Annotated in this window: 46 protein-coding genes and 1 tRNA gene; 21 read left to right on the top strand and 26 right to left on the bottom strand. The window is 69.4% G+C overall.

Annotation, left to right across the window (positions count from 1 at the left end; all coding sequences use genetic code 11):
• Positions 1 to 84: 84 nt before the first annotated feature.
• Entirely contained in the window at positions 85 to 1,476 is a 1,392-nt protein-coding gene (locus QHF85_RS03405; protein ID WP_281325579.1) for a hypothetical protein, read from the top strand.
• A gap of 24 nt (positions 1,477 to 1,500) precedes the next feature.
• On the opposite strand, the gene QHF85_RS03400 is transcribed toward QHF85_RS03405, so the two are convergent.
• From QHF85_RS03400 to btuE, 3 genes are all read right to left on the bottom strand, one after another.
• Positions 1,501 to 3,123 carry a PAS domain-containing protein gene (locus tag QHF85_RS03400; protein ID WP_281325578.1) on the bottom strand — a complete coding sequence of 541 codons (1,623 nt, stop codon included), beginning with the start codon at positions 3,121 to 3,123 and terminating at the stop codon, positions 1,501 to 1,503.
• Between the two features lie 235 nt (positions 3,124 to 3,358).
• On the bottom strand, positions 3,359 to 4,213 hold the full coding sequence (locus QHF85_RS03395; protein WP_281325577.1) for an SDR family NAD(P)-dependent oxidoreductase: 855 nt from the start codon (positions 4,211 to 4,213) through the stop codon (positions 3,359 to 3,361).
• Between the two features lie 37 nt (positions 4,214 to 4,250).
• Complete coding sequence (gene btuE / locus QHF85_RS03390; RefSeq protein ID WP_281325576.1) at positions 4,251 to 4,805, bottom strand: glutathione peroxidase; 555 nt, start codon at positions 4,803 to 4,805, stop codon at positions 4,251 to 4,253.
• Between the two features lie 161 nt (positions 4,806 to 4,966).
• On the opposite strand from btuE, the gene QHF85_RS03385 reads away from it, so the two are divergent.
• The 9 genes from QHF85_RS03385 to QHF85_RS03345 all read left to right on the top strand — a co-directional run bounded on the left by QHF85_RS03385 (position 4,967) and on the right by QHF85_RS03345 (position 18,818).
• Positions 4,967 to 6,721, top strand: coding sequence for a sigma 54-interacting transcriptional regulator (locus tag QHF85_RS03385; protein ID WP_281325575.1), 1,755 nt, complete (start codon positions 4,967 to 4,969; stop codon positions 6,719 to 6,721).
• 117 nt (positions 6,722 to 6,838) lie between these two features.
• The gene (locus tag QHF85_RS03380) at positions 6,839 to 10,927 is read left to right on the top strand and encodes a TOMM system kinase/cyclase fusion protein (RefSeq protein WP_281325574.1); all 4,089 of its coding nucleotides are present in this window, start codon (positions 6,839 to 6,841) and stop codon (positions 10,925 to 10,927) included.
• On the top strand, positions 10,924 to 11,754 hold the full coding sequence (locus QHF85_RS03375) for a BMA_0021/BMA_0022 family TOMM bacteriocin (RefSeq protein WP_281325573.1): 831 nt from the start codon (positions 10,924 to 10,926) through the stop codon (positions 11,752 to 11,754). The genes QHF85_RS03380 and QHF85_RS03375 overlap by 4 nt, the downstream gene beginning before the upstream one ends.
• A 22-nt stretch (positions 11,755 to 11,776) precedes the next feature.
• Positions 11,777 to 13,999 (top strand): TOMM precursor leader peptide-binding protein, encoded by a 2,223-nt coding sequence (locus tag QHF85_RS03370; protein WP_281325572.1) that lies wholly within the window; start codon positions 11,777 to 11,779, stop codon positions 13,997 to 13,999.
• A gap of 18 nt (positions 14,000 to 14,017) precedes the next feature.
• A complete protein-coding gene (locus QHF85_RS03365) occupies positions 14,018 to 15,184 on the top strand; it encodes an amidohydrolase family protein (RefSeq protein ID WP_281325571.1) in 1,167 nt (388 codons plus the stop codon).
• A 301-nt stretch (positions 15,185 to 15,485) separates the two neighbouring features.
• Positions 15,486 to 16,355, top strand: coding sequence for a 3-hydroxyacyl-CoA dehydrogenase NAD-binding domain-containing protein (locus QHF85_RS03360; protein ID WP_281325570.1), 870 nt, complete (start codon positions 15,486 to 15,488; stop codon positions 16,353 to 16,355).
• Positions 16,356 to 16,405: 50 nt separating this feature from the next.
• Complete coding sequence (locus QHF85_RS03355) at positions 16,406 to 16,681, top strand: phosphopantetheine-binding protein (RefSeq protein WP_281325569.1); 276 nt, start codon at positions 16,406 to 16,408, stop codon at positions 16,679 to 16,681.
• On the top strand, positions 16,678 to 17,826 hold the full coding sequence (locus QHF85_RS03350; RefSeq protein WP_281325568.1) for an acyl-CoA dehydrogenase family protein: 1,149 nt from the start codon (positions 16,678 to 16,680) through the stop codon (positions 17,824 to 17,826). The genes QHF85_RS03355 and QHF85_RS03350 overlap by 4 nt, the downstream gene beginning before the upstream one ends.
• On the top strand, positions 17,823 to 18,818 hold the full coding sequence (locus QHF85_RS03345) for a hypothetical protein (RefSeq protein WP_281325567.1): 996 nt from the start codon (positions 17,823 to 17,825) through the stop codon (positions 18,816 to 18,818). The genes QHF85_RS03350 and QHF85_RS03345 overlap by 4 nt, the downstream gene beginning before the upstream one ends.
• A 21-nt stretch (positions 18,819 to 18,839) precedes the next feature.
• Here QHF85_RS03345 and QHF85_RS03340 read toward each other — a convergent pair whose 3' ends face one another.
• Positions 18,840 to 19,070, bottom strand: coding sequence for an MbtH family protein (locus QHF85_RS03340; protein WP_281325566.1), 231 nt, complete (start codon positions 19,068 to 19,070; stop codon positions 18,840 to 18,842).
• A gap of 126 nt (positions 19,071 to 19,196) precedes the next feature.
• Here QHF85_RS03340 and QHF85_RS03335 point away from each other — a divergent pair, with 126 nt between their 5' ends.
• From QHF85_RS03335 to QHF85_RS03325, 3 genes are read left to right on the top strand one after another with little or no spacing between them, the layout of a single operon-like run.
• Positions 19,197 to 20,885 carry a cyclic peptide export ABC transporter gene (locus tag QHF85_RS03335; RefSeq protein WP_281325565.1) on the top strand — a complete coding sequence of 563 codons (1,689 nt, stop codon included), beginning with the start codon at positions 19,197 to 19,199 and terminating at the stop codon, positions 20,883 to 20,885.
• Positions 20,886 to 20,925: 40 nt separating this feature from the next.
• Complete coding sequence (locus QHF85_RS03330; RefSeq protein WP_281325564.1) at positions 20,926 to 21,096, top strand: hypothetical protein; 171 nt, start codon at positions 20,926 to 20,928, stop codon at positions 21,094 to 21,096.
• Positions 21,093 to 21,470 carry a hypothetical protein gene (locus QHF85_RS03325; protein WP_281325563.1) on the top strand — a complete coding sequence of 126 codons (378 nt, stop codon included), beginning with the start codon at positions 21,093 to 21,095 and terminating at the stop codon, positions 21,468 to 21,470. Before QHF85_RS03330 ends, QHF85_RS03325 begins: the two co-directional genes overlap by 4 nt.
• Before the next feature lie 21 nt (positions 21,471 to 21,491).
• Here QHF85_RS03325 and QHF85_RS03320 read toward each other — a convergent pair whose 3' ends face one another.
• The 6 genes from QHF85_RS03320 to QHF85_RS03295 are packed head-to-tail and all read right to left on the bottom strand — an operon-like array spanning position 21,492 to position 60,174.
• Positions 21,492 to 24,329 (bottom strand): penicillin acylase family protein, encoded by a 2,838-nt coding sequence (locus QHF85_RS03320; RefSeq protein WP_281325562.1) that lies wholly within the window; start codon positions 24,327 to 24,329, stop codon positions 21,492 to 21,494.
• 15 nt (positions 24,330 to 24,344) lie between these two features.
• Positions 24,345 to 41,111 (bottom strand): non-ribosomal peptide synthase/polyketide synthase, encoded by a 16,767-nt coding sequence (locus QHF85_RS03315; RefSeq protein WP_281325561.1) that lies wholly within the window; start codon positions 41,109 to 41,111, stop codon positions 24,345 to 24,347.
• A complete protein-coding gene (locus QHF85_RS03310; RefSeq protein ID WP_281325560.1) occupies positions 41,108 to 47,359 on the bottom strand; it encodes a non-ribosomal peptide synthetase/type I polyketide synthase in 6,252 nt (2,083 codons plus the stop codon). The genes QHF85_RS03315 and QHF85_RS03310 overlap by 4 nt, the downstream gene beginning before the upstream one ends.
• 9 nt (positions 47,360 to 47,368) lie before the next feature.
• Positions 47,369 to 51,988, bottom strand: coding sequence for a type I polyketide synthase (locus QHF85_RS03305; RefSeq protein ID WP_281325559.1), 4,620 nt, complete (start codon positions 51,986 to 51,988; stop codon positions 47,369 to 47,371).
• A 41-nt stretch (positions 51,989 to 52,029) separates the two neighbouring features.
• The gene (locus QHF85_RS03300; RefSeq protein WP_281325558.1) at positions 52,030 to 58,470 is read right to left on the bottom strand and encodes a MupA/Atu3671 family FMN-dependent luciferase-like monooxygenase; all 6,441 of its coding nucleotides are present in this window, start codon (positions 58,468 to 58,470) and stop codon (positions 52,030 to 52,032) included.
• Positions 58,471 to 58,515: 45 nt separating this feature from the next.
• On the bottom strand, positions 58,516 to 60,174 hold the full coding sequence (locus QHF85_RS03295; protein ID WP_281325557.1) for an acyltransferase domain-containing protein: 1,659 nt from the start codon (positions 60,172 to 60,174) through the stop codon (positions 58,516 to 58,518).
• A 720-nt stretch (positions 60,175 to 60,894) separates the two neighbouring features.
• On the opposite strand from QHF85_RS03295, the gene QHF85_RS03290 reads away from it, so the two are divergent.
• Both QHF85_RS03290 and QHF85_RS03285 read left to right on the top strand, forming a co-directional pair.
• Positions 60,895 to 62,016: an NADP-dependent oxidoreductase gene (locus QHF85_RS03290; RefSeq protein ID WP_281325556.1), complete on the top strand. Its 1,122-nt coding sequence runs from the start codon at positions 60,895 to 60,897 to the stop codon at positions 62,014 to 62,016.
• A 157-nt stretch (positions 62,017 to 62,173) separates the two neighbouring features.
• The gene (locus QHF85_RS03285) at positions 62,174 to 64,480 is read left to right on the top strand and encodes a M20/M25/M40 family metallo-hydrolase (protein WP_281325555.1); all 2,307 of its coding nucleotides are present in this window, start codon (positions 62,174 to 62,176) and stop codon (positions 64,478 to 64,480) included.
• Here QHF85_RS03285 and glgA read toward each other — a convergent pair.
• From glgA to QHF85_RS03250, 7 genes are all read right to left on the bottom strand, one after another.
• Entirely contained in the window at positions 64,435 to 65,937 is a 1,503-nt protein-coding gene (gene glgA / locus QHF85_RS03280; RefSeq protein WP_281325554.1) for a glycogen synthase GlgA, read from the bottom strand. The two genes, QHF85_RS03285 and glgA, sit on opposite strands and share 46 nt — an antisense overlap.
• 23 nt (positions 65,938 to 65,960) lie before the next feature.
• Positions 65,961 to 67,739: an HAD-IIIA family hydrolase gene (locus QHF85_RS03275; RefSeq protein ID WP_281325553.1), complete on the bottom strand. Its 1,779-nt coding sequence runs from the start codon at positions 67,737 to 67,739 to the stop codon at positions 65,961 to 65,963.
• Positions 67,736 to 69,868, bottom strand: a complete 2,133-nt coding sequence (locus QHF85_RS03270) for a hypothetical protein (protein ID WP_281325552.1) — start codon at positions 69,866 to 69,868, stop codon at positions 67,736 to 67,738. The genes QHF85_RS03275 and QHF85_RS03270 overlap by 4 nt, the downstream gene beginning before the upstream one ends.
• Positions 69,869 to 69,921: 53 nt before the next feature.
• On the bottom strand, positions 69,922 to 70,521 hold the full coding sequence (locus tag QHF85_RS03265; RefSeq protein ID WP_281325551.1) for an SIS domain-containing protein: 600 nt from the start codon (positions 70,519 to 70,521) through the stop codon (positions 69,922 to 69,924).
• On the bottom strand, positions 70,518 to 71,552 hold the full coding sequence (locus tag QHF85_RS03260; RefSeq protein ID WP_281325550.1) for a sugar kinase: 1,035 nt from the start codon (positions 71,550 to 71,552) through the stop codon (positions 70,518 to 70,520). Before QHF85_RS03260 ends, QHF85_RS03265 begins: the two co-directional genes overlap by 4 nt.
• A gap of 136 nt (positions 71,553 to 71,688) precedes the next feature.
• Positions 71,689 to 78,438 carry a type I polyketide synthase gene (locus QHF85_RS03255; RefSeq protein WP_281325549.1) on the bottom strand — a complete coding sequence of 2,250 codons (6,750 nt, stop codon included), beginning with the start codon at positions 78,436 to 78,438 and terminating at the stop codon, positions 71,689 to 71,691.
• Between the two features lie 8 nt (positions 78,439 to 78,446).
• Positions 78,447 to 86,891 carry a non-ribosomal peptide synthetase gene (locus QHF85_RS03250; protein WP_281325548.1) on the bottom strand — a complete coding sequence of 2,815 codons (8,445 nt, stop codon included), beginning with the start codon at positions 86,889 to 86,891 and terminating at the stop codon, positions 78,447 to 78,449.
• A gap of 435 nt (positions 86,892 to 87,326) precedes the next feature.
• On the opposite strand from QHF85_RS03250, the gene QHF85_RS03245 reads away from it, so the two are divergent.
• Positions 87,327 to 95,825, top strand: a complete 8,499-nt coding sequence (locus QHF85_RS03245) for a non-ribosomal peptide synthetase (protein ID WP_281325547.1) — start codon at positions 87,327 to 87,329, stop codon at positions 95,823 to 95,825.
• Between the two features lie 77 nt (positions 95,826 to 95,902).
• Here QHF85_RS03245 and QHF85_RS03240 read toward each other — a convergent pair whose 3' ends face one another.
• From QHF85_RS03240 to QHF85_RS03220, 5 genes are all read right to left on the bottom strand, one after another.
• Positions 95,903 to 96,412, bottom strand: coding sequence for a GNAT family N-acetyltransferase (locus QHF85_RS03240; protein WP_281325546.1), 510 nt, complete (start codon positions 96,410 to 96,412; stop codon positions 95,903 to 95,905).
• Positions 96,413 to 96,431: 19 nt separating this feature from the next.
• Positions 96,432 to 100,988, bottom strand: a complete 4,557-nt coding sequence (locus QHF85_RS03235) for a type I polyketide synthase (RefSeq protein WP_281325545.1) — start codon at positions 100,986 to 100,988, stop codon at positions 96,432 to 96,434.
• Between the two features lie 29 nt (positions 100,989 to 101,017).
• Entirely contained in the window at positions 101,018 to 102,550 is a 1,533-nt protein-coding gene (gene hutH, locus QHF85_RS03230) for a histidine ammonia-lyase (protein ID WP_281325544.1), read from the bottom strand.
• 67 nt (positions 102,551 to 102,617) lie between these two features.
• Positions 102,618 to 103,340 (bottom strand): aspartyl/asparaginyl beta-hydroxylase domain-containing protein, encoded by a 723-nt coding sequence (locus tag QHF85_RS03225; RefSeq protein ID WP_281325543.1) that lies wholly within the window; start codon positions 103,338 to 103,340, stop codon positions 102,618 to 102,620.
• A gap of 7 nt (positions 103,341 to 103,347) precedes the next feature.
• A complete protein-coding gene (locus QHF85_RS03220; RefSeq protein WP_281325542.1) occupies positions 103,348 to 106,839 on the bottom strand; it encodes an amino acid adenylation domain-containing protein in 3,492 nt (1,163 codons plus the stop codon).
• Between the two features lie 379 nt (positions 106,840 to 107,218).
• Here QHF85_RS03220 and QHF85_RS03215 point away from each other — a divergent pair, with 379 nt between their 5' ends.
• Complete coding sequence (locus tag QHF85_RS03215; protein ID WP_281325541.1) at positions 107,219 to 108,856, top strand: cyclic peptide export ABC transporter; 1,638 nt, start codon at positions 107,219 to 107,221, stop codon at positions 108,854 to 108,856.
• A 176-nt stretch (positions 108,857 to 109,032) separates the two neighbouring features.
• Here QHF85_RS03215 and QHF85_RS03210 read toward each other — a convergent pair.
• Positions 109,033 to 109,119 (bottom strand) — tRNA-Ser (locus tag QHF85_RS03210).
• Positions 109,120 to 109,311: 192 nt separating this feature from the next.
• On the opposite strand from QHF85_RS03210, the gene QHF85_RS03205 reads away from it, so the two are divergent.
• The gene (locus QHF85_RS03205) at positions 109,312 to 110,145 is read left to right on the top strand and encodes an amidohydrolase family protein (RefSeq protein ID WP_281325540.1); all 834 of its coding nucleotides are present in this window, start codon (positions 109,312 to 109,314) and stop codon (positions 110,143 to 110,145) included.
• Here QHF85_RS03205 and QHF85_RS03200 read toward each other — a convergent pair.
• Genes QHF85_RS03200 through rpe form a run of 3 tightly spaced genes read right to left on the bottom strand, consistent with a single transcriptional unit; the run spans position 110,142 to position 113,169 of the window.
• Positions 110,142 to 111,080, bottom strand: a complete 939-nt coding sequence (locus QHF85_RS03200) for a cysteine synthase family protein (RefSeq protein ID WP_281325539.1) — start codon at positions 111,078 to 111,080, stop codon at positions 110,142 to 110,144. The two genes, QHF85_RS03205 and QHF85_RS03200, sit on opposite strands and share 4 nt — an antisense overlap.
• Positions 111,077 to 112,447, bottom strand: a complete 1,371-nt coding sequence (locus QHF85_RS03195) for a hypothetical protein (RefSeq protein WP_281325538.1) — start codon at positions 112,445 to 112,447, stop codon at positions 111,077 to 111,079. Before QHF85_RS03195 ends, QHF85_RS03200 begins: the two co-directional genes overlap by 4 nt.
• Positions 112,444 to 113,169: a ribulose-phosphate 3-epimerase gene (gene rpe / locus QHF85_RS03190; RefSeq protein ID WP_281325537.1), complete on the bottom strand. Its 726-nt coding sequence runs from the start codon at positions 113,167 to 113,169 to the stop codon at positions 112,444 to 112,446. Before rpe ends, QHF85_RS03195 begins: the two co-directional genes overlap by 4 nt.
• A 92-nt stretch (positions 113,170 to 113,261) precedes the next feature.
• Between rpe and QHF85_RS03185 the strand changes: the two genes are divergently transcribed.
• The 3 genes from QHF85_RS03185 (at position 113,262) to QHF85_RS03175 (ending at position 115,175) form a co-directional block, all read left to right on the top strand.
• Positions 113,262 to 113,711 (top strand): GNAT family N-acetyltransferase, encoded by a 450-nt coding sequence (locus QHF85_RS03185; RefSeq protein ID WP_281325536.1) that lies wholly within the window; start codon positions 113,262 to 113,264, stop codon positions 113,709 to 113,711.
• A 67-nt stretch (positions 113,712 to 113,778) separates the two neighbouring features.
• Positions 113,779 to 114,678: a hypothetical protein gene (locus QHF85_RS03180; RefSeq protein ID WP_281325535.1), complete on the top strand. Its 900-nt coding sequence runs from the start codon at positions 113,779 to 113,781 to the stop codon at positions 114,676 to 114,678.
• On the top strand, positions 114,669 to 115,175 hold the full coding sequence (locus QHF85_RS03175; RefSeq protein ID WP_281325534.1) for a cyclic nucleotide-binding domain-containing protein: 507 nt from the start codon (positions 114,669 to 114,671) through the stop codon (positions 115,173 to 115,175). The genes QHF85_RS03180 and QHF85_RS03175 overlap by 10 nt, the downstream gene beginning before the upstream one ends.
• Positions 115,176 to 115,343 lie beyond the last annotated feature (168 nt).

The following is a 115,343-nucleotide window of genomic DNA, read 5'->3' as shown; positions in this document are numbered from 1 at the left end:
GGCAGAGGCGCTCCCCGGGGGCGCGCGCAGGCCCGATCGAGACAGGCCTCCCCTGCGCGTCGAAGCGGCTTATCATGGCGCGGCATGCCCCCGACGTACCCCCACGACAGGAAGCTGAAGAAAGCGCGAAAGACGTCCCACGGAGGACTCGACCCTGCGCGCTTCAAGCCAGTCCTGGAGTGGCTCGAGGGCAGGTGGTCGCAAGACGAACCGACGCTCGTCCACGAGCTCGACCCCGAAAGGCGTTCGTTCGAGAGCTGGCTGCTCGCGCTCGCGCAGGGCTTCGGCGACGCCGTCGTCACGCGCGACGGAGCCACGGCGCCCCCCGACGCCACGACGGTCACCGCAATTCGTCGGCAAACCGGGCTCTCCTCGCTCGCCGACCTCATGGCCTCCCGGGTGTGCGAGCTCGAATCGATCCATCTGCAGCTCATCGTCGCCTGGCTCTGGGCGAGAGGGCACACGGCCACCTCGAAGAGGCGCCTCCACGAGGTCCAGCAAATCACGGGGTACACGGATACGCAGATCAAAAACATCCTCCAGGAAGCCGAACCGGCGCGAATCTCGCTCGGGCGAATCACACGGCGCAGGGACCTGTGGCGATTGAGAGATTCGTGCCGGCTCGCGCTCGTTCACACCTCGAGCGACGAGGCTTCCGCCAGGGCGATCGACCAGGCGCTCCGGGCAAACGACGAGGCGCTCCCGCTCGTCACGTCATGCGTCGATCGAGCGAACGCGCTGGCAGACGCAATGAACATGGCTTCCGCGGGAGACTTTTTCCTGCTGCTATGGTCCCGCAGCGCCGCAATCGAATTGTCGAGCGGGACGTGGGTCCGTGAGGTCGCGGAGGCCGTCGCGCGGAGCCGCGTGTTCGTCGTGCTGGGCGAGCTCGACGGGGAGCCTGCACCGGAGGGGCTGTCCCCCCGGGCGATCGTGCCATTCCATGCATCGATGCGCGAGGGCGTCGATGCCATTCTGCGAATCTGGCGGTCGGATCGGAGCGCGGAGCTCGCCTCCGATCGTCGCGTCGCTCCCTCGCGCCACGCGCTGCACGACGAGCCGGACGGCACGACGATCTACGTCGCATCGACGCACGGCGAAATCGTCGTGCCCATGAGCGTGCACCTCGACGCGCCCGCGGGCGTCTACGTGACGCGGCTCGTGGAGACCTTGCGTCTGCCGTCGAGCTTCGAGATCCTGGGACGCACGACCCACGTGCTTCGTTACGCGTTCTTTCACGAGGGGCGAACCCTGAACGCGAAACGCTCGTTCGCCGCGCAGGGCGTGGGCCCAGGGAGCCTGCTGGAGCTCGGGTTCCATTACGAGGAGATTCGACCCGAGCGGTCGAAGATCGACGGCTACTTTCGCAGCATCGAGGATGACGAGGCGCGGCAGCAGCGCAAACGGCTCGCCACGGACATTCATGCAGCCGTGGACGCCGCGCTGGACGCCGCAGGGCTCGGCACGCCGCGCTGAGCCCGCGCGGCCCGGCGAAACGCGCTATCGCGCCGGCGCCTTCGGACGGGCGCGGCGGCCCGAGCGCCCGATGGCGTGCGCGACGCCTTGCTCCAGGGTGCTCACGGTCTTGATGCCGCGCATGTCGATCCCGATCTCCACGAGCGTCCGCGCCGCCGCCGGGCGCACGCCCGTCAGGACCACCTCCGCGCCGAGCAAGCCCGCCGCCTGCGCCGCCTGCACGAGGCCGAGCGCCACGCCCGTGTCCACCGTGCGAACGCCGGTGATGTCGAGGATCGCGACCTCGGCGCGGTGCGCGACGACGCCCTGGAGCAGCGCTTCGAGCACGAGCGCCGCCCGGCTTTCGTCGATGGCGCCGACGAGCGGCATGAGCACGACGCCCGGCGCAATCGGCAAGAGGGGCGTCGACAGCTCGCGCAAGGTCTCGCGTTGCGCCTCGATGATACGAACCTGAAACGTCGCCTGCTCGGCCTCGGCCCGCCGGAGGTCGGTGACGTCGGTGCCGATCGCGCAGATCGCAAAAGGTTTGCCGTTTGCGTCGAACAGCGGGAACTTGGACCCGAGAAAGACGCGCGGGCCCATTTTCGTGGGGATCTGCACTTCGAGCTGGATCGGAACGCCCCCGTCGAGGACCCTCTGGTCATCCGCACGATTCCTCGCGACGACGTCGGGCGGATAAATCTCGGAGTCCAGCTTGCCGATGGCGAAGTTCGGTTCGAGGCCGAGCCCTTCGTCGAAGCCGCGGTTCGTCAAGGTATAACGGCTTTCGACATCCTTGACGAAGAGGAAGATGGGCGCATTGGTGATGACCGCGTGCAGCATCGCCTCGCTGCGCCCGCGTGCCTCGCGGTCCCGCTTCTGCTCGGTGATGTCGTTGCCGCTGGCCACCACCGCGACCGGTCGTCCCCCGCCGTCGAGCAGGCGCCCGACGTTCCATTGCAAGATGCGTACGGTGCCGTCCCGGGACGTGACCGGGTTCTCGAAGCCGCGCGTCTCCTCGCCCCCGAGCACCTTGCGCATGTCGACCGCGACGGCGGCCTGCGCCTCGGGCGGGACGAACATCTCGACGTAGTTTTTCCCGAGGATCTCGTCCCTCGACCAGCCGTAGACGTGCTCGGCTTCGGTGTTCCACTCGAGAATGGTGTGGTCCTCGCCGAGGATCACGACGACGCTCTTGACGGCGTTGACGAGGCTGCGAAAACGCGCCTCACCGTCGCAACGAACGGCGGCGGTGGCGGTGACAGCGCACCGCGCGAGGGCGCACGCCGCGTCCTCGAAGACGGCGAGCAGCCTGTCGAGCGGGTCGGTGGTGGTCGCGGCCTCGCCCCGCGGCGCCTGCCACGCGCGGAGCACGCGCTGAAAATGACGCCTGACCACCGAGAGCGCGCGGAGCACCTCGTCGACCGGCGCTCCGCGATGCCCGAGGTCCACCGCCGCCGCCGTGACACGCTCGGTCGCCCCCTCGTCCCCGACGAGCGCGGCGATCGTCGCGCCCACGACGGCCTCGGACCAGAGAGCGACCTCCGCCGTCGTCGCCTTGCCAAGGGACGCGACGTCGGACGTGGTGTCACCGGCAATCGAAAGCGCCAAGTCGCGCGCATGGCCGTCGAGAAACGCGCGATACGTGGTCGACGAAGGATCGCTCATCCCGCACTCCTCTGTCCGCTTGCGATGGGGGGACACCACGACACATCACCCATCCAGGGGCGTCAAGCGCCTGACGAACGAGAACAGGAGAAACCGCAACGATGGCAAGCCGTCCGCGTCCGCTGCAATACGCCGACGGGACCGCTTGTACCGACCTCGTCGACGCGACCTCGAAGGCCGGGCCCAGGACGGCGGCCGTCGAGCCTCGACGCGCGATGCGAACGACGATACCGAGCTATTTCTTCGTCGACGCGAAGGCCTTGAATGCCTCGGCGTGGTCCGGGTGCCACCGAGAGAGCGGCGGGCGGTTCTCGACGATATCGCCGGCCGCCCAGAGAATGCGGCGCTCGTCGAGCGAGCGCGGCACCTCGTTGTCGGGGCAGAGAATGTAGAAATCATTCGCGGCCACGCGCTCCATCATGAAGTCGACGGTCTGCTCCGGCGTCCACGCGCCCGCGGGTTTTTCCGTGCGACCGGACGCGGTGAGCTCGGTGAAGACGAACCCAGGGATGAGCAAATGCGCCCGGAGCTGGCAGCCCGGGGTGTTGCGGAGCTCGTGCTCGAGCGCCTCGGTATAGGCCTTCACGCCCGCCTTCGAGACGTTGTAGGCCGGGTTTCCAGGCGGCGTGGTGATGCCTTGTTTCGAGCCGGTGTTGATCACGAGGCCAGGCTGCCCACGTTCGAGCATCCGCGGCACGAACACCTGCGTGCCGTGGATGACGCCCCAGAGGTTCACGTCGAGCGTCCGCGCCCAGCTCTCCGCAGGTCCGAGCACGGTGCTCCGAGGCCCGATGCCGGCGTTGTTCATGAGGATGTCCGTCCCGCCAAACCGATCGGCCACGGCGACTTCGAGCGCGACGAGCGCCTCGACGCGGCCGACGTCGGTCTCGGAGGTCATCACGTCAGCGTCGCCGCCCCTCGCCACGGAGGCGATCGCCTCACGCGCCCGCGCGAGGCGATCGGCGCCGAGGTCGGCGATGCAGACACGGAGGCCGAGCGACGCGAGCTTCTTCGCCGCTGCGAGCCCGATACCCGAGGCGCCGCCCGTGACGACGGCGACGGCGCCCTGTGCGAAAGCGGGGTGGTTCATGACGAGGCTTCTCCTGCGATGAGAATCGGGGTTGATTTCACGCCTGCGCGAGCGCGCGCTCGATCGACGTCACGAGGAGCTCGGCGTCGGGCGCGACGTCGGGCGAAAACCGTTCGATGACCTCGCCGTTGCGATCGACGAGGAATTTTTCGAAGTTCCACAGGATCTCGTGCGGCGCGCCCGGGTCGATGCCATACCCGATGAGCTTCGCGCGAAAATCACTGCCCGGCAGCGCGCGCGCCTCGGGTTTGGCCGACGTGAGCGCGCCATAAAGCGGGTGCTGGCCCTCGCCCTTGACGACGATCTTGGAGAAGAGCGGGAAGGTGACGTCGTACGAGGTGGAGCAAAACGACTGGATCTCGGCGTCCGTCCCGGGCTCCTGCGCGCCGAACTCGTTCGCGGGGAAGCCGAGGACCTCGAAGCCCTGGTCCTTGTACTTGCGATAAAGGGCCTCGAGCCCCTTGTACTGCGGCGTGAGCCCGCACCGCGAGGCGACGTTGACGACGAGGCGAACCTTGCCGGTATACGCGCCGAGCGAGGAGGGCCGGCCATCGATGCTGTTGACGGGGATCCGTTCGAGGGAAGTTGTCATACCGTGGCATTACCCGTCACGAGCGCGTGGAGCAAATGGGTTCGCGGCGATACAGCGCTCGCGTCCCTGCCGGACGCTCCGCGTCCGCAAAAGACGCCACGCGCCACGCTCGTTCCGCCTGGACCTCCCCCCCGGTCTTCTGCTCTCCTTCGGATCCCACCGTGCCCCGTGACGAGAGCCTCATTTCGCTCGTACCCCGCCTCGTCGCGGCCACGTATTTCGAAGAAGCCGCCACGGCCGTCCTGCAGGCGATGTTCGCCTGCGCCGAAGAGGCGCTCAACGGTGGTTTGTACACAAACCGCGCGCGGCTCCTCCGCGGCGTCGTCCACCTCCGCCCCGAAGGCAACTATCAGCGTCTTTTCGGCATCGACCGCCCGAGCGGCGCGCGGATCGAAGGCACCGGCTACCTGACGTCCGGCACCGTCTGGAGCTGGATCGAAAGGCACCGCTGCTCGGTCTCGATCGACGTCCAGCGCGCTTCGATCCGCTCCTGGCTACCGGATGGGGCGATCGAGCACCGCGACGAGTCAGAAGCGGCCGGTTTGCCCGGCGACGCGACGCGCGAACGGATGCTCGGTCGCGACGCGACCCACGTGCACGTCGTGCCGCTGCGCGCGCCCGGGGGCAGCGTCGACGGCATGATCACGCTGGAGGTGAGCTCGAGGGCCGCCATCGGCCGGGAGATCGGCTGGGCGGGCTGCTACGAGGAGCTCGAGATCCTCGCCAGCATCGCCGGGGCCTTCATCGCCGCCCGTGCACTGCCGCTGCGTCCTGACATGCCCGCGGGCGCGGACGAGTTCCTGCCGGTCGTCGGGCAGAGCACCGCGCACCTCGTCGAGCTGCTTCGCGCGTTCGCCCCGCGCGACGACACCATCCTGATCAGCGGCCCGACCGGCGCCGGCAAATCCAGGCTCGCCCGCTTCTGCCACGAGCACTCGCAGCGCCGCGGGCAGCGCTTCGAGGCGCTCGACGTCCTCGGGATCCCCGAGGATCTGCAGATGGCCGAGCTCTTCGGCTGGAAGCGCGGCGCCTTCACCGGCGCGATCAAGGACAACCCGGGCGCGATCGCACGCGCCGCGAAGGGCACGCTCTTCATCGACGAGATCGACAAGCTCTCGCTCAAGGCCCAGGCGGGGCTCTTGCGCTTCATCGAGGAGCGCGCCTATCGGTCGCTCGGCGACGACGCCGTGGGGGAGCGGCGCGCCGACGTGCGCCTCCTCGTCGGCACGAACGCCGATTTGCGCGCCGCCGTGCGCGCCGGGCGCTTCCGCGAGGACCTGTACTACCGCATCAACGTGCTGCCGGTGCGGCTGCTCCCGCTCGCCGAGCGGCTCGACGAGCTGCCGCGCTGGGCCGAGTACATGCTGAGCCGGCGCCACCAGGAGGCCGGCGGCGCGGGCGCGGCGCGCTTCGAGCCCGACGCCATGAAGCTGCTCGCGTCCGCGCCGTGGCCGGGCAACCTGCGGCAGCTCGACAACATCGTCCGGCGCGCCTACGCGCTCCTGCTCGCCGGGCAGAGCAGCGCGGACGGCGATCTGGTGGTCCAGCGGCGCCACGTCGAGCGCGCGCTCACCTTCGATGGGGACGCCGAGCCGAGCACGCTGGGCAACCTGCTCTGGCGGGCGGCGCTCACCTTCGTGAACGAAGCCGAGCGACGCCGAGGCGGCGGCGGCGCGGCGCTCTCGCTGGAGCTCGCGGAAGCGTACCGAGGCCTGGTCCTCGCCGCCGCGGTGCACCGCATGGGCAACCGTGACGAGGCCTTCACGCTGCTCGGCCAGGAGCCGCTGCTCAAGAACCGCAACCACCACCGGGCGCTGCGGCGCGAGCTCTCGCGGGTGCGCGAGCTCTTGCGCCTGCTCGAAGGGGACGTCGATCCGGATCTCCAGGCGGTGCTCGACGCCGACGAGGAGGCTTGAAGCAAGGCAGCAAACGCGAAGATCGCGCCGCGCCGTCGTCCGCTTGACAGGCTGCGTCGTTTTGCGCGATGTCGAAATCGTGCGATGGGGTCATCCAGCGCTCTTGGGGGGCCGTCCGTGAGTTCGATCCTACAGCGCTACGATGAAGCCTTCGTGCCCGGCGCCACGTTCGCGGATCGTTACGAGATCCTGGCCAAGCTCGGCGAGGGCGGCTTCGGCGTGGTGCACAAGGCCCGGCAGCTCACGACGGGGCAGCCGATCGCGTTGAAGATCCTGCGCCCCACGGAGAACGGAAGCGCCCCGCAAGGCGGCACGCGCGTCGCTCGGTTTCTGCGCGAGACCGAGCTCTGCGCCCAGCTTCACCACCCCAACATCGTGAAGCTCGTCGATGCAGGGCAAACAGGCGATGGGATCCTCTACACGGCGTTCGCCTTCGCCCCCGGCGATACGCTCGCCGCGCTGCTCGAAAGGGAAGGCGCGCTCGCGCCGCGCGAGGCCGGGCATCTGATGCTCCAGGTGCTCGACGCCCTCGCGTGCGCCCACACAGCAGGCGTGGTCCACCGCGATCTCAAGCCGAGCAACATCATGGTGATCCCCACGGGCGCACGCCGTAACGCGCTCGTGCTCGACTTCGGGATCGGCTCCACGATCGACGCCGATCTCTCCTCGCGCCTGACCGGTAGCCACGACGCGCTGGGCACGCCCGGCTACGGGGCGCCGGAGCAGTGGCGCGGCGCCGATCCCTCGCCGCGCGCCGATCTGTTCTCGTGGGGCCTCGTGTTCCTCGAATGCCTGACCGGAAAGCCGGTGTACGGCGGCACGGCGGCCGAGATTTTCTATCGGCTGCTCGATCCCGATCCGGTCCCGATCCCGGCCGCGATCGAACGCCACCCCCTCGGCGACCTGCTCACCCGCGCCGTTCGCAAGGACGTCGCCGCGCGGGACGTCACCGCCCGCGGGCTGCTCGACGCGCTCGACGCCTGCGATCTGCGTGGGCTGTCGCGCGAGGGGATGCTCGTCGCCGGGGGCGCCTCGGCGGGCGCGCGCCCCGGGCCTTTGGCGTCGAGCGCGATGCTCACCGCGTCGCTCGACGAACGGCCAGGGGCTGCGCCACCAGCGCTCGACGGCGAGCGACGGCAGCTCACGGCGCTGTGCTGCCGGCTGAAGGCGCGCGCGGCCGCGGAGCAGGACTTCGACGTCGATGCGCTCGACGGCCCCCTGCGCTCGGCGCTCGCCCTCTGCGCGGACGTCGGGCGCCTCCACGGCGGGTACGTGGCCGCGACGCTCGGCGACAAACTCTTGATCTACTTCGGCTACCCGAGCGCGGCCGAGGACGACGCCAAGCGCGCCGCACGCGCGGCGCTGGCGATGGTCGGCGCCGTGGACGACATGGCCGCGCAGCAGCTCGCGGTGCAGGGCGTCCGTGTCGAGGTGAGCATCGGCGTCCACACGGGCCCGGTCGTCGATGGCGATCTCGGGGGCCTGCACCGCGCGAACCTCGTCACCGGCGCCACGCCAAGGCTCGCGGCGCGGCTCGCCGCGCTTTCACCGCCGGGGAGCGTGACGGTCAGCGCGGCGTCGCAAGCGCTCCTGCGCGTCTCCTTCGCGCTCGAGACCGACGAGGTCCGCTCCATCGAGGGGATCGCGGCGCAGGTGGAGACCTTCCGCCTCGGGCAGGAGCGCGCGAGCGCGACGAGGTGGCTGACCCCCGACGGCTCGAAGGCTCCCCTCGCGGGCCGAGATCGGGAGCTCGACCTGCTCCTCGAGCGATGGCGCCGCGCGTGCGACGGGGAGGGCCAGTCGTGCCTCATCACGGGCGAGCCCGGCATCGGCAAGAGCCGCCTCGCGCGCGAGCTCCGCGAGAGGCTCTCGAGCGAGGACCCGATCTTCCTCGAAGGGCGCTGCGCGTCCAGCACGCAGCACAACGCGCTCTCTCCGGTGGTCGAGCTCGTCGAACGCGCGCTCGGGCTCGATCAGGATCGCGACGCGAACCGCAAGATCGCGCGGCTCGAAGGGGAGCTTTCCGCCCACGGCTTCGCGCTGGCGGAGACGATGCCGCTCTTCCTGCCGCTCTTGTCCTTGCCGCTCGGCGCGCCGTACGCCCCGCTCGACGTCTCGCCGCAGCGGCAGAAGGCGCTGACGCTCCAGGCCATCACGTCGCTGCTCTTCGCGATGACCGACAAACGGCCGGTCTTTCTGCTGGTCGAGGATTTGCATTGGGCCGATGCGACCACGATGGAGCTGCTCACCGAGCTCGTTCGTGAGGCCCCCACGGTCCCCATGTGCATCCTGATGACCGCCCGCCCGGAGCTTTCGTCGTCGTTTCCGACGACCGACGTGCTGCTCTTGCCGCTGAGCCGCCTCGAGCGTCCGCAGATCGAGCAGATGCTCACCGCGCTGGCCGGTCGCAAGGCGCTTCCTGCGCCCGTGATCGAGCAGGTGGCGGAGCGCGCCGATGGCGTGCCGCTCTTCGTGGAGGAGCTGCTCCGGATGATGGTCGATTCGGGACTTCTTTCGGAGCAAAACGATCGCTACGAGCTCACCGGGCCGATCGCGGGCGCGGCGATCCCGGGGACGCTCCGGGCGCTGCTCACGGCGCGGCTGGATCGGCTCTCGCGGGCCAAGGAGACGGCCCAGTTCGCAGCGGCGCTCGGGCGGGAGTTCAGCGTCGAGGTGCTCTCGGCCGCGAGCCCGCACGGCCCGGCGGTGGTGGCCGACGATCTGGAGCGGCTGATGAGCGCGGGGCTCGTGCTGCGCAAGCGGCGAGGCAAAGACGCGGTGGCGGCGTTCAAGCACGCGCTCGTGCGGGACGCGGCGTACGAGTCGCTCTCCACGAGCGCGCGGCAGCGGGTGCACGCGCGGATCGCGGGCACGATGGAGGAGCGGTTTCCGGAGGTGGTCCGGACCCGACCGGATCTGCTCGCGCATCACCACGCGGCGGCGGAGCAGAAGCGGCTGGCGGTGCCTTACGCGCAGCGGGCCGCGGAGCGCGGGCTCCACCGCTCGACCTATGCCGAGTCGATCGCGCACGCCACGAATGCCGTCGCGTGGGCCTCCGCACTGCCGGACGCCGCGCGGGTCGAGGCGGAGCTCGCCGCGAATGGCGTCCTGACCCAGGCCCTCATGGCGACCCGGGGCTGGGCCGATCCCCAGGTCAAGGCGACCACCGATCGCTCGGCCAGCCTGGTGCAAAGGCTCGAACGGGACAGCGCGCACCGGGTGCCAATGCTGTGGTTTCTGTTCACGTATCATCACGTGGCCAGCAACCGCCGGACGGCGCGCGGGGTGGCCGAAGAGCTCGTGGCCATTGCCGAGCGCTCCGGCGACCGGGGACTCTGCGCGGCGGCCGCAGCGCTGCACGGCCTCGCCCTTTTCATGGATGGCGACCACGCGGACGCGCGGCGCGCCGTCGAGCGCGCCGTCGAGCTCTACGACCCCGAGCTGCATCGCGATCATGGGGCGCGATTCGGGCTGGATTCGCTCGTGCTGGCGAAGGCCTACGTGGCGCAGCTCTGCTGGTTCTCCGGCGACGACGCCGCGGCCTTCGCGCTCGTCGCGAGCACGCTCGAATGGGCGCGCGAGGTCAGTCACGTGCCCTCGATTGCCATTGGGTTGCTCTACGGGGGTATGGTCCATCAGCTCGCCGGCGACCGGGGCACGGTCGCGTCCATGACCGGCGAGCTGCTCGCCCTGAGCGGAAAATACGGACTCCCGGCCTACGAAGGATATGCCGCGGCCCTGCACGATTGGGCGACCGGCGACGGCATGCGCGCCCGGGCCATCGTCCAGGTCCTCTCGGACCTCGGGTGCAAGCTCGGCCTCTCGTATTACGGCTCTCTGGTCGCCGATGCGCAGGCGGAGCGGGGCGAGCTCGACGGGGCCCTCGCGTGCATCGACCATTGCCTCGTGTTGTGCCGCGAGAACGACGAGCATTTCTACGAGCCCGTGCTCCACCTTCGCCGAGCCCTGTACGAGGCGCGGAAGGATCCTGCGTCCGAGGGCGTACGGCTCTCGCTGGAGGAAGCGGCGCGGCTCGGGCGGCAAAAGGACATGCCGAGGATCGAGGCGCTGGCGACGCTGGAGCTATCTCAGCGCTTTGGCAGGACCGAAGAGCGCCGGGCGCGCCTCGACGAGCTGCGCGGGCGCCACCCGGGTCTGCAAGGGATCGAAATCGACGACGGCAAAGGAGGAGTTCGATGGGCATGACCAAGTTGCTCGAGTTCCGCACGGTTTACATGCGTTCGATCGCGACCGCGTGGGCGTCTCAGGCTTTCCAGAACAAACTGATCGCGGACCCCACGGGGACGCTCCTGGATTCGTTCGGCTTCGACTGGCCGTGGAAGAACGCGTGTACCCTCGAGATCCGGACCGCCGACGGGCCTCAGGGCAAGTTCGAGTGGATTGACGACCAGTGGGTCTGGTCGCAGAACCTGCTCGACAGCCTGACGATGTACCTGCCGCTCACGGCCCCGTCCACGGACCCGAACGCGACGGCCATGGCGCTCGCGGATTATTACAGGCAACGGCCGTCGCTGTTCAGCGACGACTGGGGAACGCCGTACGGCCCGACGGGGCCCGTGACGAGCCCGACGGCCCCCGGAGGCGTGCCCCTCAGCAACGCCCCCGTCATCAGCAACAACAGCGGCGCTCCCGTCGGCGGCTACATCCCGAGCGACGATGAGTTCTCTGCTTTCAACGTCGTATTGCTCTCGGCGCTGGCCAAGGCCTGGAAGAACCCGGGCTTCAAGCAGACGCTCCAGATCGATTGCGCGGCCGCTCTGCACACCATCCGGGATTACAAGATGCCGTGGAACCTGACCATTGGCATCCTGGACGACGCCGCGGCGCAATGGACGCCGCCCAACGCGTCGGCCAGTCCGCCGTCGCAGGGTCAGTCGTACTGGACGTTCTCCAAATTGAACAAGCTCACTCTGTATTTGCCCACGAAACCGAGCAACGCGGACGCCGAGCCCGTCGCGCTCGCGACGTACAACGCCACGGGCGCAGAATATCCCTTCACCTGCTGCTGCTAGCGGGGAAACCCGAGGACAGACGATGCGGCCTCTGGAACTGAGCCAGGTGCTGGCGTTCAAGCCCACCCTGCGGGCCTTGCGCATGGATCCCGGCGCGGTCTTCCTGATCGGCGAGCGTGAGCGCTTCGTCCTCTCCGGCGAGAGCACGGTCGAATTGGTCACGCTCGTCGACGGCCGGCGCACCGTACACGACATCTTGCACGCCGCGCGCGCTCGGGTCTCCGAACCGGAGGCACTTTACATCCTGAGCAAGCTCGCGGCGCGCGGTTATCTCGTGCCCGCAGCGCCGGAGCTTCCCCCGGAGACCCTGGCGTTCTGGCACGGCGTCGGCCTCGACGGAAAAAACGCTGCCGAGGCTTTGCGCAATGCTGCCGTCTCGGTGCGAGGTCTTGTCGAATCGGCCGCCGTCGGGTGGATGGCCGAGGCGCTCACACAGGCAGGCGTGCGGGTCGACGGCGACGCGCCCGTGCAAGTGGTCGTGACCGACGATTACCTACGGCCGGAGCTCGGCGCGATCAGCCGCCGCGCGCTGGACGAGGGGACACCGTGGTTTCTCATCAAGCCCACCGGCGTCGAGCCGCTCATCGGGCCGGTCTTCGTGCCGGGGGGCCCCTGCTGGGATTGCCTGTCGTTCTGGATGCACCAGAATCGCCCCGTGGAGGCGCTCGTGCACCGGAACCACCCTCACGAGGGCCCCGTATCTCCCCCCACGGCGGCCACCGAAGCGAGCTTGCGGACGGCCTGCGGAATCGGCGCCCTGGCCATTGCCCGCGTGCTCGCCAGCGGGGACACGAGCGCCCCTCCCCTGCTCGACGCGCGGGTGCTCGCCCTCGATTGGGCCACCCTTCAGACCACCGCGCACGCGGTCGTCCGGAGGCCCCAATGCCCGACGTGCGGAGATCCGGCGCTGATGAAGGCCGTCGGCGAGCGCCCGATCGAATTGAAGCCGGTCGAGAAGGCGCATTACGAGGACGGGGGATACCGCAGGCAGAACCCACGGCGGACCTACGAGCGCTACAAGCACCTCATCAGCCATCTCACCGGCGCCGTGACGCACCTCCACCCGATGCCGGGGCGAGATACCGAGCTCCGCGCCGTCTACGCATCGGGGTACCTGGTCTGCCCGCGGGGCGGCGTGCCGCGCGAAAACGTCTTCGACAAGGGCTGCGCTGGTAAGGGACGCAGCGCGGATCAGGCGAAGGTGAGCGCGCTCTGCGAGGCCCTCGAACGCTACAGCGGGGTCTACCAGGGCGACGAGGCGCGCGTCCGCGCAAGCAAGGACGAGCTCGGCGCGTCGGCGCTCGACCTCGCGGATCTCTTGAACTTCAGCGAGGCGCAATATCGCTGGCGCGATCGCTTCAATGCGCAGAGCGCGGACCGGCGCCAATGGGTGCCCGCGCCGCTCGACGCGAGCACCCGGATCGACTGGACCCCGGCCTTTTCGCTGAGCAAGCGCGAGCGGCGCTACGTCCCGCTCGCCTACTGTTATGCCGAGGTGCCTGCCGAGAGCGGCGCCGCATATTCGGGCCCCTGCAGCAATGGAGTGGCGGCCGGCACCTGCCTCGAAGAAGCCCTGCTCCAGGGCCTGCTCGAATGCGTGGAGCGCGACGCCGCGGCGATCTGGTGGTACAACCGTTTGTCGCGGCCGGCCATCGATCTCGACAGTTTTTCCGACCCGTACTTCGACGCCTTGAAGGCCGATTACGCTCGCCTCGGGTGGAACGTCTGGGCGCTCGATCTCACGCACGACCTCGGCATCCCCACGTGTGTCGCGCTCGCGCACGAGCCCCGGGCGGATCGATTCGCCATCGGATTCGGCTGCCACCTCGACGCGCGCCTCGCCGTGCAGCGGGCGCTCACCGAGCTGAATCAGCTCTTCGATCCCGAAGGCGCGCGCCGGGCCCCGTGGGACATCTCGCGGCAACCCGACCGCGAATATCTCTTCCCCCACCCCGACCTTCCGCAGACCGTCCCCGCGACCTTCCCTTCCTTCGACGGCGCCGATCTGCGCGCCGACATCGAGCACTGCGCGAAGCGCCTCGAAGCAGCGGGCCTCGAGCTCGTCGTGGTGGACAAGACCCGCCCCGACATCGGTTTGCCCGTGGTCCAGGTGATCGTCCCAGGGCTCCGCCATTTCTGGCCTCGATTCGGCCCGGGGAGGCTTTATCAAGTCCCGAGCGCGCTCGGCTGGCTCGCCCGCCCGCTCGTCGAGAGCGAGCTCAATCCGATCCCTCTGTTCGTCTAGCGGCCGAGGAGGTTTTTCATGCGCGATGGATTCCGGATCCTGGACGTCGACCGTCACGTCATGGAGCCCATCTCCTTGTGGCCCGAGTATTTGCCTGCGCAGATGAGGGCCTATGCGCCCCAGCTCACGCCCTTCGGCCCCCCCGAGACCCTGGCCGAGCGAATGAATCGCCTGGGCGAGCACGCGCTTCTGCCCACGCCGCCCATTCTCTCCGTGGCCGGCGAGCCCCTCATGCGTGTTCCCGAGGTGGCATACATCGAGCTCGGGCTCGTCGCCACGCGCCGTCGCGAGGTCCTCGCCGCCGCGGAGACGCCTCGGGGGCACCTCGCCGAAATGGACGCGACGGGCGTCGACGTCGCCGTCGTGCTCCCGACCTACGCGTCCTGCCTGGTGAACGACGACGGAATCGACGCGGAGCGCTCGCGCGCCTACGCCCACGCCTACAATCGATGGATGCGCGACTTTTGTTCGACGGCGCCGAAGAGGCTCCTCGGCCCGGCGCTCCTCTCGCGCCACGATCCCGTGGCCATGGTCATCGACCTGGAGGAAGCGGTCCGCGACGGCGTGCGCGCCGTGGTTCTCCGGCCAAACCCGGTGCAAGGCCGTACGCTGAGCGCGCCCGTCCATGCGCGATTCTGGGCCGCGTGCGAGCACCACGAGGTCACGGTCCTTCTCCACGAAGGCACACACGCGCGCGTCTCCACGGCGGGCACCGATCGCTTCGAGACGCGCTTCGGCCAGCATGCCTGCTCTCATCCGATGGAGGCGATGATGGCGCTGCTCTCGCTCCTCGAAGGTGGCGTCCTCGAGGCGCACCCGACGCTGCGGGTGGGCCTGCTCGAAGCGGGATGCGGCTTTTTACCGTACTGGCTCTGGCGGCTCGACCACGTCGAATACGCGCAGATGCGCGGCGAGGTGCGCCATCGCGTGCGCCGGCCCCCCTCTGAATACTTTCAGCGGCAATGCTGGATCGCGCTCGAACCCAGCGAGGCGATGCTCGATCGGGTGGTGACGGAGATCGGCGCCTCGCGGATGGTGTTCGGCACCGATTTCCCGCACCTCGATCATGGCCCCGGAATGGTCTCCGACATGATGGCCCAGCGGGCCGCGCTCGGCGAGGAAGCGCTGCGGATGATCCTGTGGGAGAGCCCGTGCGGCCTGATGGGGATGGATTCGCGGGCATAGGGTTCATTCCCTGCGCATCAACAAGAGGTGCAGAGGTACCTCGACGCTATGGTCATTCCAACCCCCGCGCACCGGGTCCGCTCTTCGCGCCCTCGCCGCACGCGAACGTGAGGCTCCTCCGAAGGCCTCCTCATTTTCCTCTGGACTCGAACCGTAGTCTCATATACAAACCAGCGCCGAAGCGCTGGGGGCTTCACTTTGATTCCTTTCCCACGAGGCGAGCTGTCACGCAGCGGCCCACGCGGAGGGGAGCGGAGTTCGCAGCGTGGTTGGTATGTTTCCCGGAGGAGGCTCGATGCAAATGAAGACGATTGGTGTCCTGGGTGCTGGCGTCATGGGCACGGGCGTCGCCCATGCCCTCGCCGAGAGCGGGCACCGGGTGATCCTCAACGACGTGAGCGAGGAGCAGCTACGGAAGGCCCGCCAGAACATCCGGAAGAACCTGCGCATGTACCGCCTCCTGCAAGCGCGCGCCTCGGGGGCGCCGACGGGCGCGGACGCGAACGACGCGGAGACGCTCGGCCGGATCGAGACCACGACGGAGCTCGCGCCCCTCCGCGCGGCCGATTTCATCGTCGAGAACGTGACCGAGAAATGGGAGATCAAGCAGGAGCTGCACGCTCGCCTCGACCAGCTCGACATGCCCCCCGTGCCGGTCGCCGTCAACACCTCGGCCATCCCGATGGCGCGCTTCGCCGCCCTTTATTCGAAGCCGGGGCGCATCGTCGGCATGCATTTCATGAACCCCGTCCCGCTCATGCCGATGATCGAGGTCATCCGCGGCGAGGCCACGGCCGAGGACACCCTCGGCGCCGCCAAGCAGCTCACCACGCAGATGCGGAGGCAATGCATCGTCGTCAAGGACTCGCCCGGCTTCGTCACGAACCGCGTCATGATGCTGACCGTCAACGAGGCGGTGTTCCTGCTCCACGAGGGCGTCGCCTCGGCGGAGGACATCGATCGCCTCTTCCAGACCTGCTTCAACCACCGGATGGGCCCGCTGGCGACGGCGGATCTGATCGGGGTCGATACCGTCCTTTACTCCATCGAGGTGCTGCACCGAGAGTTCAAGGACGACAAATACCGCCCCTGCCCCCTCTTCCAGCAGATGGTCGATCAAGGGCTGCTCGGCCGCAAGAGCGGCCGCGGCTTCTACCAATACGATGTCTGAGGCCGGGATCCGGGCCACGCAAACGCTTATTCATTAAGGAGCACAAGTACATGTCGCAAAGCACGATCAAGGGTGATGTGAAGTCGTTCCTCTCGCGGCACGTCCGGGGCGTGGACGTGAAGGACAGCGACGATATCTTCACGATGGGGCTCGTGAACTCCATGTTCGCCATGCAGCTCGTCGAGTTCATCGAGAAGCGCTTCGAGGTCGAGATCGGGCCCGACGACCTCGAAATGGACAACTTCCGCAGCATCGACGCGATCGCCGCGCTCGTGGAGCGCAAATCGTCGGGCGACGGGGCCCGGGCCAACGCGGAGGGCGCGTGAAGATCGCGCTCTCCGAAGCACAAGAGCTCGCGCGCCGTACGTTCCAGCGCTTCGCCAAGGAGGAGGTCGCGCCCCACGCGGAGCTCGTCGATCGCGAGGAGCGGATCCCGAGGTCGGTGGTCGAGGCGCTCGCGCGCGAGGGATATCTCGCGAGCGGCCTGCCCGAGGAGTTCGGCGGGCGGCACGCCGATCCCATCGTGCGCGGCTTGATGCACGAGGCGCTCGGATACGAGAGCGCCTCGATCCAGGGGCTCGTGAACGTCCACCACATGGCGACGTCCGCGCTCGCGCGCTGGGGCACGGCGGCGCAAAAGCAAGCGTGGCTCCCTCGGTTCACCAAAGGCGAGCTGCTTGCCGCCTTCGCGCTGACCGAGCCGAACGTCGGGAGCGACGCCCTCGTCGAGACCACGGCAGAGGTGGACGGCGACGATTACCTGCTCACCGGCACCAAGCAATGGATCACCTGCGGAGCCCTCGCGGACGTGTTCGTCCTCTTCGCGCGCGTGGGCGACGCGCCCACGGCGTTCCTCGTGCCGGCCGACGCCGAGGGATTCTCCAGGACGCCCATTCAAGGCATCCTCGGCTGCCGGGGCTACATGCTGGCGAGGCTCGTGCTCGATCGATGCCGCATCCCGAAGGCGCATCGGATCGGCACGCAGGGCTTCGGCATCTCCCACGTGATGAGCGCGGGCCTCGACAATGGGCGGTACAACCTCGCATGGTCCTGCGTCGGCCAGGCCCAGGCTTGCCTCGACGCGAGCCTCGCGTACACCGACCAGCGAAAGCAGTTCGGCGCGCCGCTCAAGGACTTTCAGCTCATCCAGCGGCTGCTCACGCGGATGATCGTCGGCGTCCAGAGCGCGCGCATGCTCTGCTGGCGCGCCGGCCACGCCCGCGCGGAGCGCATGCATACCGCGTCGTACGAGGCGATGATCGCCAAGTACCAGGCGTCCACCGTCCTGAACGAGGTGGCGAATCAGGCCCTCCAGATCCACGGCGCGAACGGCTGCGGCAGCGAATATCCGATCCAGCGATACCTCCGGGACGCGCGTATCATGGAGATCATCGAGGGGAGCACCCAGATGCTGGAGATCATGATCGCGAAGCTCGGCTCTGCCGACGCAGCTGCATCGAGGAGCGCATGAACAAACCGCGCGCGTACCGGACGAAGATCCTTCGTGAATGCACCGCGTCCCGCGTGATCGGCCTCGACGGCGACGACGCGCTCATGGCGTCCCCTGACGTCCATACGCTGGACGCGGGGCTCGTGGCCCTCCGCGGGGATGTGCTCGCGCTCTTTCGATTCTTCGAACACACCTTCCTCCGCCTCTCGCGCCGCTTTCACGCGAAGGAGAGCCACTACCCCGTCCTTTTGCCCATGCGGATCCTCGAGGAGGTCGGCTACTTCGGCCATTTCCCGCAGCACGTCACGTTCTGCACGCACCTGCCCGAGGATCTACCGATCATCGAGTCCGTGGCGCGATCCGCAAACGAAAACCAGGGAAAGCTCGCCGAGGAGCTACGCGCGCGCGTCCAGACCGTCACGCACGCGCTCAAGCCCGCCGTCTGCCTTCCTTGTTATGGTCAGCATCGCGGCGCGCGGATCCCGGAGGGCGAGGTTCTGCGCGTCACCATGCAGAATCATGTCTTCCGCCATGAGACCACCCCCTACGACGCACTCGCTCGCCTGTGGGACTTCCAGGTCCGCGATATCGTGTTCATGGGCGCCTTCGACCGGCTGAAGGCGCTCCGCCAGGAGGTCATGGACGCGGCGATGGATCTCTGCGAGGCGCTGGATCTGACGGCCCGACTGGAGCTCGCCAACGACCCCTTCTTCCTCAGCGAGAACACGAACAAGATCGTCTACCAGCGGCTCGGGGAGGTCAAATACGAGCTGATGCTGCGGATCCCCCACCGCGACATGGACGTGGCTGCGTCCTCGTTCAACCTGCACCGGGAGTTCTATTCGTCGGTCTACGACATCCGGCACCACGACGGCGCGGCCGCGGAGACGGCGTGCATGGGCTTCGGCATCGAGCGCTGGGTCTACGGTTTTCTGAGCCAAAAGGGAATGGACCCACGTGGCTGGCCCGAGCAGGTCACGCACTTCATCGACCGCGACGCCTCGGGATCGTGAGCATGGCTCGCCCAGGCGGCGTCAGCTCGATTTGTCGGCGGCGGCCTCCATCTGCTTCCTCAAGCTGAGCGGGCGCATGTCCGTCCAGACTTGCTCGATGTATTCGAGGCACTCGCTCTTCTTGCCCGTCTTGCCCACGGCGCGCCACCCGGCAGGGATCTCACGCTCGACGGGCCATATCGAGTATTGCTCCTCGTGGTTCGCGACCACGATGAAGTTCGAATTGTCGTCATCCAGCACGCTCGTTGTCATGCGCGCAACCTACCACGGGCCCCGCGCGATACGCAAGGTTCTCCCCGTGCCCGCGCGGCGCGCGGATCACGTGGCCGGGGGATCGGGCCGCGCTGCTCGATTTCCACGGAAAAGGATGCAATCGTCATGAGGCTCGTCAAGCTACTCCTCCGGCAGTCTTTCGGGCTCGTGGTTCTCTCGGTCCTTTGTGGCCTCCTCTCGGGCGCCGCATTCGCAGCGCTGGTGGCGCTGCTCAACGAGGCGCTGGCCAGTGACGAGGGGCGCCTCGGGGACCTCGGCTCGAAGTTCGTCGCCGTCGCGGCCGTGGCGCTCGTCACGCGGGTGGCTTCGCAGGTTCTCTTGACCTGGGTCCGCCACAGGGCGCTCCTCGAGATGCGCCATCAGCTCGCGTCGCGTATCCTCGCCGCGCCATTACGGTCGCTCGAGGAGCAAGGCCCGCACCTCGTCCTCGGCGCGCTGATGGAGGGCGTGGTGACGGCGGGCACGGGGCTCTCGATCCTGCCGTTCTTCTTCACGAACGTGATCGTGATCCTGGCGTCGCTGTCGTACCTCGCCTGGCTGTCCCTGGGCGCGCTCGGCGTCATGCTCGCCTGCATCGTCGTCGGGCTCGTGACGTACTGGATCCCGACGATCCACGCGATGCGCCTCCTCGAACAAGGGCGCAACGTGCAGGATACGGTGTTCAAGCAATTTCAATCGCTCGTGAGCGGCATCAAGGAGCTCAAGCTGCACCGCCGACGCCGCGGGGCGTTCCTCGACGAACACCTCGTGCCGACGATCGACAAAATGCAGCGGCTCGGCGTGAAGAGCCAAAACTTCTTCACGGGATCGAGCGCCTGGGGGCTTTTGTTTTTCTTCGTGTTTCTCGGCGTGCTCGTGTTCGTCTACCAGCGCTGGATCCCGCTCGATCGCGCGACGCTCACCGGGTATGCCCTGGCGACGCTGTACATCCAGCAGCCGCTCGGGGCGCTCATGGACATGATCCCCGTCATCGGACAGGGAGAGGTCGCCGTGCAGAAGATCGAGAAGCTCGGCTTGTCGCTCAGCGCGGAGCGAGATCTTGCGCCGCGCGCAGAGCCCCCGGAGGCGCCGCGCACCTTCGAGGTCATCGAGCTGTCGAAGGTCACGCACACGTATCACCGAGAGAATGAAGAGGGGGGTTTTACCCTCGGCCCCATCGACCTGACGCTGCGGCGCGGCGAGCTCGTGTTCGTGGTGGGAGGCAACGGCAGCGGGAAGACGACCCTGGCCAAGCTGATCACGGGCCTGTACACCCCGGAGGGAGGCGAAATCCAGCTCGACGGTCGGTCCGTCTCGGACGCCGACCGGGAAGACTACCGCGAGCTCTTCTCGGCGATCTTCTCCGATTACCACGTGTTCGACGTCTTGCTCGGGCTCTCGCCCGCGCAGCGGGAGACGCGCGTCAAGCATTACCTCGCGCGGCTGCTTCTCGACAAGAAGGTGGCCGTGGTGGGCGGCGCCCTCTCGACCACCGCGCTGTCGCAGGGGCAGCGCAAGCGGCTGGCCTTGCTGGCGACGTACCTGGAGGACAGGCCCATTTACCTGTTCGACGAGTGGGCCGCGGACCAGGATCCTCAATTCAAGGACGTATTCTATCGAGAGCTCTTGCCGGAGCTGCGCAGCCAAGGGAAAACCGTGGTCGCCATCACGCACGACGATCGTTACTTCGATCTGGCCGACCGCGTGGTGAAGCTCGAGGACGGCCGCCTCGCAGCCGACGCGACGCTCCGCGCCGGATCGACGCCCAAGGCCGCCGCCGACACACCCGCCCTCGCCCCGGCGGACCCGGCATGAACGCGTCGAGACGACCGTCCGCGCCGTCGTGCTCGGGGTCATGCACCTCCTCGTGCCGGCGACGCTCCTCCCCCACATCACGACGAAATTCACGAACTTCGGACGCTCCCGCGACGACGCCCTGCGGTCGGCGCCGATCGAGGACGATCCCGCCGCGGACGTCGTCGTCCTGCGCGCGCCCGATCCCATCATCGGCCCTTGGGGGGCGTGACGCGGACCATGCTCAGCGGCGCCCGCGTCCACCGCTGGTGGACCCTCTCCCTGTCGCCGCACGAGCACGACGTCGCGCGCGTGGGCCCGTCCGTCCTCGAAATGTCGACCCGCGGGCCGTGGCTCGAGAGCTTTCAGGAGCGGGTGTTCCGGTCGCGACGCGCCGTCGTGCCCGCCGGTACGCGCGTGCGCACCGGCGAGTTCGAGGCAGAGGTGGTGGAGGCGCGGGAGGGAGCCCCGGCGCGCGTGCGGTTCACGTTCGGCCGCTCGCTGGATGATCCGAAGCTGCGATTCTTGAGTTTTCAGGGCCAGCGGCTCGCGAGGATCACGATGCCACCCGTGGGGGGGACGTTCGTCCTGCCAAAGCTTCCGTAACGGCTCCCCCGGGAGGTCCCGTCACTGCGTCGAAAGCACGTGCCTCGACTCCTTGGCGGCCACGACGTCCTCCACGCGGAAGGGCACGGCGCGCGTCTGGTTCTTGCGCCAGAGATCCGCGCCGTCGCGGAAGTGGGGGCTCGCGGGGTCCCAGACATTCCCGCCAGGAATGGCATTCCAAGACCGCGGGCCGGCCGGGTCGAGATCCAGGACGAAGCGCTGCGCGGCGCCGACCGCGTAGGTGAAATTGGGCGAGGCGTCGAGGGCCCAGGACGTGGTGAAATCGCTCGCGTCGACGGCGAGCAGGTCCCCGTGGCGCGGGAAACCCGTCTTGAAGACGGGATCGTAGGCGGAAGGAATGTGCATCTCGACCCACATCGGCGTGAGCGGAGCGAACGTGACCTTGTGGTGCGCGCCCCAAACAGCCTTGCTCTCTGTCGCGTTCTTGTCCAGCCACGCGATGGCGTCGAGCAGCGATCGGAGCGCGCGCTCGTGGCGGGATTCGACCGCCGGGGTGTCGATGTCGTCCCACAGGGCGCTGTCGCTCGTCGCGGGGTCGAGCGTCGCGAAGGAAGCATGGTCGTCCTCGACCAGGTGGAGGATGCCATCGAGCTGCATCGCCCGCGGAATGCCCTCTTCGCGACCGGCGCGGACGTACTCGTCGCCGAACGTGCGCCGGAGGAGACGAATGAGCCAGACGTTGAAGATCAGCGTGGCCCGAGCGGCGCGCGCCTCGACGGCCTTCGGCGCCCCCTCCGCGTCGGAGAGGATTTCGCCCGTGTCCTCATCGATCCCCGCGGCGGCCAGATAATCTGCCTCCGTCCCCCATTGCTGAAGCGCGGCCTTGATCGCGGTGACGCGGTCCGGCGCGAAGGCCGGATCCGCCACCACGGCCGTCAGATCCGGGTGTGTGCCGGGCGTGGCGCGCTCCGCCTCGCCGCGCGTGATGGCCTCGATCAGGAAGGGCGCGAGGCGGGCGCCGAGGTTCGACCGCGCGTCCCCCTGATAGGTCGCCATGTCCTCGGGCGTGATGGGCGCCTTGGCGCCTTCCAGGAGCGTCTTGATGCGTGACGCCCGGAAGCCGATGTCGAATTCGCAGCCGAGGTAGGCCGGGGTGCCGTCCGAGAACTTGTCGTTCGTGGGGTCGCCGTCGTCGGTGCCGCCCCAGGAATCATTGTTGGCGGCGATGATGTACCCATTCTCGGGGTTCTTGCCCCACGGCATCATGGCGCCGGGAATGTCGTCCTCCCACTCCGCGGTCCCGTCGCCGGGCAGCGCGAGGCAAGGCAAGTTGCCCGCGCCCGTCATGGGATCCCACGTGAGAGCGCCCGGGGCGCGCTTGGGGACGCGCGCGTGCGAGGTCCAGAGAATGTTGCCCGTGGTGTCGCCGACGACCCAGCTCTGCGCGCCGACCTCGAATTGTTCGAGCGACGTGCGCGCCTCGTCGACCGATTTGGCGAGCATGAGGGTGAAGAGCGCCTCCAGGTCGTGGGTCGCCGCGTGCCCCGTCCAGCGCACCGAGACGGCGCCGGCCGCAGGATCGATGGGAAGGATTTTCCCATTTTCGATGGTCGGCGCGATCGGGCCGTGGTGCGGGACGATCGGGAGTTTGTACACGATCGGGTCGCCGCCCTGCACCTCGATGACCTCCTCGACGAATTCGAGGGGCACGGGCGCTCCCTTCCACATCACGGCTTTGCCATCGGGCGTGAGCTCTTCGGTGTAAACGTCGGTGACGTCGTACCCGGCGACGGCGGAGCCCCAGCCAATGTGCTCGTTGTGGCCGAGCGTGATCCCGGGGACGCCGGGGAACGCGACGCCGGAGACGTGCAGCCCCTCGCCCGTCGCGCCGACGTGCAACGCGACCGGCCAGAAGGTCGAAGGCGCGCCGAGCCCGAGGTGGGGATCGCTGGCGAGCAGGACATGGCCCGTGGCGCTGCGCGAGGGAGCGATGGCCCAGGTATTCGAGCCGAATCCGTCGGGCGAGAGCCGCTCGTTGAACTCCGTGAGAATGCGGAAGAAGGCGTCACTCGACGCAGGCAAACGCTCCCGTGCCGTCGGGGGTGGCTTGGGCGGCCCAGGCTTCGGGTTCGGGCTCTGCGGCGTCGAGGAGGACGTGTACACGCGCTCGCGCGGCGCCAAGAGCCAGAGGTCCTGGATCATACCCGCGCGCTTCGCGATGGAAGGATCGGGGCTGCCCGTGGGGAACGTCTTGCCGAGATCGGCGAACAGGTTGGTGTAGAACGTCTCGGCGGTCCCCTGGTTGGAGAGCTGATAGATGCGGAGGCGCGCGACCGCGAGCGAATCGATGGCCGTCCAATCCACGAGCGCCTCGAGCGGGTAATTGGTGATGCCCGGCGGCAAGGGGATCTCTCCGCTGCGCATGCGGCGGAACGCCTGGGTGATGCCGTCGGCGTACGCCTCCAGGAGGGCCTTCGCCTGGGGATCTTGGATGGACGCGTATTGCGCGGCCGCGATCCGGTTCACGCCCACGGTCCGCAGGCCGATGTCCTGGTTGATGGCGGCCGGATTGACGGTCGCGAAATACTTGGCGGTCGTGCCGAGCGCGTGGCGCCTGAACAGATCGATCTGCACCGTGCGATCGATCGCGACCATATACCCCTCCGCGCGCATGGCGTCCGCGAGGGTCGACGCATAGATGTGCGGGCGGCCCTGGTCGTCGCGCACGATATCCACGGGGGCCGAGAGGCCGTCGATGCGGATCCGCCCATCCACGGGGAGATCCGCGCGGTCGCCGAGCGGGCCGACGGCAGCAGGAGGCGTCGGATCCGGATCCGAGCATCCGAGCAGGGCGATTCCGAGGAGCAGCGGTGTCAGGCAGTAAGATTTATACGTCATGAGTCAATCCTCCCTTCAAGAAGACCGTGATGCACCTTGCACGATTTTCGCGACGTGGTCGACGAGAGGCGGGCGCAGGACGCTGAAATGATCGCAGGGCAGGTCCCACGTCGTAATCGTCGGGACGAGCTCGCTCCAGCCGCCGGTGGGATCCTTGAAGGAGGACACGTCCTCCTCCTCGACGGCCAGAGCGCCCGTCGCGCGAAGGAGCGACGTCCGCACGGCGGCATTGCGAGGCACGTACGTGCGCAGCGCCCGCAGGTGCGCCTCGTAGACGCCGAACGTGCGACGAAGGAGGGTCTCCGCCATGCCCGCGGGGAAGATCCCCTGCTCGACGGCCAGCGCCGCGAGAAGCGCGTCCCGTTCGGCCGGAGAGGCCACGAGCAGGCGGGACTCCTCCTCGCTCGACAGGGTCATCCCATGCTCGCGCGCGAAGAGGAGGGCCAGCGAGACGTCGTCTGGATCCTGCATCCGCGAGGGCAAATGGGTGTCGACGAGGATGACCTCTTCGACCGAGACCCCGCGCGCCGAAAGCTCCCTGGCCATCTCGAAGGCCACGAGGCCGCCGAAGGACCAGCCGAGCAGCCGAAGGGCTCCCCCGGGATGCGTCTCCAGCAAAGCATCCACGTAATGCTGGGCCATCGTCACCACGTCATCGACGGGCTCCCCCTCATCGAGCCCGCGGGCGTGCAAGGCATGGAGAGGTTGCTCGTCACCGAGGGCCCGCGCGAGATCCAGGTACGAGAGCGCGGAGCCGCCGATGGCGTGGACGCAATAAAGGGGGGTGCGCGCGCCGCGGGGCTGCAATGTGACGAGAGGCGAGCGCGGCCTTTCGCCGTCCTCGCGAAGCGCGGCGGCCACTTCTTCGATCGTCGCGCCGCGGAGCAGCCGGGCGAGCGGCAATTTGCGGCCGATCTGGCTCTCGACGCGGGCGACGAGCCGCGCGGCGAGCAGCGAGTGGCCTCCGAGGGCGAAGAAGTCGTCGCGGGGGCCCACGCCGCGCACGCCGAGCAGCTCCTCCCAGAGGGCCGCGAGCTCGAATTCCAGGCGATCGAGGGAGCGCCGCGGCGCCTCGGCACCAAGCGCAGAGGCGGGCTCCGGCAGGGCGCGTCGGTCGACCTTGCCGCTCGGCGAGAGTGGCAGGGCGTCCAGCGTGACGAAGGCCGCGGGGATCATGTAATCGGGGAGCAAACGCGCGAGGTGGTCGCGCAGCTCGGACGGCGACGGCGCGCGCTCCGGATCGGCCACGACATACCCCACGAGCCGGTCGCCGCGCAGGTTCACCGCCGCGCCCCGCACGCCCGGGTGCGCGGCGAGCGCGGCTTCGATCTCGCCGAGCTCGATCCGGAACCCACGGAGCTTCACTTGCTCGTCGACGCGGCCGAGGAACTCGAGGTCACCGCCCGGCAGCCACCGCGCGCGGTCGCCCGTACGATACATGCGAGCGCCGAGCCCGGGCGCGAAGGGATCCGGCAAGAACCGCTCCGCGGTCAAACCATGACGCCCCTCGTAGCCGCGCGCGAGGCCGACGCCGCCGATATAGAGCTCGCCTGGGACGCCGAGCGGCGCGGGCCGCAGGCTCGGATCGAGGACGTAAACGCGCATGTTCGGGAGCGGCCGCCCGATGGGCAAGCTGCCCTCGCTGGGCTCGTGGGCGAACATCGTCGCGCACACGGTGATCTCCGTCGGGCCGTACGCATTGATCAGCCGGCGGCCCTGCGACCAGCGCCGCGCGACCTCCGGGGGACAAGCCTCGCCGCCCACCCAGAGCAAGCGCGGCCGCGCGGCGGCGACCTCCGGCATCACCGCGAGCGCGGATGGGGGCAAAAGCGCCGCGTCGATCGCACGATCCTCGATCAGCGACGCGAGGCCGCCGCCTGGCTGGAGCGCCTCGGCGTGCGCCAGCACCAGGCAACCGCCCACGGGCAACGCCAAGAGCAACTCGAAGACGGACGCGTCGAAGCTCGTCCGCGAGAATTGCAGCACCCGCGCGCCTTCGCCCAACCCGAAGAGACGGCGCTGCGTCTCCGCCAGGTTGCACGCCCCGCGGTGCGCCAGCAAGACCCCCTTGGGTTTGCCCGTCGATCCCGAGGTGTAAATGATGTAGGCGAGGTTGTCCGGCCGCGCGCCGCTCTGGATTCGCGCGTCGCTCGCCGCGTCGAGCTGCGAGACGTCGAGCAGGGCGCACCCCGGCGCCGTGAGGCGTTCGCCGGGCTCTCCGCGGGCGATGAGCAAGCGCGCGCCGCTGTCGCGCAGCATGTATTCGAGGCGCTCGCGCGGATAGGTCGGATCGAGCGGGACGTAGGCCCCGCCGGATTTGAGGATGCCGAGCAGCGCCGCGATCTGATCGACGGACCGCGGGAGGCAAAGCGCGACGCGCGCCTCCGGCCCCACGCCTCGCGCGCGCAGCACGTGGGCAAACCGGTTTGCCCTGCGATCCAACTCGGCATAGGTGACGTGCTGGCCCTCGAACAGGAGGGCAAGGGCGTCAGGCGTACGATCGACCTGCGCCTCGAAGAGCTCATGAATGCATGCGTCGTCCGGGTAGCGCGCGCCGGTGTCGTTCCATTGCGCGAGGAGACGCGTCTCTGGCTCCGTCACGAGCGGCAAGTCCGCCACGCGCGTCTCGGGCGAGCGCACCGCGCCTTGCAGCACGAGCACGAGCCGCTCCGCCATCCGCGCAATGGTTTCCTCGTCGAAGAGGTCGTTCGCGTACACCAGCGAGCCTTCGAGCGCGTCCCCTCGCTCCGTCAGATTCAGCGTGAGGTCGAACTTGGCCGCCTCCGCGCCCTCCAGCTCGACCGGCGTCACCTCGAAGTCGCCTGCGGCGAGCGCGCTCGTCGGCGTGTTTTGCAAGACAAACATCACCTGGAAGAGCGGCTGCCGCGAGAGATCACGCGTCGGCGCGAGCTCCTCCACCAGCTTCTCGAAGGGGATGTCCTGGTGCGCATACGCGTCCAGCGTCGTCTCTTTCACCTCGGCCAGCAGGTCCACAAACCGCCGCTTGCTGCCCACATCCGCGCGCAGCACCAGCGTGTTCACGAAAAACCCGATCAGCCCTTCGAGCTCCTTTTGCGTGCGGCCCGCGATCGGCGTCCCCACCGCGATGTCTTCCTGCCCGCTCAGACGGTGCAGCAGCGCCTGGAAGCCGGCCAGCAGCACCATGAACAGCGTCACGCCCTGCCGCCGCGCCAGCGCCCGAAGCCCCTCGGTGAGCTCCGCGCCCAGCGACACCTTCACGCTCGCTCCACGATGGCTCGGCGCGCCCGGACGCGGTCGATCCGTGGGCAGCTCCAGCGGCGCTACGCCCGACAGTTTTTCACGCCAGTACCCGAGCTGCCGCTCCAGCACGTCGCCGGACAGCCAGCTCCGCTGCCACAGCGCATAATCGGCGTACTGCACACGAAGCTCGGGCAGCACGGCCGCACGCCCCGCCCGAGCGGCCTCGTAATGCGCCACGAGCTCCCGCATCAGCACGCCCATCGACCAGCCGTCCGAGACGATGTGGTGCATCACCATCACCAGCACGTGATGCCTGGCCCGCAGCCGGAAGAGGCGCACCCGGATGAGCGGGCCCGCCGCGAGATCGAACGGACGCAAGACCTCCTCGGCGCCGGCGCTGTACGCGGCGGATTCGGGGTCTTCGGCCGTCGACAGATCGTCCAGGCGTAGCTCGAAGGCGCGCGGCGCATGAATCGTCTGCCTCGCTCGACCCTCGACCGCCTCCAGGGTCGTCCGCAGCGCCTCGTGCCTATGCAACAGCGCCTCGAACGCCTTGCGCAGCGCCTCCACGTCGAGCTCGCCCGAGAGCCGCAGCGCGAACGGCATGTGGTACGCCGTGCTGCCCGGCGCGAGCTGATCCAGGAACCACAGCCGTTGTTGCGCGAACGAAAGAGGCAGCTCGCCCTCTCGACTCTGCCGCGTGACGCGCGGCAGGACCATGCCCCCCTTTCGCTGCTCCACCTCGATACGCTCCGCGAGGCCCGAAACCGTCGGCGCCTCGAACAGCGCGCGCAGCGGCACTTCCACGCCCAGCGCCGCACGCACACGCGAGACGAGCTGCGTCGCCAGCAGCGAATGGCCTCCGAGCGCGAAGAAATCGTCGTACACGCCCACCCGCGGCAGCCGCAGCACCTCGGCGAATGCTTCGGCAAGCGTCTGCTCCACCGGGCTCCTCGGGCCAGGATCGTTTTCGCTCCCCGCCACGGGCGCGGGGGAAGGCTCCGGCAGTGCGCCACGGTTCACCTTGCCATTCGGCGAGAGCGGCAATGCCGGGAGCGCCACGAAAGCGGCAGGGATCATGTACTCCGGGAGCAGCCCCCGAAGGCTTTCGCGCAGCGACGACGGTGCCGGAGGTGGCTCCGATTCGGCCACGAGATACGCTACCAGCCGATCCTGGCGCGCGACGACCACCGCGTCCCGGACCCCCGGATGGGACCTCATCGCCACCTCGATCTCGCCGAGCTCGATGCGGAAGCCGCGCAGCTTGATCTGGTGATCCGCTCGGCCGAAATACTCCAGCGTCCCGTCGGGCAGCCACCGCGCGATGTCCCCGGTGCGATACATCCTCGCGCCGGCCTCGGGCCCGAACGGATCGGGCAAGAATCGCTCGGCCGAGAGGCCTGGACGATCGAGATACCCCCGCGCGAGGCCTACCCCCGCGAGGTAAAGCTCCCCGCGCACGCCCACCGGCACGATTCGCATCTGCGGATCGAGCACGTACGCCCTCGTCCCTCGGATGGGCCGACCGATTGTCGGCGCCGTGCGCGCCCCTCGCTCCACGAGCGTGAAGGTCGAATACGTCGTATCCTCGGTCGGCCCGTACAGGTTGTAGAGCTTCTCCACGAACGGGAGCTCGTGAACCCGCTCTGCGAGCGACAGCGGCAGCGGCTCGCCCGCCAGGTTCACGGTCCTCACGGAGCCCGGCACCCCTCGCATCCGTACGAGCTCCGCCATCGCCGACGGGACGGTATTCACCAGCGTCACGTGGTCGCGGTCGGGCAGCGTCGGCAATGCGAGCGCGTCGGGAGCCAGCACCACCACGCCTCCCATCGTGAGCGGGCCGAAGATCTCGAAAATCGAGAGGTCGAAGCACACCGACGTCGCCGCAAGCACGCCGCGCATCTCCGCGGGCGAGAACACCTCGGTTGCCCAGCGCAGGAACTGCGTGGCGCTCCGGTGGGTCATCGATACGCCCTTCGGTCGCCCCGTCGAGCCGGACGTGTAGATGAGGTAGGCCAGGTTCTCCGCGCGCGAACCGGCCTGCAATCGCTCCCCTCCGGCGGGATCGTCCTCCGTGACGATGTCATCCAGGCACAACGCGCGCGCGCCTGCTGCCGGGAAAGCCCCGACGAGCGCACGCGACGTGAGGAGGAGGCGCGCGCCGCTGTCCGCGAGCATGTATTCGAGGCGCTCGCGGGGATAGGCCGGGTCGAGCGGGACGTAGGCCGCGCCGGATTTGAGGATGCCGAGCAGCGCCACGATCAGATCGACCGTGCGCTCCAAGCACACCGCCACGCGCTTCTCGGCGCCGACGCCTCGCGCGCGCAGCGCGTGGGCAAACCGGTTTGCCTTGCGATCCAGCTCGGCATAGGTGACGTGCTGGCCCTCGAACAGGAGGGCGAGGGCGTCAGGCGTACGATCGACCTGCGCCTCGAAGAGCTCGTGAATGCATGCGTCGTCCGGGTAACGCGCGCCGGTGTCGTTCCATTGCGCGAGGAGACGCGTCTCGGGCTCCGTCACGAGGGGCAGGTCTGCCACGCGCGCCTCAGGCGAGCGCACCGCGCCTTGCAGCACGAGCACGAGCCGCTCCGCCATTCGCGCAATGGTTTCCTCGTCGAAGAGGTCCTTCGCGTACACCAGCGACCCTTCGAGCGTGTCCCCTCGTTCGGTCAGGTTCAGCGTGAGGTCGAATTGGGCTGCCTCCGCCCCTTCCAGCTCGACCGGCGCCACCTCGAAGTCCCCCGAGGCGAGCGCGCTCGTCGGCGTGTTTTGCAAGACAAACATCACCTGGAAGAGCGGCTGCCGCGAGAGATCACGCGTCGGCGCGAGCTCCTCCACCAGCTTCTCGAAGGGGATGTCCTGGTGCGCATACGCGTCCAGCGTCGTCTCTTTCACCTCGGCCAGCAGGTCCACAAACCGCCGCTTGCTGCCCACATCCGCGCGCAGCACCAGCGTGTTCACGAAAAACCCGATCAGCCCTTCGAGCTCCTTCTGTGTGCGGCCCGCGATCGGCGTGCCCACCGCGATGTCTTCCTGCCCGCTCAGACGGTGCAGCAGCGCCTGGAAGCCGGCCAGCAGCACCATGAACAGCGTCACGCCCTGCCGCCGCGCCAGCGCACGAAGCCCCTCGGTGAGCTCCGCGCCCAGCGACACCTTCACGCTCGCTCCACGATGGCTCGGCGCGGCCGGACGCGGTCGATCCGTGGGCAGCTCCAGCGGCGCTACGCCCGACAGCTTCTCACGCCAGTACCCGAGCTGCCGCTCCAGCACGTCGCCGGATAGCCAGCTCCGCTGCCACAGCGCATAATCGGCGTACTGCACACGAAGCTCGGGCAGCACCGCCGCACGCCCCGCCCGAGCGGCCTCGTAATGGGCCACGAGCTCCCGCATCAGCACGCCCATCGACCAGCCGTCCGAGACGATGTGGTGCATTACCATCACCAGCACGTGATGCCTGTCTCGGAGCCGGAACAAGCGCACGCGGATGAGGGGGCCCGCCGCGAGATCGAACGGACGCAGGACCTCCTCGGCGCCGGCGCTGTACGCGGCGGATTCGGGGTCTTCGGCCGTCGACAGATCGTCCAGGCGCAGCTCGAAGGCGCGCGGCGCATGAATCGTCTGCCTCGCTCGACCCTCCACCGCCTCCAGCGTCGTCCGCAGCGCCTCGTGCCTATGCAACAGCGCCTCGAACGCCTTGCGCAGCGCCTCCACGTCGAGCTCGCCCGAGAGCCGCAGCGCGAACGGCATGTGGTACGCCGTGCTGCCCGGCGCGAGCTGATCCAGGAACCACAGCCGTTGTTGCGCGAACGAAAGAGGCAGCTCGCCCTCTCGGCTCTGCCGCGTGACGCGCGGCAAAACCATGCCCCCCTTTCGCTGCTCCACCTCGATACGCTCCGCGAGGCCCGAAACCGTCGGCGCCTCGAACAGCGCGCGCAGCGGCACTTCCACGCCCAGCGCCGCACGCACACGCGAGACGAGCTGCGTCGCCAGCAGTGAATGGCCTCCGAGCGCGAAGAAATCGTCGTACACGCCCACCCGCGGCAGCCGCAGCACCTCGGCGAATGCTTCGGCCAGCGTCTGCTCCACCGGGCTCCTCGGGCCAGGATCGTTTTCGCTTCCCGACATGGGCGCGAGGGAAGACTCCGGCAGCGCGCCACGATCCACTTTGCCATTCGGCGAGAGCGGCATTTGCTCCAGCACGACATACGCGCTCGGGAGCATGTACTCGGGCAAACTCTCCTTCAGCGCATCGCGCAAATGGGAGGCGGCAGGGGCCGTCCCCGGTGCCTCCGGCACGAGATAAGCAATCAGCCGCTTGTCCCCATCGGCGTCCTGACGCGCCACGACCACGGCTTCTCGCACCGCGGGGTGCCTCAGCAAAGCTTGCTCGATCTCGCCCAGCTCGATCCGGAAGCCGCGCAGCTTCACCTGATGATCACGCCGGCCCACGAACTCGACCGTGCCGTCCTCCAGCCATCGCGCGAGATCGCCGGTGCGATACATGCGCGCCCCTTCGGTCCCCGCGAAAGGATCGGGCAAGAATCGCTCGGCCGTCAGCCCTGCCTGCGACCAATAGCCACGCGCAAGACCATCACCCCCGGTATACAATTCCCCTACCACGCCCAGCCCGACGCGCTCGAGCCGGTCGTCGAGGATGTACACCCGCGTCTGGTCAATCGCCGTGCCCAGCGGAACCGTATGCCCACGCAGCGGACCCTCCACCGGACCGAGCGTCGTGAACGTCGTGTTTTCCGTGGGCCCATACCCATTGATGATTCGCGTGCCCGGCAGCCGACGACGCGCTGCCTCCACGTGCCGCAGCGACAGCGCGTCTCCGCCCGCGAGCAGGGCGCGCACCCCCGAAAGGATCTCTGCGCTGCTATCCACGATCTGATGGAACAACGGCGCCGTCAGCCACAGCGTCGTCACACCGTGCCGCTCCAGCACCGCGCCTAGCTGCGACAGCGAGAGCACTCCGGCCGGCGCGATCGCCACACGCGCGCCATGCAGCAGCGCGGACCAGATCTCGAAGGTCGACGCGTCGAACGCAAGCGGCGCATACTGCAAAAACACATCGGACGCCTGCACCTGCAAATGCCTGCGGGCCCATGCGAGGCGCACGACCGCGCGGTGAGGCACAAGGACACCCTTCGGTTTGCCCGTGGAGCCCGACGTGTACACGACGTACGCGCCTTGCTCGGCGGCCATTCGGAGCCCGAGGTCCGCATCGGACTCGCCCGCCGCAACGCTCGCCTCCACGTCGAGAGGCACCTGCGCCACGTCGAGCCGCGAGCTTTCCCCCGCGAGCGCAGGCTGCACGAGGGCCACGCGAAGCCCGGTGTCTCGCGCAATGAAGCCGAGACGCTCGACGGGAAGCGATGGATCGAGCGGCACGTACGCGCCGCCGGCCTTCAGAATGGCGAGCAGCGCGATCACGGCCTCGGGGGAACGCTCCGCGAAGACGCCGACGGGGACGTCCGCACCCACCCCGAGACCACGAAGGTGGCGCGCAAGGCGATTGGCGCGTCGATTGACCGCCTCGAACGCGAGCACGCCGTCGTCCCACGCCAGCGCGATCGCGTCCGGCGTCTTCGCCACTTGTGCCTCGAAGAGCGCAGGGATACCCGCCTCGCGCGGGTAGGGCGCCGTGGTCTCATTCCAATGCGAAAGCAGCCGCTCCTCTCGCTCCGTCAGAATCTTCCAGTCCGAAATACGCCCCTCGGGCGCGCTCGCCGCCTGCTCCAGCACCAGCCGCAGCCGCTCCACAAGCAGCTCCGCCGTCCTCGCGTCGAACAGGTCGGTGGCGTATTCGAGCACTCCCTCGACGGATCTCCGCTGATCCGTGAGGTTCAGCGTGAGGTCGAACTTGGCGGTCTCCGCGCCCTCCAGATCGACCGGCGCCACGCCGAGCCCCCCCACGTTCAGCTCACCGACGGGGGCGTTTTGCAAGACAAACATCACCTGGAAGAGCGGCTGCCGCGAGAGATCACGCGTCGGCGCGAGCTCCTCCACCAGCTTCTCGAAGGGGATATCCTGGTGCGCATACGCGTCCAGCGTCGTCTCTTTCACCTCGGCCAGCAGGTCCACAAACCGCCGCTTGCTGCCCACATCCGCGCGCAGCACCAGCGTGTTCACGAAAAACCCGATCAGCCCTTCGAGCTCCTTTTGCGTGCGGCCCGCGATCGGCGTCCCCACCGCAATGTCTTCCTGCCCGCTCAGACGGTGCAGCAGCGCCTGGAAGCCGGCCAGCAGCACCATGAACAGCGTCACTCCCTGCCGCCGCGCGAGCGCCCGAAGCCCCTCGGTGAGCTCCGCGCCCAGCGATACCTTCACGCTCGCTCCACGATGGCTCGGCGCGGCCGGACGCGGTCGATCCGTGGGCAGCTCCAGCGGCGCTACGCCCGACAGTTTTTCACGCCAGTACCCGAGCTGCCGCTCCAGCACGTCGCCGGACAGCCAGCTCCGCTGCCACAGCGCATAATCGGCGTACTGCACACGAAGCTCGGGCAGCACCGCCGCACGCCCCGCCTGAGCCGCCTCGTAATGGGCCACGAGCTCCCGCATCAGCACGCCCATCGACCAACCATCCGAGACGATGTGGTGCATCACCATCACCAGCACGTGATGCCTGGCCCGCAGCCGGAACAAGCGCACGCGGATGAGCGGGCCCGCCGCGAGATCGAACGGACGCAGGACCTCCTCGGCGCCGGCGCTGTACGCGGCGGATTCGGGGTCTTCGGCCGTCGACAGATCGTCCAGGCGCAGCTCGAAGGGGCCCGGAGGATGAATCGTCTGCCTCGCTCGACCCTCGACCGCCTCCAGGGTCGTCCGCAGCGCCTCGTGCCTATGCAACAGCGCCTCGAACGCCTTGCGCAGCGCCTCCACGTCGAGCTCGCCCGAGAGCCGCAGCGCGAACGGCATGTGGTACGCCGTGCTGCCCGGCGCGAGCTGATCCAGGAACCACAGCCGTTGCTGCGCGAACGAAAGAGGCAGCTCGCCCTCTCGACTCTGCCGCGTGACGCGCGGCAAAACCATGCCCCCCTTTCGCTGCTCCACCTCGATACGCTCTGCGAGGCCCGAAACCGTCGGCGCCTCGAAGAGCGCGCGCAGCGGCACTTCCACGCCCAGCGCCGCACGCACGCGCGAGACGAGCTGCGTCGCCAGCAGCGAATGGCCTCCGAGCGCGAAGAAATCGTCGTACACGCCCACCCGCGGCAGCCGCAGCACCTCGGCGAATGCTTCGGTCAGCGTCTGCTCCACCGGGCTCCTCGGGCCAGGATCGTTTTCGCTTCCCGACATGGGCGCGAGGGAAGGCTCCGGCAGCGCGCCACGATCCACTTTGCCATTCGGCGAGAGCGGCATTTGCTCCAGCACGACATACGCGCTCGGGAGCATGTACTCGGGCAAACTCTCCTTCAGCGCATCGCGCAAATGAGAAGCGGCAGGGGCCGTCCCCGGTGCCTCCGGCACGAGATAAGCAATCAGCCGCTTGTCCCCATCGGCGTCCTGACGCGCCACGACCACGGCTTCTCGCACCGCGGGATGCCTCAGCAAGGCTTGCTCGATCTCGCCCAGCTCGATCCGGAAGCCGCGCAGCTTCACCTGATGATCACGCCGGCCCACGAATTCGACCGTGCCGTCCTCCAGCCATCGCGCCAGATCGCCGGTGCGATACATGCGCGCCCCTTCGGTCCCCGCGAAAGGATCGGGCAAGAATCGCTCGGCCGTCAGCCCTGCCTGCGACCAATACCCACGCGCAAGACCATCACCCCCGGTATACAATTCCCCCACCACGCCCAGCCCGACGCGCTCGAGCCGGTCGTCGAGAATATACACCCGCGTCTGGTCAATCGCCGTGCCCAGCGGAACCGTATGCCCACGCAGCGGACCCTCCACCGGACCGAGCGTCGTGAACGTCGTGTTTTCCGTGGGCCCATACCCATTGATGATTCGCGTGCCCGGCAGCCGACGACGCGCTGCCTCCACGTGCCGCAGCGACAGCGCGTCTCCGCCCGCGAGCAGGGCGCGCACCCCCGAAAGGATCTCTGCGCTGCTATCCACGATCTGATGGAACAACGGCGCCGTCAGCCACAGCGTCGTCACACCGTGCCGCTCCAGCACCGCGCCCAGCTGCGACAACGAGAGCACTCCGGCCGGCGCGATCGCCACACGCGCGCCTTGCAGCAGCGCGGACCAGATCTCGAAGGTCGACGCGTCGAACGCGAGCGGCGCATACTGCAAGAACACATCGGACGCCTGCACCTGCAAATGCCTGCGGGCCCATGCGAGGCGCACGACCGCGCGGTGAGGCACCAGCACGCCCTTCGGTTTGCCCGTGGAGCCCGACGTGTACACGACGTACGCGCCTTGCTCGGCGGCCATTGGGAGCCCGAGGTCCGCATCGGACTCGCCCGCCGCAACGCTCGCCTCCACATCGAGGAGCACCTGCGCCACGTCGAGACGCGAGCTTTCCCCCGCGAGCGCAGGCTGCACGAGCGCCACGCGAAGCCCGGTGTCCCGCGCAATGAAGCCGAGACGCTCGGCGGGAAGCGATGGATCGAGCGGCACGTACGCGCCGCCGGCCTTCAGAATGGCGAGCAGCGCGATCACGGCCTCGGGGGAACGCTCCGCGAAGACGCCGACGGGGACGTCCGGACCCACCCCGAGACCACGAAGGTGGCGCGCAAGGCGATTGGCGCGTCGATTGACCGCCTCGAACGCGAGCACGCCGTCGTCCCACGCCAGCGCGATCGCGTCCGGCGTCTTCGCCACTTGTGCCTCGAAGAGCGCAGGGATACCCGCCTCGCGCGGGTAGGGCGCCGTGGTCTCATTCCAATGCGAAAGCAGCTGCTCCTCTCGCTCCGTCAGAATCTTCCAGTCCGAAATACGCCCCTCGGGCGCGCTCGCCGCCTGCTCCAGCACCAGCCGCAGCCGCTCCACCAGCAGCTCCGCCGTCCTCGCGTCGAACAGGTCGGTGGCGTATTCGAGGAGGCCGAGGATTTGCCCGTCCTGCTCGAACATGGAGAGGGTCAGCTCGAAATGCGCTGTGGGGATGTCGACGGATACGGGGGAGATCGAAAATCCGTCGAGGTGCACCGCGTCGAAGGGCGCGTTTTGCAGGACGAACATCACCTGGAAGAGCGGCTGCCGCGAGAGATCACGCGCCGGCGCAAGCTCCTCCACCAGCTTCTCGAAGGGCAGGTCCTGGTGCGCGTAGGCGTCGAGCGTGGCCTCCTTGACCTGCGCAAGGAACTCGAGGAAGGTCGGTCCACGCGAGAAGTCCGCGCGGAGGACGAGGGTGTTGACGAAAAAGCCGACGATCCCTTCGAGCTCTCTGCGCGTGCGCCCCGCAATCGGGGAGCCGACCGCAAAATCCTCTTGCCCGCTCAGCCGGTGCAAGAGCGCCTGGAACCCGGCGAGCAGCACCATGAACAAGGTGGTGCCCGTCCTCTGCGCGAGCGTGCGGAGCCCGTCCGAGATCCGCGCCGGGATCGATACAGGGAGGGTGGCGCCGCGCTGCGACGCGACGGCGGGCCTCGGCCTGTCCGTCGGCAATTCGAGCGGCGCGACGCCGGCGAGGCGCTTCCTCCAGAAGGCGACCTGCTGATCGAGCACGTCACCCGAGAGCCAGCTCCGCTGCCACAGGGCATAATCGACGTAACGGATCGGGAGCGGGGGCAGCGCAATGGGCTGCCCGCGACGAAATGCCTCGTAGAGCTGGACGATTTCCCGGACGAGCACGCCCATGGACCAACCATCGAAGATGATGTGGTGCATGTTCGCGACGAGGATGTGCTCCTCCGGCCCGAGCCGCAGCAAGAGCGCGCGAATGAGGGGGCCCCTGCGCAGATCGAAGGGGTTGAAATGGGCCTGCACGGCGATGCGCCGAGCCTCCGCCTCGGGATCCTCGGCGCGCGACAGGTCCTCGACCACGAGCGGGAAGGGCCCGACGGGATGAATGCGCTGGACGGCGCGCCCGTCGACGAAATCGAACGTGGTGCGCAGCGCCTCGTGCCGGCGCGAGACCTCGTCCATGGCGCGCTGGATGGCGTCGATGCTGATCGTGCCCGTGAGCCGCAGCGCCAGGGGCATGTGATACGCCGTGCCCTCCGGATCGAGCTGATACAGAAACCAGAGCCTCTGCTGCGCGAACGAAAGCGGGACGTCCCCGTCGTGCTGGGCGCGCTGGAGCGCGGGCGCCACGAGCTTGCCGCGGCGAAGCTCCACCTCGATCACCTTCGCCAATCCCCCCACGGTGGGCGATTCGAAGAAGGACCGGAGCGGCAGGTTCACGGAGGCCGCCGCCCGAATGCGCGAGACGAGCTGCGTGGCGAGGAGCGAATGGCCGCCGAGCGAAAAGAAGCTGTCGTGCAATTCGACGTGCGGGACCTGAAGGACCTCGGCGAACGCGCGCGCGACCATCTGCTCGACAGGCGTGCGCTGCGGGGCCTCCGCCTGCGGATCCGGGCGGAGGGCCGGGAGCGCAGCCCGATCGACCCCGCCCTTCGGAGTCTGCGGATCCAAGAAAACGTAGGCCGTCGGGAGGGTGGCGTCCGGCAGGCGCGATGCGAGGAACGCTCGCAAATCCCCGGACGAGGGGGGCGGCGCCGCGGAGGGCACCACATACGCCACGAGCTGGGCGCCTTTCCCGGGTTTTTCCTGGGCCACGACGACGGCGTCACGCACGCCCGGATGCTCGGAGAGAGCCCTTTCAATGGCCGGCAGCTCGACGCGCGCGCCGCGCCCCTGGCCCCGATCGTCGCGGCGTCCCAGCAATACGATGCGACCGTCCGGCAGCCAGCGCGCCAGCACCCCCGTATCGAACATCCGCGCGCCCGCCTCCTCGCTGAAGGGGTCGGGGACGAAGCGCGCAGCCGTGAGAGCAGGGTTCGAAAGGTACCCGCGCGAGACGCCCAGGCCGCCGATATGAAGGTCCCCCCGCGTCCCCACCGGGGCTGGCTGGCCATACGAATCAAGGATGTAGACCCTGGCCCCAGCGACGGGCCGGCCCGCGGGCACACGCTGGCCCGACGCGAAGATCTCCGATAGCTCTCCGGCCATGTTCACGCCGGCCGCTTGTGCCAGGCCAAACGTGCTCCAGAGCCGCACCTGGGAGCCCGCGAGCGACCGCCATTGATTGACGCGATCGACGCGCGCCGCCTCGGCGCCGCCGAGGAGCACCCGACGCAACGAGGGGGGAACGGGGCGCCGCGACTCGACGAGGTGCGCGACCACGTCGTGCCAGAACGGCGTCGGGAGAACGACCGAGGTGATGCGCGACCGTTCACAGGCTTCGAGGAAGCCCGCCGGATCGTGCGTCGCCGCGTCCCGCGCGACGAGGCACCCGCCCGCGAGCATGCACAAAACCATTTCGTCGTCGAACCCGCCCGAAGAAAACGGGGCGAGCTGGAGCACGCGCTCGTCGTCGCCAAGGCTCAGCCTATCGCGGAGCGCGACGGCCACGCTCGCGAGGGCGCCGTGGGGCACCGCGACCCCCTGGGGTTCGTCGGTCGCAGAACGATCGAGACGCACGCAAGCCAGGCTCGCTGGAGACGTTTGGCGGGACAGACGATCGCTCGGCACGCCCTCCTCGGTCGCCATATCGACGAGCTCGTACGGCAGGTCGATCGCCGCGGGGGGCTCGACCAGCGCGTGCCGAGTGAGCAGGAGCGAAGCGCCGCTTCGACGCACGATCGCGCGTGCCTCGTCGATCCGCGCGTCCGGCGCGAGGAGCACGTACGCCCCGCCCGCCGCGAGGACCGCCCAGATCGCGACGACGAGGTCGGCGGTCCTGTCCAGGCGAAGGGCCACGCGCACCTCGGGGCCGACGCCGCGTTGCCGAAGCCGGAAGGCCAATCGATTGGCGCGAAGCTCGACCTCGCGGTAGGTCAGCCGCTGCGCCCCGTCCTCGACGGCAATCGCCTCCGGAGTCCGATCCACCTGCGCCTCGAGGAGGTCGAGCACCGAGCGCACCTCCGGCTTGCGCTCGGCGGATCGACCGTGCTCGCAGAGGATCCGCGCGCGCTCGTCCGCGGAGAGGAGCGGCAAGGCGGCGATCGTGATTGCCGGATCGACGGTGAAGGCTTCGAGGATTCGCTCGTATTGCCCGAAGAATTTGCGGATCGTCGACGCGTCGAAGAGATCGGTGTCGTACTCCGCCGAGATGTCGATGCCCTCGGACGACCACCGGGCGCTGATCACGAGATCCATCTGGCTCGTGCCGCGCTCGACGTATTCGGGCGCCATCACGAGGCCGGGCATCTTCATGGAGTTGATGGGCAGGTTCTGGTTGATGAGCATCACCTGGAGGAGCGGCGTATGCCCGGTGTTCCGCCCCTTCTCGACCGCCTCGAGCACCCGCTCGAACGGCACGTCCTGGTTCGCTTGCGCGCCCAGCGTTCGCTCACGAACCTGCTCGACCAGATCCCGGAAGCGCAGATGCCTGGAGGAGAAATCGGCGCGAATTAGGAGCGTGTTCGGGAAGAGCCCGACGATGTCCTCGAGCTCAGGGCGCGTGCGCCCGGCGCTCTGCGTGCTGACGACGATCTCGTTTTGCCCCGTCCAGCGGTGGAGCAAGGCATGCAAGCCCGCGAAGAGCACCATGAAGAGCGTGGCCCCCTCGCGGCGCCGTACGACGCCGCTCAGCGTCTCGGCGAGCTTCGCGGGATACCGGAACCGGAGCATCGCGCCGCGCCGCGCCGGGACGGCGGGCCTCGGCCTATCGAGGGGCAGATCGAGGGGCTCGACGTTGGCGAGTTGTTCCTTCCAGTACGCGAGCTGGCGATCGAAGACGCTCACCAAAAACCGACGCTGCCACACCGCGAAATCCGCATACTGGATCGTCAACGCGGAGAGCGGGGAGGGCCGCCCCTCGCGCAACGCCTGGTACAGGGTGACGAGCTCACGCGTCAGAATGCGGAACGACCAGCCATCGGAGGCGATCGGGTGCACGTTCACCACGAAGACGTGCTCGAATCCATGCAGGCGGATGAGGGTCGTGCGCAGGAGCGGACCGCGGGAAATGTCGAAGGGCTCGTGCGCGCTCGCCAGCACGAGGCGCCTCATTTCGTCCTCGCGCTGCTCGGTCGGCAGATCGGAGAGATCCCGGATGGGCAAGAGCCAATGCGTGGGCGCATGGACGATCTGGCAGGGCGCCCCGTCGCGCATCTCGAAGGTGCTGCGCAGCGATTCGTGCCGCCGCACGATCTCCTCGAAGGTCCGCCGGAGCGCGTTGGTATCGAGGTCGCCCGAGAGACGCAACGCAAAGGGGATGCTGAACGCGGCGGCGTTCGATTCGATCTGATCGACGAGCCAGAAGCGCAATTGCGCGAACGACAGCGGGAGGTGGCCGTCCCGCGGCGCGGGCGTGATCGGCGGCAGCTTCGAGGGATCCTCCTCGGCGCGCAGGATCGCCCGCAAGGTCTCCTTGTGACGCTTGAGCTCGGCGAGGAGCTCGGGCGTCAACGCGCCACGCGGCGCGCTGTAACGCAGAGCGTCCCCTTCGAGCCAAAGCTTGACGCCGAGGGAGCGCACATGCTGCAAGAGTTCGGCGTCGGTCACAGCTCCCCCTCCTCGAGGTCGAGCGCTTCGGGTGCTGCGTCCGCGTTCGTCGCGCCGCCCGCCGGCAAGAGCCGCTCGACGCTCCGCGCGAGGGCGGACACCGTCATCGATTGGAGCGCGTCCCGCAGCGGAAGCGAGACGCCGAGCGTATCGCGGATGCGCGAAAGGACGTGCGTCACGAGCGGCGGCTGGCCGCCGAGCGAAAAGAAATCGTCGTCGAGGCCCACGCTGGAGACACCGAGCACCTCGGCGAAGATGGCCGCGATGGCGCGCTCGACGCGCACCTCGGCCTTGCCCGTCGCGTCGGCCGTCCCTTGCGCGTGCGGCGCGGGCAGCGCTTTTCGATCGAGCTTTCCATTCGGCGTGAGCGGGATCGTTTCAAGCGCGACAAACGCGGCGGGGATCATGTACTCCTGCAGCGTGCGGAGCAGGTGCTCGCGGAGCTCCGTGGCCGAAGGTGGCTCCGCAGCGGGGATCCAGTAGGCCACGAGCCGCTTGTCGCCAGGGATGTCCTCCCGCACCACGACGACCGCGTCGCGCACGCCCGGGTGCGTCTTGATCGTATTCGCAATCTCGCCGAGCTCGATTCGATACCCGCGCACCTTGACCTGCTCGTCGATACGCCCGAGGTATTCGAGGACGCCGCCCGGCGCCCAACGGGCGAGGTCGCCGCTGCGATAGAGGCGATGGCCGGGCTCGTTGGAGAACGGGTCGGACACGAAGCGCGTTGCCGTCAGCGCAGGGCGCCCCATGTAGTTGCGCGCGAGGCCCGCGCCGCCGACGTAGATCTCGCCGGCCACGCCCGGCGGCACGAGCTGCCGGTAGCGATCGAGGACGTGCACCTGCCAGCCCGGGATCGGCCTGCCGACGAGCGAGCGCCCGAAGGTCACGTCCCGCGCGCGCACGCGCTGGAAGGTCACGTGCACCGTGGTCTCGGTGATGCCGTACATGTTGACGAGCATCGGCGCCTCGTCGCCGTGCCGCGCGAACCAGGGCGCGAGGTGCGCAAAATCGAGCGCCTCGCCGCCAAAGATCACGTACCGCAGCGCGAGCGGCGCCGCAGCATTCTCGCTGTCCCAGGCGACGAACTGCCGGAACGCCGACGGGGTCTGGTTGAGCACCGTCACGCGCTCGCGCTGGAGCAGCGCGTGGAAGTCTTCGGGCGAGCGCGCCTCCAGGTGCGGGACGATGACGAGGCGACCGCCGTGCAGCAGCGGCCCCCATATCTCCCAGACCGAGAAATCGAAGGCGTAGGAATGGAACAGGGTCCAGACGTCGTCCGCGCCAAACCGGAAGAGCTCGCCGGCGGCCGCGAAGAGGCTCAGCACGTTGCGGTGCGTGATGCCGACGCCCTTGGGTTTTCCCGTGGAGCCGGAGGTGTAGATGACGTACGCGAGGTTGTCCGGACCAACGCCCTCCCGCAAGGGTGTGGTGTCCTCGCCGGCGATCGCGTCCCCTTCCACATCGAGGCAAAGGACCTCGGCGCGCACGTCCGGTAGCTGCGCGCGCAAGCTCGTCGTCGTGAGCAGGACACGCGCGCCCACGTCCTCCAGGATGAACGCCGTGCGCTCGCGGGGCGACATGGGGTCGATGGGGACGTACGCTCCGCCCGCTTGAAGCACGGCGAGAATGGCGATCATCATCTCGACCGAGCGCTCGACGAAGAGGGCGACGAGGACGTCTGGGCCGACGCCGGAGCGCTGGAGGCGCAGGGCGAGCGTACGGGCGCGCGCGGCGAGGTCCCGGTACGTGATTCGGTGATCGTCCGCGACCAGGGCGACAGCGTCGGGCATGCGCTCGACCTGGGCCGCGAAGGCGTCGGGCAGCGAGCGCGCGAGGAGCGGTGGGGCGGTCGTCGTGCTGCACCGGGAGAGCTCCTCGCGCTCCGCGTCCGTCAGCAGGGGCAGGTCGGCGACGCGCACGCGCGGATCCCGGACGATGGCCTCGTACATCGAGCAGAGCCGCGCGGCGAGGCGCTCGACGGTGGGCCGATCGAAGAGGTCGACCGCGTATTCGATGCGGCCCCGGAGCACGCCATTGCTTTCGCCGAGGTAGAGCGAGAGGTCGAGCTTGGACGTGCCGCTCGTGATGGGCCGCGCCGAGACGGAGAGCCCGTCGATGGTGACGTTTTCGAAGGGCTTGTTTTGCAGGGCGAAGAAGACCTCGAACAGCGGTGATCGGGAAAAATCCCTCGCCGGCTTCAGCTCGTCCACGAGCTTTTCGAAGGGAATCTCCTGGTGGGTGATCGCCCCGAGCGTGGTCTCCTTGATCTGCGAGAGCAGCGACAGGAACGTCAGGTCGTCCCGGAAATCGGCGCGCAGGACGAGCATGTTGTAGAAGACGCCGACGAGCTGCTCGAAGTCCTCGCGGTTGCGGCACGCGACCGGTGTTCCGAGGGCGACGTCGGTCTGCCCGCTGAGCCGGTGCAAGAGCGAAAAGAAGCCCGCGACGAGCACCATGAAGAGCGTCACGCCCGCTTCCCGCGCGAGGGCCCCGAGCCCCGCGGTCACCGGCGCGGGGAGCTCGATCTCGACCCAATCGCCGCGGAGGCTCGGCCTCGGCGGCCTCGGTCGATCGGTCGGCAAATCCAGGGGCGTGAGGCCGTGGAGCTGCTTTTTCCAATATCGCAGCGCCCGCTCCATGGCCTCGCTTTGCATGTAGTCGCGATGCCACGCCGCGTAATCGGCGTACTGGATGGGCAAGGGAGGCAGCTCCGGCGCGCCCGCATTGACGATCGCGTTGTAATGGGCGGCGACCTCTCGCACGACGAGGAGGAGCGTCCACTCGTCGGAGACGATGTGGTGCATGTTGAAGACGAGGACGTGCAGCTCGTCCTCGAGCTTGATCAAGAACATGCGCAAGAGCGGGCCGGTGTGCAGGTTGAACGCCCGCTGCGCCTCCTCGCTCATCAGCCGGTTGGCCTCGGTTTGTCGCGTCGCCACGGCCGAGCTCGAAAGGTCCACGACGGGCAGCGCGAGCGGCCCAGGCGGGTGCAGGCGCAAGACCGGGAGGCCCTCGTGGCTGTCGAAGGTGGTGCGCAAAACGTCGTGGCGACGCACGAGCGATTCGAAGGCGCCACGCATGGCGTCGACGGAAAGCCGCCCGGACAGCTCCAGCGCATACGGCATGTTGTAGGCAGGGCTGTCGGGCTCGAGCTGATCGATGAACCAGATCCGCTGTTGCGCGAAGGAATACGGGCGCGTGGCCGTGGACGCCGCAGGCAACACGGGGCGGTGCGCCTCGCTCCGGGCCTCGGCGAGGCGCGCGGCGAAGCTGCCCACGGTGGGCGCCTCGAAGAGCACACGCACGGGGATGTCGACGCCAAACGTCGCGCGGATCCGAGAGGTGACCTGCGTCGCGAGGAGCGAGTCGCCGCCGAGGTCGAGGAAATCGTCGTCCAGGCCGATGTTCGTGGTGCCGAGGATCTGCTCCCAGATCTGGACGAGCTTGCTCTCGATCTCGCTTTCCGGCGCGACGTACGCATTCCGGAACCCGACGCGCGCCTCCACCGGCGGGCCGGGCGCCTGGTCGCGCTTTCGGTCCGCTTGCTCTTCGGCGCCAGGGGCGGGGCGCTGCGGGGCGTCCACGGGCGCCGCCATGGCCGTCGCAATGGCGGGCTCGATCCAGAAGCGCTTGCGCTCGAACGGATAGGTCGGCAGAGGGACGCGCAGCCGGCGCTCCTGCCCGCGGTAGCCGGCCCAGTCGACCACGACGCCGGCTTGCCACAACCTCCCGAGCGTCACGTGCAACGCCTCTTCCTCGGGCCTCTGCTCCTCCTGCGCGAGGGAGGGCTCGATCACGCGCCCCTGCCCCGCGGGGATACGCCGCGCAAGGCGGCTCAGGGTGCGCCCGGGGCCCACTTCGAGCAGCACACGGCGCCCGTCCTCGAGGAGCGTCGTGAGGCCCTCGGAGAAGCGCACGGTGCGGAGCAGGTGCTCTGTCCAGTACACCGGGTCCTGCGCCTGCTCGGGCGTGATCCAGGTGCCCGTCACGCACGAGACGAAGGGCGTCTTGCCAGGTCGAGGCCGCGCCGCGCGGACGAGCGCGGACAGCTCGCCGACGATGGGCCGCATCATGGGCGAATGGAAGGCGTGCGAGGTGGCGAGGCGGCGGGCCTCCACGCCGGAGGACGCGAGGCGCTGCTCGATCTCCGCGATCGCGGGGATCGGGCCCGAGAGCACGCATTGATTCGGGGCATTGACGGCGGCCAGCGCGACGTCGCCGCCAAGGAAGTGCGCAATCGCGTTCTCCGCGAGCGGCACGGCCAGCATCGCGCCCGGCGGCAAGCGCTGGACGAGCTTGCCGCGCTCGGCGACCAGCCGCAGCGCGTCGCGCAGATCAAAGACGCCCGCGAGGCAGGCCGCGACGTATTCGCCGACGCTATGCCCGATCATGGATTGCGGCGTGATCCCCCAGGATCCCCAGAGCTGGGCGAGCGCGTACATGACCGAGAACATCGCGGGCTGGGTCCACGCGGTCTCTTTCAGGCGGTCGGCAGCGCGTGCCTCCTCGCCCTCCGGCGGATAGAGGATCGCGCGCAGATCAGCCTCGAGCAAGGGGCGAAGGATCTCGGCGCAGCGGTCGAGCTCGCGCCGGAAGACCAATTCGTGACGGTAGACCTGCGCGAACATCTGGACGGTCTGCGCGCCCTGCCCGGGGAAGAGGAACGCGACGGGCCGCTCCGAGGGTTGCTCGTCCAGCGCGACGTGGATGTCCCGCAAGCGCCGCGTGGCCTCCGCCGCGCTGCCGGCGACGACGAAGCTGCGATGGGGAAACACCCTGCGTCCGACCTGGAGCGTGTGCGCCACGTCGGCGAGGACGAGATCGGGGTTGTTCTCGAGGTGCTGGGCGAGCCGCTCCCTCGCGGCTCGAAGCGCCGCCTCCGTTTTGGCCGAGAGGACGAGGAGCTCGGCCGGGCGGCCGGGCGAACCGGCGAGCCGCGAAGGAGGCTCTTCGAGCACCGCGTGCGCGTTGGTCCCGCCCATTCCGAAGGAGCTCACCCCGGCGCGCAGGGGCGTGGGGCCGCTCCAGGGCGAGAGGGTGGTATTGACGAAGAAGGGGCTACCGTCCCAGTCGATGGCAGGATTCGGCGTCGCGCAATGCAGGCTGGCCGGGATCTTCTTGTACCGGAGCGCGCACGCCGTCTTGATCAAGCTCGCCACGCCGGCGGCGGCGTCGAGGTGCCCCACGTTGGCCTTGACCGAGCCGATCGCGCAGAACCGGCGCTCGTCCGTGCTCTCGCGGAACGCCTTCGTCAGCGCTTGCACCTCGATGGGATCCCCGAGCGGCGTCCCCGTGCCGTGCGTCTCGACATACGAGATCGTGTCGGCCGAGACGTCCGCGTTCGCGTGCGCCTCGGCGATCACCTGCGCCTGCCCCTCGACCCCGGGGGCGGTGTAGCCGGCCCGCAGCCCGCCGTCGTTGTTGACCGCCGATCCCTTGATCACCGCGTAGATGTGGTCGCCCGCGGCGATCGCATCCTCGAGCCTCCGGAGCGCGACGACGCCCGCCCCGCTCCCGAAGACGATGCCCTGCGCCTTCGAATCGAAGGGGCGGCAATGCCCGTCGGGCGAGAGAATGCTCCCCGGGACGAACCGATACCCGTGCTGCTGGCTCAGGTTGATGGACACGCCGCCCGCGAGCGCGACGTCACACTCCTCGTTGAGGAGGCTCTGGCAGGCGATGTGCACCGCCACGAGCGACGTCGAGCAGGCGCTCTCGACGAGGAAGCTCGGTCCCTTGAGATCGAGCTTGTAGGAGACGCGCGTCGTGAGGAAGCTGTTGCCGTTGCTCAGGCTGACCTGGAGCGGATCGAGCGAAGCGAGGACGGCGGGGTTCGACCAGATGTGGAGCAGCAAATAGGTGCTCAGCGCCGCGCCGCCGAAGACGCCCACCAGGAGATCCTTGCGGGGCACGATGTACCCCGCGTCCTCCAGCGCCTCCCACGCGCATTCGAGGAAGATGCGCTGCTGCGGATCGAGCAGCTCCGCCTGGCGCGGCGGATACCCGAAGAAGGCGGCGTCGAAATGCGAGACGTCCTCCACCATGGCCGTCGCCCGGACATAGCTCGGATCCCGCACGAGCTCCGGAGACACACCCCGCGCGAGGAGCTCCTCCTCGGTGAACGTCCTGAAGGACTCCACGCCATTGCAGAGGTTTCGCCAGAACGCCGGCACGTCCCGGGCGCCCGGGAAGCGCCCCGCGAGGCCAACGATCGCGATTTCCATACCCGTCCCAGCGACATCCATGGCGTTCTCCTATCGATCCTCGCGCCTGCGCTGCAATCGTTCCCGGCGCCGCGCCCCCCGGGTTCGGCGGTCCGTGTACGTGGCCTCGCTCCCCTCGTCCTGATGCAGGAGCTGCGCGAGCGCCGCGACCGTCGGGCGCTCGAAGAGCGTCACGACGGGCAGGACGACGCCGAGCGCGCGCTTGAGCTCGGCGATGACCTTGAGCCCGATGAGCGAGTTGCCGCCGATATCGAAGAAGCTGTCGTGGCTGTCGACGCGCTCGACGCCGAGGACGCGCTTCCAGATGTCCGCGATCATCCGCTCGATTTCCTCGATCGGCGCCTCGATGCGCGCCTTGCCCGCCTCGCCGGCGTCGGTCCCGGTCAGCGCCTGGACCAAGCGCCCCGCCTCCTCCAGCACCGCAGAGAGATCCCGCGTCGAGACGACGATCTGCGGCGTCGCACGCGAAAGGACGCGGTCGAAGATGTCGATGCCCTCCTCGGTGCCGATGCCGCTCGCCTGGAGCATCTCCCGGTAGGCAGCGAAATCCTCGGCGCGCGCCGCCGTCGCGGCCTGGCCGATGTCGCGCCAGGCGTCCCAGTTGATGGAGACGACGTGCGTCTGGCCCTCGGCGGCGCATCGCTGCGCGAAGGCGTCGAGGAACGCGTTCGCCGCGCAATGGTCGACCTGACCGAAATCGCCGACGATCGCGGTCCGCGTCGAGCACACGAGGAAGAAGTCGAGCGGCTCACGGACGAGGCCGTGGAGCACGACGGTCCCCCCGACCTTGGGCCGGAAGATGCTCTCGACCGTCTCCAGGCTCTTCGTGCGGAGCAGGCCGCCGGGCGGCAAGCCCGCCGCGTGGATGACGCCGTTCAGCGCCCCGAACCGGGCGCGCGCCTCCGCGAGCACCTCGGCCATCCGGGCAGCGTCGGCCACGTCGCCCTGGAGCGCGAGCACCTCGCCGCCGAGCGCCTCGATGGCCTGGATCTTCGTGATGGCCCTGCGCGCCGGATCGTCCTCCCCATGCGACGCGCACCACGCGGCCCAGGTGTCCCGCGCGGGCAGCGCCGAGCGACCGACGAGGACGAGCCGCGCCTCGAAAGAGCGCGCGAGGTGCTCCGCGAGGGCCAGGCCGATGCCGCCGAGGCCGCCGGTGACGAGGTACACGCCGCGGCTGCGCAGGCGCGGCGCCGCGCTCGCCGGGCGCTCGAGGCGCACGGGCTCGAACGTCTGCTCCCAGCGGTGAGCGCCCCGGTGCGCGATGACGCCGCTCTGGCCCTCGCCCTCGGCCTCGGTGACGAGCTGCCCGAGCGCGCCGGGCCCAAGCGCGTCGGGATAACCGCCGAGGTCGACGCTCTTGCACGTGATGTTGAGGTGCTCCCGCGGCAGGACGCGACAGATCCCGAGGAGCGTCGCGTGCTCAGGCCGCAGGCGCTCGCTCCCGGTGACGGCCTGGACGCCGCTCGACACGACGAGGAGGTGCACCGCGTTGCGCGCCGGCAGCTCGCCGAGCGATTGCGCGAGGAAGAGCAAGCTCTGGAACCCGACGTCGCTCGCGTGGGCCGTCACGTCGTCGGTCCGGCGCGGCTCGAGCAGGCTCAGGGCGTGCAGGACGTGCGTCGGGGCGCGGTCGAGCTCGCGCGCGAGATCCTCGAGCAGCGTCGTGTACGCGCTTCGGCTCCGCGGGTCGATCTCGTAGAGCCCCTCGCGAACCCGCCGGTACGCCCCGCCGGGGCGCACGGTGACGACCGTGGCGCCGGTGGCCGCGAGCCGCTCCGAGAGCCCTTCGAGGGGCCCCTCGGGCGGCACGAAGACGAGCCAGCAAGCCTCGCCCGCCCCGGGCGCGGGCGCGGGCCACAACGTCCGTTTCCACGAGGGCAGGTAGAACCAGTCGGCGACGTCCGGCTTCTTGCCGCTCGCCTGCGGGGCGGTCGCCGCGCCCTCCACGGAGCACGGCGCGGCGAGGCGCGCGTCGGCGGGGCGGGGATCCACCCAGAAGCGCCGGCGCTCGAAGGAATACGTGGGCAGCGGGACGCGCCGTCGCGCGCCGCTCGCGTGCAGGCGCTCCCAGGGGACGGCGACGCCCGCGAGCCACAGCCGCGCGAGCGTGGTCATGGCGAACTCGACCTCGGAGCGCTCCTCCTGCGGCAGGCACATCGAGGACAGCACCGCCACTTTGCCCGACGAACCAGAGCCCACCTGCTGCCGCGCGGCCGAGCTCAGCGCGCGCCCGGGGCCGACCTCGAGCAGCACCCAGCGCGGGTCGTCGAGCAGCGTGCGGATGCTGTCGGCGAAGCGCACGGTTTGCCGGAGCTGGCGCACCCAGTACTCGACGCTCTCGGCCTCCTCGTCGCGGATCCACGTCCCCGTCACGCACGAGATGAAGGGCAGGCGCGGGCGGTTCCGCCGGAGGCCCCGCACGAACGCGGCGAACGCCGGCAGAATGGGCTCGACGAGGTGGGAGTGCGCGGCGACCTGGATCGGCAGGCGAACGTACTCGATGTCGCGCTCGTCCAAGGTGCGGACGAAGGCGTCGATCGCGTCCTCTTCTCCGGCGATGACGAAGCTCTCGGGGCCGTTCTTCGCGGCCACCGACAGGCGCGGATCGAGCAGCGGCGTCAGCGACGCCTCGGGCAGATCGACGCTCACCATGGCCCCGGGCCGCACGGCGCCGAGCAGGCGCCCGCGCTCCGCGACGAGCGCGAGCGCGTCCTCCAGCGAGAAGACGCCCGCGAGGCACGCCGCGACGTACTCGCCCATGCTGTGGCCGATCATCGCGGCGGGCTCGACGCCGAGCGACCTCCAGAGCTCGGCCAAGCTGTATTCGATCGTGAAGAGCGCCGGGAGCGCAAACGAGGGCTGCGTGAGCGCCCCGCCTCCCCTGCCCTCGCGGGCGTGCACGATGTCGCGCAGATCGGCGCCGAGCCGCGGCGCGAGGATCGCGGCGCAGCGATCGAACGCCGCGCGGAAGACCGGCTCGCTGCGGTAGAGCTCCGCGCCCATGCCGACGTGCTGCGTGCCGCTCCCGGGAAACATGAACGCCACCACGCGCGGCGTCCCCTCGACGGTCCCGGACAGGATGCGCCGCGGCTCGAAGAGCGCGCGCGCGACCTCGCCGCCGCGTTCGAGGTCGCAGACGATCGCCCGGCGATGGGCGAAGGACCGCCGCCCCACCTGGAGCGTGTACGCCACGTCGGCGAGCGGGACGTCGGGGTGGCTCTCGAGGTGCTGGGCGAGCGCCTGCGTGGCGCGATCGAGCGCCTCCGGGGTCTTCGCCGAGAGCAGGAGCGCGTGCCACGGGCGCGACGGGCCCGAGGGCGAGGCCGGCGGGGGCTCCTCCAGGATCACGTGCGCGTTGGTCCCACCGATGCCGATCGAGCTGACCCCCGCCCGGCGGGGCGAGCGCGCCGCGGGCCACGGCGCGGGCCGCGCGTTCACGAAGAAGGGGCTTTTGTCGAGCTCGAGGCGCGGGTTCGGGCGGGAGAAGTGGAGCGTCGGCGGGATCTCGCCATGGTGGACCGCGAGCGTGGTCTTGATGAGCCCCGCGACGCCCGCCGCCGCGTCCAGGTGCCCGACGTTCGTCTTCACGGAGCCGAGGGCGCAGAACTGCGTACGGCCGCTCGTCGCCTGAAACGCCTTCGTCAGCGCCGCGACCTCGACCGAGTCCCCGAGCGGCGTCGCCGTGCCGTGGGCCTCGACGTACCCGATGTCCTCGGGCGAGACGCCTGCGATGGCATGCGCGCGCGCGATGACCTCGGCCTGCCCCTCGACGCTCGGCGCGGTGAAGCCGACCTTCGCGGCGCCGTCGTTGTTGATCGCCGAGCCGCGGATGATGGCGGTGATCGTGTCCCCGTCCCGGATCGCGTCGTCGAGGCGCTTCAAGACCACCACGCCCACGCCGCTGCCGAACAACGTGCCATTCGCGCCCTCGTCGAAGGCGCGGCAGTGCCCGTCGGGCGAGGCGATGCCGCCGGGCTGGAAGACGTACCCCGCGCGCTGCGGCATGTGAATGGAGACGCCCCCCGCGATCGCCATGTCGCACTGGAAGCCGAGCAGCGCCTGGCAGGCGAGGTGCGTCGCCACGAGCGACGTCGAGCAGCCGCTCTGCACGTCCATGCTCGGCCCGCGCAGATCGAGGTGGTAGGCGACGCGTGTCGCGAGGAAGTCCCGATCGTTCGCCACCATGGCCGGGAACGTGTCCTCGGCGAGGGCGATCTCGGGGTGAGACATCAGGTTGAAGATCAGGTACGTGCTCACGCTGGTGCCCGCGAAGACGCCCACGGAGCCGGGGTTCGCGCCCCCGTAGCCGGCGTTCTCCAGCGCGGACCACGCGCACTCGAGGAAGACGCGCTGCTGCGGATCGAGCATCTCGGCGTCGCGCGGCGCGTAGCCGAAAAACGACGCGTCGAAATGCTCGATGCCCTCGAGCACCGGGGCCGCCGGGACGAAGTCCGGGTTCGCGAGCAGCTCCGCCCGCACGCCCCGCGCGCGGAGCTCCTCGCGCGAGAACATCGTGATGGACTCGACCCCGCCGACCAGGTTGCTCCAGAACGTCTGCGCGTCTTTCGCCCCCGGGAAACGGCACGCCATGCCGATGATGGCGACGGCCAGCTCGTCGTCAGCGGACCGCGCCGCTTCCTCACTCATGCTTCCACCTTTCCTCTCGTCGTCGTCGCATGACGGATCCGTCACCCGCGCGCGCGCTTGCGCTGCCGCTTGAGCACCTCGAGCTGCCGGCGCGCGCGATCCTGCGCCGCATCGACCACGGCCGCGCTCTCCTCTGCCCCCTCGCTCAGATACGCCGCGAGCGCGCTGACCGTGGGGTGCTCCAGGAGCTTGACGAGCGGCATGTCGGGCCGCAGCGGCTGTAGCTCGTTGTGCACTTGCACCATGAGCAGCGAGTGCCCGCCGAGGTCGAAGAAGTTGTCGTGGACGCCGACCTGATCCACCCGGAGCACGCGCCGCCAGACGTCCGCGATTTGCTGCTCGACGTCGCTCCTCGGCGCCACGAACGCCGCGCTCGCGCGCCGCTCCTCGGAGGGCGCCGGCAGCGCCTTCCGATCCACCTTGCCGTTCGGCGTGCGCGGGATCGCGGGCAGCTCGACGAAGACCGAGGGCACCATGTAGTCCGGCAAGCGTCGTTGCAGCGACGCGCGCAACGACGCCGGGTCGATCTTGCCCTCCGCCGGCACGACGTACGCCACGAGCCGCACGTCGAGCGGGACGTCCTCGCGCACCGCCGCCACCGCCTCGCGTACGCCCGGGCAAGTCGCGAGCGACGCCTCCACCTCGCCGAGCTCGATGCGGAACCCGCGCAGCTTCACCTGCTGATCGGCCCGCCCGAGGAACTCGAGCGTGCCGTCGGCGCGCAAGCGCCCGATGTCGCCGGTCCGGTAGATCCGCGCGCCCGGCTCGTCGCGGAAAGGATCCGGCAGGAAGCGCTCCGCGGTGAGCGCAGGCCGACCGTGGTAGCCGCGCGCCACGCAGTCGCCGCCGATGTAAATCTCGCCCGGTACGCCGAAGGGCACGGGCTGAAGGGCCCGATCGAGCACGTAGACGCGGTTGTGCGCGAGGGGCGTGCCCAGCGGAACCACACCGCCGCGCTCGTCCTTCACGTCGTGCGTCGCCGACCAGATGGTGGTCTCGGTCGGCCCGTACATGTTCATCCGCCCCGCGGGGACGATCGCGCCGAGCTCCTCGGCGAGCGGACCCGGGAAAGCCTCCCCGCCGACGAGCAGCTTCTGGAGCCCCCCGAGCGCCTCGCGCGCCTCGACGTCGAGCAGGAGCGCGCGCGCCATCGAGGGCGTGCATTGCAAGTGCGTCACGCCGTACCGCTTGATCTGCCGCGGGACCGTGACCGGCTCACCTCCTCCGCGCCGCGCCTCGCGCTCGCTCAGGCGGCGGAGCTGGTCGAGGTGAGGCAGGCTCTCGAGCACCGCGTCGGTGTCGATGCCGAAATCGACGAGGCATGCGATCTCGTCGACGCCCATCGCGCGGAGCTGCTCGACGAGCTCGAGGCTCCCGCGCGGCGTGCCGAAGAGGCCGCTCGTCTCGAAGTATCGACCGAAGGCGTGCTCGACGATCCGATCGACGTCGTCCTTGCCGAGGGGCCCCGTGTCCACGCTCATGCCGAGGGAGCGCCCGATTCCCTTCATGAGATCGAGCGAGCTGCGGAGGTAGTTCTTGAAGGGCGCCTCCACACGCGCGCGGACGCGCGACAGGTCCGGATCGACGTACGTGTGAAGCATCAACGTGACGTGCCCGCGACCCGACGCGCCCGACCCGCGGTACGCCTCGCGATAGAGGGCGATCTTCTCCGTGAGCTCCTCGATGCTCTGCCCGAGCAGGTGCGTGAGCACGCTCGCGCCGAGCGCCCCTGCGACGCGGAACGTCTCGGGGTTGCCCGCCGCCGTCATCCAGATCGGCAGCTCCGCCTGCACCGGCCGAGGCCGGATGCGCACGTCGACGGGCTTGCCGTCGCCGCCGGGCAGCCGCACCACCTCGCCGCGCCAGAGGCGACGGATGACGTCGAGGCCCTCCAGCATCACGTCCTTGCGCGCCGCATACCGCTCGGGCGCGAAGACGAAATCGTCGGCGTGCCAGCCCGACGCGACGGAGAGGCCCACGCGCCCACGCGAGAGGTTGTCGACGACGGCCCACTCCTCGGCCACGCGCACCGGGTGGTGCAAGGGGATCACGACGCTGCCGGCGCGCAGGCCGACCCGCTCGGTGATCGTCGAGAGCGCCGCGCTCGTGACCGAGGGGTTCGGGTACATGCCGCCAAACGCGTGGAAGTGCCGCTCCGGCGTCCAGACCGCGGAGAAGCCGTTCCTGTCGGCGAATCGGGCCCCGTCGAGCAGCAGGCGGTACCGATCGCGGCCCGGCCCGTCGGCGTCGTCGGCGAAGTAGAACAGGCTGAAATCGATGGGGTTCGCGCGTCCGCGGCGACGCTCCGCGCGGAGCGTCGACGCCTCGTCGGCCTGGATCACCACCGTGAAGCCCCGGCACAACGTCCAGAGCAGCTCCAGGACCGAGATGTCGAAGCTCACGCTCGTCACCGCCAGCCAGGTGCCCGGGGGCTCCGCGCCCAGCCGCTCGTCCATGGCCGCGAAGAACCGCGTGACCGTCGCGTGCGGGAGCATCACGCCCTTGGGTTTGCCCGTGGAGCCGGACGTGTAGATCACGTACGCAAGCTGCGCCGGGTCGTGCGCAGGCGGCGACGCCTCGGGCGGCGCGGCCACGTGCTCCAGATCCTCGACGCGCAGCTCGACGCAGCCGGCGCCCGCGAGCATGCCCGTGAGGTGCGCCTGCGTGACGAGCACGCCCACGGAAGCGTCGTGCACCATGTGGCGCAGCCGTTCGAGCGGATACGACGGATCGAGCGGCACATAGGCCCCGCCTGCGCCGAGGATCCCGAGCATCGCCACGACGACGTCGAGCGAGCGCTCCACGAGCACGCCCACGCGCACGTCGGGCGCCACCCCGAGCTCGCGCAGGCGAGCAGAGAGAGAGCGCGCGCGCCGATCGAGCTCCGCGTACGTGAGCGACGCGCCCTCGAAGACCACGGCCGTCGCGCCGGGCGTGCGCGCCGCCTGCGCCTGGAACTGCGCATGCACGAGGCCCGCATCTCCTCGCCAGGCGCCCGCGCAGGTCCCGTTCAGCACCCGCTGCCGCTCGGCCTCGGTCAGGATCGGCAGGTCGCGCACGCGCCGCTCCGGCGACGCGACCGCCGCGCGCAAGAGCACCTCGAGGTGTCCGGCGAAGCGTTGGATCGTGTCCTCGCGGAACAGGTCGCTGCGATACTCGAGCGCGCCGTCGAGCCCGCTCGGCGTCTCCACCATCGCGAGCGAGAGGTCGAACTTCGCCGTCCCCGCAACGGCGCCGTCCGGCGTTCGGAGCGCCGGCTCCCACGACATCCCGGGCACGCGCGTTTCCACCGCGGGAAGCTGCTCGAGCATGAAGTTCACCTGGAAGAGCGGGTTCTGATCGGCGCCGCGCGCGGCCTGCGTGGCGGCGACGACGTCCTCGAAGGGCAGCTCCGCGTGCCGCAGCGCCTCCTCAACCCGCGCGCGGGTACGCTGCATCAGCGCCTCGAACGTGGGCTCCTCGTCGAGGTCGCAGCGGATGGTCAGCGTGTTGGCCAAAAACCCAACGAGGCTCCGCGTCGCGGCGCGGTCGCGCTGCGCGGACACCGTGCCCACCCCGAAATCCGTCTGCCCGGTGTACCGATGGAGCAACGCGGCGTAGGCGGCGAGGAGCGTGACGTAGAGCGTGCATCCATGCCTTCGCCCGAGCGCGCGCAGCCCCTCGACGAGGGGACGTGGCAGCGTGAAATGCGTCGTCGCGCCTGCGAGCTTGGGCTCGCGCGGGCGCGGCTGGTCGGTGGGCAGCTCCAGCCTGGGCAACGCCCGAAGCCGCTCGGCCCAGAACTCCCGCTGCGCGGCCAGCGTGCTCCGACGCGCGATCTGCCATCGCGCGTAGTCGGCATATTGCACGCGCACGGGCGGCAGCGACGCGTCCGCCCCGGTGAGCCGCGCCTGGTAGAGCGCCGAGAGCTCACGCGCGAGGATGCTGATGGACCAGCCGTCCGTGATGATGTGGTGCTGCGTCAGGAGCAGCTCGTGCTCGTCCTCGGCGAGCCGCACGAGCGAGGCGCGCAAGAGCGGCCCCTGCTGCAAGTCGAAGATGGTCCGTCCCTCCGCGAGCGCGTGCTGCTCACGCGCCGCGTCGCGCGTCGCGGCCGGCTCGCCCGCGAGATCCACATGGGCGAGCGTGAGCTTTGCCGCGGGCAGCACCACCTGGCACGGCTGCCCCTCCACCTCGCGGATCACGGTGCGCAGGATCGCGTGGCGCTCCACGAGCGCGTCGAGCGCGCCTTCGAGCGCCGTCGCCACGAGCGGCCCGCGCATGCGCAGCCCGAACTGCACGTTGTAGAGCGGCACCCCGGGCATCAGCCGTTCGAGGAACCAGAGCCGAAACTGGCCAGGCGAGAGCGGCGAAGGCTCCTCCGGCGAAGAGGGGTCGCGCGCGGGGATGTCGTCCGTCGGCGCCACCTGCGTCGACGCGTGTCGCCACGCCCCGAGCAGCTCGCTCGCCGCGTCGTGGATCGTCGCGCTCTGCCACAGGAACGTCGCGGGCAGCCGAACGCCGAGCGCAACCTCGAGCTCCTCCTGGAGCTCCAGACCGGCGAGCGAGTCGAGGCCGAGCGACGCGAGCGGCACGGCCACGTCGAGCGCCCCGGCGTCGCTCCCGGTGCGACGGGCGACGGCGGCGCGGAGCGCGCGCTCCAAAAGGGCCCCGTGCGTGTCCTCGGGCGCGCGCGCGAGCGCCTCTCGCACGTCCTCCATCGCGGGGGCGTCCTCGGGCGCCTCGGGCGCGTCCGAGCGCCCGAGGACCTCCAGCGCTCCGGCGAGCAACGCTTGCTTGCACGCGCGCCGCTGGATCTTGCCGCTCGACGTCTTGTGGATGCTGCGCGGCGCGAGCAAGGCGATGAGGTGCAGGTGCGCGGCGTGCTCGTCCGCCACGGCGCGCCGGATTGCCTCCATCACGCTCTCCATCGACCCCCCGACGCGCGCCGGCTCGACCTCGGCGACGAGCGCGAGCCGCTCCTCCCCGCCGACCTCCAGGCCGAACGCGGCGACGCAGCCGGGGCGCACGGCCGCGTGCGTTTGCTCGGCCGTGAGCTCCACGTCCTGCGGATACACGTTCCGGCCGCGCAGGATGATCAGGTCCTTCTGACGCCCGGTCACGAACAGCTCGCCCTCCGCGAGGAAGCCGAGGTCGCCCGTGCGCAGGAACGGGCCTTCGCCGGACGCGAGGCGCGCGTCGAACGTGGCCGCCGTCTCCTCGTCGCGCCCCCAGTACCCGCTCGCGACGCTCGGGCCCTCGAGCCAAATCTCCCCGACGCCGCCCTCCGCGCGAGGCTCGCGCGTGTGAGGATCGACGATGACGGCGCGCATGCCCTCGCCGAGCCATCCGGAGGAGACCATCGCGCGCGCCTCCGGGTGCGCCGACGCGACCTCGACCGCGCGGCCCTGGGCGAGGGCCGCGGCGTCGAGCGTCCGTGTGCGGGCGCCCTCGCTGGGGCGCGCGCCCGCGACGAAGAGCGTTGCCTCGGCCAGGCCATAACAAGGGTAAAACGCCTCGGGCCGGAAACCGCAGGGCGCGAAGCGCTCGGCGAAGCGCCGCAGCGTGTCGGCTTGCAGGGGCTCGGCGCCGTTGAACGCGACCTTCCACGAGCGTAGATCGAGACGCTCCAGCACCTCGTTCGGGACTTTGCGCGCGCAGAGCTCGTAGGCGAAGTTCGGGCCGCCGCTCGTGCTGGCCCCGTACCGCGAGATGGCCTCGAGCCACCGCTGGGGCCGCTGGAGGAACGCGATCGGCGACATCAGGATGCACGGAATCCCGTGGTACAGCGGCTGGAGCACGTTGCCGATGAGGCCCATGTCGTGGAAGAGCGGCAGCCACCCGACGACCGCCGTGCTCTGCGCGTCGTGACCGAAGCCGCGCTGGATGAGCCGCTCGTTGTGCAGCACGTTCGCGTGCGTCAGCACGACGCCCTTCGGCGCGCCGGTGGAGCCCGACGTGTACTGGAGAATCGCGATCGTCTCGGCGCCGATCGCGACCGGGTGGAAGGCGTCCGCGCTGCTCGGCGGCAGCGCGTCGACCGCGATCCATACGAGCTCCGCGAGCTCCGGCACCTGCGGGAGCAGCATCTCCGCCATCGCCTTGATCGGGGCGGTCGTCAGGACGACCTGCGCCCTGCTGTCCCTGGCGATGGCGCGGAGGCGCGGCAGGGTGCGATCGAGGCGACCCGGATCGGGCGGGTACGTCGGCACGGCCGCGGTGCCCGCGTAGAGGCACCCCATCAACGCGGCGACGAAATCGAGCGAGGGAGGGAACAGGAGAAGCGCTCTTCCGCCCTGGATCCCAGCTCCCTGGAGCGCGGCGGCGACGGCGCGGGCGGCGTGGTCGAGCCGGCCGTACGACCACGTCTCCACGGGCCCGTCGACGTCGCCTGTGGCGAGGAAGTGGTAGAGGACATCGTCCGGGCGCGCGAAGGCCCGCGCGCGGAGAATGTCGTTGAGCGTCGTGTACGAATCGAGGGGAGAGAGAGCGTCGCTCTGCATGAATGGCCTACCCATCAGCGTTCGTGGGGTTTCACCGCGCGGGACTCAGGGCTCCTCGCTCCCCCCACGCTCGATCAAGGCGTCGATGGTCAGCGCCATCTCGCGCAATGTGGGCGCCTGGTAGACGGCCTGGAGCGGGAGATCGACGCGGAACGTCTTGACGATGCGGGTGCGCAGCCGCGTCGCCACGAGGGAGTTTCCTCCGAGCTCGAAGAAATGGTCGTTCGGCCCGATCTCGTCCGCCGAGAGGAGCTTCGCCCATAACGCCGCGAGCTCCCGCTCGGTCTGGGCCGCGCGATCGGCGCCGCCCTCCGCGGGACGCGCGCTCGCCGCCTGCGCCGGCGCCGCCTCGGGCTCCAGGCGGAGCGGCAGCGGCGGGAGGCGCTCGCGATCGAGGACCACGCCCGCGACCCAGAGCCGGCCGAGGGCCCGAAGCAGGACGGCCTGATCGGCCTGCGCGTCATACACGTGCCGCATCGATTGCAGCACGACCCGCTCCGGCGCGGCGCCGCTCTTCGGATAGCCCAGGGCGAGGCTGCTCAGGGTTTGCCCGGGTCCGACCTCCACGTACAGGTTCTGCGGATCCTGCATGAGCGCGGCGAGGCCTTCCGCGAACCGCACGGGCCGGCACATGTGCGCGGCGAAATAGCCGGGGTCCGTCGCCTCTGCCGCGGTGATGGGCGCGCCGGTGACGTTCGAGATGTACGGGATCCGCGGCGGCGCGAGCGTGTAATGCGCGAGGAGCTTCGTCATCGGCTCGATCATCGGCGTCAACATCGTCGAATGGAACGCGTGCGTGGTCTGCACGCGCCGCACAGGCGTCTCCTCCGCGGCGAGCCGCTTTTCGAGCGCGTCGATCGCCTCGGGGGGGCCCGCGACGACGGTGAGCTCGGGGCCGTTGATCGCGGACAGGGAAAGGTGTTCCCCGAGCATGGGGACGACGGCCTCGTGCGGGAGCGCCACGGCGAGCATGGCGCCGCGGGGCAACCCGTCGATGAGCGCGGCCCTGCGCGCGATGAGGGTGAGCGAATCCTCGAAGGAAAGGACGCCCGCGAGGCACGCCGCGACGTACTCGCCGACGCTGTAGCCGATCATCGCGCCGACGCGGAGTCCGAGGCTCTGCCACGTCCGCGCGAGCGCGTATTCGATCACGAAGAGCGCCGGCTGCGCGAGGCGCGTCTCGGAGAGCCGCTCATCGGCCGGCGTGCGCTTCTGCCTGCTTCGCCCGAGCATGCTCCGCAGATCGATGCCGCCCTTGGGCACGGGCGGGCTCGCGGCGGCCGGGGTGACGCCCTCGGGATAGAGCACGGTGCGCAGATCGAGCCCGAGCTCGGGCTGGAGGATGTCCGCGGCGTGATCGACGACCTCGCGGAACGCGGGCTCCGATGCATAGAGCCCGAGGCCCATGTTCACGTAATGGTCGCCGAGCCCAGGGAACATCAGCACGGCCGTCCGCTCGCTCGCCGGGGAGCCGCGCAAGGCGCGATCCGCGCCGAGCGCGGCCAAGCCGTCCTCGGCCCCCTGGAAGAGAAGCGCGAACCTGTGCGGCCCGAGCTCCGGAGCGACCGGATGGAGGCCGACCCCCGCGCGCACGTCGTCGGGCGACGTGGACGCGAGATGGCTACGAAATGCGCGGATGGAAACGTCGAGCGCAGAAGCGCTCCCGGCCGACAGCAGCGCGAGCGTCCAAGGGCACGGATGCATACGAATTATCCAAGGAGGCACGGATCAAGCTGGATCCGATGCTTCAATGACGAGACTCCCTCGAAACGGCGACAAACGCCTGATCTGGTGAAATGCAGCGTCGAAAGCTCACCATCCCCACCGGCCGCGCCGCCCACGCGTCGCCGGTGCGGCGTACGCATCACCAGCATGGGCGTGTATCCATACCCCCTACATCCCGCCCCCTGTTGCACTTATCGAGCGCGGGACTCCTCATAAGCTTCATACATAGTGAGGTCGGTTAGCATGGTCCCTTCGTCGCGGTCAAGTGGAAACGTGCGCACAGTCCAGGCTGCGCCACCCACGTTTGCGATTGCGTGCGACAGCTTTGCCCCTCAACGAGCCGACCTGTTACGCCGACGATTGCATGTATGCATCGACCACGCGCCTGCAAGGATTACCGAGACGTGCATTCACGCGCGTACTCGCATCGCCTCGGTGTGATTGAACCTCCTCCCGCCGACGCCGCTCCTGTTTGAAGTCACATTTCGTCAGATCAAACATCCACCATCAGGTCAGGCATCCAACGTTATGACTCTCAAGTTACACATCACGATACACGTGTTACATCACACCAAACTTAGATAACATCAGGAACCATGTCAGTAACTTGTTTCACAAAAAATCTATTTTCGTGTGCAAGGGACCTTGGGGGTTATCGGAGGGGTGGACACACAGGCCGCGGTAGCGTAACCGAGCGCCATGACGAAACGAACCACGATCCTCTCGCGTTCGAAGGAGGTCCACGCGTCCCCAGCGTCTCCTCGAAAGCGAGCGTTCCTCCTCCTGTTCGCCGCGCTGGTCATGATGTGCACGGCCTGTAAATCGCAGGCGCCAAGCGAGGCCTCGTCGCCGAGCGCGCAGCCTCCGAGCACGCCACCTCCGCAGACAATGAAGGCCGTGCGGCTCCACGCATTCACGGGCATCGACGATCTGCGCTACGAGGACGCCCCGCGCCCCCGACCCAAGCCCGGCGAGATCTTGATCCGCGTCCACGCCGCCGCCGTGAATCCGGTCGACATCGCCGTCGCCGCTGGACGCATGCAGGAGCGTATTCCCTCCACGTTGCCCCTGATCCTCGGCTGGGACGTGTCCGGCGTCGTCGAGGAAATCGGCGAGGGGGCCACGCGCTTCCAGCGCGGCGACGCCGTCTTCGCGTACCTCTCCGGGGGCCGTGACGGCGCCTTTGCGGAGTACGTTACCGCGAACGAGGCAGACGTCTTGCCCAAGCCCAAGACGGTGGATCACGTCCACGCGGCCGCAATTCCGCTGACCGGCGTGACGGCATGGAAGTCGCTCGTCGAGACGGCGAACCTGAGCGCCGGACAAACGGTGCTCATTCACGGCGGCTCCGGTGGCGTGGGCACGATGGCCGTCCAGATCGCCAAGGCGAGGGGCGCGCGCGTCATCGCGACGGCCTCCGCGAAGAACCTCGAACATCTCCGATCGATCGGCGCCGACCAGGTGATCGATTATCAGGCGACGCGGTTCGAGGACGTGGTGAAAGACGTGGACGTGGTGCTCGACACCGTCGGGAAAGACACCCAGGAGCGCTCTTACAAGGTGCTGAAAAAGGGCGGGCTCCTTGTCGTGATCGTCGGCAAGCCCTCGCCGGAGAAGGCCCAGGAGTTCGGCGTGCGCGCGGTTCGGGTGGGCGCCGGGCCAAACGCCGCGCAGCTCGCCGAAGTCGCGCGCCTCGTGGACGAAGGCCGCATCCGCCCCGTGGTCAGCGAGATCTTCCCATTGCAGGACACGCGCCGCGCCCTCGAGCAGATCAAGACCGGGCACACGCGCGGCAAGGCCGTGATTCGCGTCGTGGATTGATCCTGTCGCTTATCCCCTGATCCTCCCCGCTTCCGTTTGTCCACGGAAGCGGGGGAAGATCCGTCGACGTCGCGCTCGACAAGTCGGCCCGCCGCACCCTCCGGCAGCGCCTGTCCGGCGGTGACAGAGGTGGCTCCGTCGTGTATCGTGCCACGCCTTGAGCGGTCACGATCCGAACTCCATACACGCGAGCCCTGGAGCATTGCGCTCGGCGCGCGTGCTGCTCGGCGCATTCCTCGTCCTCGCCGCGTTTGCGCTTCTCTCGGCCGCGCGACTCGCGCCCCCCGCGCCGCTCGGCCCGGACGCGCCTGCCACGACGTTCTCCGCGACACGAGCAGGCACGCAGCTCGCCCACATCCTCGAGGGCGGAGCGCCACACCCGGTCGGATCGCCTCACAATCGTGTCGTGCGCGACCGCATCGTCGACGCATTGCGCGGCATGGGCCATACGCCGCTCATCCAGACCTCATTTTCGTGCAGCCGCTACGGCGTTTGCGCCGAGGTCTCCAATGTCATCGTCCGGATCGAGGGAGCGGCCTCGCGCTCGGCCGTCCTCTTCTCGGCGCACTACGACTCCGTCGGGGCTGGCCCCGGCGCGGCGGACGATGGCGCGGGGGTCGCCGCGCTGCTCGAAATCGCGCGTGCCCTCGAGGCCGACGCGCCGCCGAAAAACACGATCGTGCTTCTCTTCGACGACGGCGAGGAAGTCGGCCTGCTCGGCGCCGAGGCCTTCGCCACGCAACATCCGCTCGCGCGCGACGTCCGGGTGGTCGTCAACCTGGAGGCACGCGGTACCTCGGGCCCGAGCCTGATGTTCGAGACCGGCCGGGACAATGCCTGGCTCGTCCGCCTCCTCGGCCCATCGCTGCCGCGCCCCGTCACGAGCTCGCTCTTCGTCTTCGTCTACCGCAAGCTTCCCTCCGATACGGATCTGACCGTCTTCAACACGCACGGCGTGCCGGGGCTGAACTTCGCGTTCATCGACGATTACGCGAATTACCATACCCCACGCGACCGCCCCGACGTCCTCGATCCCGGGAGCCTCCAGCACCAGGGGGAGAATGCTCTCGCGCTGGCCCGCGCGCTCGCGTCGGCCGACATCGATCATCCACCGCCGGGGGATGCGGTCTTTTTTGATCTGCTCGCGCTGCACGTGCTGCGCTGGCCCGTGCCGTGGACCTTGCCTCTCGCGCTCGCTGGGGCCCTCGCCTTCGCCGCCTGCGTGGTCCTCCTGGCCCGCGCCCGCGCCTTGCGGCTCCGTGAGGTCGCCTTCGGCCTCGTGCCCCTCGGCGGCGTCGTCGTCGCCGTCGCGCTCTCCCTCCTCGCCTCGGCCCTCTTGCGCGCGACGGGCGCCTTTGCCGGCCCGGTCCTCGCCCACCCCACGCCGGCGCTCCTGTTTCACGCCGCGCTCGCCCTCGGCCTCGTCACCGGTGCCGCCGCGCTCGTCGCGAAACGGACGTCCCCCGCGAGCGCCTGGGTGGCCCAGGGAGGCGTGTGGGTGCTCGTCGCGGTGCTCCTCGCTGCGCTCGCCCCGGGTGTCTCGTATCTGTTTCTCGTGCCTGCGCTCGTCGGGGCGCTCGCCGGCCTCCCCTGGGCCGCCTCGCGGCGCGCCTCGCTCCCCCTCGCGGCGCTTTCGTTCATCGCCCCCGCGTGCGCCGCGTGCTTGGTCCTGTTCCCCCCGGCGTGGATGCTCTACCCCGCCATGGGGACGCAGGCGCTCCCCGCGATCACGGCGCTCGTGGGCTTCATCGTATTGCCCCTCGCCCCCCTCGTGCCATCCGATGGGCGCCGCCGCTTCGCCCTGCCCGCCGCCGCGGCCGCGATGAGCCTCGCCGCGCTCGGGGTCGCGGCCGTCATGCCACCGTATTCCACAACAAACCCTCAAGGCGTGCGCGTCGAGCTCCATCACGATGCCGACGCCGGGAAAGCCGTCCATCGGCTGCTCACGAACGGCGGGGATGTACCGGCGCCGCTGCAAAAGCTCGCCGAGGGGAGCGCCCCGCCCTTCCCCTGGTGGGGCGCGTGGCGCGTCCCTTATCGAACGGCGCCCGCCCTCGATACCCCGGGCCCGGAGCTCGCCGACATCACCTCGACGCCCGAGGGAGCGGGGCGTCGCATTCGCGCGGTCCTGCGCTCCCCGCGCGGCGCGCCCGAGGCCACCGTTTACCTGCCGCCCGGCGTCGAGGTCACCTCTTTCACCATGGCGGGCCAGGCCGTCCCCAGGCCCTACGCCTCGGTGCTCTGGAACTCGGGCTGGCGCCGCTACACGTGCAAGACCCTGCCCGCGAGCGGCATTCCCGTAGAGTTTGTCGTAACAAACCACGCGCCGATCGAGGTCCTCCTCGTCGACTCCACGCCGGGACTGCCCCCCTCGGCGGACGAAATCGTCCGCGCCAGACCCGAGACCGCCGTTCCTTTTCAGGAGGGCGACGTGACGCTCGTCTCCCGGCGTACGCGGCTCTGAGCTCCCCCGGAGGCGGCGCGGTAGATTTCGTCATATCGTCGCGCCGGCGTGCTCCAGCCATGTTCGAGCCGCATGGCGCGTGCGACCAGGACAGGCCATTGCGGGCTCTTTTTGGCCTCCACGGCCCGCGCGACAGCGCGAATCATTGCGTCCGCGCGGCACTCGTCGAAAAGAAAACCCGTGCCGGCGTCGAGCGCGGGGGTGCAATCGTCGATGGTGTCGACGAAGCCACCCGTCGCGCGGGCCACGGGCAGGGCTCCATAACGTTGCGCGTACATCTGCACGAGGCCGCAGGGCTCGAAGCGGCTCGGCAGGAGCATCAGGTCCACACCGGCGAAGATCCGGTGGACGAGCTCCTCGCTGGCGAAATGCACGAAGGCCACCGCCCCCTTCGCGCCGTCTGCCGCCGCCGCGATTTCCTTCATGAGCGCCGGGTCGCCGTCGCCGGCGATGATCACCTGCGCGCCGAGCGTGTGCACGAGCTCGGGCAGCGCTGCGGCGAGGACATCACTTCCCTTCTGCGGGACGATGCGACCAATGCTCCCGAGCAGGGGCCGGGTCGCGTCGACGGGCAGGCCCACCTCTTCCTGCAAGGCGGCGCGGCACCGGGCCCTTTGCGAGACGTCATCGGCATCGTAACGGACCGGGAGCGCGCTGTCCGTCGAAGGGTTCCAGACCTGCTCGTCGATCCCGTTCGTGACGCCGCGGAGCACGCTCGCGCGCCTCTGCAACACGCCCTCGAGCCCGCAGCCGAAGGCGGGCGACCGAATCTCGCGGGCGTACGTCTCGCTGACGGTGGTGATCGCGTCCGCGCTCAGGATCCCTTGCTTGAGGAAATTCAAATTGCCGTAAAACTCGATCCCGTCGATGGAGTACCTCTCCCTGCCGAGTCCGAGCTCGCGAAAAAGCGCGCGTTCGAAGACCCCCTGGTGCGCGAGGTTGTGGATCGTCAGGAGGCTCCTCGTGCCTTCGAGCCGGGGCTCTTCGTTCCGTAGATCCTCGAGGAACGTCGTGGTGAGGGCCGCGTGCCAATCGTTGACGTGGACGACGTCGAAGGCCGACCCGCTTTGCGCCCGACGGAGGGCGATCTCGGCGACCGTCCGCGAGAAAAGCGCGAACCTGAGCCCATTGTCGGCGTAATCCTTGCCGGACTCACCGTAGACGCCCGCCCGGTCGAAGAGCTCCGGAGCATCCAGGAGCAGGACGTCCATCCCTGTGTCGAGCCGCCCGTGGACGAGGGTGACGTCGAAGCTCCGCTGGCCGAGCTTCACGCGCATCGGCTCGGGCGGCGCGACGATACGCAACGCGGAGGTGTCGACGCTGCGGAAACGCGGGAGGACGAGGGTGAACCGATGTCCAAAGCTTCGCACGGCGTGAGGCAACGCCGACGCGTAATCGGCGAGGCCTCCGACCTTGAGCAGCGGGAAGAGCTCGGTGGCAGCGAACAGAATGTCCATGAGGGGTGGTCCGGGCGTCCCTTTCAATCCGATTCGATCACGAGATCAGCGCAATGCATTTCCGTCGCGTGCACGGCGTCGTCGCGTACGGGAGCCGTGGTCACGTCTTTGCCCTGCCACGCGAGGAGGTTGCCGAGCCGCCTCTCGGCGGTCGTGCCCGAACACGTGACGAGGATCCGGAGGTCGAAACGCTCGCGTATCACGGGGTGCAGCGCGAGGCGGCCTTCGACGAGCACGACGTCCGCATTCGCGTGCTCTTGCGCGAGCGCCTCGACGATCTCGGGGCGCAACGAGGGTTCTTCGCCTGTGACGTTTTCGTCGAGCGAGATCCGGGCGACGACGCGGCCCTGCCGGCGGAGGCGCTCCGCGAGCGTGAACGCAAAAACGGATTTGCCGCTCCGCGCGCGACCACCGATGCCCACGACGAGCGGCGCGCCGCGGGGGCGCGAGACGAGGTCTTCGATGCGCGCGCATGCCGCCAGCGTTTTGCGCTCTTCGCTCGTCGCGACATCGACGGCGTCGAACACGTCGTCGACGAGGAGATCGGGGCGACCTTCCCCCTCCGCCTGCCGGCACCCGTGACCTGTCCGCACGCCGATGGCCGTGATCCCGAAGGCGCGCGCCGCGGCCATGTCGACCCCGCGATCGCCGACCATCACCGAGCGCGCGGCGTCGATGGGCAGCTCCTTTGCGGCCCGCTCGAGCATCCCCGCGAGGGGCTTGCGGCACGCGCACGTGATCTTGTATTCGGGGCGCTCGCCCTCGAAACCACGCTCGGGGTGATGGGGACAAGAATAGATACGATCGAGGAACGCCCCTGCCTGCCCGAGCTCGGTCTCCAGCCTGGCGTGGATCCGGTCGAGCTCCTCGATGCTGGTCATGCCCTTGGCGACCTGCGGCTGGTTGGTCACGACAACCGCCAGGTGGCCTCGCTGGTTGGCGAGACGAACAGCGCTCGCGGCGCGCTCGAGGAGCGAGAGCTCGTCGGCGGAGAGGACCCCGTGCCCTCCGAGCGCCGCGTTGAGGACACCGTCGCGATCGAGAAAGACGGTGGGTCGAGGCGAGCGCGCGTGCCGCCGCAGAGGCAGGCCCGAGGCGATGTCCTCCTGCGCCTTTCGATATCCCTCCGGCGTGCCGATGTCCCGCAGGTACTCCGTGGTCCGATACGCGAAGACGCGCCGCCCGCTGCCGAGGAGCTTCGGGAAGACGTCGTGCATGAAGTCCTGCTTGGCCGCGTCGTCGATGCATTCGAAGACCGAAGGCGAAAGCACGTAGAGGGCCGAGGGCACGAGGTTCTGGTAAAACCCGGCCGGCCGGCTCCGCTTGGGGAGGAGCGCGGTGACCCGCCCTTCGTCGTCCACCTTCAGGAGATCGGAGTCCGACGGGTGATCGTTGGGGCGAGCGACGAGGGTCGCACATCCGCCGTGATGCTCGTGAAAGCGAAGGAGGCGCGCGAGGTCGAGCTCGGCATACATGTCGCCATAGAGGACCAGAAAGGCCTCCGCGCCCAGAAAATCCCTCGCCGCCGAGAGGCAACCTGCCGTCCCGCGCGGCGAGGTCTCGACGAAAAAGCGCCCGTTCATGCCCAGCGTGTCGAGATGCGGAGCGACCGCGTCGACCAGCTTCTCGGCGAGGTGGCCGGCCATGATGGCGACGTCGCGAATGCCGACCCCCGCGAGGAGCCGGAGGTGATGCGCAAGGAGGGGAGCGCCGTCGATGGACATGAGCGCCTTCGGGACGAGATCCCCCGTGACGCTGCGAATCCGTGTGCCGAAGCCGCCCGCGATGATCGCTGCTTTCACGCGCGCGCCTCGCCATCCGGGAGGCGCTCCGCGCGCTCCTCGATTTCGTAGAAACGCACTTCGCCGACGCCGAGCTCGAGGAGCAGGCCGCGTTCGAGGAGATCGGTGCCTTCATACGTGAAGACCGAGGGGCGCCCATCGGAGCCCCGCCGAAGGACGTCCCGAAAGAGGTACGTATGCCCCGGCCGCGGCGCGAAGGCCCCAAACGCCTCGAGAATCGGGCTTCCCATGCGGAACGAGGCGCGCGCCCGACCGCCCGCGTAGTTTGCCGCCGCGAGGATGGCCTCGCGCGACCCATCGGGCTTCACGCGGCCAGCGGACCACACGACGAGCGGGGTCTCTTCGAAAGGCTCGTGGACCTGGATGGCCCCGTCGCGGAAAAGGGCGCGGTGCTCGACGCCCTTCGACAGGACCAGCTTGAAATAGTCGCCGAGCGCGGGATTGCTCTGGGTCCAGTCGATCCGGGCCGGAATGTCGAACGGAATGGCCTTGTCGGTGTCGATCGAGCGGGAGAGGTCGGCGATGATGTTTTGTTTCTGCCCGACGCCTTGCTCGAGCCCGTTGTAGACGAGGACCGGCCGGAACATCAGCGCATGGATGGCCGCCGCCCCGACGTGAATGCCGAATTTGTCCACGGGGTTTCCCTCGCCGCCGTCGTGCGTGCCGATGAAATTGAGCAGCCCCGCCCCGCCGACCTGCCAGATCCGGAAGGCGACGTTCCGGAGCTCCGCTCGGATCCGTCGGGCGTCGCGGCTGACCTGGGCGTCATAGAGGCCGACCTTGTTGTACACGGCGCCGGCGCCCGTCCGATTGAGATCGGCGAAATTGGCGTAGGCCTCCTCGATCGTCGTCGCCGCAGGATCGGCGCGCCGCATCACCTCCCGGGCCTCCTGGAGCAGCTCCCGCCCGGAGAGGGCCCTCCAGCGCGCCTCGAAGCCGACGAGGAGGCGATCGTATTCTGCGCGGAGCCACGCCGCGCCCGCGCGCTCGCGCTCGGCCACGAGGGCGCGGTGCCAGCGCTTGTAATAGCGGCCGTTCAGGACCTCGTAGGCCATGTCGCGGCGCACGAGCCTGACGCCGAGATCCTGGACGAGGCGCCGCACCTCGCCGAGCTCCCATTCTCGGGTGATGGGGCAGCTGAAGTCCCGCTGCGCCATGTCCGTCCAGATGTCCTCGATGTCCGGAAAGGGATGGTGGACCAGGATCCATTTGGGCACCCTGCGGCCGCCCTCCGGATAACGCTCGGTATGGACGAGCCAGAAGACGCGGTCCTTTCCGCGGAATGGCACCGGGCCGAGGATGCGGCGCCGGTAAGCTTCTCGATCCTCGTGCTCCGCGGGTTGCGGGGGCACGATGTGAATGACCGACTCCGGATAGGTCGTCACCTGGTCCGAATCGAGCGAGACATGGTTCGTGACCTCGTCGACCCCGACCTCGAAGCCCGCGCCGCGCGCGCGCGCGACGAAGCGCGCGAAGCCCTCCACGCCGCCGAGCTCCTCCTTGATCCGGTAACCTCGGAGCGAATAGGGCGAGCCGCCGCCCGTGCCCCACCGGTTGATCGCGCCAATCTCGAAAATGTCGAGGAGCCAGATCGTATTGCAGGCGGTCCGCTCGCGGATACGACATAGCTCGTCGTCGTCGAGCGAGTCGAAGAACGAGCGACCTGGCCGGAGCCGGTTGTACGCGCGGGCGAGGATCACGTAGATCCCCGCCTCGCGGATCCACAAGGACGGGTCGAGGCGCCGAAGCTCCTCGCGCATGGCCCCGATCTCTCGCACGAGGAGCGCGTCGAGCTGCGCATTGCGGGCTCGCGGAGGGCCGTCTGACGAGAGCGCCACGCGCAGCGCTTCCTCGAGCGGCCTGGTCCACGCGAACGGGGAGAGGAGCGCGTGGAAATAGCCGCCGTAGGAAGGCTGTTGCGCGAGGACCACGTCGCCGTGGCCCTCACGCTCGAGCTCGAGCTTGGTATAAAAAAAGCCCTCGAGGCCCGGCCCCCGCGCCCGGCGGACGAAATCGCCCGATGCGCTGCGGAATTCGTACGGCCCGACCACGACGGGATCGTCGCCCAGCACCTGGCGCAACTCCCGGAGGCGCTGTGCGAAATGGCCGCTCTCGAACGTCTCGTGCATGAGATCTTCCTAGGCGCCGGTCTCGCTACGGGCTGCCAGCCCGGCCGGACACCTCATGCGTCCTCGCAGAGCGCACGCGAAACGATGTGCCCGATCACGAGGTGGACGTCTTCCGCCTGCTGCATGTCGTTCACGTTCGCGCGCACGGGGACGTGGACGAGCGACGCGAGCTTGCCCTCGCGGTAGCCACAAAGGCCGACGGTCACAGCGTCTCGCTCGTTCGCGTATCGAATCGCGCGGAGCACGTTCTCGGAATTGCCGCTGCCGGAGATGCCGATGACCACGTCCCCGGGGTTCATCAGGTTCCGGAGCGGCTCGACGAAGATGTCGTTGTACGAGACGTCGTTCGCGTACGCCGTCAGCGTCGCCATGTTGTCGTTCAGGCAGATCATCTTGAACCGCCGGGTCCGCCCGTAGCTCGCGCCCTTGTTGAGGTCGGCCGCGAAATGCGAGGCCGTCGACGCGGAGCCGCCGTTGCCGAAGATGAAGATCTGCCGACCCTCGTCGCGGGCGCGCCGCAGCACGGTGACGAAGGCGCGCACCTCGCGCGTGTCGAGCGCCTGCAGGACCTCGACGACGCCATTGATGTATTTTCGTACGAGGTTGTCCTCGACCACGGGTAAGCTATTTGGCATCAAGGTATGTTCCATCATGGATAAGCTCTCCTGGCATCTTTCGTCCCGGCGGCTGTCTCGAAGTCTTCGGCGCTGACGAGCTGCGCCCCGCTTGAAATGAAACCGAACGGCATCTCGGGCAGATCGGACAGGGCGCGGCGCAGCCGCTCCTGATGCTCGAGCTCGCAGTACACGAGGAGGAAGCCTCCCCCGCCGGCGCCGAGCAGCTTGCCGCCCAGGGCGCCGTGCTGGAGCGCTCGCGTGTAGTAGCCGTCGATGGCGGCGTTCGTGATCTTCGACGAGAGGGAGCGCTTGAGGCGCCAGCCCTCATCCATGACACGCGCGAACGCCCCGAGGTCGTGGGAAAGGAGCGCTTCACGTTGTTGATGGGCAAGCCCGACCATCCGGGTGACGGTCTGAAACTTCGCGTCGTCGGAGGCAACCGCTTTCTCTTGATCGCTCAGGATGTCTCCCGAGCGGCGGGTATTGCCAACATAAAAAAGGAGCAGCGATTGCTCGAGGGTCCGGGCAACGCTCGCGGGGAGCGCGAGCGGCGTCACCCGGACCGTGTGGTCAGACGCAAACTCGATAAAGTTCAGCCCACCGAACGCCGCCGCATACTGATCCTGCTTGCCAATCGGGTTGCCGAGGCGCGTGATCTCGACGTGACATGCCTCCGCCGCCAGCTCCTCGCGGGAGACGGTCTCGCTTCGGTAGGCTCGGATCGCTGCCAGCAGGGCCACGGTGAAAGAGCTGGAGGAAGCAAGGCCTGTACCGTTCGGCACGTCTGACGTGGACACGATCTCCACGCCCCCCTGCGGCAGGAGCTCGGAGCACACGGCACGAAAGATCGGGTGCCGGATGCTGGACGCGGAAGCCACGCGCTCCCGCTCCTCTTCCGGATACGCGAGCGAGATGTCGCTGCTCGACGCAAGCGCGCGGATCGAGACCCTCGTGTACTTGTCGATGGTCGTCGACAGGACGGCGCCCGGGCTCCTCACGTAGTAGGAAGGGAGGTCCGAGCCGCCGCCAGCGAAGCTGATTCTACATGGTGCTTTTGCGACGATCACCGGCTCTTCCTCATCTGACCCGCTCGCCTTCGGAAATCACGGCACAATGTGTGCCACGTAGGGACGCTGCGCCCTGGGCAGCTTCGATGTGCCGCGCATTGCGCAATTCGAGCAGACGTTGCGCTTGTCCCGCACGTCATCTCATATCGGGAACATCCGCGACCATGGCTCGGAGTGCGCCGAAGATGCCCTCCTGCAGCGCTTCGATGGTGCTCTTGTGGTGGACGGCTTCGCTGTAGAGCCACTCGAGTCCGAGGCGATCGCCCTGCGTCCATGCGTTGATGAGCAAGAGGTGGCGCGTGATCACGCGCGGGCTGTGCCGGCGCGGGACGTCGGGCTCCAGGACGAACGGCATGTCCGGCCCAGGTTCGACCTCGGCCGGCGGCCCGTCGTCGAGCTGACCCCGATAATTGAAGTACACCTCCGGGCGCGGCGCCGCGCGCATGGGCACGGAGATCTCCGGATCCTCGTTGACGTAACGCAAGAGGCCATAGTGAAAACCATGGTTCGGGACGTTCTGGGTCTGGTCGCGAATCGTGCGCGCAGCAGCCGGCCCTTCGGGCGCGCCACGGAGGTCGAGGAGCACCGGGCAGAGATACGCGAGCCACCCGACCGTCCGCGAGAGATCCACGCCTTCGAGGCTCATCGTCCGACCGTTGTGCACGAGGTCGACGAGGAGCGTCTGCTGCCCCGTCCACGCCGCGAAGGAGCGCGCGAGGGCCGTCATCAGGAGGTCCTCCATGGAGACGTCCTCGGCCCGGGCCAGGAGCCGTAGCTTTCGCACCTCGGCCTCGCCGAGCCACCCCTTCATCTCGCGCGTGGAAGCGCCCGTGTGCACGCTGCCGGGATGGTCCTTGGGCAGCGGCGCGGCCGTCCGCCGTGCCTCCGAGAGCCAGTATGCCGCTTCGCGGCGGACCTCGTCGGACTGCGCATGGACCTTCAAATACTCGGAGTAACGCTTGATGGATGTCGTCCTCGGCGTGAGCCGGAGCGCCGCGCCCGTGCGGAGCTGCTGGTAGGCCGTCAGCAAATCGTCCTGCAGGATCATCATCGAGAAGAAATCGACCGCCGTGTGATGCGCGAGGATCCACACGCGGTTCGGGCCTGCGCTCCCGAGATCGAAGTAGACCACCCGGAAAAGGGGCCCATCGTAGACGTTCAAGCTGCCCTGCAGCTCGTAGGCGGCCGCCCGGACGGCGTCGTATTGCTCCGCTTTCGCCACACTGGAAAGGTCGATTCGCACGAACGAGGCAAAGTCACCTCCGGGCGGAACGACGATCTGTCTCCACCCCGACGCGTCGTGGATCGAACGGAGCCTCAGCGCGTCGTGCCAGTCGCAGATCTCCCGCGCGGCCCGCGCGAGCAGCGCCGGATCGAGCTCCCCGTGGACGCGAAACAAGCACGAGGTGGTGAAGAGGTGGCGATCGGGATCATACGTGTCGAACGACTCACATTGGTTGGGGGTCAAAGGGACATCCCCGCCCGCTTCCCCTTCCGTGGAGGGCCCCGCGGAGGCTCCCGCAGCCGCCGCCTGCCGGGCGACCGTCGGGTTCTCGAAGAACTGGAGCGGCGTGAGACGAACGCCCGCGCTCGACGCGCGGTTGATGACCTGCAAGGCGAGCATCGAGTCGCCGCCGAGCTCCTGGAAATCGTCGTTCACGCCCACGCGATCGATGCCGAGTGCCGCCTGCCAAGCCTCGGCCACGCGGCGCTCGACATCGGTGGTCGGGGGCGCATACGGCGTCGCAAGATCGGGACGCGCATGGGCCGCGCGCGGCGCCGCATACGGCGTCGCGGAGGCGCTCTGCGTCGCGGAGCCCATGTCGTGCGCGCTCCGGATCGCAGCGTCGAGATCGACCGGCGAGACCGCGACGCGGCGAACGTCGTACGCGAGAATGCGGCGGAACGCTTCGACGCCCTCGGCGGGAGAAATGGCCGCGGGATCGACGTCGGCCGTGCCCTCCCGCGCCACCACGCGAGCGCCCGCACGGACGCGCCGGAGGGCGAACCGCTCGATCTCGACGAGCACCACGCCCTCTTCGCTGGCGATGTCGACATCGAAGGTCGCGATGTCGCCGATCGCCCGCGACCGCACGTGCGAGTGGACCACGCGAGGCAGCCGTCCGTGGATCCGGACCTTGCCATACGCAAACGGCAGATACAGCTCTTCGCCGAGGAAGGCGCTCGCGAGGCCGGTGGCGACGTCGAGCAGCGCAGGGTGCAGCGCGTGGCGCGCGAGATCGTCGAGGAACGCCTCGGGGAGCTCGAGGCGCACGATCGCTTCGCCGTCACCCACGTGCACGGCGGTGATCGACCGCCAGCGCGGCCCGAACGTGATCGCGCCTGCCCTGTCGCCCGGCTGCACCGGCGTGAGCGCCTGGCCGCATCGCGCGGTGATTCCCGTGAGATCCAGCCGCCGTGAAGCGACGCGCGCGCGCGTCCGGACGACGCCGCGCGCGTGTTCCCCCCAGCGCACGCCGCCCTCGCCCGGACGAGCGCTCTCGACCCGGAAGGAGAAGTCGTCCCCCTGCCGCGCGAACGCGACGCGGGCCTGCACCTCCGCGCGCGCGGACACGCCAAGCGGGGCGATGAACGTCGCCTCTTCGAGCTCGATCAGCTCGCCCCGCGCGCGCTCCCAGAACGCGGCCGCCACCATGTCGAGGTACGCGGTGCCCGGCAGGACCGCGGCGCCCGCGATCCGGTGCTCGGCGAGGACCCAGTCACGATCCTCCCGCAGCGTCGTGACGATGGCGTCTTGCGGCGCCGACGATTCCGCGCGGGCGAAGGGGAGCTCGGGCGCGCTTTGCCCCCGCCGGGCCCGCGCAGCCATGCCGACCTCGCTCCATCCGCTCCAGGCGATGGAAACGACGGGGAGGCCTCCCGACGCGGCCTGCGCGTCGGCAAAGGCATCGAGAAACGCGTTCGCCGCGGCGTAGTCGACCTGCCCGATCCAGCCGAGGAGCGCGACCGTGGAGGCACAGAGCACGAGAAAGTCGAGCGGCTCGTCGCGGAGCGCCGCGGCGAGGTTCTGCGCGCCGCGCACCTTCGGGGCGAGGACGCGCGCGATCTGCTCCTCGGTGCGCAGCTCCATGATGCCGCCGCCCGCGACGCCCGCGGCGTGCACGACGCCCGAGAGCGGGCCGAAGCGCTCGTGGGCCTGCGCGATCGCCGCTTCGAGCTGGGCTCGATCCGCGACGTCCGCTCGGACGAGCAGCACCTCCCCGCCCGCCCGCTCGATGGCCTCGATCGCGGCGATGGCGCGGCTCGTGTCGTCGTCCGGGTTCGACATCACCCAGGCGGACCACGTCTCGCGCGCCGGCAGGGCCGACCTCGACACGAGCACGAGCCGCGCCTGGACTTCCTCGGCCAGGTGACGCGCGAGCGTGAGCCCGATGCCGCCAAGGCCACCCGTGATCAGATAAACGCCGCGCGACCTCCATCGGAGCGCAGGCTCGGGCGGCGCCGCCATGCGCACGCTCTCGAGCGATTGCATGAAGCGGTCCGCGCCGCGCAATGCGACCACGGTATCGGTCACCGGCGCGGCGAGCTCGGCGAGCAGATGCTCGACGAGCGCCTTTTCCTGCGCCGATCCGGCCCGGGGACGCACGATGTCGACGGCGCGGCAAGCGATCCGCGGGTACTCCCGCGGGATCACCTTGCAAGGCCCGAGCAGAAGCGCCTTCTCGGGGTGGATCTCCTCCTCGCCGCCGACCCGCTGCGCGCGGTTCGTGACGATATCGAGCTCCATCTTCGTGTCGCTCGCCGCGAGCGCGCGAGCGAGGCCCACGAGGTCGAGCACCCCCTCGTCGAGACGAGAATCCAGGGCGGGCTCGTCGGTGGCGGCGCGCAGGTGAACGAGTTTGTCAGGAAAGACCCCGTCGGCGCGCAGCGCGCCGAGGAGCTCGGCATAACCTTCTTTTCGGTACGAGGCGACCTCGTAGACGTCCTCGCCGACCTTCGCGAGCGAAGCGGCCTGCCCACGCACCAGGATCACCCGGTGGCCGTGCTCGCGCAGCCGCTCGGCCAGCATCCCGCCGAGCCCCGCAGCCTCCCCGATCAAAAGCCAGCGCAGCGGCGCGGCGCCCCGGTAGGATGCACGGGGCGCGGTCCGGCGCCACGAGGGAAGGTAAAACCATGCGTCGAGCTCGGCCCGGCCACCCTCGAAACGTTCGGCGACGTCCGGCGAGGTATCTCGCTCGCCAGGCTTGGGCGCATCGATCCAGAATCGTTGGCGCTCAAAGGGATAGGTGGGCAGCGGCAGTCGACGCCGCCGCTCGTTCGCGTGATACCCGTTCCAGTCCACCTTCGCGCCGAGGAGCCAGAGCCGGCGGAGGGCGTCGCTCACCGTCGCGGCGTCCGACGACGCGCCGCTCGCAGCAGGCAGCGAGGTGACCGTCTCGTGCCCCGAGCCGTGGCGCCGCGCGAGCGACGAGAGCGCCCGCCCCGGGCCGACTTCGAGGAAGAGCGCGTCACGTTCCTCGAAGAGCGATCGCAGGCCCGCCGAGAAGAGGACCGGCGCGCGGAGCTGGCGCCCCCAGTAGGCCGGATCCGTCGCCTCCTCCGGGCGGATCCACGTCCCGGTCACCCCCGAGACGTAGCGCCTGTTCGGTGGCGAGAGACGAACGCGCCGGACACGCTCGACGAATGGCTCCACGACGGAATCCATCATCCGCGAATGGAAGGCGTGCGAGGTCACGAGGTGCCGGCACGCGACGCCGCGGCCCGAGAGTCGTGCTTCGAGCGCTTCGATCTCGGCCCGGGGGCCGGACACCACGGTCATCTCCGGCGCGTTGACAGCCGCGATGTCGAGCCTCGCGCCGAGGTCTTCGCGCAGCGCCTCCTCGGAGAGGGGCACGGCGAGCATCACGCCCGGCGCGGCCGATTGCATCAACCTGCCGCGCGCCACGACGAGGTCCGCCGCGTCCTCGACCGAGAGAACGCCGGCGATACACGCGGCCACGAATTCACCAATGCTATGGCCGAACATGCCCCACGGCACGATCCCCCAGGACGCCCATAGCTGGGCGAGGGCATATTCGACGGCGAAGAGCGCGGGCTGCGCGAGCGACGTCCTCGTGAGCTCGGCCGCGGCCTGCTCCCGGTAGCGCGCTTCGGGATGAAGCAGGCGCCTGAGATCGAGGCCGAGCTCCGGCGCCATTCGTCGGACGCATCGATCGAGGCTCTCGCGAAAGACTGGCTCCCGCTCGTAGAGCTCACGGCCCATGTCCACGTGCTGCGCGCCTTGCCCGGGAAACAGGAAAACGATGGGGTGCTCGCCGGCGAGCGCGCGCTCCAGGGGCGGCGCTCCTTCCTCGCCGCGCAAGGCCCGCAATGCGCCCTCACGATCCTGGCAGACGATGGCCGCGCGGTGCGGAAACGCGCGCCGCCCGACGTGCAGCGTGTACGCCACGTCGGCGAGGTCGTGCTCCGGATGGCGCTCGATGTGCTCGGCGAGCCTTTGCGCCGCGCTCGAAAGCGCGCCCGGCGTCCGCGCCGAGAGCGTCAGGATTTGCGTTTGTCGAGGCGCCGTCGTTTTCACGGGCGGCGGCGCCTCTTCCAGCACGACGTGCGCGTTCGTGCCGCCGATCCCGAACGAGCTGACGCCCGCGCGGCGCGGCGCCACGCCCCGGGGCCACGGCTTTCGCTCGGCATTCACGAAAAAGGGGCTGTTCGCGAGGTCGATCCGAGGGTTCGGCTCGCGAAAATGAAGGCTCGCCGGGATCGCCTCGTTCTCGAGCGAGAGGATCGCCTTCAAGAGCCCCGCCACGCCCGCCGTCCGATCGAGGTGCCCAAGGTTCGTCTTCACCGAACCGAGCGCGCAAAAACCCGTCTTCGCCGTCGATTCGCGGAAGACCCGCGTGAGCGCAGAGACCTCGATGAGGTCGCCGAGCGCGGTCGCGGTCCCATGGGCCTCGATGTACCCGATGCTCTCCGGGTGGACGTCGGCGACCGCCTGCGCGAGCGAAATGACCCGCGCTTGCCCCTCGACCCCGGGCGCCGTGAAGCCGACCTTCGTCGAGCCGTCGTTGTTGATCGCCGACCCCCGGATGAGCGCGCGGATGGTATCGCCGTCCGCGAGGGCATCTTCGAGGCGCTTCAGGATCACGACCCCACACCCGCTGCCGAATACGGTGCCGCCGCCCTGCGCATCGAAGGCGCGGCAATGGCCGTCGGGGGACATGACGCCCCCTTCCTGGAAGAGATAACCGATGGCTTGTGGCACGCCCACCGTGGCTCCGCCCGCGATCGCGAGATCACACTCGCGATTGAGGAGGCTCTCGCAGGCGAGGTGGACGGCGACGAGGGAGCTCGAACACGCCGTCTGGACGTTGATCGCGGGCCCGGTGAGGTTCAGCTTGTAGGCGAGCCGCGTGGCAACGTAATCGTGCTCCGTCGCCGCGAGCAATTGCATGTCGGCGATGCTCTCGAGCAGCCGCCGATTCGGCAGGAGGTTGCGCAAGAGGTAAGAGTTCGTCCCGCTGGTCGCATAGACGGAGACGGTGCCGCGCGAGGACTCCGGGTCGTGGCCGGCGGTCTCCAGCGCCTCCCAGGCGCATTCCAGAAAGACGCGGTGCTGCGGGTCGGTGATCTCGGCCTCGCGCGGGGTCATGCCGAAAAATTCGGCGTCGAAGAGGTCGACGTCGTCGAGCGTCGCCGCGGCCTTGACGTACCGCGGATGGCTCCGCAGCGCCGCGGGGACGCCGGCCGCGGCGAGCTGATCGTCGCGCAGAACGACGATCGACTCCACGCCGTCGCGCAGGTTCGCCCAGAACTCGTCCGTGCTTCGCGCCCCAGGGAAACGACCCGAGAAGCCGATGACCGCAATCGCGTTCTCCGGGGCTTCTCGTCGCTCCTCGTCCTTGCCACCGCTCGATTGAGTGCCCATCTCCCGCTTCACCTCGACCCGCGCCGCCCCTGCCGGGCTTGCCGCCTGCGGTCCGCGATCTCCCGGCTCTTTTCGAGCAGCGCCCCGTCCTGGCCCGCCTGCGTGAGCTTCTGCGCGAGCGCCCGCACGGTGGGGTGCTCCAGGAGGTCGAGGATCGCGACCTCCTGCGCCAGCGTATCCCGCAGCTTCGCCTGCAATCGCACCATGTGGAGCGAATGGCCGCCGAGCTCGAAGAAGTTGTCGTCGACGCCGACCTGCGCAACGCCGAGGACCTCTTGCCATGCCTCTGCAATGAGGATCTCAATCTTGCCGGTCGGTTGCTCGTGGACCTTGGCCTCGTGCACCGGCGCTTGCTGTTCGAGCTTGGGAAGCGCCTGCCGGTCGACCTTCCCGTTGGCGGTGAGCGGCAGCGACGGGAGGAGCTTGATGACCGACGGAACCATGTAATCGGGGAGCCGCTCCGCCGCATATTCACGCAGCTCGCGGTCGAGCGGCGTCGCAGCCACGCTCGCCGGCGCCGCCGCCGCCGCCTCGACCCGCGCGGCCGAGGGAAGCGCGCGCCCGCCGAGGAGGCTGTGCAAGAGCACCTGGTCAGCCTCCAATGCGAGGCGCTCGCGCATTTGCGCGAAGGATACGCCGCCGATCGGGCAAAGCCCGAGCCTTCGCTCGCTGGCCTCCGTCATCAAGAGCTGCCCCATGTACCCGGCTTCCAGGGCGCAGAACGCGGGCGAGAGCTCGCCGTAGAGCGGCGCGATCGCGCTCGGTCGGCTGATCATCAGGATCGCGAAGGCCGCGCTGTCGAAGATCGGTCGGTTGACCTCCCCGTACATGCTCTCATCGAGCACGGGCCCCTCGGCGACCCGAAGGAGCCGATGTTCGAGCGGGTGATGATAATACACACCCTCGCCGAGCCCTTCGACGCTGTCTCGCTTGACGTAGACGTAGACCTGGACCGGGTAGAGGCCACCGGCCGACGGATAACGCAGCTTCGGCATTCCGTCGATCTGCGCCTGCATGAGACAGCTCAGCAGGGCCGAAAGGTCGGAGAGCGGCAAGCGCTCCTGGGCGAAGCGCTGGTGGCTGCGGCGCGCATGGAAGCGCTCGAGGAGCGCATCGTTCATCTCGGGCGCGTCGAGCGCGACGCTCGGCGCCTGGGCGAGGTCGCTCCGCATCCCCGGCTGGCGCAGCTTGAACTTCAATCGCTCGAGCGGGTTGTCGATGAGCGAATACCCCGCCGCGCCCCCTGCCGCGGCAGCGAGCGCGGGCGGCGCGCCTTGCTCGGCCGCCTGGGAGACGGGACGCTCGGCAGGCGCGGCGGCGGGCTCCTGGGGCACCACGTAGGCGACCAGGCGGCGAGCGCCGGCCTTGTCGGTGGCGACCACGACGGCCGCGTCCCGCACCTTCGGGTGCCGCGCGAGGGTCGATTCGATCTCGCCGAGCTCGATTCGATACCCCTGGATCTTCACCTGGAAGTCCTCGCGGCCGAGGAACTCGATCGTGCCGTCGGGCAAATATCGCCCGAGATCACCGGTATGGTAGAGGCGCTCTCCGGTGCGCGGGTGCGTGAGGAAACGCGCGCGGGTCTTCTCCTCGTCGCCCCAGTACCCGCGCGCGAGGCCAATGCCGCCGATGTACAGCCGGCCCGGCACCCACGTCGGGCGCGGCGAGAGCGCCTCGTCGAGCACGTGGAAGGTCTGATTGACCATCGGCTTGCCGTAGGGAATGCTCTTCCATTCCGGCGCCACCGTGCCGATCGGATGGAGGATCGACCAGATCGAAGCCTCCGTCGCGCCGCCGAGGCTCACGACCTCCGCGCGCGGCGCGAGCGCCCGCACCCTGTCCGGCAATGCCACGGGGATCCAGTCTCCGCTCAGCATCACCAGCCGCAGATCGTCACCGAGCTTTTCCCGTTTGCCCTCGGCGTGCGCCGCGAGCAGCTCCATCAATGCCGGTACCGAATTCCAAAGCGTTACCTTCGCCTGCTGGAGGAGCCCTGCCCAGCGCCCCGGATCACGCTTGGCGTTCGCCGCTGGAAGGACGATCGTCGCGCCCGCCGCGAGCGCCCCGAAGACGTCGTACACCGACAGATCGAAGCTGAGCGACGAGAGCGCGAGCACCCGATCCTGAGGGGTGACCCCGAAACGTTGGTTGATGTCGACGATGGTGTTGAGCGCACCGCGGTGATCGATCATGACCCCCTTCGGTTGCCCCGTCGATCCCGAGGTATAAATGACATAGGCCAGATCCTCGGGCCTCTGCACCGGGGCGAGGAGCGCGTCGTCGCTCGCCGCCTTCGCCTCGTCGACGCGCGTCCGGCGGACGCTTTCCGGCCAGGGCAGCCGCTCGTCCACCCACGATTGCGTGAGCACGTGCTCGACGGCGCCGTCCTTCAGCAAGAAATGGATCCGCTCCGCGGGCAGGTCGGGATCGATTGGCAAATAGGCTCCGCCGGCTTGCAGGATCGCGAGCACCGCGACGACCTGCTCCCAGCCTTTCTCCATCACCACCGCCACCAGGCGATTCGGCCTGGCCCCGTCCGCGCGCAGCGCCCGCGCAAGCCCGAGGGCCCGCGCCTGAACCTCCTCGTAGGTGAGCGTCCGATCCTCGGTGAAGATGGCCGTTCTCCAGGGTTGCGCTCGCACCTGGGAAAGGAAAGGCTCGTGCAGGAGGCCCGCCGGGACGGGGGCCTCGGTGCGGTTGACCTCCGCCCGCGCCTCCCATTGCTTCGACGGCAAGAGAGCACGTTCGACGTCCTGCCAGGCGCCCTCGTCGTCGGAGAGCCTTTGCAAGAGCTTCACGTAGGCATCGAACATTTCCCCGAGCATTCCCTCGGGGAAGAGCTCCTCGACCGCATCCCAGCTCAAATGCAGCCCTCCCTGGAGCTGCCGCACCTGGTGGTCCAGCCAAACCTGAGGTGTCTGCGTGATCGTATAGGTGACTTCACCCACGAGCGGCAGGCTCTCGGCCAGCTCGTCCGCCGAGGTATCCCCGAGCTCGCTCGTGAAGACCACCGGCATCTTCGCGTCCACGCCCTGCCGCGCGAGCTCGCGCAGCACGCGCACGCCGCTGATGCGCCGGTGATCTAGATCTTCCCACAAACGCTGTTGCAGCCGCCTGGCCCGCGCCTCGAAGGGCGCGTCCACCCGCTGGTCGACGGCGAGCAAGCATAGCGAGGTGAAATCTCCGACGACCTGGTGAATCTGCGGATGTACCGGCAGCCGATTGAAGAGCGTCAGGTTGAGCGTGAAGCTCGGCGACGCGCTCCACGCGGCCAGGACGTCCGCGTACGCCGCGAGCACGACGCCCGAAGGCGTCAGCCCCGCCTGCTGCGCCCGGCGCTTGAGCCGGCTCCAGCGCTCCGGCTCGAGCCGCGCCTGCCGCCGCACGAAGCGCGTCGTATCGATCGACCCGGGGTCCTGCGCGAGCGGCAACTCCGGCGCCGGAGGAAGGCTCGCGATCCGCTCTCGCCAGTACGCGAGCGCCTTCTCGTGTGCGGCGTCGCCCTCCTGGCCAGCCAGCAGGAGCACGTAATCGCGGAACGATGCGTCGAGCGGATCGAGCTTCCACGTCGGATCCGCATACCAGCGCGAGAGATCCCGGAGCAGGAGATCCACGCTGCCGCCGTCGGCGATGAGCGTATCGATGCTGAAATGCAGCCGGATGCGCCGCGCGTCGATCCGGGAAGCGCGAAAATCGAAGAGCGGCCACCGATCGGCGGGCAGGACGTGGTGCGACATCTCGTGCCGGAGCGCATCGAGCCGCGCCGCGCGCGCCTCCGCCGGCTCGCCCGAGAGGTCCTCGTAGCGAATCACGTACGGCTCCGTGCGCTCGAGGATGCGCTGCTGGCCGTCGGGCTGAACCACGGCGCGGAGCATGTCGTGGCGCTCGATGACCCGCTGAAAAGCCGTGCCGAGGCGGCCAAGGTCGAGATCGACCGCCTCGAATTCGACATACAGGTGACACGCGACGTTGCCGAGCTCGTAGATGCCGCTGCGGCCGATCCAGTAGGCCTGCTGGACGTCGGTGAGGGGGAAAGGCTCGTATCGCCGCGCCACGTCGGGCACGAGCGCCGGCGCGGCGTCCGGCGTGGGCTCGGCGCGGCCTTGTTCGAGGAAGGGCGCAACGCCAGCGATGGTCGGTGATTCGAGGAAACGCCGCAGCGGCAGCTCCACCGCGAATGCGCTGCGCACCCGGGCCACGATCTGCGCGGCCAGCAAGGAGTGCCCGCCGAGCTCGAAGAAATTGTCGTGGATACCCACGCGCTCACGCCCGAGCACCTCGCCCCAGATGCCGCCGAGCTTTCGCTCGATGTCCGTACGCGGCGCCGTGAACTCGGCCTCCGGCGTCGTGCGCGCCCTCTCGGGGTTCGGCAGCGCCCGCCTGTCGAGCTTGCCATTGGGCGTGAGCGGCAGGGCTTCGAGGTCCGCAAAGATGCTCGGCACCATATACGCGGGAAGCCGCTCGCCGAGCGCACGGCGCATCTCCGCGTGGGAAGGCCTCGGATGCGCGCGGCTCACGACGTAGGCGACGAGCTGCTTGCCGCCCGCGCCGTCGTCCATCGCGGCGACGGCCGCCTCGCGCACGCCCGGAAGGTTCGCGAGCGCGCCCTCGATCTCGCCGAGCTCGATCCGGTGCCCGCGAACCTTCACCTGCTGATCGGCGCGCCCGACGTATTCGAGCTGGCCGTCGGCGCGGAATCGCGCGAGATCCCCCGTGCGATACATGCGCGCGTCCCCGACCTCCACGAAGGGATCACGCAGGAAGCGCTCCTCGGTCTGCGCGGCGTCTCCATGATAGCCGCGCGCGACGCCGTCGCCCCCGATGTAGAGCTCGCCGACCACGCCGAGCGGAACGGGAGACAGGCGCGCGTCGAGGACGTAGACGCGTGTATTGGCGATGGGCCGGCCAATGGAGATGGAGGCGCCGCCATCCGAAAGGCGCCATACGGTCGACCAGACCGTGGTCTCGGTCGGACCATACAGGTTCAAGACGTCGGCGGCCCAGGGACGGACCTGCCGCGCGACGTCGGGCGGGAGCGCCTCTCCGCCGAGCATCAACGCGCGGAGCGGGCGCTCCGCGGGGGGCTCCTCGCCCGCGGCCAGCATGAGCCTCGCCATCGACGGCGTACACTGCAGGTGCGAGACCGCGTGCTTGCGCAGCGACGCGCCCATCGAATCGGTGGCAGAATCGGTGGCCGGGCGGCGGCTCGCATGCATGAGCGTCGCGAGGTGATCGAGGCTCGAAAGCACCGCGTCGGTGTCGATCCCGAAATCGACGAGGCAGCCAATCTCGTTCACGCCGAGCGCGGCGAGCCGCTCGACGGTCGGCAGACAGCTCTCCGGGGTCCCGAACAGCCCTCCCGTCTCGAAATAGCGGTTGTATGCGTAGCGCATCAGCGCGTCGAGGTCGTCCTCGGTGAAGTCCTCGGCGTCGATGTCGCGGCCGATGCTCCGGGCGAGCCTCCGGACGAGGTCCACCGAGCTGCGCAGGTAATTGCAGAACGGGTCGCGCACGATCTCTCGGACGGACGCGAGGTCCGTCCCGACGAACGTATGCAACATGAGGGTCACGTGCCCCTCGCCGGGGCCATGGCCGTGCGCCTTCCAGGCCTCGCGATAGATGGCGATCTTCTCGGCGAGCTCCTCCGTCGTCTGGCCGAGCAGGTGGGTGAGCACGTTCGCGCCGATCTCGCCTGCCTTGCGGAACGTCGCGGGATCGCCCGACGCCGTCACCCAGAACGGCAGCTCCCGCTGGCGCGGTAGGGGCAATGTGGAGACGCGGACGTCCTGGCCCGCCCCGCCCTTGCGTGTGATCACCTCGCCGCGCCACAGCCGGCGCACGATGTCGATGCCGACGTACATCTCCTCGCGGCGCTCCCGGAAGCGCTCGGGCGCGAACACGAAATCGTCCGCGTGCCAGCCGGAAGCGAAGGAGAGCCCGACGCGACCCTCGGAGATGTTGTCGACGACCGCCCACTCCTCGGCGACACGAATGGGATCGTGCAGCGGCATCACGACGCTGCCTGCGCGGATACCCACGCGCTTCGTGCTGGCGGCGAGGGCAGCCGCGGTCACCGACGGATTCGGGAAGAGCCCACCGAAGGCGTGAAAATGTCGCTCGGGGGTCCAGACGGCGGAAAAACCATTCTCGTCGGCGAACCTCGCCCCTTCGAGGAGGAGTCGATACTTGTCGCCTGCGTCCCCGGCCCCGGCGCTCGCGAAATAGAACAGGCTGAACTCGAGCGAGCGCGCGCGCCCGGCGAGCTCGCCGCTCCGCGACACCCCGGGCGCCCCCTGCTCCGGCTGTACGACGACCCGGAAGCCACGCGACAGCGCCCAGAAGATTTCGAGGACCGAGATGTCGAACGAAATGCTCGTCACGGCGAGCCACGTGCCCGGGTTCTCGTGCGGGACGTGCGCGTCCATGCCGGCCATGAAATTCACGACGTTGGCATGGGTCACCATGACGCCCTTGGGTTTCCCGGTGGAACCCGAGGTGAAGATGACATAGACGAGGTTTTTCGGGTCCACGCCGCTCGCCGGCGCGTCGGGCGAAAACCGCGCGAGGGCATGGTCCTCGGGGGAGAGCTCGCGGACGCGGCGCGCGCCTGCGATGGAAGGGGTGCCTGGCATCGCGACGATGACGCCGAGGCCCGTGTGCTCGACGATGTATTCGAGCCGCTGTCGAGGGTACGACGGATCGAGCGGCACGTAGGCTCCACCCGCCTTGAGCACGCCCAGCATGGCCACCACCATTTCGAGCGAGCGATCGAGGTGAATGCCGACGAGCACCTCGGGGCCGACCCCCTCCTTCTGGAGCGCATGGGCGAGCCTGTTTGCACGGGCGTCGAGCTCCCGGAACGTGAGCGCGCGATCCCCGAAGACGAGCGCCTGCGCGTCCGGCGTGCGCGCCACCTGGAGCTCGAATGCGTGGTGGACGCAGGACGAGCGCGGGACAGGCGTCTCGGTGGCATTCCACGCCGAAAGGATGCGATGCCGCTCGGCCTGAGAGAGCAGCGGAATCTCGTCGATCGGCCGCTCGGGATCGGCGACGACCTCCCGGACGATGGTCGAGAAGTGCTCCATCATCCGCTCGATGGTCGATTCGTCGAAGAGCTCCGCGCTGTATTCGACGAAGCCGGAGAGCCCGTCGGGAACAGGCCCGAGGTCGAGCGTGAAATCGAAGCGCGCCGTCGGGAGATGGGCGTCGAGCGTGCGCACGGCGAGCCCGGGGATCTCGAGCGGCTGCTGCGGCACATTGCGGAGCGAGAGCATCGCCTGGAAGAGCGGCGAGCGGCTCGGATCCCGCGTCGGCTGGAGCTCCTCGACGAGCTTTTCGAATGGGACGTCCTGACGGGCGAATGCGCCCGTCGCCACCTCGCGCGTCCGGCGCAAGAGCTCCCGGAACGAGGGCGACGACGTCAGGTCGAGGCGCATCACCAGGTTGTTCACGAAAAACCCGATGAGCGGCTCGATCTGCGTCCGGCTCCGCGCGGCGATGGGCGTGCCGACGAGAATGTCCTCTTGCCCCGCGTACCGGCGGAGCAGGATGCCGAACGCCGAGAGCACGGCCACGAAGAGCGTGGCCTTTTCGCTGCGGGCGAGCGCCTCGAGCGCCTCGGAGAGCGGCTTCGGTACGTGCACGGGCAGGGCCCCCGCGCGGTGCGCCGCCCCCGCGGGACGAGGCCTGTCCGCGGGCAGCTCGAGGACGGGAAGCGGGCCGCCGAGCTGCCGCCGCCAATACGCGAGCTGCTCTTCCAGCGCCTGTCCCCCGAACGTCTCCCGCTGCCAATGGGCGAAGTCGGCATACTGGAGATCGAGCTCCGGCAATGGTGAAGGCGCGCCTTTCGTGAAGGCGGCGTAGAGCGCGGCGAGCTCCCGGAGCATGATTCCACGGGACCACGCATCCGAGACGATATGGTGGTTCGCGAAGATGGCGACGTGCTCCGCGGCGGAGAGGGCGAGCACCGTCACGCGGAAGAGCGGGCCCGTCGCGAGGTCGAAAGGCCGGGCGGCTTCTGCCTCGATCCTGCGCCGCACCTCCTCGTCCTTCTCCGCATCGTTCACGCGCCCGAGATCGACGAAGGACACGCATGGGCCCACCTCGCGCGCGACGATTTGCGCGGGCGTCCCTTCGGGGGCCATGAAGGTGGTCCGGAGGATCTCGTGGCGACGAACGATCTCGTGGATTGCCCTCTCGAACGCGGCGGTGTCGAGGGGGCCGGAGAGGTGGAGGACGGCGATTTCATTGAACGCCGCGCTCTCCTTGTCGAGCTCCTGGATGAACCACAGGCGCTGCTGCGAGAAGCTGAGCGGACCGGGGCCATTGCCAGGTCGCCTGGGTATGACGAACCGAGGCGCGCTCTCGATCCGTTCCCCTCGGAGCCTCTTCTCGACGAGCGCTCGTTTCTCGGGAGATAGCCTGGAGAGCCGCTCCGCCAATTCGTCTTTCATCCGTTCCATCCTCGAAGCCAGTCGCGCCGATATACGACCACAGGGCCAAGGGCTGCATCAAGCAGAATTCTGCACGACGCCATACAGCCGCCGCGCCCATAGCAACAAGCATGCCCTCATCACGCGCTGGACGTTTCCCTAGCGCTGACAGAACGATCGAGCAACAGAAGCGCAACTCGCGCAAACTGGGCGCATGAGGGGCGTCCTCGCGAAAATGCGTACGCGCGTTTGCGTGAGTGTGCTTACCGTGGCGTTGCGCGAGCGTCCTTCGCGTGGCCGGTGCTGACGGGTGGCACCAACGTTGCTGTCGCATTGACCCCTTCCGGATACCTTGCGTTTCGTCGCCGCTTTGCGCCACCGTACGCCGCACGAACGCAGTCCGATCGCATCGATCCCCCGCCTGCCGAAGAGCGAGCCAAATACCTGATGAATGCCGTGACTCCCCCCAAGAGCCTCGTCGATCTGCTCCGCGGCAGGGCCGAGCGTGATCCGGATCGTCGAGCCTACACGTACCTGCTCGACGAAGGAGGCGAGGTCCACGCGACCTACGCCGAGATGGATCGAACGGCGCGCGCCATCGGCGCGCTGCTCCAGCAAGAAGGCGCGACGGGCAGCCGCGCGCTCTTGCTCTATCCGCCGGGCATGGAGTTCGTCCAGGCGTTCTATGGGTGTCTCTACGGTGGCGTGGTCGCAGTGCCGACGTTCCCGCCCGATCTGGCGCGCTACGAACGGACGATACCACGGCTGCGCGCGCTGCTCCGCGACGCGGCGCCGACCGTGGTGCTGACGACCACGACGATCCGCGACGCCGCATCGGCCCTGCTCGATGGGGACGCCGAGCTCGCGTCGATCCGCTGGCTGGCCACCGACGCGCTCGATTCCGCGCTCGCTGGGGCCTTTCGTGATCCCGACGTCGGGCAGGACTCCCTCGCGTTTCTGCAATACACGTCCGGATCCACCGGCACGCCCCGCGGCGTGATGCTCACCCACGGCAACTTGCTGCACAACACCGAGGTGATCCGCCGCGGCTTCGGCGCAAGGCCGGATTCCGTGGGCGTCATCTGGCTACCGCCCTACCACGACATGGGGCTCATCGGCGGGATTCTCGTGCCTCTTTACGTGGGAATGCAGACGGCGCTGATGTCGCCGCTCGCGTTCCTGCAGCGCCCCATGCGCTGGCTCGAGGCGATCTCCGCGCTCCGCGGCACGGTGAGCGGAGGCCCGAACTTCGCGTTCGAGCTCTGCGCGCGCAAGAGCACCCCCGAGCAGCGCGCCGCGCTCGACCTGTCCTCATGGGAGGTCGCGTTCTGCGGCGCCGAGCCGATCCGGGCGCACACGCCCGTACGCTTCGCGGAGCTCTTCGGCCCGAGCGGCTTCCGAAAAAGCTCGTTCTATCCGTGTTATGGCCTCGCCGAAGCGACGCTCATGGTCACCGGCGGCGATGCCGGAGCGGAGCCCTCGCTGCGTTCCTTCGACGAAAACGCGCTTTCGCACGGGCGCGCCGCCGTTCCGCAAGAAGGCGCCCCCGCGCGCACCCTCGTGAGCTCGGGCCGCTCCGCGTGGGAGTTCGAGGTCCTGGTCGTGGACCCGGAGCGCGGAGTGCCGCGCGCCGCCGGGGAGATCGGCGAGATATGGGTGCGCGGCCCGAGCGTCGCGCAAGGGTACTGGAAGCGGCCGGAAGAGACGGCGCGGACGTTCGGCGCGCGCCGCGCGGACACGGGCGACGGCCCCTACCTGCGTACCGGCGATCTGGGCTTCCTCGACCAAGGCGAGGTCTTCGTCGCCGGACGTCTGAAGGATCTCATCATCGTCCGCGGGACGAACCACTACCCCCAGGACATCGAGCTCACCGCCGAGCGGAGCCACCCGGCGCTGCGCCCCGGCTCCGGGGCCGCGTTCTCGATCGAGGTGGAGGGCGAGGAGCGGCTCGTCGTCGTCCACGAGCTGGATCGCGGCGCGCAGGACCCAGCGGAGATCGGGCGATCCATCCGGCGCGCCATCGCCGAGGCCCACGATCTGCAGACCTACGCGGTGGCGCTCGTGCGGCGCGGGAGCATGCACAAGACGAGCAGCGGAAAGATCCAGCGGCGCGCCTGCCGCCAGAGTTACCTCGAACATACGCTCGAGCTCGTCTGGTCCGACACGGCCGAGGTGGCCCCCGCGCCCCTGGGCACGTCGGCGCCCACAGCGCCCGTGCCGAGGGAGGACGTCCCGCGCTACGTGCACGCGGTCATCGCGGACGCGCTGCGCGCCTCCCCCGAGAAGCTCGACGCACGCGCGCCGCTCACCGCGGCCGGCGTCGACTCGCTGACCGCGGTGGAGATCAAGCACCGCATCGACGAAACGTACGGCGTCGACCTGCCTCTCTCCGGCCTGCTCGGCGGAGCGACGATCGCCGAGATCGCCGCGCGCGTGACCGAGCGCCTCGATGGATCCCCTGCCCCGGCGCCGATCACGGCCTCGCCGGCGACGGAGAGCGAAGCCCCCCTCTCCCACGCGCAGAGCGCACAGTGGTTCCTCTACCGGCTCGATCCCGACAACCGCGCGTACAACATCGCCTTCGGCGCGCGGATCGCCGCCGGCCTGGACGTGCCCTCGCTGCGCCGCGCGCTCGCGACCGTCGTGGCGCGTCACCCGGCTTTGCGAACCGTCTACGGCGAGCGGGACGGCGAGCCCTTCCAGCGCGTTCGCAGCGAGGTCGACCTCGACTTCGAGGTCGTGGACGCCTCGCCCTGGGACGCGCCGACGCTTCAGGCGCAAGCCAGCGCCGAGGCCTACCGACCGTTCGACCTCGAGCACGGCCCTGTCCTCCGGGTGCGACTGTTCACGCGGTCCGACGAGCATGTGCTGCTCGTCGCCGTCCACCACATCGCGGTCGACTTCTGGTCGATCATGGTGCTGCTCGACGAGCTTTTGGCCGCGTATGCAGCCGATCGGGCGTCCGCGCCGTTCGCTCGGCCCGAGGTCGCCGTCCGTTTCACGGACTTCGTGCGATGGCAAGAGAAGCGCCTCGCCGGTCCTTTCGGAGAGCAGCTCTGGAGCTACTGGCGCGCGCGACTCGATGGGCTCGACGATGCGCCTGCGCTGCCGATCGCGCGCGCAGCGATGCCCGGGCGCTCTCGCGCGGCGGGCACGGTCCGGTTCGAGCTCGACCCCGATCTCTCCGCGCGGCTCGTACGTCTCGCGAAGGACGAGCAGGCGACGCCGTACGCCTTGCTGCTCGCCGCCTTCCAGGCGCTGCTCCACCGCTACGGCGGCGAAGACGAGGTGGTGGTGGGGACGCCCGCGGCGGGCCGATCCCGGCCCGAGCTCGCGGGCGTGATCGGGCACTTCGTGAACATGCTCGTGCTCCGCGCGAACGTCGACGGCGCCGCGCCTTTCCAGAAGCTCGTCGCACAGGCGTGTGACGCCGTCACGGGCGCGCTCGAACACCAGGAGTTGCCCTTTCCCCTGCTGGTGGAGCGGCTCCGGCCGCACCGCGACGGCGACCGCTCGCCGCTCCTCCGAACCGTGTTCGCGCTCCAGAAGCCGCACCGTCTGCACGAGGCGGCCGCTTTCGTGCTCGGGCATCGCGACGCCCGCGTCGAGGTGGCCGGCCTCTCGCTCGCGCCCTTCCCCATCGAGCGAAAGACGGCGGCGGTCGATCTGACGATGACCCTGGTCGAGGCCGACGGTGGCTTCTCCGGCACGCTCGAATACGACGCGGATCTCTTCGACGCCGAGGACTGCGCGCGCCTCGTCGAACACTACCGGAGGATCCTGCGCGCGATCGCCGCGGATCCGAGCGTGCCCGTGTCGAGGCTCGCGCTGCTCTCCCCAGAGGAGCGCTCGTGGCTCCGAGAGCACGCGCACGGCCCCTCGGCGGCCTACCCCCGGGCATGCCTGCACGCGCTGTTCGAGGAGCACGCACGACGCACGCCGGAGGCGACCGCCGTGCTGCACGCCGGAGAGCGCCTCGCGTACGGCGAGCTCAACCGCCGCGCGAACCAGCTCGCCCGCCATCTGCGGACGCTCGGCGTGGGCGCGGGGACGCCGGTCGCGCTCTTGCTCGATCGCGGGACGGAGATCGCGGTGGCCCTGCTCGGCGTGCTCAAGGCGGGGGGCGCCTACCTGCCGCTCGACCCCTCACACCCAGGGACGCGCCTCGCGGCGATGATCGAGGACGCGTCGGCGCCCGCGCTCGTGACCCAGAGCCGGATGCTCGACAGGCTGCCCGCGCGCAGCGCCGCGGTCGTTTGTCTCGACCTCGACGAAGCGGCGCTCGCGGCGCAGGACGGCGAGAACCTGGAGCTCACGATCGGCCCGGAGGAGCCGGCGTACCTGATCTACACGTCGGGCTCGACCGGGCGCCCGAAAGGCGTGCTCGTGCCGCACCGCGGGGCGATCAACCTGCTCGCGGCGGTCTCCGCGCTCGCGCCCCTGCCGCAGGCGCCGCGCGCGAGCGCCTGGACGAGCGTCGGCTTCGACGTGTCGGTCTACGAGATCTTCTCCGCCCTGTGCAGCGGCGGCTCGGTGGACCTCGTGCCCGAGGACATCCGCGCCGACGCCGGCGCGTTCTGCCGCTGGCTCTCCGATCGCGGCATCCAGAGCGCGTACGTGCCGGCCACGATGCTGCCCGATCTGCTCGCCGCGCCGGTCGCATCGCTCGGTCGGCTGCTCGTGGGCGTCGAGCCGATCGACGAGCAACTCCTCGTGGAGCTCCGGCGCCGCATCGAGGGTTTGCAGATCGTGAACGGCTACGGTCCCACCGAGACGAGCATCTGCGCGACGCTTCATCCGGTGCCGCGCGACGTGAGCGCGCGTGGCAGGACCCCCATCGGGCGACCGGTGCAGAACAGCCGTTGCTACGTCCTCGATCCGCACGGCGAGCTCTCGCCGATCGGCATCCCCGGGGAGCTCTACGTGGCCGGCGACGGCGTCGCGCTCGGCTACTTCGGCGCGCCCGCGCTCACGACCGAGCGCTTCCTGCCCGATCCCCTCTTCCCCGAGCTCGGCGCGCGCGCGTACCGCACCGGGGACATCGTTCGATGGCGCGGCGACGGAGAGCTCGTCTTCGTCGGCCGCCGCGATCGTCAGATCAAGCTGCGCGGGTTCCGCATCGAGCTCGACGAGATCGAAGCCGTGCTGCACGCGCTCCCCGAGGTGCGTGAGGCGGCCGCCTCGGTGCTCGAGGTGGCGCCGGGCGATCGACGGCTGATCGCCCACGCGGCGCTGCGGCAAGAGGGGAGCGCGACGGGCGAGAGCCTGCGCGCCGCGCTCGGCAAGACGCTCCCCGGCCCCATGGTGCCGAGCGCCATCGTGCTCCGCGGCGCGCTCCCGCGGACGCCGAACGGCAAGATCGACCACCGCGCGCTCCCGCCGCCCGCGCCCGAGGACTACGGCGTCGGCTCCGCTCCGATACGCACCGCGACGGAAGCCGCGCTCGCGGAGATCTTCGGACAGGTCCTCGGCTACGAGCGTGTCGGGGACGACGATTTCTTCGCGCTCGGCGGGCACTCGCTGAACGCCGCGCAGGTCGTCGCGCGCGTTCGCCACGTCTTCGGCGTCGAGCTCCCTCTGCGCGCAATCTTCGAGGCGCGCACCGTCTCCCGGCTCGCCGAGCGCATCGACGTCGCGCGGAAGGCGCAGGAGGGCGCGGACCGAGCGCCGATCGCGCGCGTCGGGCGCGACGGCCCGCAGCCAGCCTCGTTCGCGCAGCAGCGCCTGTGGTTCCTCGATCGATTCGCGCCGGGCAGCCCCGCGTACAACCTCCCGGCCGCGCTCCGGCTCACGGGCGCCCTCGACGTCGCCGCGCTCGAAGGCGCGATCGTGGAGGTGGTGCAGAGGCACGAGGCGCTGCGCACGACGATGGCCGAGATCGACTGGCAGATCGTGCAGCACATCGAGCCCGCGCCGAACGTACGGCTCGTGCTACGCGACCTCCGGGCTCTGCCCGAAGAAGCTCGACGTGCCGAGGCCCATCGCCTCGCCGAGGAGGAAGCGCGGGCGCCGTTCGACCTGGCTCGTGGGCCCCTCCTGCGCGCCACGCTGCTGCGTCTGGACGAGCACGAGCACGTGCTCTTGTTGACCCTGCACCACGCCATCTCCGACGGCTGGTCGGTGGGTGTGCTGGCGCGCGAGATCACCTCGCTTTACGCGGAGCATCTCCGCGGCGAGGCGTCGCGCTCCTCGCCCTTGCCCCTCCAGTATGCGGACTGGGCCACGTGGCAGCGGGAGCGCCTGCAGGGCCCGCGGGGGGACGAGCTGCTCGCCTACTGGACGGGCAAGCTCGCGGGCGCGCCGGCGACTCTGGATCTGCCGACCGATCGCCCGCGCTCCCCGGAGCCGACGTTCGCCGGGGCCAGGGTCGCCGTGGAGGTGCCCGCGGCGCTCGCGCGCGCGGTCGCGGAGGCGGCAAGGCAACGAGGAGCGACGCTCTTCATGGCCCTCTACGTCGCGTACGCCGCGTTGCTCTCGCGTTCTTGCGGCACGGACGACGTGGTCATCGGCACGCCCGTGGCGAACCGTGATCGTGCCGAGACCGAGGATCTCATCGGGCTCTTCGCCAACACGCTCGTGCTGCGCACCGACCTGTCCGGCCGCCCGGGCTTCGGCGAGCTGCTCGCGCGGGCGCGCGAGGCGACCCTTTCGGCCTACGCGCACCAGGACATGCCGTTCGAACGGCTCGTCGAGGCGCTCAGCCCCGATCGCACGGCCACGCGGACGCCGTTTTTCTCGGTGATGTTCGCGCTCCAGAACGCCCCCTTCCGCCCGCCCGCGCTCGCCGGGCTCACGGTCGAGCCGCTCGACGTGCACACGGGCACGGCGAAGTGCGATCTCTCGCTGTCGCTCACGGAAGCCGAGGATGGCAGCCTGCGCGGCGACCTCGAGTACGCCACGGAGCTCTTCGACAGGGAGAGGATCGAGCGGTTGGTCGCGCACTTTCGCGCGCTTCTCGCATGGTTCGTCGAGGATCTCGAACGTCCCTTCGACGAGGCGCCCCTCCTCTCCGCCGACGAGCGGCGCGAGCTGCTCGAAACGTGGAACGACACCGCCACCGGCTATCCGCGCGAAGCGTGCGTCCACACCCTGTTCCAGGAGCAGGTGGCGCGCACGCCGGAGCGCATCGCCGTGGTGTTCGAGGGGCGCGAGCTGACCTACCGAGCCGTCGCGCAGCGCGTGGGCCGCCTCGCGGACGAACTGCGCGCGCGCGGCGTCGGTCCCGGGACGCTCGTGGGGGTCCTCCTCGAACGATCGGAAGAGCTCGTCGTCACGCTCCTTGCGGTGCTCGCGGCCGGCGGCGCGTACGTGCCGCTCGACCCGGAGCACCCCACCGAGCGAATCGCCTCGATCCTGGAAGACGCGCGCCCCGCGCTGCTCGTGACGGACGAGCGCTCGCCGAAGCTCCCGTTCTGGCAGGGGCCCACGGTGCGCCCGAGCGAAGGCAGAGGCACGCACGAAACCAGGCTCGCCCCGCGTGCCGACGGCGGCGCCACGGCCGAGGATCTGGCGTACGTGATCTTCACCTCGGGCTCCACCGGCCGTCCGAAGGGCGTTCAGATCTCGCACCGATCGGTCGTCAACTTCCTGTGTTCGATGCGCCAGCGTCCGTGGCTCCGCGAGGGCGACACGCTGCTCGCCGTGACGACCGCGTCGTTCGACATTGCCGTCCTCGAGCTGTTTCTCCCCCTCGTGGTCGGAGCCAAGGTCGAGATCGCCTCGCGTACCACCGCCGCCGACGGCCCCGCGCTCCTGCGGGCGCTCCAGACGAGCGGCGCGCGCGTCATGCAGGCGACGCCGGTCACCTGGCGCATGCTCGTCGCCGCTGGCTTTCGCGGGGCCCCGGGCTTCATCGTGCTCTGCGGCGGCGAGGCACTGCCACGTTCGCTCGCGGACGCGCTGCTCGAAGGCGGGTCCAGCGTGTGGAACCTCTATGGCCCCACCGAGACGACCATCTGGTCGACGGTGCACGAGGTCGGCCCGGGCCGAGGCGCCGTGGTGCCCATCGGCCGCCCCATCGCCAACACACGGGTCTACGTGCTCGGGCCGCGAAAAGAGCTCTTGCCCGCCGGTGTGCCGGGGGAGCTCTACATCGGCGGCGACGGCGTCGCGCGTGGCTACCTGAACCGCCCGGAGCTCACGGCCGAGCGCTTCGTCGCCGATCCGTTCGTCGACAGCCCGGGGGCACGGATGTACCGCACCGGCGACCGCGCGCGCTGGCTCCGGGAAGGCAGCCTCGAATACCTCGGCCGCGAGGACCACCAGATCAAGCTGCGCGGCTTCCGCATCGAGCTCGGCGAGATCGAGGCCGCCCTGCGGCGATACCCCGACGTACGAAGCTCGGTCGTCGTGGCACGCAAAGGACGCGACGGCGACGATCACCTGGTCGCCTACCTCGTCGCCCCGGGCGCAGCGCTCTCCGCCCAGGCGCTGCGGTCCTTCCTGCAGGACAAACTCCCCGCGTACATGATCCCGTCGAGTTACGTCGCGCTGGACGAGCTGCCGCTCACGCCCAACGGCAAGATCGATCGGCGCGCGCTTCCGGAGCCGGACGCCCTGCAGCTCGATCGCGGGCAGGCGTTCGTCGAGCCCCGCACCGAGGTCGAGCGGACGCTCGCCGCCATCTGGGCCGAGGTGCTGGGCGTCGAGCGGGTCGGGCTCGAGGACAACTTCTTCGACCTCGGAGGGCACTCGCTGCTCGCCGTGCAGCTGCTCGGCCGAGCGCGTGCCGCGACCGGCGTGGAGCTGCCATTGCGGCGTCTCTTCGCGGCCCCGACGCTCGGCGCGATGGCCGCCCTCGTCGAGGAGGAGAGCCGCGCGGGCGCGGACCAGGAGCTGCTCGAATTGCAGGCGCTGCTCGCCTCCGTCGAGGCGATGTCGTCGGAGCAGGCCGCGGATGCGGTCGCCGGCGAGCCGTCCGCGGGGAGCGGCGATTCGGGGCGCGACCAGGGTTGAAAAAGAACGGGGGCAAACCCGGCGCGCGCCGGATTTTGCCCCCGATCGTTCGATATCGACGCCGCCGGTCCAGGCGCTCAGCGCGCAGCTTGCGGTTCTACGCTGGAGAACACCTGCGTGGGATTGCCGTCGATCTCGATTTCCTCGAACTTTCCCCCGGTAAACGCGCCGATGACGTTGCGCCAGAACGTGATGGCCGGCGCGTTCGCCCGCACCTCCGTGATCTCCCACCGCCCCCGGAACATGTCCAGGATCGCGAGGGCGGCGGCGCGCCCCACGCCGCGCCGGCGAAACTTGCGCAGCACGAAGAACTCCGCCATCTGGAAATCGCGCTCGGGGGACATGTACGGGAAGGGAGCCTGACCGATGAGCGCGAAGCCCGCCGGGCGGCCGTCGATCCGGATCACGAGCTTGTGCGTATCGGACCGCTCGCTCAGCCAGAAATCGAGATAGTCGGGCTGAAAGACCCCCTGCTCGTTGATCTCGTAGAAATCGTAAAACGACGTGAGATCGTGAAGGTAAAGGGGGTAGAGGTTGCGCAGGAGCGTCGTGTCGGCGCTCGTGGCTCGGGTGATTTCGACGCTCATACGACCTTTCCGTCCGCTTTCAGGCGCCTTCCGCCTCGGCCTCGGCGAGGATTTCTTCCTCGATCGCCTGCGAAAGCTCGGCGACCGTGCTCACCTCGAACAGGGTGTGCAGGGGAAGCTCGATCCCGAAGGCCGCGCGCAATCGGCTCATGAGCTGCGCGGCGAGCAGCGAGTGCCCGCCGAGCTGGAAGAAGTCGTCGTGAATGCCGACCTTCTCGACGCCGATGATCTCCTCCCATATCTGCGCGACGACGCGCTCCGTTTCGGTGGTCGGCGCCGCGTAGGCCGTCGTGAGCGCAGGCCGCTCGTGCGCGCCCAAAGCCGCCTTCGTCTCGCCGCTGCGCGCGGCGGCGGCGGCGAGGGCGTCGACGGCGGCGCGGGTGAGCGCAGGCGGGCGCGGGGAGACGGCGACCTGCGGCAGCCCGCTGCCGAGCGCGCGCGCAAAAGCCTCCACCCCCTCCCGCGGCGCGATGGCCTCGCGCAGCAGCCGATCACGCTCGGCGCGCATGGCCTCGGGCAACACGGCCTGAACGGCCATGCCGACCTCCTGCCAGGTATCCCAGTTGATCGAGACCGCGGGCACGCCCTTCGACGCGGAAAGCTTTTGCGCGAACGCGTCGAGGAAGGCGTTCGCGCCGCAGTAGTCCACCTGGCCGGCGCCGCCCACGAGCGCGCTCATCGAGGAGCAGAACACGAGGAACCTGGCCCGGAGATCCGACGCGAGCGCGGCCACGACAGCGGCGCCGTGGACCTTTCCGCGCAGCACCGCCGATACCTCGCTCGACGAACGACGAGCCATGGCGCCGCCGCCCCCGACGCCGGCGGCGTGAATGATCCCAGCCACCCCTCCGAATCGCGCGGCGACCCGCTCTGCGACGGCGCGCATCGCCGCGGCATCGGCGACGTCGGCCGCTTCGATCACGACCTCGACCCCCGAAGCCTCGAGGGCGAGGAGCTTGCGCGTGCTCTCCGCGGCCTCCCAGCGCTCACGGGGCGGCGGCGGCGTGCGGCCCACGAGGACGAGCGCCCGCGCCCCCGTACGAGCGAGGTAGCCACCGAGCTCCAGGCCGATGCCCCCCAGGCCGCCGGTGATCATGTAGACCCCGCCCGGCACGAGCGGAATGCGCGCCTCCTCGGGCCTCTCGATTGCGACCGGCTCGAAGGACTGGACCCACCGGCGCCGGCCACGAAGCGCGACGACGTCGTCCTGGATGGGGCTCTCGATCTCCGCGACGAGCTTTCGGGCGAGCTGCGCGCGCGCCTCGACGGAGTCGGCAGGCGAAACGTCGATGTGGACGCAGCGCACGTTCGGCAGCTCCTGCGGCACGACCCGGCACGGCCCCGTCACCGTGGCGGTCTCGGGCCGGAGCGCCTCCTCGCCCGTCACGTCGTACGCGCCGCGTGTGACCACGCCAAACTCGACCGCATGGATGACCGCCTCCGTGACGAGCGCCTGCGCGAGGAAAAGGAGCCGCAAGAGGTTCCGCTCGGCCAGGGCCGCGACGCTCTCGCGTGGATCGGGATCCCGCATGCCCCACAGGTGCAGGATTCGATCGGGCGTGCGACGCACGACACGCAGATCCGCGAGCAGCGCGTCGTAATCCTCGCGGGCGTCGGGACGGATGACGTAACGATGCTTGTCGAGCTTCTCGAAGCGCTGGCCCGGCACGACCGTGGTCACGATGTATGCGCTCGCTTCGAGCTCCGCAGCCAGCGCGGCGGAGAGGCCCGCGTCGTCCGCGAACACGAGCCACGAGAGCCGGGTCGCGGCCCCGCCCTGCGCCCGGCGCGCGCGCGCGGGAGCCTGCTTCCATTGCGGCGCGTAGAACCACGCGTCGAGCTCGGGTCGCTCGACCGGGGGAGCGCCTTGTTCGGCGCGCGCCTCCGTCGTGACGGCCGTGGGCGCGGGATCGAGCCAGTATCGGCGCCGCTCGAAGGGGTACGTCGGAAGAACGACGCGCCGGCGCCCCTCGCCGTGGAGCTTCTCCCAGGCGACGGAGGCCCCCGCGAGCCAGAGCCGGCCGGCGGCCTCCAGGAGCCCTGCGCGCTCGGACGAAACCCCCTTCGACCTCGGCAGGGACGCGGCCCCACGGACGTCCGCGGAGCCGAGCGTGTTCGCCGCGAAGCGACCGAGCGCCTGCCCGGGGCCGACCTCGAGCAGGACGCGATCACTCCCCTCCATCATGGCTTTGATCCCGTCGCCGAAGCGCACCGTCGCGAGCAGGTGCTCGGCCCAGTAGCGAGGATCGGTGGCCTGCTGCTCGGTGATCCACTTGCCGGTGACATTCGAGAGGAAAGGCAGGCGCGGCGGCGCGCGCTTGACCGAGCGAACGATCTCTTCGAAGGCGCGCGCGGCGGAGGCCATCATCGAAGAGTGGAACGCGTGCGAGGTCTTCAATCGCTGCGAGGCCACGTCGCGGCGCGCGAGCTCGGCCTCGATTTGCTCGATCTCGCCCGTGGGACCGGAGAGCACGCAATCCGAGGGCCCGTTGACGGCGGCGAGCGAAACGCCTCCTCGGGCGAGCGCGCTCGCCTCGGCCTCGGGTAGCTTCACCGCGATCATCGCCCCCGCCGGGGCCGCTTGCATCAGCCTGCCGCGCGCGGCCACCAGCATCAGCGCGTCCTCGAGCGAAAAGACCTCGGCCAGACACGCGGCGACGAGCTCTCCCAGGCTATGGCCGATCATGCCCGCCGGGCGCACGCCCCATGCGAGCCACTGTTGCGCCAGGGCAAACTCCACCGCGAAGAGCGCGGGTTGTGCCAGGGCGGTCTGCGTGAGCCGCAGCGCCTCGTCCTCGGGCCGATCGCCCCTCGGGTAGAGCGCCTCGCGCAGGTCGAAGCCGAGGTGCCGCTCCAGCAAACTGGCACAGCGGTCGAGCCACGTGCGGAAGACGGGCAGCGTGCGGTAGAGCTCCGCGCCCATGCCCGGGTGCTGCGCGCCTTGCCCGGGAAACATCCACGCGACGCCCGGCTCGCCCTGCTCGTGCGTCGCGGAGGCCACGCGCTTAGGGTCGAGCGACGAGAGCACCTGCGCGGCATCGGCACCGTCGCGGCAGACCACCATCCGCCGGTGCGGGAAGTGCCGGCGCCCCACCTGGAGCGTGAACGCGACGTCGCCGAGATCGAGGTCCGGACAGCGCTGCAGGTGCTCGGCGAGGTTTCGGCTGGCGTCGTCGAGCGCCTGCGCCGAACGCGCCGAAAGGACGAGGAGCTGCTCGCCGTCCGCGCGCGCGGACCGCTCCACGCGCGGGGCCTCTTCGAGCACGACGTGAGCGTTTGTCCCGCCAACCCCGAACGAGCTCACCCCCGCGCGCCGAAGCGCGTGGGTGGTGGGCCACGGGCGCAGCTCGGTGTTCACGAAGAAGGGGCTGTTCTCGAAATCGATCGCGGGGTTCGGCTTCGTGACGTGCAGGCTCGGCGGGATGAGCCCCTGCTCGACGGCGAGCGTGGCCTTGATCAGGCCCGCGACGCCCGCCGCGGCATCCAGGTGGCCGATGTTGCTCTTCAGCGAGCCGAGGGCGCAGAACTGCCGGCCGTCCGTGCCCTCGCGGAACGATTGCGTGAGCGCGCGGATCTCGACCTGATCGCCGATGACCGTGCCAGTGCCGTGGGTCTCGACGTACCCGATGGTCGCGGGATCGACGTCGGCCATCGCGAGGGCCGCGCGGATCGCGCCTGCCTGACCGTCGACGCCGGGCGCGACGAAGCCGACCTTCGCGGCCCCGTCGTTGTTGATCGCCGAGCCGCAGATGACCGCGTGGATGTGATCGCCGTCCGCGAGCGCGTCGCGCAGGCGCTTGAGCACCACGACGCCCACACCGTTGCTGAAGAGCGTCCCCTGGGCCTTTTCGTCGAACGCGCGGCAATGCCCGTCGGGCGACATGATGCTGCCGGGCCTCGCCGCGTAGGGGCGCCGCTGGGGGACGACGACCGACACGCCGCCGGCGAGCGCCATGTCGCACTCGCCGGTGAGCAGGCTCTGGCAGGCGAGATGGACCGCCACGAGCGAGGTCGAACACGCCGTCTGGACGGTCATGCTCGGACCACGCAGATCGAGCTTGTAGGAGACACGCGTGGCGAGCAGGTCGCCGTGATTGCCGAGGAACGCGAGGTCCGGATCGAAGCGCGGCGAAAGCCTCCTCGAATGGACGTTGAGGAGCAGATACCAGTTCATCGAGGCGCCCGCGAAGACGCCCACCGGGCGCGCTTGCGGTCCGCCATGACCCGCGCGCTCGAGCGCCTCCCAGGCGCACTCGAGGAAGATCCGGTGTTGCGGATCCATGAGCTCGGCTTCGCGCGGGTTGTAGCCGAAGAAGAAGGCGTCGAACGACTCCACGTCGGAAAGGACGCCGCGCGCGGAGACGCGCATTTCGGGCGGAATGGCCTGCTCGCCCGGCAGCGGTTCGAGCTCGCCCTCCTCGAAGAACGAGATGCACTCGGAGCCCTTCACGAGGTTCTGCCAGAGCTCCTCGACGGTCTTCGATTTCGGAAACCTCCCGGCCATTCCGATGATGGCGATGCTGGCGTCGAGGCGAGCGTCGTCCGCCTGAGGAGAGGTGACTCGTTCGTCTGTCATCGTTGCGACTCCGCGCTCTTCGTCATCGCTCAGAGGAGGGACCACTCGCGCACCCACGCCGGTGCGCGATGCATCAAGAAATCGTGCGCCTTCTCGATATCGTCGCTCATGACGCGATCGCGCTCGAGGAAGGACACCTCGCCGCGGAACTGCTGCACGATGCCCTCGGTGATCGGGGACAGGCGCAAGCCGCGGTTGAACTCGACCGCCTGCGCGGCGGTCAAGAGCTCGATGGCGAAGACCCACCAGCAGTTCTGGACGATCTCCTGAAGCTTGTAGGCGGAGGTCCCGCCCATGCTCACGTGGTCCTCCTGGAGCTGGCAGGTGGGAATGGTGTCCACGCTGGCCGGCGTCGAGAGCACCTTGTTCTGGTTCACCAGCGCCGCGGACGTGTATTGCGGGATCATCAGGCCCGAGTTCAGGCCGGGCTCGTGGACGAGGAAGCTCGGCAATCCTCGCTGTCCCGAGAGGAGCTGGTAGGTCCGCCGCTCGGAGATGCTCGCGATCTCGCTCGTGGCCATGGCCAGGAAATCCAGGGCCAGCGCCGTCGACTCGCCGTGGAGGTTGCCCCCGAAGAGGATCAGATCCTGCTCGGGGAAAAACAGCGGATTGTCGGAGACGCCGTTGACCTCGTTCTCCATGGTGGTCTTCGCGAAGCCGTACGCCTGGCGCACGGCGCCGTGGACCTGCGGGATACACCGGAACGAATACGGGTCCTGCATCGACCGGTTGCACGTGGGCAGCTCGAAATGGTTGCTGCCCTCGAGCAGTTTGCGCAGGTTCGCCGCGACCGCGCGGCGCTCGAGGTGATAGGAGGTCTCGTGGTACGGCGCCTGGTAGAAGGTCCGCGAGGCGCTGAAGGCCTGGACGCTGACCGCCGCGAGCATATCCGCGCATCCCACCAGATCGCCGACATCCATCAGACACTCGGCGGCGATGGCGTTGATGTACTGGACGCCATTCGTGAGCGCGAGGCCTTCTTTGGCCTTCAGCCGCAGCCGATCCCACCCGAGCTTCGAGAGCGCCTCGGCGGCGGGGACGATGCGACCCTCGAAATGGACCTTGCCAAGGCCCAGAAGCGGCAGGGACAGGTGGGCGAGCGGGGCCAGGTCGCCGCTCGCGCCCACGGTCCCCTTCTTCGGGATCACCGGGATCACGTCGTGGTTCCAGAAATCCACCAATCGCTGGACCGTCTCGAGCGAGACGCCGGTGTGCCCCGTGCGGAAGGTCAAGAGCTTGATGAGCATGACCAGCCGGGAGACGTCCTCGGAGACGGGATCGCCCACGCCGCAGGCGTGGGACACGACGTGGTTGTATTGCAGCGTCTCGACCTCGTCGGCCTTCACGCGCGTCTCGCAGAGCGAGCCGAAGCCGGTGTTGACGCCGTAGATGTAACGATCTTCCTGCGCCTTTCGCTGCACGTACTGGGCGCCCGCATCGATTTTCTCGGCGACGCTCGCGTCGAGCGCGAGGCGAGGGCGCTCTTCGACGATCGCACGCAGGTCGCCGAGCGAGTAAAAATCAAGGGTGATCGACCGTGTGGTCTTCGATTCGATGCTCAATGGAGACCTCGCCTGGGTGTTGGGATCGCATCGCGGAGAACGGCCAGCGCTCCGCGGAGAGCACCGTTCATTGCAAGGAACGGCGGTGCTTCTTGAACAAATTCGATAGATGAATGAGCGCCTGGATCTCGATGGGGGTCAACTCGGGGTGCCAGATGTCCCACAAGAGGACCACCCGCACGCTCGTGCCACGGTTCCAGGCCTCGTGCATGTAGCTGTCATCGAAGATCAGGCATTTGCCTTCCTGCCATGCGCGCGTTTCGCTGCCGACCCTGATACCACAGCCCTCCGGGATGATGAGGCCCATGTGGCAGGTGAGCACGATGTTGCTCCCGCCGCTGTGGGGCGTGATGTGAGCGCCCGGATTGAGCTTCGAGAACATGCCCTGGCGCGTGCCGTGCGGCAGGCTGTCGATGAGACGCACGGTCTCCGGACAGCGGGCGCAGCTCCGCGGGTATTTCTTCCCCGTGACATAAAACGGAAACGTGTCCCAGCCCCGCCAGCCGAGCTCTTTGGTATCGGGATCCTCGTAGGGAGAGAAGCGCACATTTTGATCGAGCAAGGCCTCCGCTTCCCTGCGGCAGGCTTCGTACGCCGCCTCCGCCCGAGCAACCCATTCGAACTCCGCCGTGTCGTGCCAGGGCCGCGCCCTGAGCCCCGGGAAATAGAGCCGCGAAGCCTCCTGCTCCGGATCCGCGTCGGGAGGAACGGGCGTCCCGACGAGGATGTTCAAGCATTCCTCGACCCGCTCGAGCCCCGCGCCCCCCAGGCGCTGGCGCAGGTCGTCCATGACAAACTTAACCTCCATTCGTACCGCCCTTGTCGTTTCGCGTGGATGTCCCATGCCCCGCGCGCCTGTCGCGGAGCTGTTGCATGGCCGAGCGCCGGTTCCGCGCCCGCGCGCCGCTCTCCTCGACGACCGCCTCCTCTGCGGGGGCGCGGGAGGCGTCGAGATAGCGGGTCAGCGCGTCGATCGTCGGATGCCGGAAGAGCTCGATGATCGGGATCTCGGTCCCGCAAGCGCGCGCCAGCCGGTCGCGGAGCTGCACCATGAGCAGCGAATGGCCGCCGACGTCGAAGAAATTGTCGTGCACGCCCACGCGCTCGAGCCCGAGCACCTCGCGCCAGACCGAAGCAATGGTCTCCTCGAACCCGCTCCGCGGCGCGACGAACGCGCGGTCGAGATCGGGGCGCTCGCCGGAGGGGACCTCGAGCGATTTGCGATCGATCTTGCCCGTCGAGGTCCGGGGCAGCGCGTCGAGGAAGACGAACGCCGCCGGGACCATGTAGCTCGGGAGGCGCTCGGCGACGAACTGCCTGATCTCGGTCGAGCTCGGCGCGGGCGCGCAGACGACGAACGCGATCAGCCGTTGATCGGTCTCGCTCGCGCGATGCGCGATCACCGCGCACTCGCGCATGGCGGGGTGCGCCGCGAGCACGCCCTCGACCTCGCTGATCTCGACCCGGTTGCCCCGGATCTTCACCTGGTGGTCGCGTCGGCCGAGGAATTCGAGCGTGCCATCGGGTCGCCACCGCGCGAGGTCGCCCGTGCGGTAGACCCGATCCGGGTAATGGTCGTGCAGCGGGTTTTGCACGTAGGCCTTTTGCGTTTCCTCGGTCCGGCCGAGGTAGCCCTCGGTCAGGAAGGCGCTCCGCACGTGGACCTCGCCGGGGATGCCGATGGGACACGGGCGGCGCGCCTCGTCGAGCACCAGGATTTGCCGCCCGTCGATCGCGCGTCCGATGGGGATCGTCGAAAGCTCCGGATCGACACGCTCGACGGCGTAATGCGTGGCGAGGACCGTCTCGCTCGGACCGTAGAGGTTGAAGAGCGCAGGGCGCGGACCGAAAAACGCGAGCCAATCACGCGCGAGGCTCACGGGCAGCGCCTCCCCCGCGAGGAGTACGCGCGCGAGATGCGGCACGGCGGGCGCGCCGGGCGAGCGCGCCGCGTCGAGCAGGTGGCGACAGAAGCTCGGCACCATTTGCAGGAGGGTGATCCGCTCGGCGGACACCCATTCGAGGGCCGCTCGGGGATCGGTGCGGAGCGCGAGCGGCGCGAGGCAAAGCGTCGCGCCATGGCAGAGCGCGCCGAAAAGCTCGCAGAGGCCTGCGTCATAGGAGATGGGCGCCCACTGCGCGACGCGCTCGGAGGGCCCGATCCCGAACCTGCGCGCCTGCCAGTCCAGAAATTGCGCGAAGCTCCGGTGGGATTGAACGATCCCCTTCGGCCGGCCGGTGGAGCCCGAGGTGTAAACGACGTACATCGGATCGGCCGGGGTCGTCGAGGGCTCCGGATCGTGCTCGGGCATTTCGACGAACGCCTGAAAGCCCGCGCCCTCCGGGAGCGCCGCGCCCGGAGGCACCTCGATCCCGGTCACATCGATCACCGCCGCGGGCCCTTGCGCGCCCGCGCGATCGAGCAGCGAGAGGACGTGGGCGTGCGAATCCGCATCGACGAGCACGAGGCTCGGGGCGACCTCCTCGAGCACGTGGCGCAGACGCTCGGGAGGGTGCGCCGGGTCGAGGGGCACCACGACGGCGCCGGCCTTGAGCACGCCAAGCAGCGCGGGGACCTGGGCCGGCCCGTGCCCGAGCATCACCGCGATCCTTTGCCGCGGCGCGAGCCCACGCGCGCAGAGCCCGTGCGCGAGCTGATTGCTCCGCGCATTGAGCTCGCCATAACGCAAGGAATACGTTTCCGAGACGACGGCCACGGCCTCGGGAGCGCGCGCCGCCCATGCCTCGAAAGCCTGATGGACACCACGCTCCTGCGAATACTCGGCCGTATCGTTCCACTCGACGAGCAGCGTGCGCCGCTCGGCCTCGGTGAGCAGGGGCGCGTCGAGGATCTTCTCGTCCGGACAGCGCGCGAAGGCATCGAGGAGGACGAGCAGGTGCCCGGCCATGCGTTCGATGGTGCAGCGGTCGAAGAGCTCGGCGCTGTATTCGAGCCACGCGTGAAGCTTGGCGCCGACGGGACGCACCGTGAGCGTCAAATCGTGCATCACGGCGTCGGGGGTCACGTCACGCGGGCGGAGCGTGAGCCCCGCGAGCGACAGCTCCTCGAGCGGAGCGTTTTGCAGGACGAACATCACCTGAAAAATCGGCGCATGGCTCGGATCGCGCTGCGGGCGCAGCTCCTCCACGAGCCGCTCGAACGGCAGCTCCTGGTGGGCGAAGGCGTCGAGGGCGACGTCCTTGACCCGACCGAGCAGCGCGCGAAAGGACGGATTGCCCGAGAGATCGGCGCGGAGGGCCAGCGCATTGACGAAGCATCCGATGAGCGGCTCGAGCTCGGGACGGCTCCGGTTGGCGACGGGCGTACCGACGACGATGTCCTCCGTCCGGCTGTAACGCGCGAGCAGGACGTCGAAGGCCGCGAGCAGCGCCATGAAGAGCGTCGCACCCTCGCGGCGCGCGAGGGATTCGAGGGCCGAGGTCAGCGCCTCGGGAATGTCGAACGTGACCGTGCCGCCGCGCGACCCCTGAAGGGTGGGGCGCGGCCGATCGGTCGGCAATTCGAGCAGCGGCGGCGCGCCGGACAGCCGCGAGCGCCAATGAGAAAGGTCACGCTCGAGCACCGCCCCTTCGAGCCGTCCCCGCTGATGGGCGGCGAAGTCCGCAAACTGCAAGGGAAGCTCGGGAAGCGGCGACGGCTTGCTCGTGGCGAATGCCTCGTAGAGCGCAGCGAGCTCGCGGACCAGCACGCCGAGCGACCAGCCATCGGCCGCGATATGGTGAATGGCAAAGAGAAGCGTGTGCTCGTTCGCGCTCCATCGAAGGAGAATGGCCCGGAGGAGCGGCCCGCGCGAAAGGTCGAAAGGCCGCTGGGCCTCCTGGATCATCCGCTCCGTCTCGCGCTCACGCTCGGGCCCGGGCAGGCCCTCCAGGCGCTCGACGTGCAGCTCGATCGGCAAAGGCGCGTCGATCTGCTGCACGGGTACGCCCTCGCGGAGCACGAACCTGGTTCGCAGCACCTCGTGACGCCGCACGATCTCGGAGAAGGCGCGCTCGAGCGCGGACACGTCGGGCGTGCCGCCGAGGTGGGAAGCGAAGACCAGGTTGAGCGGCGTGGTATCGACCGACATCTGGTGGAGGAACCAGAGGCGCTCCTGCGAAAAGGATAAGAGCGCCGGCGTCCCGTCCGAAGGGCGGCGTTGAATCGATTGCAACCTCGATGAATCGAGCCCCTTTTGCCGCGCGCGCTGCTCGAACAGCTCTCGCTGGGCAGGTGTGAGCGAGGCGAGCCGCTTGGCCATCTCGTTCAGCAGATCACGGCTCGACATAGGGGACCCTTGATACAACACGTTCGCGGACCGATCCAGCGGCCACGCCCGCGAAGGAAGCCAGCAGGCTGTTAACGAAGGCAAAAACTCGCGGATGGACGGAGCCTCACCCTGCCCCTCCGCGGCTCGCTGCCGATAGCAAAAAGCAAGCCACCTCATTGCATGCCGTGAATGCCGGCGTTCGCGCGCGCGGAGCCCCCGGCGTTGTGCAAGATTGGCGCAAACCGTGCGCGGCACAGCGCAGGCCCAGCGCAACGCGACCAGCGCCCCGCCCTCCCGCGGGGATTGCCGTGCCGGCGGTTCGCTTCTTGCCTGGCGAGCGCGGTCCCTTGCGGTCCTCGCGGCATCGCAATAGCGTCCCGGGCTGGAGAAGGTGAGCGTGAGCCTCTTCGAGATCATTCTGAAACGCTCGAGGCTGGCCGCGCTGGGCGCGCTCGTCCTCGGGCTGATCGGCGGCTTCGCCAGCGCCGGGCTGGTCGCCGTCATCCGTGCGGCCCTCGAGTCCGACGCGCGGCCCGCGTCGCTCGCCGTCACCTTCGTCGGCCTGTGCGCCGTCATGATCGTGGCCCGCTTCTGGGCCCACGCCGTCGTCGTGCGTCAGGCCGAAGCCGCCGTCTACGATCTGCGCCTGCGGCTCTCGCGCCAGATCCTCGATGCGCCCCTCCGCACCGTCGAAGAGATGGGCCCGGCGAGGCTGCTCGCCATCCTCACGGAGGACGTCCTCGCGGTGGCCGGCGCGATCCCGGCGACGCTCGGCGTCGTTCCGCAGCTCGCGGTGGTCCTCGGCTGCCTCGTCTACATGGCCTGGCTCTCGTTCCCCCTGTTCCTCGCCAGCGTGCTCACGATGGCGGCGGGGATTTTCGTGTATCGCGCCGTCGCCGAGAGGGCCGTGAAGCAGCTCGACAGCGCGCGGAAGGACACCGACGACCTCGCGCGTCACTTCCGGACGGTGACGGATGGGGTGAAGGAGCTGAAGCTCCACCGCAAGCGCCGGGAGGAGTTTTTCGCGCAGGTCCTCGGCCCCACGGCCGCCTCGGCAGGCCAGAACGCGATGCGCGGAATGACGGCCTTCGCCGCGGCAAACGGCATCGGGCAGGCGCTCCTCTTCTTCGCAATCGGCGGCTTCCTCTTCCTCGCCCCGACGCTCTGGAAGGTCGCCGGCCCCACGGTCGGCGGCTTCGTGCTGGCGGCGCTCTACCTCATCCCGCCGCTCGATTTCGTGCTCGGCGCGATGCCCGTGCTGACGCGCGGGACGATCGCGCTCAGGTCGATCGAAGCGGCGGGCCTCTCCCTGTCGAGCGCTCGCGAGGATCACGGGACGGATCGGCCGGCCCCGGCGATCGATACGCTCGCGCTCTCCGCGGTGACGTACTCGTACCACCGCGAAGACGAAGGCCGGTCCTTCACCGTCGGCCCGGTCGATCTGGCGCTCCGGCCGGGCGAGATCGTCTTCATCGTCGGCGGGAATGGCGGCGGCAAGACGACCCTCGCCAAGGTGCTCGCGGGCCTCTACACGCCCGAGTCGGGGGAAGTCCGCCTGAATGGCGAGCTCGTCGGGCGAGGCGAGGAGGAGCGTCATCGCGAGCTCTTCTCGGCGGTGTTCTCCGACGCCTTCGTCTTCGATTCACTGCTCGGCATCGACGGCGCCGGTGTGGACGAAGCGGCGCGCGCACTCCTTTCGCGGCTCCAGCTCGACCACAAGGTCCGGATCGACGGGCGCGCGCTCTCGACGACGGCCCTATCCCTCGGGCAACGCAAGCGCTTGGCGCTGCTGATGGCGCTGCTCGACGACCGACCGATCTACCTCTTCGACGAATGGGCCGCGGAGCAGGATCCGACGTTCCGCGAGCTGTTTTACACGCACTTCCTGCCCGAGCTGCGGGCGCGCGGAAAGGCCGTGCTGGTCATCAGCCACGACGATCGTTATTTCCGGGTGGCGGACCGGATCCTCAAGTTCGAATACGGCAAGGTCCTGGCCTACGATTCGCGGACGCAGGCGTCCGAGACGTCGGCGTGACCCATGCGCAGCGCGCGATGCTCGCAGCCGCGTGCGGGCCATGACGCGAGCAATGCGCGGAGCGTTGGCGCGGGTGTGCGATCATTCCAGAACCCGTGTCCAGACCTGTCCCCGTCTGTCCACTCCTGGTCACGCCCCGGACCGCTCTAACGACCGACAACTCCTACAGAAATCAGCGGAGGAGAAGGGATTCGAACCCCTGGTACCCTTCCGGGTACGGCGGTTTTCAAAACCGCTGCCTTCGACCACTCGGCCACTCCTCCCGAACGGACGCCGAAAATCTTCGGCTTTTTCTTCCTGGTTTGTCAATCCCTTGCTGCTCGCACCTCCGTCGGTCCGCTCCCCGCTGCCGGTCGGCTGCCGGGCGCGGCGTCGGGACAGCACTACCACGGGCCGACGCTCGTCGCACCTCCTCGGCGCGCGCGCGGCGTGCGATGCTCGCGCGTGGAGGTGCCATGAACACGCCTGCCTTCGTCGTCGATGCCTGGATCCAGCATCCCACCGGCCCGTTCCTGCGGGATCCGCTCTTCGCCACCCTGCGGCGGTGGATGGGCGTCGAGGCCGATGCGCTCCCGGACGTCATTCCCGACGCGTTCACCCTCGGCGCGCTCGAGGCCGCGTCCGTCTCGGTCGCGCTCGTCTCCGCGTGGTGGGGGCCGTCGGGGCCGATGCTCGACAACGATGCCGTGGCCGCGTTCGTCGGTCGGTATCCCGAGCGGCTCGTCGGCGTCGCCTCCGTCGACCTCGCGAGGCCCATGGATGCCGTGCGCGAGCTGCGGCGCGCCGTGCGCTCCCTCGGCATGCGCGCGCTCCGCATCCTGCCCTGGCTCTGGGGGCTGCCGCCGAATGACAGGCGGTATTATCCGCTCTACGCCGAATGCATCGAGCTCGACGTGCCGTTTTGCCTCCAGGTCGGCCACGCAGGGCCGCTCCGGCCGAGCGAGCCCGGACGGCCCATTCCTTACCTCGACGAAGTCGCGTGTGAGTTCCCCGAGCTCCGCATCGTCGGCGGACACATCGGCTATCCCTGGACGAACGAGATGATCGCGCTCGCCACGAAATACCCGAACGTGTACATCGACACCTCGGCCTACAAAGCGAGCCGTTATCCCCCGGAGCTCGTCGCGTTCATGCGGGGGCACGGGCGCGAAAAGGTGCTGTTCGGGAGCAACTGGCCCATGCTCTCGCCCGTGAATTGCCTCGACAAACTCGATTCGCTCGGGCTCGAGGAAGAGGCGCGCGCGGCGTTCCTCGGGGAAAACGCGCGGCGGGTGTTCAAGCTACGCTAGCGGAGCCATTCGCGCGTGAAGTAACGGTCCCAGCTATCGGCCAGGATCGCGACCACCGGGCCCTGGAGCTCGCCGCTCGCCGCCACGCGGAGCGCCGCGACCACGGCGGCGCCCGAGGAGGCGCCCACGAAGAGGCCTTCTTCGCGGATCAATCGGCGCGTCATGAGGAACGCGTCCTCGTCGCTCACCGTGATCGCCTCGTCAATCACCGTGCGGTCGAGCAATTCCGGAGGCCGGCTCCCGCCGATGCCCTCGATTCGGTAGGGCGCGTCCGGGCCGATCTCGCCGGTCTCCGCCCAATGCGCCAGCACCGAGCCGCGCGGGTCGGCGAGGACGATACGCACGCCGGGGGCGAGGCGCTTCAAATACCGGCCGACGCCCGTGATCGTGCCGCCCGTGCCCGCGCCGGCCACGAATGCGCCGATCTTGCGGCCCATCGAGACCAGGATCTCCGGGCCTGTCGTCTCCTCGTGCGCCCGCACGTTCGCGGGGTTTCGGAACTGGTCGGTCAAGAACCAGCCCTCCGTCTTCGCGAGGCGCTCGGCCACGTTGCGGAAATTGTCGGGGCTGTCCGGCGGATCGTTTGGCGTGATGTGGAGGCGCGCGCCGAGCGAGGAGAGCGCCGCGCGTTTGTCGACGCTCATCTTTTCGGGCATCACGCAGACGAGCTCGTAGCCCCGGACGGCCGCCATGAGCGCGAGGCCCATGCCCGTGTTGCCGGCCGTGGCCTCGACGAGCGTCGCGCCGGGCTTCAGGGAGCCGCGCTTTTCGGCGTCCTCGATGATCGCCCGCGCGATGCGGTCCTTGATGCTGCCGCCGGGATTGAGGTGCTCGCATTTGACGTACACCGGCACGGGAAGGCCCTTGCCGATACGCCGGAGCGGCACGATGGGGGTATGGCCAATCTCGTCGAGGATCGTCCGGGTCTTCGTCATCGTCCCGCGCGGGCCCTGCCCGCCTCATCCGGTGGTGCGGCCTGCCAAACCTCCCCCAGCCACGTCACCGCCTCGGCGCATTGACCCCGCGCCCGCGGTGTTCCCCCGTCCCTCTCGTAAGGCCCCGCGACGAACGCGATGTCCCGGCCCCGCGCCCCCCAGGCGACAGGGCCGAGCTTGTCCCGCTCCCGGCAGTCCTTCCCATACTTGCGCTCGAAGAGCTCCGCGACCTCGGCCGCGTCCGCCGGCGTGTCCATGCGGAGCCGGAACGCCACCGCGAAGAGCCGCTTTGGCCCCTCCGCGCGCATCGCCACCACGAATCGATCCCCGCCCCACCCCGCCGCGCCGCGCCGCGCCTCTGCGCGGCTCCCGACGTCCTCCAGCAAGATCCGGAGCCCCTGCTCGCCCATCACGTCGTCGATGAGCGCCCGATACCCTTGCCGTCCGAGCGCACCGAGCACCGGCGGCGCGACGGCCTCGGCCGGCTCGCGCGCGAGGAGTTTGTCGATGTGTAACAATTGCTCCGTCGTCTCGGGCATCGCTCGCCAGACCTCGTCGACCGCGGGCCAGTCGCCGCGGCTGCGCAAGGCCTGAATGAACGCGAAGCCGTCCGTGTAGGGCGAGACCAGGGAGGAGGTGATGGCGCGCGGGGTCTTCTGGCCGATGTCGGACATCGCCGTCGACGCGACGAACGCGAATCGGACCTGCTCCTCGCTCATCTGGAAGGCCGAGCCGAGCGTGACGTCGAGCATCGCGCTCGTGGCGTCGCCCTCGATGACCGAATGCACGGCCGAGAGGCGGTCCCCCGCGCCCGGCGCGTATTCGACCATCGGCGCCAGGGGAAAACTCTGGTCGGCGAGGGCGTGGGCGAGCTCGTGGGCGAGCGTCTCCTGCGCCTCCTCCTCGCCGAGGTCGTCGGCGAGGTACATGGCGCCGTCGTCCGGATCGTAAAACCCCGCGACACGCCCGCCGAGCAGGGCGAAGGCGCCGGCGACGAAGTCGTAGTCGGCAGGGACGAGGTCGAGCGCCGCGAGCAGCTCGCCCTGGGCGACGAGCGCGTCCTTCGGCGTGTCCTGTTCGACCGTCTCGCGGATGCGGCGGAGCATCGTGTCGCGATCGAGGACCTTGCCCGGCACGGTCCGCTTGATCGGGAGCCCGCGCGCGCGCGCGACGCGCTGGAGCATCGCCTGCACCGCCGCCGTGCTTTCCGCGTCGGGCGGGGTCTCTTCGTCGAGGTTGATCTCCCCCGGATGGGTCGGGGTCGGCTGGCTGGAGCTCGCCGGCGCGGGCGCGCGCGAGGGCGGCGACGAAGGGCCACAGCCGGAGACGAGCGCGAGGGCGACGGCCCCGAGCCAGGCGCGTTTCACGCCGCGGCTCCCACGCCCTCGGCCGCGTCTTCGCGCAGCGCGCGGATGGCCTTGGCGTAGCGAGCGACCCGCTCGTCGAAGGAGATGTCTCCGGCGCTCGCGACCGCGTTGAAGACGGCCGAGCCGGCGACGAGCACGCGCGCGCCGGCGCGGACGACCTCGCGCGCGGTGCCGACCGCGACGCCGCCGTCGATTTCGAGGTCCACGGCGAGGCCCTGCGCGTCGATGGCGCGGCGGAGCGCGTCGAGCTTGGGCAAGGCGCTCGGGATGAAGCGCTGACCGCCGAAGCCGGGGTTGACGCTCATCACGAGGACGAAGTCGCAATCGGGCAGCACGTAGCGGATCGTGTCCTCGGGCGTGTGCGGGTTCAGCACGACGCCGGCCTTCTTCCCGAGGGCGCGGATTTGCTGGAGGGTGCGGTGCAGGTGCGGCGAGGCCTCCACGTGCACGCTGATGAGGTCGGCGCCGGCCTTCGCGAAATCCGCGACGTACCGCTCGGGCTCGACGATCATGAGATGCACGTCGATCGGCAAGGTGGTCGCTGCGCGGACCGCCTGCACGACGAGCGGGCCGATCGTGATGTTCGGCACGAAGCGCCCGTCCATGGCATCGACGTGGATCCAGTCGGCGCCCGCGGCCTCGACGGCGCGGACCTCCTCGGCGAGGCGACCGAAATCTGCGGAAAGTATCGAAGGGGCAATGCGGATCGCGTCGCGACTCACGGCGCTACGGCTAGCATGTTTTTGGAGTGGGGTCCTCCGGCCAAGAGCGGCTACCCTGGGGGAGCCCGCGCCGGGCTCACGCAGGAGGCGCCGTGGAGCTGACGACGAGACCGCTCAAGAAGTCCGACTACGACGAGATCGTACGCGTGATCGACCGCTGGTGGGGTGGGCCCACGAGCGCGCTCGCGCACCCGATCTTCTTCTACGAGCTCGGAAGGCTCGCGCGCGTGGTGGAGCACGACGATCATCTCGTGGGCTTCTTGTTCGGCTTCATCGCGCCCGAAGGGCCGGTCGGGTACGTGCACATCGTCGGCATCCATCCGGACTACCGACGCCGCGGCGTCGCGCGCCTGCTCTACACCGCGTTCGAGGCCGACTGCCACGAGGCCGGCTGCCGCCTGATGAAGGCGATCACCACGCTCGGCAACGAGGGCTCGGTGCGCTTCCACGACGCCCTCGGCTGGGCGAGGGCCGAAGTCGAGGACTACGCGGGCCCAGGGCGTCAGCGGATCGTCTTCTCGAAGGAGCTTGCCGCTCGTTGATCTTTCGCCCCTTGGGCGTAAGGTTTCTCTCGCTTCTTCCTCCTGCTCCCGTTCGCGCGAGGTGACGATGAGAACAAGCTTGGCCGTGGCGTTGGCGCTCGTTTCGCTCGTGGGGTCGGTGCTCGGCGCTTGCGCGAAGGGCAGCTCGTACACGGGCACGGGCGGAAGCGGTGGCGAAGGCGGCGACGAGAGCGGGCCGGGGCCCGGGCCGTCGTCGAACAGCTCGTCGTCCGCGAGCGGCATGGGCGGCGCCGGAGGCATGGGCGGCGGCGCGGTGAGCTCGTCGGGCAGCGGCGCGGGGTCGTCGTCGTCCTCGTCCGCGAGCGGAACCGGCGGCGGCGGCGCGTGTGGCGAGACGCCCTGCAAGCTCGTCTCTCCGCAGTGTGGGTGTGCGGCCGGCGAGATGTGCCAGGTCGACGGCACGGGCGAGCGCGCGTGCGTGCCTGCGGGCAGCGTGCCGATCGGCGGGCTCTGCGACCTCGACAACGACTGCGCGTCCGGCGGCATCTGCCTCGCGACGACGCCGTCGATCAGCACGTGCGGCGAGTTCTGCTCGAGCGACGCGCAGTGCACGGCGCCGGGCGGCTTGTGCGTGGTGAAGCTCAACGACGGCAGCGGCGGCCAGGTCGCGGGCGTCACGCTCTGCTCGGACAACTGCAACGCCACGACGAACGTCGGCTGCGCGGCGGGCACGGCCTGCACGTTCGGGCGCGAGGCGGCGGGGCAGATGCGGCTCTACACGACGTGCCGCGAGGCCGGCAGCGGCACGCAGAACTCGTCGTGCACGGACGACACCGATTGCGCGGGGACCTACGGGTGCTTCAACACGGGCGTGGATGAGTGCTTGAAGTACTGCAACGTGAACTCGCCCATCTGTCCCTCGGGCACGTCGTGCACGCCGATCACGATCGGCGCGGACGCAGTGGAAGTGATCATCGGCAACGTGACGTACGGCGCATGTCTGTGAAACTCGGCTTCCAGGGTGGCGAGCGGCTGCGGGAGATCGGCCTGTTCGGCGGGCTCGGCGACGAGGTCTTGCAAGACCTCTCGGGCTCGCTCGATCTGATCGAGCTCACGCCCGGCTCGGTGGTGTTCCGCGAAGGCGACAGCGGTCGCGAGATGTTCGTCTTGCTCGACGGCGAGATGGAGGTCTTGAAGCAGTCGAAGCGCAAGCACGAGACACGCGTGGCCGTGCTCGGTCCGGGCGACTGGTTCGGCGAGATGTCGATCCTCGACGTCCTGCCGCGCTCGGCGACGGTGCGCGCCGTGGCGCCGTCGAGGCTGCTCCGGATGACCGCGCACGACCTCGACTCGCTCTACCGGCGCGACCTGCGCGCCTACTCGCTGCTCGTGCTCAACATCGCGCGCGAGATGTCCCGACGCCTGCGCGTCTGCGACAACCTGCTCGCCGAGCTCGTGGCCAACGTGATCGACGAGTACACCCGGCCAAACCGGACGAGCTAGCCACACCGTCCTCCCCTCTCCCGCGAGGGAGGGGAGAGGGGATGGAGGTGCGGGGATCGATCCGCCCCGGCTACTTGCCGCGCACGCCGCCAGCGCCGCCGTCGCCGCCGGCGCCGCCAGCGCCGCCAGCGCCGCCTGCGCCGCCTGCGCCGCCTTCGCCGCCTGCGC

The sequence above is a fragment of the Polyangium sp. 6x1 genome (assembly GCF_029946515.1).
Classification (GTDB): domain Bacteria; phylum Myxococcota_A; class Polyangia; order Polyangiales; family Polyangiaceae; genus Polyangium.
Note: the sequence above shows the minus strand (reverse complement) of the source record. Positions and strands in the feature narration are given on the sequence as shown.

Bases quoted from the DNA above. Each gene is read 5' to 3' on its own strand.
- QHF85_RS03405 (WP_281325579.1), top strand. From the start codon at position 85: ATGCCCCCGACGTACCCCCACGACAGGAAGCTGAAGAAAGCGCGAAAG.
- QHF85_RS03400 (WP_281325578.1), bottom strand. From the start codon at position 3,123: ATGAGCGATCCTTCGTCGACCACGTATCGCGCGTTTCTCGACGGCCAT.
- QHF85_RS03395 (WP_281325577.1), bottom strand. From the start codon at position 4,213: ATGAACCACCCCGCTTTCGCACAGGGCGCCGTCGCCGTCGTCACGGGC.
- btuE (WP_281325576.1), bottom strand. From the start codon at position 4,805: ATGACAACTTCCCTCGAACGGATCCCCGTCAACAGCATCGATGGCCGG.
- QHF85_RS03375 (WP_281325573.1), top strand. From the start codon at position 10,924: ATGACCAAGTTGCTCGAGTTCCGCACGGTTTACATGCGTTCGATCGCG.
- QHF85_RS03370 (WP_281325572.1), top strand. From the start codon at position 11,777: ATGCGGCCTCTGGAACTGAGCCAGGTGCTGGCGTTCAAGCCCACCCTG.
- QHF85_RS03365 (WP_281325571.1), top strand. From the start codon at position 14,018: ATGCGCGATGGATTCCGGATCCTGGACGTCGACCGTCACGTCATGGAG.
- QHF85_RS03360 (WP_281325570.1), top strand. From the start codon at position 15,486: ATGAAGACGATTGGTGTCCTGGGTGCTGGCGTCATGGGCACGGGCGTC.
- QHF85_RS03355 (WP_281325569.1), top strand. From the start codon at position 16,406: ATGTCGCAAAGCACGATCAAGGGTGATGTGAAGTCGTTCCTCTCGCGG.
- QHF85_RS03345 (WP_281325567.1), top strand. From the start codon at position 17,823: ATGAACAAACCGCGCGCGTACCGGACGAAGATCCTTCGTGAATGCACC.
- QHF85_RS03340 (WP_281325566.1), bottom strand. From the start codon at position 19,070: ATGACAACGAGCGTGCTGGATGACGACAATTCGAACTTCATCGTGGTC.
- QHF85_RS03335 (WP_281325565.1), top strand. From the start codon at position 19,197: ATGAGGCTCGTCAAGCTACTCCTCCGGCAGTCTTTCGGGCTCGTGGTT.
- QHF85_RS03330 (WP_281325564.1), top strand. From the start codon at position 20,926: ATGCACCTCCTCGTGCCGGCGACGCTCCTCCCCCACATCACGACGAAA.
- QHF85_RS03320 (WP_281325562.1), bottom strand. From the start codon at position 24,329: ATGACGTATAAATCTTACTGCCTGACACCGCTGCTCCTCGGAATCGCC.
- QHF85_RS03310 (WP_281325560.1), bottom strand. From the start codon at position 47,359: ATGGATGTCGCTGGGACGGGTATGGAAATCGCGATCGTTGGCCTCGCG.
- QHF85_RS03305 (WP_281325559.1), bottom strand. From the start codon at position 51,988: ATGAGTGAGGAAGCGGCGCGGTCCGCTGACGACGAGCTGGCCGTCGCC.
- QHF85_RS03300 (WP_281325558.1), bottom strand. From the start codon at position 58,470: ATGCAGAGCGACGCTCTCTCTCCCCTCGATTCGTACACGACGCTCAAC.
- QHF85_RS03295 (WP_281325557.1), bottom strand. From the start codon at position 60,174: ATGCATCCGTGCCCTTGGACGCTCGCGCTGCTGTCGGCCGGGAGCGCT.
- QHF85_RS03290 (WP_281325556.1), top strand. From the start codon at position 60,895: ATGACGAAACGAACCACGATCCTCTCGCGTTCGAAGGAGGTCCACGCG.
- glgA (WP_281325554.1), bottom strand. From the start codon at position 65,937: ATGGACATTCTGTTCGCTGCCACCGAGCTCTTCCCGCTGCTCAAGGTC.
- QHF85_RS03270 (WP_281325552.1), bottom strand. From the start codon at position 69,868: ATGCACGAGACGTTCGAGAGCGGCCATTTCGCACAGCGCCTCCGGGAG.
- QHF85_RS03265 (WP_281325551.1), bottom strand. From the start codon at position 70,521: ATGATGGAACATACCTTGATGCCAAATAGCTTACCCGTGGTCGAGGAC.
- QHF85_RS03255 (WP_281325549.1), bottom strand. From the start codon at position 78,438: ATGGGCACTCAATCGAGCGGTGGCAAGGACGAGGAGCGACGAGAAGCC.
- QHF85_RS03250 (WP_281325548.1), bottom strand. From the start codon at position 86,891: ATGAAAGACGAATTGGCGGAGCGGCTCTCCAGGCTATCTCCCGAGAAA.
- QHF85_RS03240 (WP_281325546.1), bottom strand. From the start codon at position 96,412: ATGAGCGTCGAAATCACCCGAGCCACGAGCGCCGACACGACGCTCCTG.
- QHF85_RS03235 (WP_281325545.1), bottom strand. From the start codon at position 100,988: ATGACAGACGAACGAGTCACCTCTCCTCAGGCGGACGACGCTCGCCTC.
- QHF85_RS03225 (WP_281325543.1), bottom strand. From the start codon at position 103,340: ATGGACGACCTGCGCCAGCGCCTGGGGGGCGCGGGGCTCGAGCGGGTC.
- QHF85_RS03220 (WP_281325542.1), bottom strand. From the start codon at position 106,839: ATGTCGAGCCGTGATCTGCTGAACGAGATGGCCAAGCGGCTCGCCTCG.
- QHF85_RS03205 (WP_281325540.1), top strand. From the start codon at position 109,312: ATGAACACGCCTGCCTTCGTCGTCGATGCCTGGATCCAGCATCCCACC.
- QHF85_RS03200 (WP_281325539.1), bottom strand. From the start codon at position 111,080: ATGACGAAGACCCGGACGATCCTCGACGAGATTGGCCATACCCCCATC.
- QHF85_RS03180 (WP_281325535.1), top strand. From the start codon at position 113,779: ATGAGAACAAGCTTGGCCGTGGCGTTGGCGCTCGTTTCGCTCGTGGGG.
- QHF85_RS03175 (WP_281325534.1), top strand. From the start codon at position 114,669: ATGTCTGTGAAACTCGGCTTCCAGGGTGGCGAGCGGCTGCGGGAGATC.